Source organism: Streptomyces sp. AC1-42W (genome assembly GCF_003248355.1).
GTDB lineage: Bacteria > Actinomycetota > Actinomycetes > Streptomycetales > Streptomycetaceae > Streptomyces.
The window spans coordinates 2629625-2740864 of sequence record NZ_QKWY01000001.1 but is presented as its reverse complement, the minus strand read 5'-3'; the positions used below and the strand labels follow the sequence as shown (position 1 = coordinate 2740864).

The 111240-nt window shown below is 72.0% G+C and carries 107 protein-coding genes, 1 tRNA gene and 2 pseudogenes (2 of these 110 only partly in view); 42 read left to right on the top strand and 68 right to left on the bottom strand.

Annotated elements, in window-relative coordinates; all coding sequences use genetic code 11:
- Nucleotides 1–468, top strand: the end of a protein-coding gene (locus DNK56_RS12675) for a TDT family transporter (RefSeq protein ID WP_111333635.1). Its footprint begins 681 nt before the window's first position; the window shows 468 of its 1149 coding nt (coding positions 682–1149); its start codon lies beyond the left edge, outside the window; it ends in the stop codon at nucleotides 466–468.
- 28 nt (nucleotides 469–496) lie between these two features.
- On the opposite strand, the gene DNK56_RS12670 is transcribed toward DNK56_RS12675, so the two are convergent.
- The 3 genes from DNK56_RS12670 to DNK56_RS12660 all read right to left on the bottom strand — a co-directional run bounded on the left by DNK56_RS12670 (nucleotide 497) and on the right by DNK56_RS12660 (nucleotide 4909).
- Nucleotides 497–1042 carry a helix-turn-helix domain-containing protein gene (locus tag DNK56_RS12670; protein ID WP_111333633.1) on the bottom strand — a complete coding sequence of 182 codons (546 nt, stop codon included), beginning with the start codon at nucleotides 1040–1042 and terminating at the stop codon, nucleotides 497–499.
- Between the two features lie 173 nt (nucleotides 1043–1215).
- Nucleotides 1216–3849, bottom strand: coding sequence for an ABC transporter permease/substrate binding protein (locus tag DNK56_RS12665; protein WP_111333631.1), 2634 nt, complete (start codon nucleotides 3847–3849; stop codon nucleotides 1216–1218).
- Entirely contained in the window at nucleotides 3842–4909 is a 1068-nt protein-coding gene (locus DNK56_RS12660) for a quaternary amine ABC transporter ATP-binding protein (RefSeq protein WP_111333629.1), read from the bottom strand. Before DNK56_RS12660 ends, DNK56_RS12665 begins: the two co-directional genes overlap by 8 nt.
- Before the next feature lie 319 nt (nucleotides 4910–5228).
- Between DNK56_RS12660 and DNK56_RS12655 the strand changes: the two genes are divergently transcribed.
- Together DNK56_RS12655 and DNK56_RS12650 are read left to right on the top strand one after the other, a co-directional pair.
- On the top strand, nucleotides 5229–6137 hold the full coding sequence (locus DNK56_RS12655; RefSeq protein ID WP_111333627.1) for a 5'-3' exonuclease: 909 nt from the start codon (nucleotides 5229–5231) through the stop codon (nucleotides 6135–6137).
- Nucleotides 6138–6218: 81 nt separating this feature from the next.
- Entirely contained in the window at nucleotides 6219–7061 is an 843-nt protein-coding gene (locus DNK56_RS12650; protein WP_111333625.1) for a siderophore-interacting protein, read from the top strand.
- A gap of 172 nt (nucleotides 7062–7233) precedes the next feature.
- On the opposite strand, the gene DNK56_RS12645 is transcribed toward DNK56_RS12650, so the two are convergent.
- Nucleotides 7234–7905, bottom strand: coding sequence for a MerR family transcriptional regulator (locus DNK56_RS12645; RefSeq protein WP_111333623.1), 672 nt, complete (start codon nucleotides 7903–7905; stop codon nucleotides 7234–7236).
- Nucleotides 7906–8017: 112 nt separating this feature from the next.
- Here DNK56_RS12645 and DNK56_RS12640 point away from each other — a divergent pair, with 112 nt between their 5' ends.
- From DNK56_RS12640 to DNK56_RS12615, 6 genes are all read left to right on the top strand, one after another.
- Entirely contained in the window at nucleotides 8018–9010 is a 993-nt protein-coding gene (locus tag DNK56_RS12640) for a hypothetical protein (RefSeq protein ID WP_241989851.1), read from the top strand.
- A 34-nt stretch (nucleotides 9011–9044) separates the two neighbouring features.
- Complete coding sequence (locus DNK56_RS12635; RefSeq protein ID WP_111333621.1) at nucleotides 9045–9629, top strand: sigma-70 family RNA polymerase sigma factor; 585 nt, start codon at nucleotides 9045–9047, stop codon at nucleotides 9627–9629.
- Complete coding sequence (locus tag DNK56_RS12630; protein WP_111333619.1) at nucleotides 9626–10390, top strand: anti-sigma factor; 765 nt, start codon at nucleotides 9626–9628, stop codon at nucleotides 10388–10390. Before DNK56_RS12635 ends, DNK56_RS12630 begins: the two co-directional genes overlap by 4 nt.
- A gap of 66 nt (nucleotides 10391–10456) precedes the next feature.
- Nucleotides 10457–12067 (top strand): molybdopterin-dependent oxidoreductase, encoded by a 1611-nt coding sequence (locus DNK56_RS12625; RefSeq protein ID WP_199563773.1) that lies wholly within the window; start codon nucleotides 10457–10459, stop codon nucleotides 12065–12067.
- 109 nt (nucleotides 12068–12176) lie between these two features.
- Nucleotides 12177–12824 (top strand): fasciclin domain-containing protein, encoded by a 648-nt coding sequence (locus DNK56_RS12620; RefSeq protein WP_111333617.1) that lies wholly within the window; start codon nucleotides 12177–12179, stop codon nucleotides 12822–12824.
- A gap of 183 nt (nucleotides 12825–13007) precedes the next feature.
- Nucleotides 13008–13454: an SPW repeat protein gene (locus DNK56_RS12615; protein ID WP_199563774.1), complete on the top strand. Its 447-nt coding sequence runs from the start codon at nucleotides 13008–13010 to the stop codon at nucleotides 13452–13454.
- 115 nt (nucleotides 13455–13569) lie between these two features.
- Here DNK56_RS12615 and DNK56_RS12610 read toward each other — a convergent pair whose 3' ends face one another.
- Nucleotides 13570–16404 (bottom strand): DEAD/DEAH box helicase, encoded by a 2835-nt coding sequence (locus DNK56_RS12610; protein WP_111333615.1) that lies wholly within the window; start codon nucleotides 16402–16404, stop codon nucleotides 13570–13572.
- Nucleotides 16405–16719: 315 nt separating this feature from the next.
- Here DNK56_RS12610 and DNK56_RS12605 point away from each other — a divergent pair, with 315 nt between their 5' ends.
- Entirely contained in the window at nucleotides 16720–17223 is a 504-nt protein-coding gene (locus DNK56_RS12605) for a hypothetical protein (protein ID WP_111333613.1), read from the top strand.
- Nucleotides 17224–17313: 90 nt separating this feature from the next.
- Here DNK56_RS12605 and tatC read toward each other — a convergent pair whose 3' ends face one another.
- From tatC to DNK56_RS12550, 10 genes are all read right to left on the bottom strand, one after another.
- Nucleotides 17314–18261, bottom strand: coding sequence for a twin-arginine translocase subunit TatC (gene tatC / locus DNK56_RS12600; protein WP_111333611.1), 948 nt, complete (start codon nucleotides 18259–18261; stop codon nucleotides 17314–17316).
- Nucleotides 18262–18316: 55 nt separating this feature from the next.
- On the bottom strand, nucleotides 18317–18604 hold the full coding sequence (gene tatA / locus DNK56_RS12595; protein ID WP_111333609.1) for a Sec-independent protein translocase subunit TatA: 288 nt from the start codon (nucleotides 18602–18604) through the stop codon (nucleotides 18317–18319).
- Between the two features lie 291 nt (nucleotides 18605–18895).
- The gene (locus tag DNK56_RS12590; protein WP_446750429.1) at nucleotides 18896–19081 is read right to left on the bottom strand and encodes a hypothetical protein; all 186 of its coding nucleotides are present in this window, start codon (nucleotides 19079–19081) and stop codon (nucleotides 18896–18898) included.
- Between the two features lie 24 nt (nucleotides 19082–19105).
- A complete protein-coding gene (locus tag DNK56_RS12585; protein ID WP_111333605.1) occupies nucleotides 19106–19384 on the bottom strand; it encodes a hypothetical protein in 279 nt (92 codons plus the stop codon).
- A gap of 18 nt (nucleotides 19385–19402) precedes the next feature.
- The gene (locus tag DNK56_RS12580; protein ID WP_111333603.1) at nucleotides 19403–20359 is read right to left on the bottom strand and encodes a helix-turn-helix transcriptional regulator; all 957 of its coding nucleotides are present in this window, start codon (nucleotides 20357–20359) and stop codon (nucleotides 19403–19405) included.
- A 16-nt stretch (nucleotides 20360–20375) separates the two neighbouring features.
- Entirely contained in the window at nucleotides 20376–21329 is a 954-nt protein-coding gene (locus tag DNK56_RS12575) for a helix-turn-helix transcriptional regulator (RefSeq protein ID WP_111333601.1), read from the bottom strand.
- Nucleotides 21330–21441: 112 nt separating this feature from the next.
- Complete coding sequence (locus DNK56_RS12570) at nucleotides 21442–21816, bottom strand: FKBP-type peptidyl-prolyl cis-trans isomerase (RefSeq protein WP_111333599.1); 375 nt, start codon at nucleotides 21814–21816, stop codon at nucleotides 21442–21444.
- Between the two features lie 43 nt (nucleotides 21817–21859).
- Nucleotides 21860–22816, bottom strand: coding sequence for an FKBP-type peptidyl-prolyl cis-trans isomerase (locus DNK56_RS12565; protein WP_111333597.1), 957 nt, complete (start codon nucleotides 22814–22816; stop codon nucleotides 21860–21862).
- 319 nt (nucleotides 22817–23135) lie between these two features.
- A complete protein-coding gene (gene pafA, locus DNK56_RS12555) occupies nucleotides 23136–24497 on the bottom strand; it encodes a Pup--protein ligase (protein WP_111333595.1) in 1362 nt (453 codons plus the stop codon).
- 9 nt (nucleotides 24498–24506) lie between these two features.
- Nucleotides 24507–25766, bottom strand: coding sequence for an MFS transporter (locus tag DNK56_RS12550; RefSeq protein WP_111333593.1), 1260 nt, complete (start codon nucleotides 25764–25766; stop codon nucleotides 24507–24509).
- Nucleotides 25767–25896: 130 nt separating this feature from the next.
- Here DNK56_RS12550 and DNK56_RS12545 point away from each other — a divergent pair, with 130 nt between their 5' ends.
- Nucleotides 25897–26925 carry a LacI family DNA-binding transcriptional regulator gene (locus DNK56_RS12545; protein WP_199563775.1) on the top strand — a complete coding sequence of 343 codons (1029 nt, stop codon included), beginning with the start codon at nucleotides 25897–25899 and terminating at the stop codon, nucleotides 26923–26925.
- Between the two features lie 64 nt (nucleotides 26926–26989).
- Here DNK56_RS12545 and prcA read toward each other — a convergent pair whose 3' ends face one another.
- The 6 genes from prcA to arc form a co-directional block, all read right to left on the bottom strand.
- The gene (gene prcA / locus DNK56_RS12540; RefSeq protein WP_111333591.1) at nucleotides 26990–27802 is read right to left on the bottom strand and encodes a proteasome subunit alpha; all 813 of its coding nucleotides are present in this window, start codon (nucleotides 27800–27802) and stop codon (nucleotides 26990–26992) included.
- 62 nt (nucleotides 27803–27864) lie between these two features.
- The gene (gene prcB / locus DNK56_RS12535; protein ID WP_111333589.1) at nucleotides 27865–28710 is read right to left on the bottom strand and encodes a proteasome subunit beta; all 846 of its coding nucleotides are present in this window, start codon (nucleotides 28708–28710) and stop codon (nucleotides 27865–27867) included.
- Nucleotides 28662–28916 carry an endonuclease domain-containing protein gene (locus tag DNK56_RS12530; protein ID WP_111335733.1) on the bottom strand — a complete coding sequence of 85 codons (255 nt, stop codon included), beginning with the start codon at nucleotides 28914–28916 and terminating at the stop codon, nucleotides 28662–28664. Before DNK56_RS12530 ends, prcB begins: the two co-directional genes overlap by 49 nt.
- A gap of 30 nt (nucleotides 28917–28946) precedes the next feature.
- Nucleotides 28947–29165 carry a ubiquitin-like protein Pup gene (locus DNK56_RS12525; protein WP_111333587.1) on the bottom strand — a complete coding sequence of 73 codons (219 nt, stop codon included), beginning with the start codon at nucleotides 29163–29165 and terminating at the stop codon, nucleotides 28947–28949.
- A gap of 130 nt (nucleotides 29166–29295) precedes the next feature.
- Nucleotides 29296–30807 carry a depupylase/deamidase Dop gene (gene dop / locus DNK56_RS12520; RefSeq protein ID WP_111333585.1) on the bottom strand — a complete coding sequence of 504 codons (1512 nt, stop codon included), beginning with the start codon at nucleotides 30805–30807 and terminating at the stop codon, nucleotides 29296–29298.
- Between the two features lie 240 nt (nucleotides 30808–31047).
- Nucleotides 31048–32814, bottom strand: coding sequence for a proteasome ATPase (arc, locus tag DNK56_RS12515; protein WP_111335730.1), 1767 nt, complete (start codon nucleotides 32812–32814; stop codon nucleotides 31048–31050).
- Between the two features lie 243 nt (nucleotides 32815–33057).
- Here arc and DNK56_RS12510 point away from each other — a divergent pair, with 243 nt between their 5' ends.
- Entirely contained in the window at nucleotides 33058–33369 is a 312-nt protein-coding gene (locus DNK56_RS12510; protein WP_111333583.1) for a ferredoxin, read from the top strand.
- A gap of 51 nt (nucleotides 33370–33420) precedes the next feature.
- On the opposite strand, the gene DNK56_RS12505 is transcribed toward DNK56_RS12510, so the two are convergent.
- The 3 genes from DNK56_RS12505 to DNK56_RS12495 form a co-directional block, all read right to left on the bottom strand.
- On the bottom strand, nucleotides 33421–34008 hold the full coding sequence (locus DNK56_RS12505) for a hypothetical protein (RefSeq protein WP_111333581.1): 588 nt from the start codon (nucleotides 34006–34008) through the stop codon (nucleotides 33421–33423).
- A gap of 208 nt (nucleotides 34009–34216) precedes the next feature.
- A complete protein-coding gene (locus DNK56_RS12500) occupies nucleotides 34217–35122 on the bottom strand; it encodes a tRNA (adenine-N1)-methyltransferase (protein WP_111333578.1) in 906 nt (301 codons plus the stop codon).
- Between the two features lie 74 nt (nucleotides 35123–35196).
- Entirely contained in the window at nucleotides 35197–36447 is a 1251-nt protein-coding gene (locus DNK56_RS12495; protein WP_111333576.1) for a site-2 protease family protein, read from the bottom strand.
- Between the two features lie 240 nt (nucleotides 36448–36687).
- Here DNK56_RS12495 and DNK56_RS12490 point away from each other — a divergent pair, with 240 nt between their 5' ends.
- Both DNK56_RS12490 and DNK56_RS12485 read left to right on the top strand, forming a co-directional pair.
- Nucleotides 36688–37533 (top strand): RecB family exonuclease, encoded by an 846-nt coding sequence (locus tag DNK56_RS12490; protein WP_342211059.1) that lies wholly within the window; start codon nucleotides 36688–36690, stop codon nucleotides 37531–37533.
- A gap of 9 nt (nucleotides 37534–37542) precedes the next feature.
- On the top strand, nucleotides 37543–38214 hold the full coding sequence (locus tag DNK56_RS12485; protein ID WP_111333572.1) for a response regulator: 672 nt from the start codon (nucleotides 37543–37545) through the stop codon (nucleotides 38212–38214).
- Nucleotides 38215–38239: 25 nt separating this feature from the next.
- Here DNK56_RS12485 and DNK56_RS12480 read toward each other — a convergent pair whose 3' ends face one another.
- The 3 genes from DNK56_RS12480 to metH form a co-directional block, all read right to left on the bottom strand.
- Nucleotides 38240–39817 carry an ABC transporter substrate-binding protein gene (locus DNK56_RS12480; RefSeq protein ID WP_111333569.1) on the bottom strand — a complete coding sequence of 526 codons (1578 nt, stop codon included), beginning with the start codon at nucleotides 39815–39817 and terminating at the stop codon, nucleotides 38240–38242.
- Nucleotides 39818–39853: 36 nt separating this feature from the next.
- Nucleotides 39854–40570, bottom strand: a complete 717-nt coding sequence (locus DNK56_RS12475; protein WP_111333567.1) for an HAD family hydrolase — start codon at nucleotides 40568–40570, stop codon at nucleotides 39854–39856.
- Nucleotides 40571–40689: 119 nt separating this feature from the next.
- Entirely contained in the window at nucleotides 40690–44202 is a 3513-nt protein-coding gene (gene metH, locus DNK56_RS12470; protein ID WP_111333565.1) for a methionine synthase, read from the bottom strand.
- Between the two features lie 238 nt (nucleotides 44203–44440).
- On the opposite strand from metH, the gene DNK56_RS12465 reads away from it, so the two are divergent.
- The 5 genes from DNK56_RS12465 to DNK56_RS12445 all read left to right on the top strand — a co-directional run bounded on the left by DNK56_RS12465 (nucleotide 44441) and on the right by DNK56_RS12445 (nucleotide 50247).
- Nucleotides 44441–45205 carry an IclR family transcriptional regulator gene (locus DNK56_RS12465; protein WP_199563844.1) on the top strand — a complete coding sequence of 255 codons (765 nt, stop codon included), beginning with the start codon at nucleotides 44441–44443 and terminating at the stop codon, nucleotides 45203–45205.
- A gap of 302 nt (nucleotides 45206–45507) precedes the next feature.
- Nucleotides 45508–46299 carry an MIP/aquaporin family protein gene (locus tag DNK56_RS12460; protein ID WP_111333561.1) on the top strand — a complete coding sequence of 264 codons (792 nt, stop codon included), beginning with the start codon at nucleotides 45508–45510 and terminating at the stop codon, nucleotides 46297–46299.
- A gap of 42 nt (nucleotides 46300–46341) precedes the next feature.
- A complete protein-coding gene (glpK, locus tag DNK56_RS12455) occupies nucleotides 46342–47883 on the top strand; it encodes a glycerol kinase GlpK (RefSeq protein ID WP_111333558.1) in 1542 nt (513 codons plus the stop codon).
- Nucleotides 47884–47888: 5 nt separating this feature from the next.
- Nucleotides 47889–49502 (top strand): glycerol-3-phosphate dehydrogenase/oxidase, encoded by a 1614-nt coding sequence (locus DNK56_RS12450; protein WP_111333556.1) that lies wholly within the window; start codon nucleotides 47889–47891, stop codon nucleotides 49500–49502.
- Nucleotides 49503–49575: 73 nt separating this feature from the next.
- A complete protein-coding gene (locus tag DNK56_RS12445) occupies nucleotides 49576–50247 on the top strand; it encodes a FadR/GntR family transcriptional regulator (RefSeq protein ID WP_111333554.1) in 672 nt (223 codons plus the stop codon).
- Between the two features lie 33 nt (nucleotides 50248–50280).
- Here the strand turns inward: DNK56_RS12445 and DNK56_RS12440 are convergent.
- Nucleotides 50281–51058 (bottom strand): annotated as a pseudogene (locus tag DNK56_RS12440) (SDR family NAD(P)-dependent oxidoreductase).
- A gap of 10 nt (nucleotides 51059–51068) precedes the next feature.
- Nucleotides 51069–52397 (bottom strand): annotated as a pseudogene (locus tag DNK56_RS12435) (enolase C-terminal domain-like protein); the annotation flags it as partial.
- 230 nt (nucleotides 52398–52627) lie between these two features.
- Between DNK56_RS12435 and DNK56_RS12430 the strand changes: the two are divergent.
- Entirely contained in the window at nucleotides 52628–53737 is a 1110-nt protein-coding gene (locus tag DNK56_RS12430; RefSeq protein WP_111333552.1) for a PAC2 family protein, read from the top strand.
- 99 nt (nucleotides 53738–53836) lie between these two features.
- On the opposite strand, the gene mshC is transcribed toward DNK56_RS12430, so the two are convergent.
- The 4 genes from mshC to DNK56_RS12410 all read right to left on the bottom strand — a co-directional run bounded on the left by mshC (nucleotide 53837) and on the right by DNK56_RS12410 (nucleotide 57344).
- The gene (gene mshC, locus DNK56_RS12425; RefSeq protein WP_111333550.1) at nucleotides 53837–55066 is read right to left on the bottom strand and encodes a cysteine--1-D-myo-inosityl 2-amino-2-deoxy-alpha-D-glucopyranoside ligase; all 1230 of its coding nucleotides are present in this window, start codon (nucleotides 55064–55066) and stop codon (nucleotides 53837–53839) included.
- A 95-nt stretch (nucleotides 55067–55161) separates the two neighbouring features.
- Nucleotides 55162–56004, bottom strand: coding sequence for an SCO1664 family protein (locus DNK56_RS12420; RefSeq protein ID WP_111333547.1), 843 nt, complete (start codon nucleotides 56002–56004; stop codon nucleotides 55162–55164).
- A complete protein-coding gene (locus DNK56_RS12415) occupies nucleotides 55965–56558 on the bottom strand; it encodes a DUF3090 domain-containing protein (protein ID WP_111333545.1) in 594 nt (197 codons plus the stop codon). Before DNK56_RS12415 ends, DNK56_RS12420 begins: the two co-directional genes overlap by 40 nt.
- Nucleotides 56559–56651: 93 nt before the next feature.
- A complete protein-coding gene (locus DNK56_RS12410) occupies nucleotides 56652–57344 on the bottom strand; it encodes a histidine phosphatase family protein (RefSeq protein ID WP_111333542.1) in 693 nt (230 codons plus the stop codon).
- 87 nt (nucleotides 57345–57431) lie between these two features.
- On the opposite strand from DNK56_RS12410, the gene corA reads away from it, so the two are divergent.
- The gene (gene corA, locus DNK56_RS12405) at nucleotides 57432–58427 is read left to right on the top strand and encodes a magnesium/cobalt transporter CorA (RefSeq protein ID WP_111333540.1); all 996 of its coding nucleotides are present in this window, start codon (nucleotides 57432–57434) and stop codon (nucleotides 58425–58427) included.
- An 18-nt stretch (nucleotides 58428–58445) separates the two neighbouring features.
- Here corA and DNK56_RS12400 read toward each other — a convergent pair whose 3' ends face one another.
- Both DNK56_RS12400 and DNK56_RS12395 read right to left on the bottom strand, forming a co-directional pair.
- Nucleotides 58446–59234, bottom strand: coding sequence for a ferritin-like domain-containing protein (locus DNK56_RS12400; RefSeq protein WP_111333538.1), 789 nt, complete (start codon nucleotides 59232–59234; stop codon nucleotides 58446–58448).
- 276 nt (nucleotides 59235–59510) lie between these two features.
- On the bottom strand, nucleotides 59511–60560 hold the full coding sequence (locus DNK56_RS12395; protein WP_111333536.1) for an LLM class F420-dependent oxidoreductase: 1050 nt from the start codon (nucleotides 60558–60560) through the stop codon (nucleotides 59511–59513).
- Between the two features lie 141 nt (nucleotides 60561–60701).
- Between DNK56_RS12395 and DNK56_RS12390 the strand changes: the two genes are divergently transcribed.
- Together DNK56_RS12390 and DNK56_RS12385 are read left to right on the top strand one after the other, a co-directional pair.
- Nucleotides 60702–61685: an aldo/keto reductase gene (locus tag DNK56_RS12390; RefSeq protein WP_111333533.1), complete on the top strand. Its 984-nt coding sequence runs from the start codon at nucleotides 60702–60704 to the stop codon at nucleotides 61683–61685.
- Nucleotides 61682–63958, top strand: a complete 2277-nt coding sequence (locus DNK56_RS12385; RefSeq protein ID WP_111333530.1) for a helix-hairpin-helix domain-containing protein — start codon at nucleotides 61682–61684, stop codon at nucleotides 63956–63958. Before DNK56_RS12390 ends, DNK56_RS12385 begins: the two co-directional genes overlap by 4 nt.
- A 73-nt stretch (nucleotides 63959–64031) precedes the next feature.
- Here DNK56_RS12385 and DNK56_RS12380 read toward each other — a convergent pair whose 3' ends face one another.
- Nucleotides 64032–64700 (bottom strand): hypothetical protein, encoded by a 669-nt coding sequence (locus DNK56_RS12380; RefSeq protein WP_111333528.1) that lies wholly within the window; start codon nucleotides 64698–64700, stop codon nucleotides 64032–64034.
- Nucleotides 64701–64747: 47 nt separating this feature from the next.
- Between DNK56_RS12380 and DNK56_RS12375 the strand changes: the two genes are divergently transcribed.
- Nucleotides 64748–64936, top strand: coding sequence for a DUF5703 family protein (locus DNK56_RS12375; protein WP_018103708.1), 189 nt, complete (start codon nucleotides 64748–64750; stop codon nucleotides 64934–64936).
- A 100-nt stretch (nucleotides 64937–65036) separates the two neighbouring features.
- On the opposite strand, the gene DNK56_RS12370 is transcribed toward DNK56_RS12375, so the two are convergent.
- The 3 genes from DNK56_RS12370 to DNK56_RS12360 all read right to left on the bottom strand — a co-directional run bounded on the left by DNK56_RS12370 (nucleotide 65037) and on the right by DNK56_RS12360 (nucleotide 67682).
- On the bottom strand, nucleotides 65037–65798 hold the full coding sequence (locus tag DNK56_RS12370; RefSeq protein ID WP_111333526.1) for a chaplin: 762 nt from the start codon (nucleotides 65796–65798) through the stop codon (nucleotides 65037–65039).
- 135 nt (nucleotides 65799–65933) lie between these two features.
- Complete coding sequence (gene chpH / locus DNK56_RS12365) at nucleotides 65934–66167, bottom strand: chaplin ChpH (protein WP_111333523.1); 234 nt, start codon at nucleotides 66165–66167, stop codon at nucleotides 65934–65936.
- A 180-nt stretch (nucleotides 66168–66347) separates the two neighbouring features.
- Nucleotides 66348–67682 carry a M20/M25/M40 family metallo-hydrolase gene (locus tag DNK56_RS12360; RefSeq protein ID WP_111333521.1) on the bottom strand — a complete coding sequence of 445 codons (1335 nt, stop codon included), beginning with the start codon at nucleotides 67680–67682 and terminating at the stop codon, nucleotides 66348–66350.
- A gap of 182 nt (nucleotides 67683–67864) precedes the next feature.
- Between DNK56_RS12360 and DNK56_RS12355 the strand changes: the two genes are divergently transcribed.
- Nucleotides 67865–67952, top strand: a tRNA-Leu gene (locus DNK56_RS12355).
- A gap of 152 nt (nucleotides 67953–68104) precedes the next feature.
- Here the strand turns inward: DNK56_RS12355 and DNK56_RS34945 are convergent.
- The 8 genes from DNK56_RS34945 to DNK56_RS12315 all read right to left on the bottom strand — a co-directional run bounded on the left by DNK56_RS34945 (nucleotide 68105) and on the right by DNK56_RS12315 (nucleotide 73775).
- Nucleotides 68105–68548 (bottom strand): hypothetical protein, encoded by a 444-nt coding sequence (locus tag DNK56_RS34945; protein WP_146610496.1) that lies wholly within the window; start codon nucleotides 68546–68548, stop codon nucleotides 68105–68107.
- Between the two features lie 52 nt (nucleotides 68549–68600).
- Nucleotides 68601–69455 (bottom strand): hypothetical protein, encoded by an 855-nt coding sequence (locus DNK56_RS12345; protein WP_111333518.1) that lies wholly within the window; start codon nucleotides 69453–69455, stop codon nucleotides 68601–68603.
- Nucleotides 69436–70308 carry an aldo/keto reductase gene (locus DNK56_RS12340; protein ID WP_342211085.1) on the bottom strand — a complete coding sequence of 291 codons (873 nt, stop codon included), beginning with the start codon at nucleotides 70306–70308 and terminating at the stop codon, nucleotides 69436–69438. Before DNK56_RS12340 ends, DNK56_RS12345 begins: the two co-directional genes overlap by 20 nt.
- 29 nt (nucleotides 70309–70337) lie before the next feature.
- Nucleotides 70338–71525 (bottom strand): cupin domain-containing protein, encoded by a 1188-nt coding sequence (locus DNK56_RS12335; RefSeq protein WP_111333512.1) that lies wholly within the window; start codon nucleotides 71523–71525, stop codon nucleotides 70338–70340.
- A gap of 14 nt (nucleotides 71526–71539) precedes the next feature.
- Nucleotides 71540–71677 (bottom strand): hypothetical protein, encoded by a 138-nt coding sequence (locus DNK56_RS35335; RefSeq protein ID WP_169435287.1) that lies wholly within the window; start codon nucleotides 71675–71677, stop codon nucleotides 71540–71542.
- Between the two features lie 562 nt (nucleotides 71678–72239).
- Nucleotides 72240–73073, bottom strand: a complete 834-nt coding sequence (locus DNK56_RS12325) for a helix-turn-helix domain-containing protein (RefSeq protein ID WP_111333507.1) — start codon at nucleotides 73071–73073, stop codon at nucleotides 72240–72242.
- Entirely contained in the window at nucleotides 73070–73582 is a 513-nt protein-coding gene (locus DNK56_RS12320; RefSeq protein WP_199563776.1) for a DUF6879 family protein, read from the bottom strand. Before DNK56_RS12320 ends, DNK56_RS12325 begins: the two co-directional genes overlap by 4 nt.
- The gene (locus DNK56_RS12315) at nucleotides 73566–73775 is read right to left on the bottom strand and encodes a hypothetical protein (protein ID WP_111333502.1); all 210 of its coding nucleotides are present in this window, start codon (nucleotides 73773–73775) and stop codon (nucleotides 73566–73568) included. The genes DNK56_RS12320 and DNK56_RS12315 overlap by 17 nt, the downstream gene beginning before the upstream one ends.
- 546 nt (nucleotides 73776–74321) lie before the next feature.
- Between DNK56_RS12315 and DNK56_RS12310 the strand changes: the two genes are divergently transcribed.
- From DNK56_RS12310 to DNK56_RS12300, 3 genes are all read left to right on the top strand, one after another.
- Entirely contained in the window at nucleotides 74322–75404 is a 1083-nt protein-coding gene (locus tag DNK56_RS12310; protein WP_241989850.1) for a hypothetical protein, read from the top strand.
- The gene (locus tag DNK56_RS12305; RefSeq protein WP_241989849.1) at nucleotides 75401–76576 is read left to right on the top strand and encodes a hypothetical protein; all 1176 of its coding nucleotides are present in this window, start codon (nucleotides 75401–75403) and stop codon (nucleotides 76574–76576) included. Before DNK56_RS12310 ends, DNK56_RS12305 begins: the two co-directional genes overlap by 4 nt.
- Before the next feature lie 82 nt (nucleotides 76577–76658).
- Nucleotides 76659–77594 carry a pseudouridine synthase gene (locus DNK56_RS12300; protein ID WP_111333497.1) on the top strand — a complete coding sequence of 312 codons (936 nt, stop codon included), beginning with the start codon at nucleotides 76659–76661 and terminating at the stop codon, nucleotides 77592–77594.
- A gap of 5 nt (nucleotides 77595–77599) precedes the next feature.
- Here DNK56_RS12300 and DNK56_RS12295 read toward each other — a convergent pair whose 3' ends face one another.
- The 3 genes from DNK56_RS12295 to DNK56_RS12285 form a co-directional block, all read right to left on the bottom strand.
- Nucleotides 77600–78229 carry an MBL fold metallo-hydrolase gene (locus DNK56_RS12295; protein ID WP_111333494.1) on the bottom strand — a complete coding sequence of 210 codons (630 nt, stop codon included), beginning with the start codon at nucleotides 78227–78229 and terminating at the stop codon, nucleotides 77600–77602.
- Nucleotides 78229–79314 (bottom strand): S-(hydroxymethyl)mycothiol dehydrogenase, encoded by a 1086-nt coding sequence (locus DNK56_RS12290; RefSeq protein ID WP_111333492.1) that lies wholly within the window; start codon nucleotides 79312–79314, stop codon nucleotides 78229–78231. Before DNK56_RS12290 ends, DNK56_RS12295 begins: the two co-directional genes overlap by 1 nt.
- A gap of 102 nt (nucleotides 79315–79416) precedes the next feature.
- Nucleotides 79417–80118 (bottom strand): FadR/GntR family transcriptional regulator, encoded by a 702-nt coding sequence (locus DNK56_RS12285; protein ID WP_111333489.1) that lies wholly within the window; start codon nucleotides 80116–80118, stop codon nucleotides 79417–79419.
- A gap of 142 nt (nucleotides 80119–80260) precedes the next feature.
- On the opposite strand from DNK56_RS12285, the gene DNK56_RS12280 reads away from it, so the two are divergent.
- The 3 genes from DNK56_RS12280 to DNK56_RS12270 all read left to right on the top strand — a co-directional run bounded on the left by DNK56_RS12280 (nucleotide 80261) and on the right by DNK56_RS12270 (nucleotide 82708).
- A complete protein-coding gene (locus DNK56_RS12280) occupies nucleotides 80261–80770 on the top strand; it encodes a gluconokinase (RefSeq protein ID WP_111333487.1) in 510 nt (169 codons plus the stop codon).
- A gap of 11 nt (nucleotides 80771–80781) precedes the next feature.
- A complete protein-coding gene (locus DNK56_RS12275) occupies nucleotides 80782–82179 on the top strand; it encodes a GntP family permease (protein ID WP_111333485.1) in 1398 nt (465 codons plus the stop codon).
- A gap of 85 nt (nucleotides 82180–82264) precedes the next feature.
- Complete coding sequence (locus DNK56_RS12270; RefSeq protein ID WP_111333482.1) at nucleotides 82265–82708, top strand: ASCH domain-containing protein; 444 nt, start codon at nucleotides 82265–82267, stop codon at nucleotides 82706–82708.
- A gap of 17 nt (nucleotides 82709–82725) precedes the next feature.
- Here the strand turns inward: DNK56_RS12270 and DNK56_RS12265 are convergent, their stop codons facing one another.
- Complete coding sequence (locus tag DNK56_RS12265; protein WP_111333480.1) at nucleotides 82726–83976, bottom strand: FUSC family protein; 1251 nt, start codon at nucleotides 83974–83976, stop codon at nucleotides 82726–82728.
- A gap of 85 nt (nucleotides 83977–84061) precedes the next feature.
- A complete protein-coding gene (locus tag DNK56_RS12260) occupies nucleotides 84062–85717 on the bottom strand; it encodes an FAD-binding dehydrogenase (protein ID WP_111333477.1) in 1656 nt (551 codons plus the stop codon).
- A gap of 169 nt (nucleotides 85718–85886) precedes the next feature.
- Between DNK56_RS12260 and DNK56_RS12255 the strand changes: the two genes are divergently transcribed.
- The 4 genes from DNK56_RS12255 (at nucleotide 85887) to DNK56_RS12240 (ending at nucleotide 88139) form a co-directional block, all read left to right on the top strand.
- Nucleotides 85887–86777 (top strand): DMT family transporter, encoded by an 891-nt coding sequence (locus tag DNK56_RS12255; protein WP_111333474.1) that lies wholly within the window; start codon nucleotides 85887–85889, stop codon nucleotides 86775–86777.
- A gap of 115 nt (nucleotides 86778–86892) precedes the next feature.
- Nucleotides 86893–87426 carry an NUDIX domain-containing protein gene (locus DNK56_RS12250; protein WP_111333472.1) on the top strand — a complete coding sequence of 178 codons (534 nt, stop codon included), beginning with the start codon at nucleotides 86893–86895 and terminating at the stop codon, nucleotides 87424–87426.
- 9 nt (nucleotides 87427–87435) lie between these two features.
- Nucleotides 87436–87831 (top strand): YidH family protein, encoded by a 396-nt coding sequence (locus DNK56_RS12245; protein WP_111333469.1) that lies wholly within the window; start codon nucleotides 87436–87438, stop codon nucleotides 87829–87831.
- Nucleotides 87828–88139 carry a DUF202 domain-containing protein gene (locus DNK56_RS12240; protein ID WP_111333466.1) on the top strand — a complete coding sequence of 104 codons (312 nt, stop codon included), beginning with the start codon at nucleotides 87828–87830 and terminating at the stop codon, nucleotides 88137–88139. The genes DNK56_RS12245 and DNK56_RS12240 overlap by 4 nt, the downstream gene beginning before the upstream one ends.
- A gap of 67 nt (nucleotides 88140–88206) precedes the next feature.
- On the opposite strand, the gene DNK56_RS12235 is transcribed toward DNK56_RS12240, so the two are convergent.
- Nucleotides 88207–89151 (bottom strand): NADP-dependent oxidoreductase, encoded by a 945-nt coding sequence (locus DNK56_RS12235; protein WP_111333464.1) that lies wholly within the window; start codon nucleotides 89149–89151, stop codon nucleotides 88207–88209.
- Between the two features lie 123 nt (nucleotides 89152–89274).
- On the opposite strand from DNK56_RS12235, the gene DNK56_RS12230 reads away from it, so the two are divergent.
- Both DNK56_RS12230 and DNK56_RS12225 read left to right on the top strand, forming a co-directional pair.
- A complete protein-coding gene (locus tag DNK56_RS12230) occupies nucleotides 89275–90297 on the top strand; it encodes a phosphotransferase family protein (RefSeq protein WP_111333461.1) in 1023 nt (340 codons plus the stop codon).
- Nucleotides 90298–90305: 8 nt separating this feature from the next.
- Nucleotides 90306–91520 (top strand): acyl-CoA dehydrogenase family protein, encoded by a 1215-nt coding sequence (locus DNK56_RS12225; protein ID WP_111333459.1) that lies wholly within the window; start codon nucleotides 90306–90308, stop codon nucleotides 91518–91520.
- Between the two features lie 30 nt (nucleotides 91521–91550).
- On the opposite strand, the gene DNK56_RS35330 is transcribed toward DNK56_RS12225, so the two are convergent.
- Nucleotides 91551–91715, bottom strand: a complete 165-nt coding sequence (locus DNK56_RS35330) for a hypothetical protein (RefSeq protein ID WP_199563777.1) — start codon at nucleotides 91713–91715, stop codon at nucleotides 91551–91553.
- A 93-nt stretch (nucleotides 91716–91808) separates the two neighbouring features.
- Here DNK56_RS35330 and DNK56_RS36685 point away from each other — a divergent pair, with 93 nt between their 5' ends.
- Nucleotides 91809–92060, top strand: coding sequence for a hypothetical protein (locus DNK56_RS36685; protein WP_446750430.1), 252 nt, complete (start codon nucleotides 91809–91811; stop codon nucleotides 92058–92060).
- Between the two features lie 6 nt (nucleotides 92061–92066).
- Here DNK56_RS36685 and DNK56_RS12215 read toward each other — a convergent pair whose 3' ends face one another.
- Nucleotides 92067–92660 (bottom strand): TetR/AcrR family transcriptional regulator, encoded by a 594-nt coding sequence (locus DNK56_RS12215; protein ID WP_111333456.1) that lies wholly within the window; start codon nucleotides 92658–92660, stop codon nucleotides 92067–92069.
- A gap of 140 nt (nucleotides 92661–92800) precedes the next feature.
- A complete protein-coding gene (locus tag DNK56_RS12210; protein ID WP_111333453.1) occupies nucleotides 92801–93565 on the bottom strand; it encodes an SDR family oxidoreductase in 765 nt (254 codons plus the stop codon).
- A 185-nt stretch (nucleotides 93566–93750) separates the two neighbouring features.
- On the opposite strand from DNK56_RS12210, the gene DNK56_RS12205 reads away from it, so the two are divergent.
- Nucleotides 93751–95040, top strand: a complete 1290-nt coding sequence (locus DNK56_RS12205; protein WP_111333450.1) for an exo-beta-N-acetylmuramidase NamZ family protein — start codon at nucleotides 93751–93753, stop codon at nucleotides 95038–95040.
- Between the two features lie 78 nt (nucleotides 95041–95118).
- On the opposite strand, the gene DNK56_RS12200 is transcribed toward DNK56_RS12205, so the two are convergent.
- Nucleotides 95119–97959, bottom strand: coding sequence for a penicillin acylase family protein (locus DNK56_RS12200; protein ID WP_111333447.1), 2841 nt, complete (start codon nucleotides 97957–97959; stop codon nucleotides 95119–95121).
- A gap of 230 nt (nucleotides 97960–98189) precedes the next feature.
- On the opposite strand from DNK56_RS12200, the gene DNK56_RS12195 reads away from it, so the two are divergent.
- On the top strand, nucleotides 98190–98801 hold the full coding sequence (locus tag DNK56_RS12195; RefSeq protein ID WP_111333444.1) for a hypothetical protein: 612 nt from the start codon (nucleotides 98190–98192) through the stop codon (nucleotides 98799–98801).
- Between the two features lie 116 nt (nucleotides 98802–98917).
- Here DNK56_RS12195 and soxR read toward each other — a convergent pair whose 3' ends face one another.
- Nucleotides 98918–99469 carry a redox-sensitive transcriptional activator SoxR gene (gene soxR / locus DNK56_RS12190; RefSeq protein ID WP_241989848.1) on the bottom strand — a complete coding sequence of 184 codons (552 nt, stop codon included), beginning with the start codon at nucleotides 99467–99469 and terminating at the stop codon, nucleotides 98918–98920.
- 126 nt (nucleotides 99470–99595) lie between these two features.
- On the opposite strand from soxR, the gene DNK56_RS12185 reads away from it, so the two are divergent.
- Nucleotides 99596–100057: a MaoC family dehydratase gene (locus DNK56_RS12185; protein ID WP_111333442.1), complete on the top strand. Its 462-nt coding sequence runs from the start codon at nucleotides 99596–99598 to the stop codon at nucleotides 100055–100057.
- An 11-nt stretch (nucleotides 100058–100068) separates the two neighbouring features.
- Here DNK56_RS12185 and DNK56_RS12180 read toward each other — a convergent pair whose 3' ends face one another.
- The 3 genes from DNK56_RS12180 to DNK56_RS12170 form a co-directional block, all read right to left on the bottom strand.
- Nucleotides 100069–100692: a TetR/AcrR family transcriptional regulator gene (locus DNK56_RS12180; protein WP_111333439.1), complete on the bottom strand. Its 624-nt coding sequence runs from the start codon at nucleotides 100690–100692 to the stop codon at nucleotides 100069–100071.
- A gap of 95 nt (nucleotides 100693–100787) precedes the next feature.
- On the bottom strand, nucleotides 100788–101078 hold the full coding sequence (locus DNK56_RS12175; protein ID WP_111335726.1) for a YiaA/YiaB family inner membrane protein: 291 nt from the start codon (nucleotides 101076–101078) through the stop codon (nucleotides 100788–100790).
- A 59-nt stretch (nucleotides 101079–101137) separates the two neighbouring features.
- Nucleotides 101138–102289, bottom strand: a complete 1152-nt coding sequence (locus DNK56_RS12170; protein WP_111333436.1) for an acyl-CoA dehydrogenase family protein — start codon at nucleotides 102287–102289, stop codon at nucleotides 101138–101140.
- Nucleotides 102290–102353: 64 nt separating this feature from the next.
- Between DNK56_RS12170 and DNK56_RS12165 the strand changes: the two genes are divergently transcribed.
- Nucleotides 102354–103013, top strand: coding sequence for a TetR/AcrR family transcriptional regulator (locus DNK56_RS12165; RefSeq protein ID WP_111335724.1), 660 nt, complete (start codon nucleotides 102354–102356; stop codon nucleotides 103011–103013).
- Here DNK56_RS12165 and DNK56_RS12160 read toward each other — a convergent pair.
- From DNK56_RS12160 to DNK56_RS12125, 7 genes are all read right to left on the bottom strand, one after another.
- Nucleotides 103010–104089, bottom strand: a complete 1080-nt coding sequence (locus tag DNK56_RS12160) for a Zn-dependent alcohol dehydrogenase (protein WP_111333434.1) — start codon at nucleotides 104087–104089, stop codon at nucleotides 103010–103012. The genes DNK56_RS12165 and DNK56_RS12160 overlap by 4 nt on opposite strands.
- 55 nt (nucleotides 104090–104144) lie before the next feature.
- On the bottom strand, nucleotides 104145–105539 hold the full coding sequence (locus DNK56_RS12155) for an aldehyde dehydrogenase family protein (RefSeq protein WP_111333431.1): 1395 nt from the start codon (nucleotides 105537–105539) through the stop codon (nucleotides 104145–104147).
- Nucleotides 105540–105835: 296 nt separating this feature from the next.
- Complete coding sequence (locus DNK56_RS12145; RefSeq protein ID WP_111333428.1) at nucleotides 105836–107197, bottom strand: ABC transporter ATP-binding protein; 1362 nt, start codon at nucleotides 107195–107197, stop codon at nucleotides 105836–105838.
- A 149-nt stretch (nucleotides 107198–107346) separates the two neighbouring features.
- Nucleotides 107347–107967: a TetR/AcrR family transcriptional regulator gene (locus DNK56_RS12140; RefSeq protein WP_111333425.1), complete on the bottom strand. Its 621-nt coding sequence runs from the start codon at nucleotides 107965–107967 to the stop codon at nucleotides 107347–107349.
- A 45-nt stretch (nucleotides 107968–108012) separates the two neighbouring features.
- On the bottom strand, nucleotides 108013–109323 hold the full coding sequence (locus tag DNK56_RS12135) for a hypothetical protein (RefSeq protein ID WP_111333423.1): 1311 nt from the start codon (nucleotides 109321–109323) through the stop codon (nucleotides 108013–108015).
- Nucleotides 109320–109658 (bottom strand): hypothetical protein, encoded by a 339-nt coding sequence (locus DNK56_RS12130; protein WP_241989847.1) that lies wholly within the window; start codon nucleotides 109656–109658, stop codon nucleotides 109320–109322. Before DNK56_RS12130 ends, DNK56_RS12135 begins: the two co-directional genes overlap by 4 nt.
- A gap of 157 nt (nucleotides 109659–109815) precedes the next feature.
- Nucleotides 109816–111240: the 3' portion of an IS1182 family transposase gene (locus tag DNK56_RS12125; protein ID WP_111335593.1), read on the bottom strand. 231 nt of this gene lie beyond the right edge of the window; 1425 of the gene's 1656 nt are visible here — the last part of the coding sequence; the start codon falls outside the window, past its right edge; it ends in the stop codon at nucleotides 109816–109818.

Below are 111240 nucleotides of genomic sequence, written 5' to 3'. Positions count from 1 at the left end.
CCGCTGCCACTGGCCCTGACGCCCACGCTGTTCCTGGTGCTCGGGCCGCTGGGCCAGTCGACGACCGCGGTGAACGCGCTGGCCGATGTGGCGCCGGGCGCGGTCGGCGGTACGTACGCCTCGGCGCTGCGCGCCTTCGCGGTGCTGTACGGGGTGCCGGTGATGGGGTTCGCGCTGCTGTGGCTGGCGCTGTCGCTGGCCATGGTGGTGCGTGCGATGCGTGCCGGGATGACGTTCTCGATGACCTGGTGGGGCTTCACGTTCCCGGTCGGCACCTGTGTGACGGGGGCGGCGGGGCTGGCCCGGCACACCGGTCTGACGGCGTTCACCTGGCTGGCCGTGGCGCTGTACGTGCTGCTGGTGACGGCCTGGGCGGTGGCCGGGGTGCGTACGGTGCGCGGGCTGCTCAGCGGGGCGCTGCTCGCGGCGCCGCAGCGGCCGGTGCCGGTGGCGGCCGGGGCCGCCTGAGCCGCGCCGCACCGGGCCCCCGGCACGGTCAGCGCCGGGGGTCCGATGTGGCGTCGATGTGTTCGGCGACCGCGACGCACAGCAGCCGGGTGCCGGGCAGGGTGGCCCGCCAGCGGTGGCGGACCCCGCCGGACAGGAACAGGGTGTCGCCCTGGACCAGCCGGTAGGCGCGGCCCTCCGCCTCCACTTCGACGGCGCCCTCGGCCACATACAGGATCTCGTCGTTGCGGTGCTGGAACTCGCGTCCGAGGTCCAGCTCCCCGCTGAACTCCAGGGCGCTGAGCTGATGGCGGCCGCGGACCACCCGGTGCGTGCCGTCCTGCCGCGCGGCCCGTACGACGTCCACCGCGCGGGCGGAGTCCGCGGCGGCCCGCAGCCGGGCGGTGGTGGTCTCCAGCGCTTCGGCGACCCGGTCGAGGGACCGGGCGCTGGGTCTGGCGCGTTCGTTCTCGATCTGGCTGAGGAATGGTACGGACAGGCCGCTGCGCGACGCGACGGCGGCCAGGGTCAGTCCCAGGGATCTGCGCTGTCGGCGGACGGCGGCGCCCACCCGAAGTGTTTCCTTCTCGTCCATGTCCGGCTCCCTCCCAAGTCGCCATCCTTCCGGTTGTGGGCGTCTCGCGCACTCCGTTGGGGCAGGACGGCCCGGAAAGTGACCTCACCGGAACACCGGAAGGGGTGGGTCCCGCCGCCGGCGGGACCCACCCCTTCATGGACTGCGGCCCTGGTGGGGGCCGGTTCCGGTGCCTACTGCGGCGCCATCTTGTCCGCGATGCCCGGATTCTTCTCCATCCAGGCCCTCACGGCTTCCTCTTCGTGTCCTGTACCGCGCTTCTGGATCTCGTTCTCCAGACCGGCGAGCTGTTCCTCGCTCATCCGGAAGTCCTTGAACCACTTCGTCAGCCGCGGGTAGTTCTCCGGGAAGCTCTTGGAGGCGATGGTGTGCAGCCGGTCGCCCTCGCCGAACGCCTTCTTCGGGTCCTGGAGCCTGGTCAGCTCGTACTCGCTGTACGCCCAGTGCGGGGTCCACAGCAGGACGGCGATGGGTTCCTTCTTGGCGTACGCGCGCTTCAGCTCGGCGAGCATGCCGGGCGTGGAGGCGTCGACGACCTTGTACTCCTTGTCGAGGCCGTAGGACGGCAGCACGTTCTTCTTGAGGTTCTCCATGGTGGCGGTGCCCGGCTCGATGCCGACGATCCGGCCCTTGAAGTCGGACGCCTTGCCCTTGAGGTCGGCCAGGGACTTCACGTCCTTGACGTAGCTCGGCACCGCGACCTCGATCGAGGTCGGGCCGTACCAGGAGCCGATGTCGGTGAGCTGGGAGCCGTACTTGTCCCAGTAGTTCTTCTGGGTGTACGGGAGCCAGCCGTCGAACTGCACGTCGAGCTGGCCGCGCGCCATCGCGGTGTACATCGGGCCGACCTCGAACTGCTTGAGGTTGATGGTGTAGCCGCGTTCCTCCAGGACGGCCTTCCACAGGTACGTGGCGGCGATGTCCTCCTCCCACGGGAACCAGGCCACCTCGACCGGGCGGTCCCGCTCGTCCTTGCCCTGGGCGGCCTTCTTCGCGCCCTCGGGGACGGGCGTCCACTCGGCGGCGGCGTCCGGGTTGGCCTTCAGCCAGGTGCGGACGGCCTGCTGCTCCTTGCCGGAGCCGCTCTTCTGGATCTCGGCTTCGAGGCTGGTGAGCTGGTCCTCGGTCATCTCGAAGTCCTTGAGCCACTTGCCGACCACGGGGTTGTCCGCGGTGAAGCCCTTGCGGGCCAGCGTGTGGATGCCGTCGCCCTTGCCCCAGAGGTTCTTGGGGTCCTTGAGCTTGGTCAGCTCGAACTGGTTGTACGCCCAGTGCGGCGACCACAGCGGAACGACGATCGGTTCCTTCTTGGCGTAGGCGCGCTTCAGCTCGGCCAGCATGGACGGCGTGGAGCCGTCGATGACCTTGTACTCCTTGTCCAGGCCGTAGCCGGGCAGGATCTTGTCCTTGAGCAGGCCCATCTCGCCGGCGCTGGGCTCGATGCCGACGATCCGGCCCTTGAAGTCGGACGCCTTGCCCTTGAGGTCGGCCAGGGACTTCACGTCCTCGACGTACGCGGGCACGGCCAGCTCCAGCGAGGTGGGGCCGTACCAGGAGCCCATGTCCTCCAGGCGGTCCTTGTACTTCTTCCAGTACGAGGCGTGGGTGACCGGCAGCCAGGAGTCGGTCTCGAAGTCGATCTGGCCGCCCGCCATGCCGGTGTACAGCGCGCCGGCCTCGTACTGCTTGACGTCCACCTCGAAGCCGTGGCGCTCCAGCAGCTCCTTCCACAGGAACGTGGAGGCGATGCCCTCGTCCCACGGGATGTAGCCCATGCTGATCTTCTTGCCGGCGCCGATCTTGCGCGTACCGGAGGCGGTGGCGTCCTTCGCGTCGTCGGAGGAGCCGAAGAGGCCCATGCCGCCGGCGACGAGCGCCAGGGCGACGACGCCCGCGACGGCGACGACGGGCTGCGGGCGGTGGTGCCAGATCTTCAGGCCGCCGGCCACCGACTGCGCCTTGGCGAGTGCGCGGCGGGCGAGCGGGGAGACCTCGCGGCCCAGGGCGCTGGTCATCCGGTCCAGGTACATGGCCAGGATGACGATGGAGACACCGGCCTCGAAGCCGAGGCCGACGTCCACGTTGCCGATGGCGCGGTAGACGGAGCCGCCGAGGCCGCCGCCGCCGACCATGCCGGCGATGACCACCATGGACAGGCCCAGCATGATGACCTGGTTGATACCGGCCATGATCGTGGGCAGGGCGAGCGGCAGCTGGACCCGCAGCAGGGTGTTGCGCGAGGTGGTGCCGAACGCCTCGGCCGCCTCGACCAGTTCGCCGTCCACCTGGCGGATGCCGAGTTCGGTCATCCGGACGCCCGGAGGCAGCGCGAAGATGATGGTGGCGATGATGCCGGGAACGACACCGACACCGAAGAAGATCACGCCGGGGATCAGATAGACCATGGCGGGCATGGTCTGCATGAAGTCCAGGACCGGCCGGGTCACCGCGCTCACCGTCTTGGAGCGGGACGCCCAGATGCCGAGCGGAATGGCCAGGACCAGCGTCACGATCGTCGCGACGAGCACCAGCGTCAGCGTGTCCATCGCCTCGTCCCACAGTTCGACCGAGTCGATGAGGGCGAATCCGGCGAAGGCCAGGAGACCGGCGAGCAGACCGCGCAGCCACCAGGCGATGACGGCGACGATGCCCGCGAAGAGCAGGGGGGCCGGAGCGGAGAGCACGGCGGCGATGCCGTCGAACATGCCGCTCACGACGGAGCTGATGAAGTCGAAGAGCCAGGACAGGTGGGTCTGGAGCCAGTCGACCGCGGAGTCGACCCAGTCGCCGAGATGGAGCCTAAACACCGGCCACCTTCTTCGGCGAGGTCGCGGCGGCGTCCTGCGGGGCGCCGGCCGGGGTCATCGGCTCGCCGAGCACGGCCAGCAGCCGGGCGCGGGGGATGACTCCGGTGAGCTTGCCCTTCTCGTCGGTCACGGCGACCGCGACCCCGCTCTGCGAGCAGGGGGTGAACAGCTCGATGATCGGCGTGGACTCGGTGACGGTGGCCGGTGCGGCCCGCAGTACGTCGGCGGGGTTGCGCAGCTCGTTGCCGTCGTCGTCGCGGGTGCCCATGACCGTGTGCGGTTCGGCCATGACGGCTCCCGCGGTCAGCACGCGGGCGCGGTCGACGTCCTGGGTGAAGGAGGCGACGTAGTCGTTGGCCGGGGTGACGAGGATGTCCTCGGCGGTGCCGAGCTGGACTATCTCGCCGTCGCGCATCACGGCGATGCGGTCGCCCAGGCGCATGGCCTCGTTGAGGTCGTGGGTGATGAAGACGATGGTCTTCTTCAGCCGCTTCTGGAGCTCCAGGAGCTGGTCCTGCATGTCGCGGCGGATCAGCGGGTCGAGCGCGCTGAAGGACTCGTCCATCAGGAGCAGGTCGGCGTCGGTGGCGAGCGCGCGGGCGAGGCCCACGCGCTGCTGCATGCCGCCGGACAGCTCGTCGGGCCAGGACTTCTCCCAGCCGGCCAGGCCGGTCAGCTCCAGGGCCTCGGTGGCGCGGCGGTTGCGCTCGGCGCGCGGGACGCCCTGCACCTCCAGGCCGTAGGCGGCGTTCTCCAGGACGCTCCGGTGGGGGAAGAGCGCGAAGTGCTGGAACACCATGCTGATCCGGGTGGAGCGGACGTGGCGCAGCTGGGCGGGGCTCAGGGCGGTCAGGTCCTGGCCGTCGAAGAGCACCTGGCCCGAGGTGGGCTCCAGCAGGCCGTTGAGCATCCGCAGCAGCGTGGACTTGCCCGAGCCGGACAGCCCCATCACGACGAAGATCTGGCCGGGTTCGACGGTGAACGATGCGTCGATCACCGCTGCGGTCGTTCCGTCGGCGCGCAGCGCTTCGCGGTCGGTGCCGCTCCGCAGTTTCCGCACGGCTTGATCGGGTCGTCTGCCGAACACTTTGTACAAGTGCTCGGCTTGCAGCCTGGACACATACACCTCACGCGTTGAACCGAAAACGGTCCGCCACCCCCACCGGCAGACCGTGGAGCGGCACGGATTCTGTCCGCTTGTCACATGCAATAGTTGAAATTGCGACGTGGTCCGCTCCGATGGCGCGCCTGCCCCCGCTTACACGGAGCAAACACAAGAGTGACCCGGATCACATATCCGGCCGGGGTTTCCGGGAACCGCGTCCCCGGCGGCCACTGTCGGTGGGGTGCGGCATCATCGGCGTGTGACGCGACGCCTGATGCTCCTCGACACCGCTTCCCTCTACTTCCGCGCCTACTTCGGTGTGCCCGATTCGGTGCGCGCGCCGGACGGCACCCCGGTCAACGCCGTCCGCGGCCTGCTGGACTTCATCGGCCGGCTGGTGCGGGACCACCGCCCGGACGACCTCGTGGCCTGCTGGGACGCGGACTGGCGGCCGCAGTGGCGGGTGGACCTGATCCCCACCTACAAGGCGCACCGGGTGGCCGTCGAGACCGGGGCCGGGGTGCCGGACGAGGAGGAGACGCCGGACACGCTGGCCCCGCAGGTGCCGGTCATCGCGGACGTGCTGGACGCGCTGGGCATCGCCCGGATCGGCGCCGAGGGCTACGAGGCGGACGACGTGATCGGCACGCTGACCGGGCGGGCGTCCGGCCCGGTGGACATCGTCACCGGCGACCGGGACCTCTACCAGCTGGTGGACGACGCCCGCGGGGTGCGGGTGCTCTACCCGCTCAAGGGGGTCGGCACCCTGCAACTGACCGACGAGGCGTGGCTGCGCGAGAAGTACGGCGTGGACGGCCGCGGTTACGTGGACCTGGCGCTGCTGCGCGGCGATCCGAGCGACGGGCTGCCCGGCGTGCCCGGCATCGGCGAGAAGACGGCTGCCAAGCTGCTGGACGCCTTCGGTGACCTGGCCGGGATCATGGCCGCCGTGGACGACCCGGCGGCCGGGCTGACGCCCTCCCAGCGCAAGCGGCTCGACGAGGCCCGCGCCTATGTGGCCGTGGCGCCGAAGGTGGTCCGGGTCGCCGGTGACGTGCCGCTTCCGGACTTCGACCCGGCCCTGCCCGCCGGGCCGCGCGACCCGGCGGCCCTGGATGCGCTGGTGGCCCGCTGGGGCATCGGCGGAGCGGTGGGACGGCTCCTCGACGTGCTGGGCGACTGAGGTGTTAGGTTAGGTAACCCTAAGACCTGATGCCGGCTCCGGCCGGCGGTCCCTCATTTCCGGCAGCAGGGAGCGGATCTCGTGGCAGAACGACCTGAGCGGCGGGCCCCGAGGGCTCGGGGGGCGCAGGTGCTGCGCACCGAGCGGATCACCCCGCACATGGTCCGGGTGGTGCTCGGCGGCGACGGCCTCGCCGACTTCACCCTCGACGGATTCACCGACCACTACGTGAAACTGTGCTTCGCCCCCGAGGGCGCGGAGTACACCCATCCCTTCGACATGGCCCGCATCCGCGAGGAGTACCCGCGCGAGCTGTGGCCCACCACCCGTACGTACACGGTGCGCTCCTGGGACGCCGCGGCCCGCGAGCTGGCGATCGACTTCGTGGTGCACGGCGACGAGGGCCTCGCGGGGCCCTGGGCGGCGGGGGCGAAGCCGGGCGACCAGGTGACGTTCCTGGGGCCCGGCGGGGGTTACGCCCCCGAGGCGTCGGCGGACTGGCATCTGCTGGCGGGCGACGAGAGCGCGCTGCCGGCCGTCGCCGCCGCGCTGGAGCGGATGCCGGCGGGTGCGGTGGTGCACGCGTTCGTCGAGGTGGCGGACGCGGCGGAGGAGCAGAAGATCGCCTCGCCGGACGGCGTCGTCATCACCTGGCTGCACCGGGCCGGCCGCCCGGTCGGCGAGGCGCTGGTCGAGGCGGTGAGGGGGCTGGAGTTCCCGTCCGGTGACGTCCAGGCGTTCGTCCACGGCGAGGCGGGCTTCGTGAAGGAGATCCGCCGCCATCTGCGCCTGGAGCGCGGGATTCCGGCCGGCCGGCTGTCGATCTCGGGCTACTGGCGCCTGGGCCACGACGACGAGGCGTGGCGCTCGGTGAAGCGCGAGTGGAACGAGCAGGTCCAGCGCGAGCAGGAGCCCGCCGCGTAACCCACGCGGTACGCACCGCCCTGGTGCCCCCGGTCCGGCGGACCGGGGGCACCGTCATGCCGGGGCGCCGCCGGACGGCCGCATCGCCGCGCCGGACCGCCGCATCGCCGCGCCGGACCCAGGCGCCATACCGGGCCCCGGCACGTGACGCGCGCCCGGCCCGGCCCGTGGCTCATGCCCCGGCCGCTCCCCCGGCCGGCGCTCCCCCGCCCCGTACTTCCTCCCCGTAGGCGCGTTCCGACGCCTCCGCGTGCGCCAGCCTCCGCAGCGCGCCGAACATCGCCTCGCCCAGGACCGTGCCGACGACCACGCTCTCCACCAGGTCCTCCCGCGCCACCCTGGCCCGCACATAGCCGAGGTCCACGCGGGCGACCTGCTCGGCGGCGTCCGCGTACGCGTCGAGCAGGTCGATGAACGCGCCGTGCCCCGCCCGGCGCAGAGCCACCAGCACCTCCGCGAGGGACTCCGCCCCGGCGCTGCCCGGCTCCGAGCACCAGCCCCTGCGCTCCACCAGCTCCGCCACCTCCTCGCGGGCCGCCCGCAGTTCGGGTCCGGCCTCGTCGGCCGGCGGCGCGTCGAGCCGCGCGGCCGCCACGCCCAGGACCTTGTGGACCGGCTGGGCCGGGTCCTCCATGACCCGCAGCACCTCCCCGATCGCCGACAGCGGGAGCTTGCCCACGTCCAGCAGGGCCCGGATCAGCCGCAGCCTGCGCTCATGCCCCTCGTCATAGCTCGCCTGGTTGGGGCTGGTCAGCCGGCCGGCGGGCAGCAGCCCCTCCCGTACGTAGAACTTGATCGTCGGCACCGGGACCCCGGACCTGCGGCTCAACTCACTGATGCGCACCGCGCGTTCGCCCTCTCTCCTTGCCAATCCGGCACCCATCATAGATAGTTCCCCTACCGATAGCGGCAAGTGCCACTATCCATACTTCGATCGAGCTTTCAGGGGGATACCCATGTCGCGATGGCACACCTGGCACCGCCCGTTAGTCCTGTTCGCCGCCTCGATGGCGGTGATGACCGTGGTCTCGGGGGTCGGCCTGCTGGTCGACGACCGGGTTCTGGCGGGCGCGCCGATCTGGGCCAAGCCCTTCAAGTTCGCGGTGTCGTTCGTGGTGTACGCGCTCTCGCTGGCCTGGATGCTGACGCTCGCCGACCGGGGCCGGCGGGTCGGCCGGTGGGCCGGGACGGTGGTCGCCGCGGCGAGCCTGGGCGAGATGGTGATCATCACCGGACAGGTGATCCGGGGGAAGCGGAGCCACTTCAACGTGGCCACACCGTTCGACGCCGCGCTGTTCCAGGTGATGGGCGTGACGGTCGTGGTGCTGTGGGCGGGCACGCTGGTCATCGCCGTCCTGCTGCTGAGGGCCCGGATCGCGGACCGCGCCTCGGCCCTGGCGATCCGGGCCGGCGTCCTGCTGGCCCTCGCGGGCGCGGGCATCGGCTTCCTGATGACCGTGCCGACTGCGGAGCAGCGGGCGGCGGGCCTGGACGGCACGGCCGATGTGGTCGGCGCGCACGCGGTGGGCGTTCCGGACGGCGGCCCGTCGATGCCGTTCACGGGCTGGTCCACGACCGGCGGCGACCTGCGCGTGCCGCACTTCGTGGGGATGCACGCGCTCCAGATCCTGCCGCTGTTCCTGCTGGCCCTCGTGGCACTGGCGCCCCGGCTGCCCCGGCTGCGGGACGCGCGGGTGCGGCTGCGGCTGACATGGGTGGCCGCGGGCGCGTACGCGGGGCTGGTCGCCCTGGCGCTGTGGCAGGCGTTGCGCGGTCAGCCGCTGGTCCACCCGGACGGGGTGACCCTCGGCTGCGCCGCGCTCCTGGTGGCCGGGACGGCGGTGGGCGGGTACGCGGCACTGCGCCCGGCGCCCGGCCGCCCCGGACACGGACGTCGTGGCAGGATCTCCGGCCTGCGGCCCATCCGCACCGGCACCGGCTCCGAATAACCCGGAGAGCGCCGACCACCGAAGGGGACCCCGCGTGAAAGAAGCCGTGTACATCAGCGGAACGGCCTCGGCGGGGCCCGATCTCCAGGAGCTGATGGGACGGGTCGCCCTGGGCGACCAGGAGGCGTTCGCCCAGGTCTACGACAGGGTGAGCGGGCCGGTGCTGGGGCTCGTGCGCGGAGTGCTGCGCGACCCGGCCCAGTCCGAGGAGGTCGCCCAGGAGGTCCTGGTGGAGCTGTGGCGCACCGCGTCCCGCTTCCGGCCCGCCCGCGGCAGCGCCATGAACTGGGTGCTGACCCTGGCCCATCGCCGCGCCGTGGACCGGGTGCGCTCCGCGCAGGCCGCCGCCGTCCGCGAGCACAAGGCGGCCCTGCTCGACCGTACGCCCGCCTTCGACGAGGTCACCGAGCAGGTGGAGACCCGGCTGGAGCGCGAGCAGGTGCGCCGCTGCCTGCGCACCCTCTCCGAGCTCCAGCGCGAGTCCGTCACCCTGGCGTACTACCGGGGGCTGACCTATCGCGAGGTGGCCGAACTGCTGGCGGTGCCGCTCGGCACGGTCAAGACCCGGCTGCGCGACGGACTGATCCGGATGCGCGACTGCCTGGGGGTGGGCGCATGACCGACGCCGCTCTGCACACCCTGACGGGCGCCTACGCGCTGCACGCCCTGCCCGACGCCGAACGCCACGCCTTCGAACGGCATCTGGCCGACTGCGAGGCATGCTCCGTCGAGGTGCGCGAACTCTCCGAGACCGCGACCCGACTCGGCCTCGCCGCCGCCGCACCTGCCCCCCGCGCCCTGCGGGAGCGGGTGCTCCGGGAGATCACGACCGTACGCCAGGAGCCGCCGGACACGCCCCGGCGCGACCGCGCGCCCGAGCGGCGGGGTGGGGCGGGCGTCTGGCCCCGGTTCGCCCTGGCCGCCTGCCTGGCCGCGGCGGTCGGCCTCGGCGGGGTCGCCGGGTGGCAGCAGCGGGAGGCGCGGGACGCCCGGCAGCAGGCGGACGCCGCCCGGCAGCACGCCGAGCGGCTGGCCCGCGTCCTCGCCGCCCCCGACGCCCGGACCGCCTCCGGCACGCTGGAGAACGGCGCGCGGGGCACGGTGGTGGTCTCCCGCAGCGAGGACCGGGCGGTGTTCATGGCCTCCGGGCTGGCGGCTCCGCCCAGCGGCAAGGTGTACCAGCTGTGGTTCGACGACGGGGGCACGATGCGCCCGGCGGGCCTGATGCGCGCCGCCGACCCGTCGTCGACGGCGTACACCGCGCTGCTGGACGGGCCGGTCGGCGGGGCGGTCGGCATGGGCATCACGGTCGAGCCGGCGGGCGGCTCCGCCCGACCGACCTCGGCCCCGATGGGACTGATGAAGCTGCCGTCGGCGTGAGCGGGCTTTCGCCACTCGTTCGGGTGATGGACCCATCCGCCGGGCGGCCGGCTCCGAATCCCCGACGTGAGTGAAGAGCGGAACGATCCGGAGACGGGGGCGGGAGAGCCCCGGCGGGCCCGTGCGGCACGCGCGGTCTGCGGCGCGCTCGCCGGGCTGATCGCCGGGTTCTGCGCGCTGGCCGTCGCCGAACTGGTGGCAGCGCTGGTGCGCCCCGAGGCGGGTCCGGTCGCGGCGGTGGGCGGTGCGGTGATCGACCGCACTCCCCCGGCCGTGAAGGACTTCGCCGTACGGAACTTCGGCACCGACGACAAGCTCGTGCTGGAGCTGGGCATCCTCGCCCTGCTGGCGCTGTTCGCCATGACGCTCGGACTGCTTGCGCCGCGTCACCGGCGCGCCGGGTCGGCGGGCGTCCTGGTCTTCGGCGTGATCGGGGCGGTCTGTGCGGTCGGACGGCCCGGGGGCGGGGCCCTCGACGCCCTGCCGTCGCTGGTGGGCGCGGTGGTGGCGGCGGGTGCGCTGTACGTCCTGGCGGGGCGGCTGGTCCCGGCCGCCGCACCCCTCGCCGGGCGGCGCACCGCCGGCGCCTTCGACCGGCGCGGCTTCGTCCTCGCGGCGGGCGCCGTCGCGGCCGTCTCGGCCGGGGCGGGGCTGCTGGGGCGGCGGCTCACCTCCGTCGTGCAGGCGGGGGCGGCTCGCTCCCGGCGCGATCTGAGGCTCCCGGCGCCCGACTCCCCCGCACCCGCCGTGCCGCCCGGCACCGACCTGGAACTGCGCGGCCTGAGCCCCTTCGTGACGCCCAACCAGGACTTCTATCGCATCGACACGGCCCTGGTGGTGCCGAAGGTGGACGCCGGGGCGTGGCGGCTGCGCATCCACGGCGAGGGCGTGCGCACCCCGCTGGAGCTCGGGCTCCGGGACCTGCCGCGCCGGGAGACCGTCGAGCGCGACATCACCCTGACCTGCGTCTCCAACGAGGTCGGCGGCCCGTACGTGGGCAACGCCCGCTGGCTGGGCGTGCGCCTGGCCGATCTGCTGCGGGAGGCGGGCGTGCGGCCCCCGTCCGAGGGCGGACCGGCCGATCAGCTCGTGGCGCGTTCGGTGGACGGCATGACGATCGGCACGCCGGTCGAGGACGTGATGGACGGCCGCGACGCCCTGCTCGCCTTCGGCATGAACGGCGAACCGCTGCCCTTCACCCACGGCTTCCCGGTCCGGATGGTCGTCCCCGGCCTGTACGGATACGTGTCGGCCTGCAAGTGGCTCCAGGACATCGAGCTGACCACCTTCGACGCGTACGACCCGTACTGGGTGCGGCGGTCGTGGTCCCGGCGGGCGCCGGTCAAGACCCAGGCCCGCATCGACACCCCGCGCCCCTTCGCCTCCCCGAAGGCCGGCACCGTGCCGGTCGCCGGGGTCGCCTGGGCCCAGCACCGGGGCATCGTCCGCGTCGAGGTACGGGTGGACGGCGGGCCCTGGCAGCCGGCCCGGCTCGCGGCGCAGGACAGCCGGGACACCTGGCGCCAGTGGGTGTGGGAATGGCCCGCCACCCCCGGCGGCCACACCCTGGAGGTCCGCGCCACCGACGGCACCGGCGCCGTCCAGACCGGGCGGCGCGTCGGCACCCTGCCCGACGGCGCGACCGGCCGGCACACCGTGGTGGTGAACGTGTCCTGACCGGCGCGCCCCCGCCGCCGTCTCCCCCGAGCCCCGCCTCCCCCGGCTCGCGCACACCTCAGACCAACTACCGTACGTAATCAATCAATTACCGATACAGGAGAACACCATGAAGGCCACCCACGCCCGCCGCGCCGCCGTCGCCCTGTCCGCCGCGCTCATCCTGCCGCTGGTCCTGACGGCCTGCTCCGGCGAGTCCGACACCAGCGCCTCCGGGACGAGCGGCAACCCCGCGAAGACCTCCGCCGCACCCTCCTCCGCCGCCCCCGTGAACACCGACAAGCCGTTCGGCCCGGCCTGCGCCTCGGTCCCGAAGAGCGGGGCGGGGTCCTTCACTGGCATGGCGCAGGACCCGGTCGCCACGGCGGCCTCGAACAATCCGGCCCTGTCCACCCTGGTCACCGCGGTCAAGAAGGCCGGCCTGGTGGACACGCTGAACAGCGCGCAGAACATCACCGTGTTCGCCCCGACCAACGACGCCTTCGCCAAGGTCCCGAAGGCCGACCTGGAGAAGCTGCTCGCCGACAAGGACGCGCTCACCAAGGTCCTCACGTACCACGTGGTGGGCCGGAAGCTGACGCCGGAGCAGCTGGCGAAGGGCTCCTTCGAGACCCTGGAGAAGGACGAGCTGACGACGGCCGGTTCGGGCGCCGCGTACACCGTGAACGGCACCTCCGGGGTCGTCTGCGGCAATGTGCCGACCGCCAACGCGACGGTCTACGTCGTCGACACGGTCCTGATGCCGCCCGCCGCGTGACCCCGTTCCTCACGGGTGGGCGCCGCGCCCACCCGTGAGCCGGCCGAACCGGTGCGCTTCCTGCGGAAATCCGATCCGCTCGAATCTACACATAAGCGACAGATAAGAGCAGAATGGTCAGTGCGGGCCACTTCCCGCAGACGACGGTGACCGGGTCCGCACGATCCGAAGGGGACGAACCTCATGTCGAACGTCTCACATGTCGGCCATGACATGGCCGGACACCCCGATGTCTCGGAAATGAGCGACCGCTACGCACGCGTGATGGGCGGCCGCGATGTGGCGCTGGTGGACGCGCCGGTCTTCCTGGTCGGTCTGTACTGCGCCGTGTCGCCGTGGGTGCTGCACTTCACGGCCTCGCAGTCCGCGCTGGTGACGCACAACCTGGTCATGGGTATCGCGATCGCCGTGCTCGGACTCGGGTTCACGGCGATGCCGCAGCGCATGTACGGGCTCAGCTGGGCCATCTGCGCCATGGGTGCCTGGATGATCATCTCGCCCTGGGTGGTGGGCAGCAGTCCGGACGTCGGTGTCGTACTGAACAACGTGATCATCGGTGGCCTGGCGGTCCTGCTCGGACTGGTCTGCGCGGGCGCCTCGATGAAGATGAGCCGGGGCGGCCGGAGCTGACCCGGCCCTCCCGGCGAAGGGAGCCGCACACCACGCGACACGCACCGAGCCGGCCGGACGGCGATCCGGCCGGCTTCCGTCCGCGCGGCCGCTCCCCGCTCCCGCGGCCTCAGCCTCAGCCGAGGGAGCTGTACGCGACCACGCCCCGCAGCACCTCGTCCACGGCCTTGCGGGCGTTGCGCGCGACCGAGCTGTTCTCGCGCGGCGCGGCGGCGGCCACCTGACCCAGCACGTCGATGACCTGCTTGCACCACCGCACGAAGTCGCCCGCCGGCATGTCCGCCTCGCGCAGCACCTCGTCCAGCGGACGGCCGGACGCCCACATGTACACCGCCCAGGCGAAGCCGAGATCGGGCTCGCGCTGGCCGACCCCCTCCGCCTGGTTGATCTTGAAGTCCTCCTCCAGGGCGTCGAGCCGCCCCCAGATGCGGACCATCTCGCCCAGCGCCGTCCGGGCGGGCCCCGAGGGCAGCTTCGGTGCCACCGCGTCGTCGGCCTGCCGCGCCTCGTACACCAGCGCGGAGACACAGGCCGCCAGCTCCGCCGGGTTCAGCCCCTCCCAGACACCGGCCCGCAGGCACTCGCTGGCCAGCAGATCCAGCTCGCCGTAGAGCCGGGCGAGACGCCGCCCGTGCTCGGTGACCTCGCTGCCGCGCAGATAGTCCAGCTCGGTGAGCAGGGCGACGATCCGGTCGAAGGTGCGGGCGATCGTGTTGGTGCGCCCCTCGATGCGGCGCTCCAGCTGCCGGGTGTCGCGCTGGAGCCGGTAGTAGCGCTCGGCCCAACGGGCGTGGTCCTCGCGCTCGTCGCAGCCGTGGCACGGATGGGCGCGCAGCTCGGCGCGCAGCCGCGCGATCTCGCGGTCGTCGGCGGCGGGGGCGCGGCCCTTGCGGTGGCGCTCGGGCACGATGTGTCCGGCCTTGGTGCGCAACGCGGAGGCCAGGTCCCGGCGGGACTGCGGCGAGCGCGGGTTGAACGACCTCGGCACCCGCATCCGCTCCACGGCCTCCACCGGCACCGGGAAGTCGATCGCGGCGAGCCGCTTGACCTGCCGCTCGGCCGTCAGCACCAGCGGGCGGGGCCCGTCGTGGTACTCCATGCCGCGGTGCCCGTGCCCGTTGGTGCGCCCGGCGGGAAGCCCGGGGTCGAGGACGAGCGCGAGGCCGGCGAACTTGCCGGTCGGCACATGGATGACGTCGCCGGGCTTGAGCTTCTCCAGGGACGCCGCGGCGGCGGCCCGCCGCTGGGACGCTCCCTGTTTGGCCAGTTCCGTCTCGCGGTCCTTGAGTTCGCGGCGCAGCCGCGCGTACTCCTCGAAGTCGCCGAGGTGGCAGGTCATGCCCTCGCGGTAGCCCTCAAGGCCCTCCTCGTTGCGCTGGACCTGGCGGGAGATGCCGACCACCGAGCGGTCCGCCTGGAACTGCGCGAAGGAGGTTTCGAGCAGCTCCCGCGAGCGGTGCCGCCCGAACTGCTCGACCAGGTTGACGGCCATGTTGTACGAGGGCCGGAAGCTGGAGCGCAGCGGATACGTACGCGTACCGGCGAGCCCTGCCAGGGCGCCGGGGTCCATGCCGCGCTGCCAGAGCACCACGGCGTGGCCCTCGACGTCGATGCCGCGCCGGCCGGCCCGGCCGGTGAGCTGCGTGTACTCGCCGGGGGTGATGTCGGCGTGCTGCTCGCCGTTCCACTTGACGAGCTTCTCCAGGACCACCGAGCGGGCGGGCATGTTGATGCCGAGGGCCAGTGTCTCGGTGGCGAAGACGGCCTTGACCAGGCCCCGGACGAACAGCTCCTCGACGATCTCCTTGAACCGCGGAAGCATGCCGGCGTGGTGGGCGGCGATGCCGCGCTCCAGGCCCTCCAGCCACTCGTAGTAGCCCAGGACGTGCAGGTCCTCGGCGGGGATGGAGGCCGTCCGCTCCTCGACGATCTCGCGGACCAGCCGCCGCTTGTCGTCGTCGTTGAGCCGGAGCCCGGCGTGCAGACACTGCTGTACGGCGGCCTCGCAGGCGGCGCGGCTGAAGATGAACGTGATCGCGGGGAGCAGTCCCTCGGCGTCCAGCCGGTCGATGACCTCGGGGCGCGACGGCGTCCAGATCCGGCTGCGCCGGCGGCGCTCGCGCTCCCGGTCGGCCTCCCTGATCATCTTTCCGCGCCGGCGGTCGCGCGGGTTGTACCCGCGCTGGTTCTCCATCCGGGCCAGGCGGAGCAGGTCGGGGTTGACCTCGCGGCGGCCGACGCCCCGGCCGCCGTGGTCGCTCTCCTCCTCGAAGAGGTCGTACATCCGGCGGCCGGCCAGTACGTGCTGCCAGAGCGGTACGGGGCGCTGCTCGGAGACGATCACCTCGGTGTCGCCGCGCACGGTGTCCAGCCAGTCGCCGAACTCCTCGGCGTTGGACACGGTCGCCGACAGGGAGACCAGGGTGACGGATTCGGGGAGGTGGATGATCACCTCTTCCCAGACGGCGCCCCGGAAGCGGTCGGAGAGGTAGTGCACCTCGTCCATCACCACGTACCCGAGGCCGTTCAGCGCCTGGGAGCCCGCGTACAGCATGTTGCGCAGGACCTCGGTGGTCATCACGACGACCGGGGCGTCCCCGTTGACACTGTTGTCGCCGGTGAGCAGGCCGACGCGGTCGGCGCCGTAGCGCTTGACGAGGTCGGCGAACTTCTGGTTCGACAGGGCCTTGATCGGCGTGGTGTAGAAGCACTTGCGGCCCTGAGTGAGGGCGAGGTGCACGGCGAACTCGCCGACGATCGTCTTGCCGGAACCGGTCGGGGCGGCGACGAGCACGCCCTTTCCGGCCTCCAGCGCCTTGCACGCGTCGATCTGGTACGGGTCGAGATCGAAGTCGTACAGCTCGCGGAAGGGTGCGAGAGCGGTCGCCTGCTCGGCCGCCCGGAGCCGGGAGGCCTGGTATCGCTCGGCTGGTGAGAGGTCCTCTGTCATCTTGCTGTCGAGCCTACCCGCCGCCTGTGACAGTGACGCGATCTTTAATCGCATGGGCATTTAACGGCAAAACCCGACTGGACTCCGCCGGATCGTCACCACACAGGATTGCCTGGAGGTGGATGCCCAACAGTTCACCCATACCACTAAATCAGACAAATCCCCCGCCATCAAGATCACGAAACCGACACGACCGCGCCATCGACCCCAAGAACATCTTGACCCTGCCCCCCCCTCGGCAACAGATGATCACAGCCGGTGCCCTTTCAGGAGCACACCGCAACTTGCGGCATCCCTCAGACCTTTTAGGAACCAATGCGTCGCTCGATAAGCAAGATCGTCACAACCGCCGTCGCAGGCTCAACCCTGGCCGTCGCAGCCGTGCTGACCACTCCCACATCGGCATCCGCGGCAGCCACCTCCAAGTGCAGCGGCACCCAGCACAAGGAGTTCGATACGATCGGCTTCAACCTTGACGTCTACATCAATCTTTGCGTGCACCGCACTTCCGGCAACAATTACTACGCCAAGGCTCACATCGCCTGGAAGGATGGCGGCGGCGGCCTCAGTACAGGCATGGACGACGTCACCGTCAATCTGCGGCTTGAGCGCCATGACGCCGACTACAAGACCGCATCCGGCAGGTACAACGGCATAATGAACTTGTACCAGGACGGCAGCGGCTACGCGTTTTCCACCGGCTCCTACTCCAGCTCCTCCACTGGTGGATGGACCGCCGACGGCAACGTCCACTGGGACATCAACAACGACGGCGCCGGGGGCGGCACCTGGTCTCTGACCGGTTCGCCCGCCATCTGAAGCAATGGAATGACTCGCATCCGTTCCGGGACGGGTGCGAGCCATCCGGCGCGCTTGCATCGCAGCGCACAGCCCTGCCGCAGCCCTTGTTCAGGTGATGTCGTCGTAACCCTTCATGCTGTCCCGTCCCCCACTCGACTGTTCGGGCAACGCGGCCACCGGATCGGCGTCACCGACGTCCTCGGGCGTCAGGTCCACATCCGAGGCCTCGTCGTCCGCGAGGCCTCGATCAGGGTTCCGGAGCCGCCTCCGCTTGTCGTTGAGCAACGAGAACCCTGCGGCCACCAGGTAGAGCACGAACAGCGCACCCGAGAGGATGAGCATCGACAGCGGCTCTCCCCCGGGCGTGGCGAAGGCCGAGAAGACCGTCAGACCGAGGGCCATACCCCGCCACCAGTTGATCATCCGCCGACCGGACATGACGCCGATCATGTTCAGTCCGGCTAGGAACAGCGGCAGTTCGAAGGCCAGGCCAAAGACCACGATCATGCGCGTGATGAGGTCGAGGTAGTCCTCAAGTGTGGGCAGATTCTGCGTCGATTCGTTGGTGAAGCCGAGCAGAACGCTGAAGGTCTGCGGCAGGATCTCGTACGCGACCCACCCTCCAGCCAGAAAGAGCGGTGTGCCGAGCGCCACGAACCAGTAGGCATACCGCTTCTCGTGCTTGTGGAGGCCTGGCGCAACGAAGGCCCAGAGCTGGTACAGCCACACAGGCGCCGAGCCCACCACGGCGGCCATGAGCACCACCTTCATCAGGTTGGTGAAGGGGCCCAGGATGCCGCTCTGCACGAGGCTCGGGCACTTCGAGCCGTCGAAGGCCTTCACCTCATCGCCACCGCAGCCGATGGAGGCCATATAGCTCATGAACGGATCCGTCAGAAAGCCGTAGACCTGCTTGTTGAAGACGGCAGCGACGACTCCGACGGCGACGACCGCCAGAACGGCCCTGAAAAGCCTGTTACGCAACTCACGCAGGTGCTCCGTGAGGGCCATACGGCCTTCCGGATCCTTCTCCTGCTTCCGAGCAGACTTGAGCAACCCTCTGTCCTTATCCGAAGCGAGGTAACCTATGCCACATCAGCGCAAGGGAGACTCAGTTCTGAGTCGCGTTCTTCTGCTGATCGGCCACCGGCCGCGCTCCGGAAGTGTCGCCGGGGGCGGCCTTGATGGTCTTCTGCTCGGCAGTGTCCGAGGACGTGTACTCGGAGGTCGGAGCGTCCGTGGCCTCGCTGTCCTTCTTCATCGCCTTGGCCTCGCTCTTCAGGATGCGGGCCGACTTACCGAGCGAACGTGCCATATCGGGAAGCTTCTTGGCACCGAAGAGCAGCAGAATGACAGCGATGATCAGAACGATCTCAAGAGGCTTCAGGTTGCCGATCATGGGTGGACTTCCTTCTCGGACTGAGACGGCAGGGTGGGGGGGTGAGGAGGCTGCCCACCCAGCACGGACAGGAGTCCCGTCGCGTGCCGACAGCGATCGTATCCCCCGAGAGTAAACCTCAGGCAATGCCCGCACATACTCCCGGTAGCTGACCCGACGCCTCCTTGCCGGGTCACCGCCCAAGCAGCGTACCGGTCCGGCCGGGCAAGTTGGAGGGCGCGACCGGCGATAAACGGGCCTGCTCCGAAGGCGGGGCAGGCATCGCTCGCCACAGCCTCGCCAGCTGCTCCGTCAGAGCATCTCACGACCGGTTCTGGCCATGTTCGCCGCCGCCCGCTCGAGTTCGTCCGACGCGGCGGCGATCCTCCTCGACGTCTCGGCGACCTGGACGCCCAAGTTCCGGACTTCCACGAAGACCCGTACCGCGAGAAGTGCGATCACCACGCCCCCGGCGAATCCGAGTGTGATCGCGAGCATGGGCCAGAACATGCGCAGAGCCTCTCAGGAACCGGTGTGCAGCCGCAGCGTGCGTACGCCGCCGTCGGTGAGGAGTTCCACTATCCGCTCCCCCGCCGGCTTACGGACGCAGGCGGCGCACTCGGGGCAGGTGAAGGAGTAGAACGTGGTGCGGCTGGTGGCGCCGACGACGAGGCGGAACTCCGCCGCCGCCAGTTCGAAGCGGGCCCGGCAGTCGGGGCAGCCGGCCCGGAAGCGCGCCGACTGCGGCACCGCCACGGTGGGTACGGCGGCGCGGCCGGGCAGCGCGGTCAGGTGTCCCATGTCTCCTCAGCCGTCCTCTCAGGCCGCGCCGTCGTAGGCGGCGAGCGCCTCGCGGGCCGCCTGCCGCGCGCTCGCGGCCAGCTCGGGGGGCGAGACGATGCGCCCCTCGCCGCCCAGCCGCAGCGCGAGCCGGCGCAGCGAGGCCGGGTCGGGGGTGCGCAGGGTGATCCGCAGGCCGCCGTCGGCGAGTTCCTCGGCCCGGTCGTGCGGGTAGTACTCGGCGACCCAGCGCCCGCCGGGCCCGACCTCGACCACCACTTCCGGGTCCTCGGCGGCCGGCTGCACCAGGCCCTCGGACAGGTCGCGCAGCTCCAGCTCGGGCGGGGCGGCGGGCTCGTCGAGGAGCCGGATCTGGGCGACCCGGTCGAGGCGGAAGGTACGCCGGTCCTCGGAGGAGCGGCACCACGCCTCCATATAGGTGTGGCCGACGGCGAACAGCCGGATCGGGTCCACCTCGCGCTCGGTGAGCTGGTCGCGGGCGGGCGAGTAGTAGCGCAGCCAGAGCCGGCGCCGTTCGGAGATCGCCCGGTCCACCTCGGCGAAGACGCCGCCCTCGGACTCGAAGGTGACCGAGAGCCGGGAGCTGGCGGCGCCCACCTCGCCGGCGGCGGTCTCCAGCTTGGCGGTGGCCCGCAGCAGGGCCTGCCGGTCGCTCTCGCGGAGTCCGGGCAGGGTGGCCACCGCGCGGGCGGCGACCAGCAGGGCCGTCGCCTCGTCGGCGGCGAGCCGCAGCGGTTCGGCGACGTCGTCCGCGTTGTGCCACCAGATGCGGTCGCCGTCGGTGTCGATGTCCAGCAGGTCGCCGCCCCGGAAGCTGGTGCCGCACATGGGCAGCACGTCCAGGTCGGAGATCAGCTCGTCCTCGGTGATCCCGAAGGCGCGGGCGACGTCCTGGACGTGGGCGCCGGGGCGCTCGCGCAGATACGTCACCAGGGAGAGCATCCGGCGGGTCTGGTCGATGGCGTTCGTGGCCATTGCTTACGGGGTCCCCTCAGTCCTTGGCCACGGCGCGCAGCCGGTCCACCACGTCGGCCCGCAGGTCCTCGGGTCCGGTCACGACGACGTCGGGGCCGAACTCCACGAGCCAGGCGTCCAGGCCGTGTCCGTACGGGATCTCCAACTCCTCCCACCCGTCCCCGAGTTCCCGGACCGACAGGGCGCGGGCGCGCAGCGGGTAGCCGGAGTCGGCGCGCAGCTTGATCAGGGCGGTCCGGGTGGCCGTCTCGCCGGCCCAGCTCTCGACGGTCTCGCGGACGGTGACCACGTCGGGCACCTCGGCGGTGAAGGCGCCCGTGCGGGAGCGGACCCTGCCGGTGATCCGGGAGAGCCGGAAGACGCGTTCGGCGCCGCGCTCGCGGTCCCAGCCGGCGAGGTACCAGTGGCCGCGCCAGCATTCCAGGGTCCACGGCTCGACCTGGCGGGTCTCGGGCTGGGCGGCGTTCGCCTTGCGGTAGTCGAAGGTCACCGGGCGGCGGTCGCGGCAGGCCAGCATCAGGGGTTCGAAGGCGGCCTCGTGGACGGGGATGCGCGGTTCGAGGGCGCTGTGCACCTCGTAGGCGTCCTCCGTCTCGGGCATCCCGGCCGCCCGCAGCTTCTGCAGGGCGCCGCTGGCGGCGCCGGCGAGGCGGGCCTGCTGCCAGACCTTGGCGGCCAGGCCGAGGGCGGCGGCCTCCTCTGCGTCCAGCGTGATGGGGGGCAGCCGGTTGCTGTCGCGGCGGGCGAGGTAGCCGGTCTCGCCGTCCAGGTTCTCCACGGTCTCGATGACCAGGCCCAGCTCGCGCAGGTCGTCCTTGTCCCGCTCGAACATGCGGTTGAAGGCGTCGTCGGAGGCCGCTTCGAGATAGGCCTCGATGGAGCCGCGCAGTTCGCGCTTGCTGAGCGGGCGCCGGGTCCCCAGCAGACACAACGCCAGGTTCATCAGCCGCTCGGCCTTGGCAATCGCCATCGACGCCCTTTCCCTTGTGCTCTACGACGCTCGACCGTACCGCCCCGGCGTGTCCGGACAAAAGCGAGGGCCCGCACCTCACGGCACGGGCCCTCGCACACTCGGGTGCGGATCAGACGGCGACCAGGTCGCAGACGAAGATCAGCGTCTCGCCCGGGGCGATGCGGCCGCCGCCGGCGCCGCGCTCGCCGTAGGCGAGGTGCGAGGGGATGATCAGCTGGCGCCGGCCGCCGACCTTCATGCCCTGCACGCCCTTGTCCCAGCCCTGGATGACCTGGCCGGCACCGAGTTCGAACTGCAGCGGGGTGCCGCGGTTCCAGGAGGCGTCGAACTCCTCACCCGTGGAGAAGGCGACCCCCACGTAGTGGACGGAGACGACCTGGCCGGCCTTGGCCTCGGCGCCGTCGCCCACCCAGAGGTCCTTGATCTCCAGGTCGGCCGGCGGCTCGCCACCCGGAAAGTCGATCTCGGGCTTGTCGATGCTCACTGACTTGCTCCTCTTACTGATGAACTGGGCAACCGGGACAGTCTTACATCTTCGCCAGGATGTCCACGGCGAAGACCAGCGTGGAGTTGGCGGGGATGGACTGCTGCTCCTTGTCGCCCAGGCCCTGGTCCGGCGGCACGACCAGCAGGACGCGGCTGCCGATCTTCTTGCCGATCAGGCCGTCCTTGAGCCCCTTGAGGGTGACCTGGGCCAGCGGGAAGGTGGCCGTCTTGCCCGTGGCGTAGGTGTTGTCGAACTCCTCGCCGCTCTTCCAGACCTTGGCCACGTAGTTCACGACGACCGAGTCGCTCTCCTTGACCACGTCGCCCTTGGACTCCAGGACGTAGTCGGAGACCAGCTTCTTCGGCGGGTCCACCTTGCTGGGGTTGGTCACGGTCGGCGCCTTGCCGTCGGTGTTGGTGCCCACCTTCGGCAGATCGGTGTTGTCCTGGGCGACGGCGGTGCCCTTCGCGGACGCCGGGATCTGCTTCGCCTTGAGGACGTCCACGACGAAGACGAGGGTGGCGTTCGGCTTGATGTCGCCCTGGCCCTGGGCGCCGTAACCGAGGTCCGGCGGGATGACGAGCTGGACCCTGCTGCCGACCTTCTGGCCGACCAGGCCCTTGTCCCAGCCCTGGATGACCATGCCGGCGCCGAGGGTCAGGTCGAACGGCTGCTTGCGGTCGAAGCTGTTGTCGAACGGCTCGGTGGAGTCGAACGCCTGCCCGAGGTAGTTCACCTGGGTGACATCGCCGTTCTTGAGCTTCGCGCCGTCACCCTCGCTGATGACCTTGACCTTCAGCTCCTTGGGCGGCGTACCCGTGCCCTTGGCCAGGGTGGGCTTCTCGCCGAACTTCGCACCCGCGGTGATGGCGGGGAAACCCCCCTTGCTGGGGACGGACGCGGCGGTGGAAGCGGAGTCGGAGCCCTTGTCGTCACTGCCGCACGCCGCTGACAGCAGCAGCAGGGGGACGACGAGAAGGCCGGCAAGTCGGCGCACTGGTTCCTCAGATCTCAGACGGCATATGTGGGGGACACGGCCGGGCAGCTCCCGGACCCCCGATACTCTAGGGGGTCGCTTGCCGGTCAGGGGCGGAAAGGCCGCGGCGTCTGGTGTGGTGCATCGCAAGGCGCCGGAGCGTCCTCATCGCGGAGCGATCAGGGCGGTTCGGCAACGCCGCGAGGTGCCGTGCCAGACGCCGCGGACCCGCCCCTGACCGGCAAGCGACCCCCTGGGCCGTTCCAGGCGTGCGAAGGGCCCCGTACTACGAACGTACGGGGCCCGGTCGCGCCGGGGGCCGGGGGTGTCCCGGGCCGGCTCACATACCCGCGATCAGCTTCTCCACGCGGTCGTCGACCGAACGGAACGGGTCCTTGCAGAGCACCGTCCGCTGCGCCTGGTCGTTGAGCTTGAGGTGGACCCAGTCGACGGTGAAGTCCCGCCGCTGCTCCTGGGCCCGCCGGATGAAGTCGCCGCGCAGCCGTGCCCTGGTGGTCTGCGGGGGCACCGACTTGCCCTCGAAGATCTTCAGGTCGTCGCAGACGCGGGCGGCCTTCCCCTTGCGCTCCAGCAGGTAGTACAGCCCCCGCCGGCGGTGGATGTCGTGGTAGGCGAGGTCTATCTGGGCGACCCGCGGATTCGACATGGTCATGTTGTGCTTGGCCCGGTACCGCTCGATGAGCTTGTACTTCATGACCCAGTCGATCTCGGTCTCGATCCGGTCGAGCTCCTCCGCCTCGATCGCGTCGAGCGTACGGCCCCAGAGTTCGAGGACGCGCTCGACGTTGCCGGTGCGGATGCCCCGGCGCTCGACGAAGTCCACGGCCTTCTCGTAGTACTCGCGCTGCACCTCTATGGCCGACGCCTCGCGGCCGCTGGCGAGACGGACCTTGCGCTGCCCGGTGGTGTCGTGGCTGACCTCGCGGATGGCCCGGATCGGGTTCTCCAGGGTCAGGTCGCGCATCACCGTGCCCGCCTCGATCATGCGGAGCACCAGGTCCGTCGCGCCGACCTTGAGCAGCATGGTCGTCTCGGACATGTTGGAGTCCCCGACGATGACGTGGAGGCGGCGGTAGCGCTCCGCGTCCGCGTGCGGCTCGTCGCGGGTGTTGATGATCGGCCGGGAACGCGTCGTCGCGGAGCTGACGCCCTCCCAGATGTGCTCGGCACGCTGGCTGACGCAGTACACCGCGCCCCGGGGGGTCTGCAGCACCTTGCCGGCCCCGCAGATCAGCTGCCTGGTGACGAGGAAGGGAATGAGGATGTCCGCGAGGCGGGAGAATTCTCCGTGCCGGGCCACGAGGTAGTTCTCATGGCATCCGTAGGAGTTTCCCGCCGAGTCGGTGTTGTTCTTGAAGAGGTAGACGTCGCCGGCGATTCCCTCCTCGTGCAGGCGGCGTTCGGCGTCGACGAGCAGGCCCTCGAGAATACGCTCGCCGGCCTTGTCGTGGGTGACCAGTTCGGTCAGGTTGTCGCATTCGGGGGTTGCATATTCCGGATGCGATCCCACGTCGAGGTAGAGGCGGGCGCCGTTCCGCAGAAAGACATTGCTGCTGCGGCCCCATGACACAACACGGCGGAAGAGGTAGCGCGCCACTTCATCAGGGGACAGTCGGCGCTGTCCCCTGAACGTGCACGTGACGCCGTACTCGTTCTCCAGCCCGAAAATGCGGCGGTCCATGACTGAACATTACGCCTGATGGCCCGAGCTGAAACCGGGTTCGACGGCACCGTTTCGATCATTTTCCGATCCTCGCACCGCGACAGCCGTACGGGCGGGAGCCGTGAGCACCCTTCCGGTGGCCAGCAGAACGAGCAGTGCGGCCACTCCACCGGCCCCCGCCACCGCGAAGCTCCACGCCGTCCCGCCCAGCTCCACGGCCGGACCGGCCACCGCCGTCCCGGCCGCCGCGCCGACCCCGAAGGTGGTCACCAGCCAGGAGAACGCCTCGGTCACCGTCCCGCGCGGCGCGTGCCGGTCCACCACGATGAACGAGCAGGCGACGGCCGGGGCGAGGAACACCCCGGAGACGGCCGCCAGCACGGTCATCGCCACCGGGCCCGGCGTCAGCGTCAGCGGCAGATAGCCCAGCGCGAGCAGCCCCACGATCACCCGCAGCCGGCGCTCCGGCTCCCCCGCCCACCGCCGCGCCCCGTACACCGCCCCGCCGACCAGGGCGCCGAGCCCCAGCGCGGCCATCAGCCAGCCGTAGACGGACTCCCGGCCGTGGTCGTCGGCGTACGCCATGGCGGCCACGGTGATGGAGCCCAGCGCGAGGCCCACGAAGAAGAACGAGCCCAGCAGCGCGAGCAGCGCGGGCGAGCGCAGCGCGCCCAGCCAATGCGCCTCGCGCGGGGCGGAGCGCCAGGTGCGCGAGGGCTCCGAGAGCACGACCGACAGGGCGCCGAGCACACCGATCGCGTTGATGACGAGCAGGGCGGCGGCGGGCGACCACAGCGAGACGAGCAGGGTCACCAGGAGCGGCCCGGCCGTGAACATGACCTCCTGCGCCACCGCGTCCATGGCGTACGCCCGGTGCACCCGGTCCTCGCCGCCCAGCACGCTCGGCCACAGCGCCCGCAGCCCGCCCTCCAGCGGCGGCGTGAACAGTCCGGCCACGGCCACCGCCGCGTAGGCGAGCGGGAGAGAGCCGCAGCCGGCCACGGCGAGCACGGCCATGCCGAGCCCGGAGACGACGGCGGCGGGCAGCTGGACGCGCGGCTGCCCGTACAGGTCCACCGCGCGCCCCAGGAGCGGCTGCCCCACCGCCGTGGCCAGGCCGTACACCGCGGCGAGCGCGCCGGCCAGCGTGTAGCTGCCGCCCTCGGCCCGCACGAACAGCACGATCGCGATGTTCGCGGTGCCGTTCGGCAGCCGGCCCACCAGGGTGCCGGTGAGCAGCCGGGCGGCGTGCCGCGCCCGGAGGATGTCCAGATATCCCGCGGCCATGTCCCGCCCCTCTCCCCCGGGCACCTGTGCGGGCTGCGAGGTTTTACGTATAACTACCGGGTTCATACGTACCATGAGCGCGTCCCCAGGTCCACCGCACGGGCCTGTACCGACCGGCCCGGAGGCCCGCGTGACCAGCCCAGCACCGCCCGGCCCGGCCCGCCCCACCAGCCGTGACGTGGCGCGGGCCGCCGGTGTCTCCCAGGCCACGGTCTCGCTGGTGCTCGGCGAGAAATGGCGGGGCCGGGTCTCCGAGACCACCGCGGGCCGGGTGCGCGACGCCGCCCGCGACCTCGGCTACCGGCCCAACCTCGCCGCCCGCAATCTCCGCCTGGGCCGCACCAGGACCGCCCTGCTGGTCGTCCCGGCCCTCACCAACGAGTTCTTCGCCCGGGTGTACACCGGGGCCGCCGCGGTCGCCGCCGAGCACGGCTTCGGCGTCGTCCTCTACCCCTCCCCCGACGGCACCGGCCCGGCCCGCGACCCGTTCCCCTCCGCCCGTGCCGCGCTGGACGGGGTCATCGCCTCGTCCATGGCGGCCGACGCGCTCGACGCCCTGCACGGCGCGGACGTGCCGCTGGTGATGCTGGACAGCGACCCCTCGGCGCCGGGCCCCGCCGCCCGCGTCAACCTCGACATCGGCGACGGGATGCGCCAGGTGGCCCGCCATCTGCTCGCCCTGGGCCACCGGCGCTTCCTGCACCTGGCCTCGGCCGTGGACACCTGGACCTTCGGCTGCCGCGCGGAGGCCCTGCACGCGGAGCTGCGCACGGTCCCCGGCGTCGAGGTGCGCACGGTGACCTCGGCACTGGACGTGCGGGCAGGGCGGGAGGCGACGGAGCGCGCGCTGGGGCTGCCGGGGCCCCGGCCGACCGCGATCGTCTGCGACGACGACATCCTGGCGGCGGGGGCGTGCAAGGCGGCCCGCCGGTTCGGGTTGCGGGTGCCCGGCGATCTGTCGGTGACCGGCTTCGACGATCTGGCCCTGGCGACCGCGGTGGAGCCGGAGCTGACCACCGTACGGCTGCCCGCCGAGCAGGTCGGTGAGCGCGGGATGGCCGCGCTGCTCGCGGTGCTGGACGGGCGGGCGGCCGAACCGGGCAGCCTGCCGGTGCGGCTGGTCGCGCGCGGCTCGACGGCGCCCGCGCCGCCGGTGTGACGGAGCCCCGGTCCGCCTGGGGCGGGCCGGGGCTCGGGTGGGCCGGAAAGGGCCGCGCGATGCGCTACTCCACGTCCCCGCCGGATTCGGTGGTGTCCTTGGTGGCCGCGGGGGCGTCCGGGGCGGCGTCGCCGTCCTCGGTGTCGGACGGGGCGTCGGTGGGCGTGGAGGCGGCGGCCTCCGCCTCCAGGAGCCGGGCCAGCTGCCGGCCGACGATTCGCTTGAACTTGCGCTGCTGCGGCCGGGTGCGGTCCAGGACGGCCACTTCGAGCCGGTCCGCGGGAATCTCCCGCTCGCTGCCGTTGGGGTCGCGGGAGAGGGCCTGCACCGCCAGTCTCAGTGCCTCGGCGAGGGACATCCCGTCGCGGTGGCGCTGGTCGAGGAAGGTGGAGATCTGCTCCGCGTTGCCGCCGACCGCGACCGAACCGTGTTCGTCCACGATCGAGCCGTCGTGCGGCAACCGGTAGATCTGGTCGCCCTCGGGCTCGCTGCCGACCTCGGCGACCACGAGTTCCACCTCGTACGGCTTCTCGGCCGCGCTGGAGAAAATCGTGCCGAGGGTCTGCGCGTAGACGTTCGCCAGTCCGCGAGCCGTCACATCGTCGCGGTCATAGGTGTATCCGCGCAGATCCGCGTAGCGCACTCCGCCGATGCGGAGGTTTTCGTACTCGTTGTACTTACCGGCGGCGGCGAAACCGATCCGGTCGTAGATCTCGCTGAACTTGTGCAGCGCACGGGACGGGTTCTCGCCGACGAACACAATTCCGTCGGCGTACTGCAGCACTACCAGGCTGCGACCACGGGCGATGCCCTTCCGGGCGTATTCCGCCCGGTCGGCCATGGCCTGCTGAGGTGAGACATAGAACGGCGTCGACACCGGCTATCCGTCCCTTTCTGTCAGTGGCGGGAGCATCGGAGAAGCGGGAAGGGAACGCGTGCTCAGAGCAGCGCGGCGCGCGGGCCGTCGGGCTGTTCCAGGCGGCGTTCCAGAATCGCGCGGGCGACCTCGGCGGATTCCGCGTCGGTCAGCCTCCGGAAGCCCTCGTCCGTGATGACGGTGACGATGGGGTAGATACGGCGGCCCACGTCCGGGCCGCCCGTCGCGGAGTCTTCGTCGGCCGCGTCGTACAGGGCCTGCACGACCAGCGTGAGCGTCTCCCGCTCCGTCAGGTCCTCGCGGTAGAGCTTCTTCATGGAGCCGCGGGCGAAGAGGGAGCCGGAGCCGGTGGAGGCGTAGCCGTGCTCCTCGGAGCGGCCGCCGGTGACGTCGTAGCTGAAGATGCGTCCGCGCTCGCGGTCCATGTCGTAGCCGGCGAAGAGCGGGACGACGGCGAGACCCTGCATGGCCATCGCCAGATTGCTCCGGATCATCGTGGAGAGCCGGTTCGCCTTGCCCTCGAAGGAGAGCTGGGCGCCCTCCACCTTCTCGAAGTGCTCCAGCTCCAGCTGGAAGAGCTTGACCATCTCCACGGCGAGACCCGCCGTACCGGCGATGCCCACCGCCGAGTACTCGTCGGCCGGGAAGACCTTCTCGATGTCGCGCTGCGCGATCATGTTCCCCATGGTCGCCCGCCGGTCACCGGCGAGGACCACACCGCCGGGGAAGGCCGCCGCCACGATCGTCGTGCCGTGCGGCGCCTCGATGGCCCCCTTCAACGGCGGCGCCTGCCGGTTGCCCGGAAGCATCTCGGGCGCCTGGTCGGACAGGAAGTCCATGAAGGAGGACGATCCCGGCGTCAGGAAGGCAGCTGGTAGACGCCCGGTGCTACGAGTGTTGGCTTCCACGCGTTTCCCTCCAGGTATGCGATGGCCCTGCGCAAGGTGTCAGGATCATCCCCAACTTGCCGATGGCCGGATTGCAGTTGAAGCAGTACGCCCCGGACCCTACCCGCCCGGTGGCGGTGATCCACATCCGTGGCGGGGGCAATCGGAGGGCCGGAGCGCTCCGGTCGCCCGCGGTGTGCGGTACGGGCGGTCCGCCCGTACCGCACACCCGTCGCGGGCCTCCGGCGCGGGGCCGGTTACTGGCCGCCCTTCTGTACGAACGAGCGTACGAAGTCCTCTGCGTTGGCCTCCAGGACATCGTCGATCTCGTCCAGGACGTCGTCCACGTCCTCGCTCAGCTTCTCCTGGCGTTCCTTGAGGTCCTCGGAGACCTGCGCGTCCTGCGCCTGCTCCTCGACCTCCTCGGTGGAACGCGTCGCCTTCTGCTGTCCGCCGCCGGTGTCCTTGGTCGCCATCTAGCTCACCCCGCTCGGTTCGAAGCACTTGATCAGACCCTACCCACGGGGTCCGACATTGGCCCGGTACTTGTCTCAACGTCCGGAGGTCATCGGAATGATTCCCAGCCGGGAGCCCTTTCAGGCGCCGTCAGCCGCCCGAGAGCACCTGGACCAGTTCCTGCGCGGTGCGGCAGCGGTCCAGCAGGGACTTCACATGCTCCCGGGTGCCCCGCAGCGGCTCCATCGTGGGCACCCGCTGCAACGAGTCCTGGCCCGGCAGATCGAAGATCACCGAGTCCCAGGAGGCGGCCGCGACGTCGTCGGCGTACTTTTCGAGGCAGCGGCCACGGAAGTACGCCCTGGTGTCGTCCGGCGGCGCCGTACGGGCCCGCTCGACCTCGCGCTCGTCGAGGAGACGTTTCATCCGGCCCCGGGCCACCAGACGGTTGTACAGCCCCTTCTCCTGCCGTACGTCCGCGTACTGCAGGTCCACCAGGTGCAGCCGGGCCGCGTCCCAGTCCAGGCCGTCCCGGCGCCGGTAGCCGTCCATGAGCTGCCGCTTCGCCACCCAGTCCAGCTCGCCGGCCAGGCTCATCGGGTCGTTCTCCAGTCGGTTGAGGGTGTCCTCCCACCGGCTGAGGACGTCCTTGGTCTGTTCGTCGGCGTCCGCGCCGTACCGTTCCTCGACGTATTTGCGGCCCAGCTCGAAGTACTCCATCTGGAGCTGCACCGCGGTCAGTGTCCGGCCGCTGCGCAGCGTGATCAGCTGTCGCAGTCCGGGGTCGTGGGAGACCTGGTGCAGCGTGCGCACCGGCTGGTCCACGGCGAGATCGACGTTGATGAAGCCGTCCTCGATCATGGACAGGACCAGCGAGGTGGTGCCCAGCTTGAGGTAGGTGGAGATCTCCGAGAGGTTGGCGTCGCCGATGATCACATGGAGCCGGCGGTACTTCTCCGCGTCGGAGTGCGGCTCGTCGCGGGTGTTGATGATGGGGCGCTTGAGCGTGGTCTCCAGGCCGACCTCGACCTCGAAGTAGTCGGCGCGCTGGCTGATCTGGAAGCCGTGTTCCTGGCCGTCCTGGCCGATGCCGACCCGTCCGGCGCCGGTGACCACCTGGCGCGAGACGAAGAACGGCGTCAGATGGCGCACGATGTCCGAGAAGGGGGTCTCCCGCTTCATCAGATAGTTCTCGTGCGTCCCGTAGGAGGCGCCCTTGTTGTCGGTGTTGTTCTTGTAGAGGTGGATCGGCTGGGCGCCCGGAAGCTGCGCCGCGCGCTCGGCCGCCTCGGCCATGATGCGCTCGCCGGCCTTGTCCCACAGGACGGCGTCCCTGGGGTTGGTGATCTCCGGGGAGCTGTACTCGGGGTGCGCGTGGTCGACGTAGAGCCGGGCCCCGTTGGTGAGGATCACATTGGCCAGGCCGATGTCCTCGTCCGTGAGCTGGCTGGAGTCGGCGGTCTCGCGGGCGAGGTCGAAGCCCCGCGCGTCCCGCAGCGGGTTCTCCTCCTCGAAGTCCCAGCGGGCGCGGCGCGCCCGGTGCATCGCCGCCGCGTAGGCGTTGACGATCTGGGACGAGGTGAGCATGGCATTGGCGCTGGGGTGCCCCGGAACGGAGATCCCGTACTCCGTCTCGATGCCCATTACTCGCCGTACGGTCATCCGGCCCTCCTTGCCCGGCGGCGCTCCCTTCCGGGGGCGGCGCTCAAGTACCGCTGCTTGTTCGGTGGGTGCGCGGCCCGCCCCTCCCGCGCTGCGTGGACGGGCGGTACGCCAGAGCCTAGAACGCGTCCGTGCCGGTGGGGAGATCAATTGCGTCGTCATTGCCGCGGTGTCGCCGCGGCTGTCCGGAAAGCAACCGGCTGCGGATGCCCGGCCGGGCATCCGCAGCCGGTGCGCCTTCTACAGGTACTGCCCGGTGTTGGCCACCGTGTCGATGGAACGGCCGGTGTCCGCGCCCTGCTTTCCGGTGACGAGCGTGCGGATGTAGACGATCCGCTCGCCCTTCTTGCCGGAGATACGGGCCCAGTCGTCCGGGTTGGTGGTGTTCGGCAGGTCCTCGTTCTCCTTGAACTCGTCCACGCACGCCTGGAGGAGGTGGGAGACGCGCAGGCCCTTCTGGCCGTGGTCGAGGAATGCCTTGATGGCCATCTTCTTGGCCCGGTCGACGATGTTCTGGATCATCGCGCCGGAGTTGAAGTCCTTGAAGTACAGGACTTCCTTGTCGCCGTTGGCGTACGTGACCTCGAGGAAGCGGTTCTCCTCGGACTCGGTGTACATCCGCTCCACGACGGACTGGATCATGGCGTGCGCCGCGGCTTCCTTCGAGCCGGTGTGCTCGGCCAGATCGTCCGCGTGCAGCGGCAGCGAGGCGGTGAGGTACTTGGCGAAGATGTCCTTCGCGGCCTCCGCGTCCGGGCGCTCGATCTTGATCTTCACATCGAGCCGGCCGGGGCGCAGGATCGCGGGGTCGATCATGTCCTCGCGGTTGGAGGCGCCGATGACGATGACGTTCTCCAGGCCCTCCACGCCGTCGATCTCGGCGAGCAGCTGCGGGACGATGGTGTTCTCCACGTCCGAGCTGACGCCCGACCCGCGGGTGCGGAAGAGGGACTCCATCTCGTCGAAGAAGACGATGACGGGGGTGCCCTCACTGGCCTTCTCACGGGCCCGCTGGAAGACCAGGCGGATGTGGCGCTCGGTCTCGCCGACGTACTTGTTGAGGAGCTCGGGGCCCTTGATGTTGAGGAAGTAGCTCTTTCCGGCGGGCTGGCCGGTGACTTCGGCGACCTTCTTCGCCAGGGAGTTGGCGACGGCCTTGGCGATGAGCGTCTTGCCGCAGCCGGGCGGGCCGTAGAGCAGGATGCCCTTGGGCGGGCGCAGCTCGTGCTCCCGGAAGAGGTCGGGGTGGAGATAGGGCAGCTCGACCGCGTCGCGGATCAGCTCGATCTGGTCGCCCAGGCCGCCGATCTTGTCGTAGTCGATGTCCGGGACCTCTTCGAGGACGAGTTCCTCGACCTCGCTCTTGGGCACGACCTCGTAGACGTAGCCGGAGCGGGGTTCGAGCAGCAGGGCGTCGCCGGGGCGGATGGTGGTGTCCAGCAGCGGCTCGGCGAGCCTGACCACCCGTTCCTCGTCGGTGTGCCCGATGACCAGGGCGCGCTCGCCGTCCTCGAGGATCTCCTTGAGGGTGACGATGTCCCCGGCGCGCTCGAACTGCATGGCCTCGACCACGTTGAGCGCTTCGTTGAGCATGACCTCCTGGCCGCGCCGGAGGTCATCGAGTTCGACGCTGGGGCTGACGTTCACCCGGAGCTTGCGGCCCCCGGTGAAGATGTCGCAGGTGCCGTCCTCGTTGGCCTGCAGGAACACCCCGAAACCGGCCGGCGGCTGTGCGAGCCGGTCGACCTCTTCCTTGAGGGCCACGATCTGGTCGCGGGCCTCGCGGAGCGTGCCGGCGAGCCGTTCGTTCTGGGCGGACACGCCTGCGAGGTTGGTCTGCAACTCGACGATCCGCTCTTCGAGAATCCTCGTATGCCGCGGAGAGTCGGCGAGCTTGCGTCGCAGGACGGCGATTTCCTGCTCGAGAAAGGCAACCTGGCCGGCTGGGTCTTCGGACCCCCGCACGGGCCGGATGCCGCGGTTGATGTCGTCGTCGTGGGCTGCCACGGTCCTCACCTCCTCCAAGGGGAGCTGGACGCTTCCTGACCCTACCTGCGTGGGTGGTGATTGAAACCCCTAGATCACAAAGACTGCGGGGTGTGTCCGATCTTCACCCTTGCGCTCTCCCCCGTTCCAGGGGGGATACCCACGGTTCAACGCGGGAATGCGGCCGGTTGTATCGTCGAAGCGTTCAACACCCGTCAGGGCTGGCTCCTTCCCGGTCCGGATACGCAGGAAACGGCAGGCGACATGACCGTGCGGCAGGACGCTCCCACCGATGGCGAGGCGCAGGACCTGGAGGTCTGGATCGACCAGGATCTCTGCACAGGCGACGGGATCTGTGTGCAGTACGCGCCCGAGGTGTTCGAGCTGGACATCGACGGTCTGGCGTATGTGAAGAGCGCCGAGGACGAGCTGCTCCAGGACAAGGGGGCGACCACACCGGTGCCGCTGCCGCTGCTCCGGGACGTGGTGGACTCGGCGAAGGAGTGCCCGGGCGACTGCATCCATGTGCGACGCGTTGCGGACAGGGTCGAGGTGTACGGGCCGGAGGCGGCCTGATCCACCTGCGGCGGACGGACGCGGGGTGCCCTGCGCCCGGCGCCCCGGGGGTCAGATGCCGGTGTCGATGGGCTCGGCGGTCTGGCTGTTGCGGACGAAGGCGCCGTTCTGCCACTGCCAGGTGACCTTCTCCTGCTGGTCGGGGCAGCACGAGGGCACCGATGACGAGGAGTAGCCGAGGAGCGTGGCGGAGATGACGCCGTCGCGCACGGCGAAGTCGCCGACGCTGAACTGCTGGGCGGGTTCCACCAGGGTCGCCACGACCCTGGGAGCGGACCCGCTCCGCTGTGTCAGGACGTAGACGCCGCTGGGCGGGGTGCCCGATCCGGCCGCGCAGTGGACCACGGCGACGGTTTCGGGCCGGTCGTCGCCGTCGAGGTCGCCGGGTGCCTGCTTGGCGACGGTGTGGCCGACGGTGCCGCAGTCAAGCGGGAAGTCCGCCTCGGCCGGGTCGGGGGCCGCGGCCCGCTCCGTCTGCCGCTGCTGGGCGGGAGTGCTCCGGGTGGACGTGGAGGCGCTGGCGTCGGGCTGGAACAGGCCGGCCAGCGCGACGACGGCCGCCATGGCGGTCGCGGTGGCGAGCCAGTGCATGGGCTTGCTGTCGTTGTGCGCGAGGTCCGGGAGTGCGGAGGTCTGCACGCGGGCTGTCTCCTGTTGTTCCTGTGGGGCGGCCGTCTGCGGCGGCGGTACGGGGGTGGCCAGCATCGTGCCACACCTCACACCGGGGCGGAACGGTGGGGTGTGCCCGGAGGTGCGGACCGCGTACGGGCGGCTGTGAGAAGGGCGCCGCCGCCGGGTCTCCGGGTCGGTCCGGGACCCGGCGGCGGCGCCGGTGCGTGGCTCGGGGTCAGTCGTCGGCGGAGCCGTTGCGACCGCCGGGCCCGTCGTAGTCCTCGCCGTAGGCGCCCTTGGAGGGGCGGCGGCGCCGGGCCGGGGCCTGGACGCCGTCGGCGAGCCGGCGGGCGGTGACGAGGAAGCCGGTGTGTCCGATCATGCGGTGGTCGGGGCGGACGGCCAGGCCCTCGACGTGCCAGTTGCGGATCATCGACTCCCAGGGCTGCGGTTCGGCGAAGCAGCCGATCTCGCGGATGGACTCGACCGTCCGGGAGAGCTGGGTGGTGGTGGCGACGTACGCGCAGAGGATGCCGCCGGGGACCAGCGCCTTGGAGACGACGTCCAGGCACTCCCAGGGGGCCAGCATGTCCAGCACGACGCGGTCCACGTCGGTGTCCGTGAGGTTGTCCTGGAGGTCGCCGACCGTGAGCTGCCAGGCGGGGTGCGGGCTGCCGAAGTAGCGCTCGACGTTCTGCTGGGCGATCTCGGCGAAGTCCTCGCGGCGCTCGTAGGAGTGCAGCATGCCCTGCTCGCCGATGGCGCGGAGCAGGAAGGTCGAGAGCGCGCCCGAGCCGACGCCCGCCTCCACGACGCGTGCGCCGGGGAAGATGTCGCCGAAGGCGAGGATCTGGCCCGCGTCCTTCGGGTAGACCACGGCGGCGCCGCGGGGCATGGACAGGACGTAGTCGGGGAGCAGGGGGCGCAGCGCGAGGTAGGCGACGTTTCCCGTGGTACGGACCACACTGCCCTCGGGGGCGCCGATCAGCTCGTCGTGCGGGAAGGAACCCTTGTGGGTGTGAAAGCTCTTCCCGGCTTCGAGCGTGAAGGTGTGGTGGCGTCCCTTGGGATCGGTGAGCTGGACCTGGTCCCCGACCTTGAAGGGCCCGCGTCGGCGGGCGGCACCGGTCGGTTCAGACATGTGACCAGCGTACCCGTGTTTCGGGGGCCTCCGACCGCCCCGCCCGTACGCCTGTGCGACCGTACGGGCGCGGTTCAGGCGGCCGGGCGGGCCATGGCGGCGACGAAGGCGCGCTCGACGTCGGCGGTGGAGAGCACGCCGTAGATCTCGCCGGTCTCCTCGACCACCAGGTACTCCGTCGCGGGGGTGGCCTTGAGGTGGTCCAGGAGCGCTTCCCCGGCGAGTTCGGCGGAGACCTTCATGCCGTCCGTGAGGTCCTGGGCGAGGCCGCTGACGGCGACCCAGGGCCGGCGGTGCTCCGGAACGGCGACGATCGCGGTCTCCCGGACGAGGGCCTTGGGCGCGCCGGTGCCGTCCACGACGACGAGGGCGCGGGCGCCCGCCTCGTTGGCCCGGCGCAGCGCCTCGGAGAGGGGGGTGGCGGCCTCGACGGGGACGGCGCGCCGGGTGAGGCTGCGGGCGCGCAGGTCGGGGAGGTGTTCGCGGAGCCGGGCCATGCGCAGGCTGTTCCCGGCGCCGGTCCAGATGATGGCGGCGAGGATCGCGGCGAGCAGGGCGTCGGTGACGGTGTCCATGCCGCTGATCTCGCCGGCGTCGTTGCCCAGGGAGCCGCTGCGGGTGAGGAGCGGGAGGCCGACGAGCGTGACGACGGCGAGGGCGCGGCCGACCCAGGCGGCGGCGACGGTGCCGCTCATGGGCTTGCCGGTGATCTTCCAGACGACGGCCCTGAGCATGCGGCCGCCGTCCAGCGGGAGGCCGGGCAGCAGGTTGAAGGCGGCGACGATGAGGTTGGAGATCATCAGTCCGCCGAGCAGTACGGCGGGCACGGTGCCGCGTTCGACGAAGCGCAGCGGTACGTAGAAGAGGCCGCCGAGCACGAGGGAGAGCAGCGGGCCGACGAAGGCGAGGACGAATTCGCGGCCGGGGGTCTCGGACTCCTTCTCGATCTCGGAGACGCCGCCGAAGAACTGGAGCTGGATGCGCCGTACGGGGAGCTTGTAGCGCAGTGCGGCGATGGTGTGCGCCAGTTCGTGGACGAGCACGGAGGCGTAGAAGGCGATCGCGAAGAAGAGCGCCACGAGGTAGCGGGCGGCGCCGAGGTCGGGCAGCACCCGGTCGAGCTGGCCGCCGAACACCCAGGTGATCAGGGCCGCGACCAGGAACCAGCTGGGTGCGACGTAGACGGGCACGCCGAAGGGGCGGCCCATGAGGATGCCGCCTCCGGGCTCGTCCCGGCGCGGGGGCCGGCCCTTTCCGGGGCCGTCGCCGGGGCCGGTGCCCGCCGGTCCGGCCTGCGGCCGCCGGCTGTCGCCGCTCTCGTCCACGAGGTCCCTTCGGTTCGATGTCCTTCGCGGTGTCTTTCGCCACGATGATGCAGTGTTGGAGGGTCTGTGGTCGATGGTATGCCGATCGGTGTCGGTGGCGGGCCGTAGGGTCTTCGCATGACCTCCGTTCCGCCGCCCTCCCAGCCGCCCCGACCGGCCCCTTCACCGGCCTCTTCGCCGTCGCCGTCTCCGTCGCCGTCCGCGCCGTCGTCGCTCTCGCCGTCGCGGGCGGGCGACTTCATGCAGTGCCCTCTGCTGTACCGCTTCCGGGTCATCGACAAGCTGCCGGAGAAGCCCAGCGAGGCGGCTACCCGCGGCACGCTGGTCCATGCGGTGCTTGAGCGGCTGTTCGACAACCCGGCGGCGGAGCGGACGCCGGGGCGGGCGACGGCGCTGATTCCGGGCCAGTGGGACCGGCTGCTGGAGTCGCGGCCGGAGCTGGCCGAGCTGTTCGCCGGGGACGAGGGGGGCGAGCGCCTGGCGCGGTGGCTGGGGCAGGCGGAGCAGCTGGTGGAGCGCTGGTTCTCGCTGGAGGACCCGACGCGTCTGGAGCCGGCGGAGCGCGAGTTGTTCGTCGAGACGGAGCTGGAGTCGGGGCTGCGGCTGCGCGGGGTGATCGACCGCATCGACGTGGCGCCGACCGGCGAGGTCCGGATCGTCGACTACAAGACGGGGAAGGCGCCGCGTCCGGAGTACGCGGAGGGGGCGCTGTTCCAGATGAAGTTCTACGCCCTGGTGATCTGGCGGCTCAAGGGTGTGGTGCCGCGCCGGCTCCAGCTGGTCTACCTCGGCAGCGGCGATGTGATGACGTACGACCCGGTCGTGGCGGACCTGGAGCGGGTGGAGCGCAAGCTGCTGGCGCTGTGGGAGGCGATCTCGCTGGCGACGCGCACGGGCGAGTGGCGGCCGCGCCCGACGAAGCTGTGCGGCTGGTGCGACCACCAGGCGCTCTGTCCGGAATTCGGTGGGACTCCCCCGGTCTATCCGCTGAGCGTCCGCCCGGCCGGTGACGGGCAGGATGACCAGGGCAGAATGGACCCGGTCCGGGCTGAGGCCGGCCGGCCTGTGGCCCTCGACGGGCATTGAGGAGATCTGGTGGCTATCCGCGTCCTTCTGGTCGACGACCAACCGCTGCTGCGCACGGGCTTCCGGATGATTCTGGAGGCCGAGGGCGATCTGGTGGTGGTGGGCGAGGCCGGTGACGGCCTCCAGGCCCTGGACCAGGTGCGCGCGCTGCAGCCCGACGTGGTCCTGATGGACATCCGCATGCCCCGGATGGACGGGGTCGAGGCGACCCGGCAGATCACCGGTCCGGGCCGGGACGGCCCGGCGAAGGTCCTGGTGCTGACCACGTTCGACCTCGACGAGTACGTGGTGGAGGCGCTGCGGGCCGGGGCGAGCGGCTTTCTGCTCAAGGACGCCCCGGCCGACGAGCTGGTGCAGGCGATCCGGGTGGTGGCGGGCGGCGAGGCGATGCTCGCCCCGAGCATCACGCGCCGGCTGCTCGACAAGTACGCGGACCATCTGCCGTCCGGTGAGGAGCCCGTGCCGGACACGCTGCACACGCTGACCGACCGCGAGGTCGAGGTGTTGAAGCTGGTGGCGCGCGGCCTGTCGAACGCGGAGATCGCGGCGGACCTGTTCGTCAGCGAGACGACGGTGAAGACGCATGTGGGCCATGTGCTGACGAAGCTGGGTCTGCGCGACCGGGTGCAGGCCGCGGTGTACGCGTACGAGAGCGGTCTGGTGCGCCCCGGCGCGCAGTGACGCCGGGGCGCGGGCGGGGCGGGGTTCAGGCGCTGCCCCGGCGCAGCTCCCAGAGCCGCAGATCGGTGCCGGGCCCGACCGCCCATTCGACGCCGCCGACGCCGTCCAGGGACGCGGTGTACCGCGTCTCCTGCCAGAGCGGGAGTACGGGCACGTCGCGGGCGACGACGTCCTGGAGCCGTTCGAGGGCGGGTACGGCGGCGGCGCGGTCGGCCGTGCGGCGTGACCGGTCGACGAGGGTGCGGGCCTCGGGCGGGGCGGCGGGGCCGAGGAGGGGCGCCGTGTAGGCGTCGGGGTCCGGGAATTCGGGGACCAGGACCGTGCCGTGGACGGCGTAGTCGCCGCGCAGCAGCGCCGGGCCGAAGCGGGCCGGGGGGACGCCCTGTGCCGTGACGTCGAAGAGGCCGGTGTCGTTGAGCTGCTTCGCGACCGCGTCGAACACGGCGGCGGTCTCCGGGCCGTGGCGGTCGTCCGGGTAGTGCAGGGTGAAGCGGACCGGGGTGGGCACCTCGGCCTTCTTCAGGAGGGCGGCGGCCCCGGCGGTGTCGGGTTCGCCGTAGGCGCTGTAGAAGGCGTTGGCGTGGGCGGTGACGCCGGCGGGTATCGGCGAGTACAGCGGCTCGACGGTGCCGCCGCGGACCCGGCTCGCGATGCGGCCCCGGTCGACGGACCGGGCGACGGCGCGGCGGACGGCCCGGTCGCGGACGGCGGGGGCGCCGGTGTCGAAGCCGAGGTAGCCGATGGCGAGACCGGGCATCTCGGTGAGCCGTACGCCGTCCTCGGGTTCGGCGAGCAGCCGCCTGGCCCGGTCCGTGGACATGGCGTGGGCCATCACGTCGACGCGCCGTGCGTCGAAGGCCCTCTCCATGGCGGCGGCGTCGGGGAAGACGTCGAGTTCGACCGTGTCGTCGTGTGTCTCGTGGCTCCCCCGGTACCGGGGATTGCGGGTGAAGGTCGCCTTCACGAGCCGGCCGGATCTGACTTCCGCCTTCATGGTGTACGGCCCCGAGCCGTCCACCCGGAATCCGTCACGGGCGGCGTCGGCGGGGTAGTGGGCGCGCGGGACGATTCCGGCGGCCGGGGTGGCCAGCTTGTACGGGAAGGCGGCGTCCGGGGTGCGGAGGTGGAAGACGATGTCGCGGGTGCCCGAGGTCTCGACGGTGTCGATGCCGGCGAGGAGGGCGGCGGGTTGGCCGTCGGCGCCGATGCGGCGGACGCGGTCGATGGAGTGGGCGACGTCGTCGGGGGTGACGGGGGTGCCGTCGGCGAAGGTGAGCCCGGTGCGCAGCCGGCAGCGGTAGCTCTCGCTCCGGCTGTCCGTGAAGCGGCAGTTCTCGGCCGCGTCGGGGACGGGGGCGCCGCCGCCGCGCGGGGTGGCCATCAGGGTCTGCACGGTCTGCCGCAGCACGTTCCGGGCGCCCGGCCCGTGCGCGGTGGCCGGGTCGAGCGGGGCGGGGTCGGTGGTGGAGGCGGCGATCCGGTCCGTGGTGCCGACGACGACGGGGCCGGTGTCGGTGCCGCCGCCGTCCGGCGCGCCGCAGCCGGCGAGCACGGGCGCCAGCAGGCCCGCGACGGCCGGCAGCACCAGGGTCTTGCGTTTCATGGGGGCCGTTCTCCCTGTGGTTCGGGGAGAACGACCCTATCGGGCGTGTTCCGCGGCCCCTCGGGCGATGAGCTCCCGGAGGAAGGCGAGGTCCACCTCTTCCAGGGAGCTCACGACGACCCGGCCCTCGGCGGGGGCGATGGGTGCGACGGAGGGCACGGCGACCACCCGGCATCCGGCGGCCTCGGCCGCGGCCACCCCGGTGGCGGTGTCCTCGATGACGGCGCAGCGCCCGGGTTCGGCGCCGAAGCCCCGGGCGGCGGTGAGGTAGGGCTCGGGGTGCGGCTTGGTGCGGGTGACCTCGTCGCCGGCGACGGTGAGCGCGAAGTGGTGGCGGCCGACCGAGTCCAGGACCCGGTCGATGATGCGGCGGTGCGAGGCGGAGACGAGGGCGGTGGGGATGTCGTGGCGGCCCAGTTCGGCCAGCAGGCGGGCGGCGCCCGGCATCAGCGGGACGCCCCGGCCGATGCGCTTCTCGAACCGGTCGTTGAGGAGCACGGTCAGCTCGTCGAGGGTGACGTCGGCGCCGGTCGCCTCCATGAGATAGCCGGCACTGCGGGTCATCGGTCCCCCGACGACCACCTCGCGCCATGCCTCGTCCAGCCGGTGCCCGAGGTCCGCGAAGACCTCCACCTCGACGTCCCACCAGAAGCCCTCGGTGTCGACCAGGGTGCCGTCCATGTCGAGGAGGACGGCCTGGAGGGCGGCGCCCTTGGCCGTGCGGGTCGGGGACGCGGGAACCGTACTGGTCATCCGGCACACCTTCCATGAGGGACGAGAAGGCCGGCCGCCCGTCCCGGAGGATGGGCGACCGGCCTGCGCTGGACCGACAAGTGTACGACGTGATCGGCTACGACGCGTCGAACGGAGTCTTACCGCGCGTTGAAATACTTCGCCTCCGGGTGGTGGATGACGATCGCGTCGGTGGACTGCTCGGGGTGGAGCTGGAATTCCTCGGAGAGGTGGACGCCGATCCGCTCCGGCTGGAGCAGGTCCGCGATCTTGGCGCGGTCCTCCAGGTCGGGGCAGGCGCCGTAGCCGAGCGAGAAGCGCGCGCCCCGGTACTTCAGCGCGAACATGTCCTCGACCTGGGCCGGGTCCTCCCCGGCGAAGCCCAGTTCCGAGCGGACGCGGGCGTGCCAGTACTCGGCGAGGGCCTCGGCCAGCTGGACGGAGAGCCCGTGCAGCTCCAGGTAGTCGCGGTAGGCGTTGGCCTCGAAGAGCTTGGCGGTCTCGGCGCCGATCTTCGAGCCGACGGTGACGACCTGGAGGCCGACGACGTCCGTCTCGCCGGACTCCTCGGGGCGGAAGAAGTCCGACAAGCACAGGCGGCGGCCGCGGCGCTGGCGCGGGAAGGTGAAGCGGGTGCGCTCCGAGCCGTCCTCGTGCAGCAGGATCAGGTCGTCGCCCTTGGAGACGCAGGGGTAGTAGCCGTAGACGACGGCCGCCTCCAGCAGGTTGTCCGTCTGGAGCCGGTCGAGCAGGCCGCGCAGGCGCGGGCGGCCCTCGCTCTCGGCGAGCTGCTCGAAGGTGGGTCCGTCGCCGGCCCTGGACTGCTTGAGGCCCCACTGGCCCTTGAAGAGGGCGCCCTCGTCGAGCCAGGAGGAGTACTCCTTGAGCGGGATGCCCTTGATGACGCGGCTGCCCCAGAACGGCGGGGTGGGGACCGGGTTGGTGACGGAGACGTCGGAACGGACGCCCTCCTCCGGCTCCTCGACCTCCAGCACGGCGGTGTCCCGCTTGGGGACGCGGCGCTGCTTGAGCTCGGGCAGGGTCGCGCCGGGGACGCCGCGCTTGACGGCGATGAGCGCGTCCATCAGGCGCAGGCCCTCGAAGGCGTCGCGGGCGTAGCGGACCTCGCCCTCGTAGATCTCGTGGAGGTCCTGCTCGACGTAGGCGCGGGTGAGGGCGGCGCCGCCGAGGATCACCGGGTATTCGGCGGCCAGCTTGCGCTGGTTCAGCTCCTCCAGGTTCTCCTTCATGATCACGGTGGACTTGACGAGGAGGCCGGACATCCCGATGACGTCCGCCTTGTGCTCGTCGGCGGCCTCCAGGATCGCGGAGACGGGCTGCTTGATGCCGATGTTGACGACGTTGAACCCGTTGTTGGACAGGATGATGTCGACGAGGTTCTTGCCGATGTCGTGGACGTCGCCCCGGACGGTGGCCAGCACGATGGTGCCCTTGCCCTGCGCGTCCGACTTCTCCATGTGCGGTTCCAGGTGGGCGACCGCGCTCTTCATGACCTCGGCGGACTGGAGGACGAACGGCAGCTGCATCTGGCCGGAGCCGAAGAGCTCGCCGACGACCTTCATGCCCGCCAGGAGCGTGTTGTTGACGATGTCGAGGGCAGGCGTGTCCTTGAGGGCCTCGTCGAGGTCCTCCTCCAGGCCGTTCTTCTCGCCGTCGATGATGCGGCGCTGGAGGCGCTCGTCCAGCGGGAGGGCCAGGAGTTCCTCGGCCTTGCCCTCCTTGAGGGACTTCATGTTGACGCCCTCGAACAGCTCCATCAGCCGCTGGAGGGGGTCGTAGCCCTCGGCGCGGCGGTCGTGGATCAGATCGAGGGCGACCTTGACCTGCTCCTCCTCCAGCCGGGCGATGGGCAGGATCTTGGAGGCGTGCACGATGGCGGAGTCCAGGCCGGCCTTGACGCACTCGTCCAGGAAGACGGAGTTCAGGACGACGCGGGCCGCCGGGTTGAGGCCGAAGGAGATGTTGGAGAGGCCCAGCGTGGTCTGCACGGCGGGGTGGCGCTTCTTCAGCTCGCGGATGGCCTCGATGGTGGCCGCGCCGTCCTTGCGGGACTCCTCCTGGCCGGTGCAGATGGTGAAGGTCAGGGTGTCGATGAGGATGTCCGACTCCTGGATGCCCCAGTTGCCGGTGAGGTCGGCGATGAGCCGTTCGGCGACGGCGACCTTGTGCTCGGCGGTGCGGGCCTGGCCCTCCTCGTCGATGGTCAGCGCGATCAGCGCGGCGCCGTGCTCGGCGGCCAGCCGGGTGACCTTGACGAAGCGGGAGTCCGGGCCGTCGCCGTCCTCGTAGTTGACGGAGTTGAGTACCGCGCGGCCGCCCAGCTTCTCCAGGCCGGCCCGCAGCACGGGCAGCTCCGTGGAGTCCAGGACGATCGGCAGCGTGGAGGCGGTGGCGAACCGGCCGGCCAGCTCCTCCATGTCGGCGACGCCGTCGCGGCCCACGTAGTCGACGCACAGGTCGAGCATGTGCGCGCCCTCGCGGATCTGGTCGCGGGCCATCTCCACGCAGTCGTCCCAGCGGCCCTCCAGCATGGCCTCGCGGAACTTGCGCGACCCGTTGGCGTTCGTGCGCTCGCCGATCGCCAGGTACGAGGTGTCCTGGCGGAAGGGGACGGTCTGGTAGAGCGAGGCGGCGCCGGGCTCGGGGCGCGGCTCGCGGGCGGCCGGGACGGTGCCGCGTACGCGCTCGACCACCTGGCGCATGTGCTCCGGGGTCGTACCGCAGCAGCCGCCGACCAGGGAGAGGCCGTACTCGCGGACGAAGGTCTCCTGGGCGTCGGCCAGCCCCTCCGCGTCGAGCGGGAAGTGCGCGCCGTCCTTGGTCAGGACGGGCAGGCCGGCGTTGGGCATGCAGAGCAGCGGGATGCGGGAGTGCCGGGTGAGGTAGCGCAGGTGCTCGCTCATCTCGGCGGGGCCGGTCGAGCAGTTCAGCCCGATCATGTCGATGCCGAGGGGCTCCAGGGCGGTCAGGGCCGCGCCGATCTCGGAGCCGAGGAGCATGGTGCCGGTCGTCTCGAAGGCCAGCGAGCACAGCACCGGCAGGTCGCTGCCCAGGGCGTCCAGGGCGCGGCGGGCGCCGAGGACGGCGGCCTTGGTCTGCAGGAGGTCCTGGGTGGTCTCGATGATCAGCGCGTCGGCGCCGCCGGCGATCAGGCCCTCGGCGTTGGCCTGGAAGCCGTCGCGGACGGTGGCGTAGGGGATGTGGCCGAGGGTGGGCAGCTTGGTGCCGGGGCCCATGGAGCCGAGGACCCAGCGCTGCTCGCCGGTGGAGGCGGTGTACGCGTCGGCGACCTCGCGGGCGATGCGCGCCCCTGCCTCGGAGAGTTCGTGGACGCGGTCGGCGATGTCGTACTCGCCGAGGGCGGCGGTGTTGGCGCCGAAGGTGTTCGTCTCGACGCAGTCGACGCCGACGGCGAAGTACGCCTCGTGCACGGAGCGCACGATGTCCGGCCGGGTGAGGTTGAGAATCTCGTTGCAGCCTTCGAGGTTCTCGAAGTCCGCGAGCGTGGGGTCCTGCGCCTGGAGCATGGTGCCCATGGCTCCGTCGGCCACCACCACTCGGGCGGTGAGCGCCTCACGGAGGGCGGCGGAACGGGTCCGGCTGTCGGCGGAAGGGGTCGGCGACGAGGCCATGGATGTACTCCCTGGGATGCGACGGCTGTCGGCTTTGCGTCTTCGGCGGAAGGCGCACCCGGCCAGGGTAGCCGGGTCGCGGCCCGGCCCGTCACTCTGTCCCACGAGCCGGACTGCATGCTGGTCACGGGGGTGTCCGGGGTCGTCGGGTGTCGCGGACTTCCGTCGCGGTCGAGCGTGGGTCGGCATCGGCCGATAGTGTTCAGCATTGTCGAACAAGGTGGAGGAGTACGGCGCCATGGCCAAGAACATCCAGTCGCTGGAGCGGGCCGCGGCGATGCTGCGCCTGCTGGCGGGCGGCGAGCGGCGGCTGGGTCTCTCCGAGATCGCCTCCTCACTGGGCCTGGCCAAGGGCACCGCACACGGCATCCTGCGCACGCTCCAGCACGAGGGCTTCGTCGAGCAGGACAACGCCTCCGGCCGCTATCAGCTGGGCGCGGAGCTGCTGCGCCTGGGCAACAGCTATCTCGACGTCCACGAGCTGCGGGCCCGCGCCCTGGTCTGGACGGACGACCTGGCCCGGTCCAGCGGCGAGAGCGTCCACCTGGGCGTGCTGCACCAGCAGGGCGTCCTGATCGTCCACCACGTCTTCCGGCCCGACGACAGCCGCCAGGTCCTGGAGGTGGGGGCCATGCAGCCGCTGCACTCCACGGCCCTGGGCAAGGTGCTGGCCGCCTACGACCCGGTGGCGCACACCGAGGCCATGGAGGTCGAGCGGCGCCCGTTCACGCCCCGGACGGTGACCGGCGCCGAGGAGTTCGAGGCGGTCCTGGACCGGGTGCGGGCGCGGGGCTGGGGGTCCGACGTGGAGGAGACCTGGGAAGGGGTGGCCGCGGTGGCCGCCCCGATCCACGACCGGCGCCGGATGCCGGTGGGCGCCATAGCCGTGACCGGTGCGGTGGAGCGGGTCTGCAAGGACGGCGAGCTGCGCCCCGAGCTGGTCGCGGCGGTACGCGACTGCGCCCGCGCCGTCTCGCGGGATCTGGGCGCCCGCCGCTTCTGAGCCGCCCGGCCCGCCGCTTCCCGGCCCGCCGCTTCCCGGCCCCCCGCCCCACCGGCCGGGGGCCGCCCGCGTACCCGGCCGGCCGGCTCCGTAACGATCGATTCGTACGTCACACCCCTCTTGACGCTGCCTTCACCTGGACGAAACACTGCCGTTCATCGGTCGGCATTGTCGAACACTTAACGGAAATTCGCGTTAGGGTGTGGCCGTGCCAAGGGCCGGCCAAGCCCTCCCACGAGGGCGCGGACCACCGGAGGGATTCGGGGTTCGGCTTCCCTGGACGAAGGACAAAGGAGTCGCGGGTGTCCAGCTCCGACATCTTCATCGGCGAGACCATCGGTACCGCCGTACTCATCCTGCTCGGCGGCGGTGTCTGTGCCGCCGTCACGCTCAAGCACTCCAAGGCGCGGAACGCCGGCTGGCTCGCCATCACCTTCGGGTGGGGCTTCGCGGTGCTCACCGGCGCCTATCTGGCCGGCGGCGTGTCGGGGGCGCATCTCAACCCGGCCGTCACCATCGGCCTGGCCATCGAGGGCGGCACCGAGTGGAGCGACGTACCGCTCTACCTCGGCTCGGAGCTGCTCGGCGCGATGATCGGCGCGGTGCTGGTCTGGCTGACGTACTACGGGCAGTTCCGGGCCCATCTCACCGATCCGGAGGTCCTGCGGACCCATTCGGGTGAGGAGGGCATGGTCGACCAGTCCGCGGCCCCCGCGGCCGGACCGGTGCTCGGTGTCTTCTCGACGGGCCCCGAGATCCGCAACGCCGCGCAGAACGTCCTCACCGAGGTCATCGCCACCGTCGTGCTGGTGCTCGCCATCCTCACCCAGGGCCTCAACGCCGACGGCGACGGGCTCGGCACGCTGGGCGCGCTGATCACCTCCCTGGTCGTCGTCGGCATCGGCCTGTCGCTCGGCGGCCCGACCGGGTACGCGATCAACCCGGTCCGCGACCTCGGTCCGCGTATCGTGCACGCGCTGCTGCCGCTGCCGAACAAGGGCGGCTCCGACTGGGGCTACGCCTGGGTCCCGGTCGTCGGCCCGCTGATCGGCGGCGCGCTCGCGGGCGGCCTCTACCACCTCGCCTTCCCCTAGCCCGTACCCACACCACTCCACACAGACCTCCGGGAGCACACCGTGACCGACGCACACACCACCGGCAGCCACGGCACCGGCCCGTTCATCGCGGCCATCGACCAGGGCACGACCTCCAGCCGCTGCATCGTCTTCGACAAGGACGGGCGGATCGTCTCCGTCGACCAGAAGGAGCACGAGCAGATCTTCCCCAAGCCGGGCTGGGTCGAACACGACGCGGCCGAAATCTGGGAGAACGTCCAGGAAGTCGTCGCCGGAGCGATCGTGAAGGCCGGCATCACCGCCGCCGACGTCCAGGCGATCGGCATCACCAACCAGCGCGAGACCACCCTGCTGTGGGACCGCCACACCGGTGAGCCCGTCCACAACGCCCTCGTCTGGCAGGACACCCGTACCGACGCGCTCTGCAAGGAACTCGGCCGCAACGTCGGCCAGGACCGCTTCCGCCGCGAGACCGGGCTGCCGCTCGCCTCGTACTTCGCCGGGCCCAAGGTGCGCTGGCTCCTCGACAACGTCGAGGGGCTGCGCGAGCGGGCCGAACGCGGCGACATCCTCTTCGGCACCATGGACTCCTGGGTCATCTGGAACCTCACCGGCGGCACCGAGGGCGGCGTCCACGTCACCGACGTCACCAACGCCTCGCGCACCCTTCTGATGAACCTGCACACCATGCAGTGGGACGAGCGCATCTGCTCCTCCATCGGGGTGCCCACGGCCGTGCTGCCCGAGATCCGCTCCTCCGCCGAGGTCTACGGGACCGCCAGGGGCGGCGTGCTCGACGGCGTGCCGGTGGCCTCCGCGCTGGGCGACCAGCAGGCCGCGCTGTTCGGCCAGACGTGCTTCGCCGAGGGCGAGGCCAAGTCCACGTACGGCACCGGCACCTTCATGCTGATGAACACCGGCGAGACGCCCGTCAACTCCTACAACGGCCTGCTGACGACGGTCGGCTACCGGATCGGCGACCAGAAGGCGGTGTACGCCCTGGAGGGGTCGATCGCCGTCACCGGCTCGCTGGTGCAGTGGATGCGCGACCAGATGGGGCTGATCCAGTCCGCGGCCGAGATCGAGACCCTGGCGTCCTCGGTGGAGGACAACGGCGGCGCCTACTTCGTGCCCGCCTTCTCCGGCCTGTTCGCCCCGTACTGGCGCCCGGACGCGCGCGGTGTCATCGCCGGCCTCACCCGGTACGTCACCAAGGCGCACATCGCCCGCGCCGTCCTTGAGGCCACCGCCTGGCAGACGCGCGAGATCAGCGACGCCATGACCAAGGACTCCGGCGTCGAGCTGACCGCCCTCAAGGTGGACGGCGGCATGACCTCCAACAACCTGCTGATGCAGACGCTCGCCGACTTCCTGGACGCGCCCGTGGTGCGGCCGATGGTCGCCGAGACCACCTGCCTCGGCGCCGCCTACGCCGCCGGCCTGGCCGTCGGCTTCTGGCCGGACACCGACGCGCTGCGCGCCAACTGGCGCCGCGCCGCCGAGTGGACCCCCCGCATGGACGCGGACACCCGCGCCCGCGAGTACAAGAGCTGGCTCAAGGCCGTGGAACGCACCATGGGCTGGCTGGACGACGAGGAGTAGACACCATGACCACCCCGCAGAGCGTCCCCACCCTCGGGACGCATCCGGCATCCGGCTCCCTGCCGAGCCGCGCCGCGACACGGGAGCAGCTGTCCGGAGCGGCGTACGACCTCCTGGTCATCGGCGGCGGCATCCTGGGCATCTCCACCGCCTGGCACGCCGCGCAGTCCGGGCTGCGGGTGGCCCTGGTGGACGCCGGCGACTTCGCCGGCGCCACCTCCTCCGCCTCCTCCAAGCTGCTCCACGGCGGGCTGCGCTATCTGCAGACCGGCGCGGTGAAGCTGGTGGCGGAGAACCACTTCGAGCGCCGTGCGGTCTCCCGCCAGGTCGCCCCGCACCTGGCCAACCCGCTCACCTTCTACCTGCCGGTGTACAAGGGCGGGCCGCACGGCGCGGCGAAGCTCGGCGCGGGCGTCTTCGCGTACTCGGCGCTGTCCGCCTTCGGGGACGGCGTCGGCCATGTGATCAGCCCGGCGAAGGCGGCGCGCGACGTGCCGGAGCTGCGTACGGAGAACCTGCGCGCGGTCGCGGTGTACGGCGACGACCAGATGAACGACGCCCGGATGGCGCTGATGACGGTCCGCGCGGCGGTCGACGCGGGCGCGGTGGTGCTCAACCACGCGGCGGTGACCGGGCTGCGGTTCACCCGTGGCCGGGTGACGGGCGCCGAGCTGCGGGACGCCCTGGACGGCACCGAGTTCGGGGTGAGCGCCCGGCTCGTGCTGAACGCGACCGGGCCGTGGGTGGACCACCTGCGCCGGATGGAGGACCCGAACGCGGCGCCCTCCATACGCCTGTCCAAGGGCGCCCATCTGGTGCTGAGGCGGACCCGGCCCTGGAAGGCCGCGCTGGCGACCCCGATCGACAAGTACCGCATCACGTTCGCCCTGCCGTGGGAGGACATGCTGCTCCTGGGCACGACCGACGAGGAGTACGAGGGCGACCCGGCGGAGGTCGCGGTGACCGAGAGGGACACCGCGCAGATCCTGGACGAGGCGGCGTTCTCGGTGCGGGACCAGCAGCTGTCGCGGGACCTGATCACGTACGCGTTCGCCGGGCTGCGGGTGCTGCCGGGCGGGCCGGGCGACACCTCGAAGGCCAAGCGCGAGACGGTCGTGACGGAGGGCCGTGGCGGGATGCTCTCGGTGGCCGGCGGCAAGTGGACGACGTTCCGGCACATCGGCCGTACGGTGATGAACAAGCTGGCCGCGCTCCCCGGCCGGCCGCTCGCCGAGGACATGGAGCCGATGGCCCGGCTGCCCAGGAAGCTGCCGCTGCCCGGTATCGCCAACCCGGACGCGGTGGCGCACCGGCTGCTCGTGGACGGCGGGACGCCCGGCCCCCGGATGGCCGCCGACACCGCCCGCCATCTGGCCACGCACTACGGCTCGCTGTCCTTCGACATCGCCCGGCTGGCCAACGAGGACCCGGCGCTGGCCGAGCGCGTCCACCCGGACGCCCCGGAGATCTGGGCGCAGGTCGTCTACGCGCGGGACCACGAGTGGGCCGAGTCGGTGGACGACGTGCTGCGCCGGCGGACGACGCTGACCATCCGGGGGCTGGCGACGGACGAGGTCCGGGACCGGGTGGCGAAGGTGCTGGGCGAGCGGCGCGGCTGAGCCGGTCCGGCGGTCGGAGGGGCCTCGTCGGGACGCATAATGGGGCGATAGATCGGATGTCTGGAGGTCGCCCATGGCTGTCACCGACGAGGCCATCGAGAAGATCAAGGAAATGATCGTCTCGGGTGCGCTGAGGCCCGGCGATCGTCTGCCCAAGGAGAGCGAGCTCGCCGCGGAGCTGGGGCTTTCCCGCAACTCGCTGCGGGAGGCGGTGCGCGCGCTGTCGCTGATCCGGATTCTCGACGTCCGCCAGGGCGACGGCACGTATGTGACGAGCCTGGACCCGCAGTTGCTGCTGGAGGCGCTGAGTTTCGTCGTGGACTTCCACCGGGACGACACGGTGCTGGAGTTCCTGTCGGTGCGCCGGATTCTGGAGCCGGCCGCGACGGCGATGGCGGCGTCCCGGATCGGCGAGGAGCAATTGGACCTGCTCGGCGCGCAGTTGGACGCGCTGGGCGAGCGGCCCTCGGTGGAGGAGCTGGTCGCCTGCGATCTGGAGTTCCACCGGGGCATCGTCCAGTCGTCCGGGAACTCGGTGCTGTGCTCGCTGCTCGACGGGCTGTCGGGGCCGACGACCCGTGCGCGGGTGTGGCGCGGGCTGACGCAGGAGGACGCGGTGAGCCGGACGCTGCACGAGCACCGGGCGATCCTCTCCGCGCTGCGGGCCCGCGACGCGGAGGCGGCGCGCGCCTGGGCGACGGTCCATGTGGCGAGCGTGGAGCAGTGGCTGCGCTCGACCCTGTAGCGAAGGGGCGGTCGGGATCGAGCGCGGCGGGGGTCAGCCGGCGGCGGGGCGCGGGCGCAGCCCCTGCATCCCGCCGTCCACGGCCAGGGCGGTGCCGGTGACGGAGGCCGCGGCGGGGCCGGCGAGGTAGCAGACCGCGGCGGCCACCTCGTCGGCGGAGACCAGCCGGCCCAGGGGCTGCCGGGCTTCGAGGGCGGCGCGTTCGGCGACCGGGTCGTCCGCCCGGTCGAGCAGCCGCCCGATCCACGGCGTTTCGACGGTGCCGGGGTTGACGCAGTTGACGCGGATGCCCTCGCGGACGTGGTCGGCGGCCATGGCGAGGGTGAGCGCGAGGACCGCGCCCTTGCTCGCGCTGTACAGGGCGCGCCGGGGCAGTCCGGCGGGGCGGCGATCGAGCAGGTGTGGGTGACCGATACGGCGCCGGGGCGCTCGGCGGCGGCCCGGCGCAGATGCGGCAGGGCGTGCCGGGCGACGCGGACCATGCCGAGCACGTTGACGTCGAGGACCCGCGCCCACTCGGCGTCGTCGTTGTCCTCGACGGTGCCGATGGCTCCGATGCCCGCGTTGGAGACCAGGGTGTGCAGGGGGCCGAGGGCGGCGGCGGCCCGGTCGACGCCGGCGCGCACGGCGTCGTCGTCGGTGACGTCGGCCGGGACGGCGAGGGCGCCGGGGGTGTGCCGGTGGTGTCGCGGTCGAGGACGGCGACGCGTGCGCCGCGCGCCAGGAGCAGGGTGGTGACGGCGGCCCCGATGCCGGAGGCGCCTCCGGTCACCAGGGCGTTCATCCCCTCGAAGTCGTGCGTGCCGGTCATCGGCTCTCCTCCTTCGGCTCGGTGTGCGAGGTGTGCGAGGTGTGCGAGGTGTGCGAGGTGGGTGTGCGGCGAGGGAGCCGGGGCGCATCCTGGCGGAGAAGCCGGGGGCCTCGGGGGCGGTGTAGCGGCCGTCGACGAGGACGACGGGGTCGGTGAAGTGCTCGTGGAGGTGGTCGACGTACTCGATCACGCGGTTCTCCCGGCTGCCGGAGACGGCGACGAAGTCGAACATGGCGAGGTGCTGGACGAGTTCGCAGAGCCCGACTCCCCCGGCGTGCGGGCAGACGGGGACGCCGTACTTGGCGGCCAGCAGCAGGATCGCCAGGTTCTCGTTGACGCCGGCGACGCGTGCGGCGTCGATCTGGACGAAGTCGACGGCCCCGGCCTGCAGGAGCTGTTTGAACACGACCCGGTTGGCGGCGTGTTCGCCGGTGGCGACGGGGACGGGCTGTCCGGCGCGCACGGCGGCGTGGCCGAGGATGTCGTCGGGGCTGGTCGGTTCCTCGATCCAGTGCGGGTCGTACGGGGCGAGCGCGGTCATCCGGGCGACGGCTTCGGCCACGTCCCAGCGCTGGTTGGCGTCCAGGGCGATGCGGACGTCCGGGCCGACCGCCGCGCGGGCGAGGGCCGTGCGGCGGACGTCGTCGTCGGGCCGGCCGCCGACCTTGAGCTTGATCTGGGTGAAGCCGTCGGCGACGGCCCGCCGGGCGAGCCGGACCAGTTTGTCGTCGGAGTAGCCGAGCCAGCCGGGTGAGGTGGTGTACGCGGGGTAGCCCTCGGCGCACAGTCGTGCGGTGCGGGCGGCGCGGCCCGGTTCGGCGGCGCGCAGGATGGCCAGCGCCTCGTCGGGGGTGAGGGCGTCGGTGAGGTAGCGGAAGTCGATGAGGGAGACCAGTTCCTCGGGCGTCATCCGGGCCAGGAACTCCCAGACGGGCCGGCCGGCGAGCTTGGCGGCCAGGTCCCAGGCGGCGTTGACCACCGCCCCGGCGGCCATGTGCATCACGCCCTTCTCGGGCCCCAGCCAGCGCAGTTGGGAGTCATGGGTCAGCTCCCGGTACAGGGCGCCGAGACCGGCGGCTCCCCGGGGCACGGGGCGCCCGACGAGGTGGGGGCGCAGGGCCCCGATGGCGGCGGCCATGACGTCGTTGCCCCGGCCGATGGTGAAGCAGAAGCCGTGCCCTTCGGCGGGCTCGCCGTCCGGTCCGGCGGCATCGGTGCGCAGCACGACGTAGGCGGCCGAGTAGTCGGGGTCGGGGTTCATGGCGTCCGAGCCGTCCAGCTGTCGCGAGGTCGGAAATCGGATGTCGTGGACCTCGACGTCCGTGACGGTCTGTCTCATACGTCCCCCAGGGAAATAACATCGGACCTCTGCACGGGTCATCCGATGTATAGCCCGTTGAACACACCCCGGCCCAGAGAGATGGCCCGAATTTCGGCTGACAGCTCGGGTGTATGAGTAGGTGTTGTTCAACTGGGCAGGTTCACCCGGCCATGCACGGGGCTGCGGTTCGGGACGCCGCAGGCCGTAAGGTTGTCCCGTACGCAAGGGAACTTCGGAAGGAGGCTGGGGTGATCGAGCTCGAGGGCGTTCCCGAGCTGATCGACCCGGTCATGGTGGCCGCGTTCGAGGGCTGGAACGACGCGGGTGACGCCGCCTCCACAGCGGTCGCGCATCTGGACCGGGAGTGGAAGGGGGAGGTGTTCGCGGCGCTCGACGCCGAGGACTACTACGACTTCCAGGTCAATCGCCCCACGGTGTGGCTGGACGGCGGGGTGCGCAAGATCACCTGGCCGACCACCCGGCTCTCCGTGGTTCGCATCGGCGGGGACAAGCCCCGCGATCTCGTCCTGGTCCGGGGCATCGAACCGTCCATGCGCTGGCGGTCGTTCTGCAACGAACTCCTGGGCTTCGCGCATGAACTGGGCGTCGAGATGGTGGTGGTGCTCGGCGCGCTGCTGGGCGACACCCCGCACACCCGCCCGGTCCCGGTCAGCGGAGTCACGTCCGACCCGGATCTGGCCCGCACCATGGACCTGGAGGAGACCAGGTACGAGGGCCCGACCGGCATCGTCGGCATCCTCCAGGAGGCGTGCACCCACGCGGGTGTGCCCGCGGTGAGCCTGTGGGCGGCGGTGCCGCACTATGTGTCGCAGCCGCCCAACCCCAAGGCGACGCTGGCCCTGCTGAACCGTCTGGAGGACCTGCTCGGGCTGCGCATCCCGCTCGGCGAGCTGCCGGAGGACGCGCGCGCCTGGCAGGTCGGGGTCGACCAACTGGCCGCCGAGGACAGCGAGGTGGCCGAGTACGTGCAGACGCTGGAGGAGGCCCGCGACACGGCGGAGCTGCCCGAGGCGAGCGGTGAGGCCATCGCCCGCGAGTTCGAGCGGTATCTGCGGCGCCGCGATCCGGGCCCCGCGCAGCCGCCCGGCGGGCATGCCACGGAGTCGGGTGACACCTCGTACCTCCGGGAGACGTCCGGCGAACGCGTCAGGCCGCCGAAGCCGCTGCGCCCGGAGACGGGTCCGGCCCGGCCCGGCACCGCGGGACCCGCACGGCCGTCGTCCGACGACCCCGGCGACCGTACGGACGGCACCACCGGTCCGGCCGGCGGCCCGGACGGGGACGGCGGCGACGACAGCGACGACGACGGCCGCGACGGCCCCCCGACGCAGGACTGAAACAGCCGCAGGACTGAGACAGCCGCGCAACGGCGACCGGCCCCGGACTTCGTACGGAAGTCCGGGGCCGGTGACGTCGGTGGGCGGTGCGGCCGGCTGCTACAGGGCGACGCCGAGCAGCGCGTCGACGGTGCGCGAGACGAGGCCGGGCGCCCCCTCGTCCGTACCGCCCCCGGCGCTCTGCCGTTCGGCCCAGCGGTCCACGGCGGCCAGCGCGGCCGGGGCGTCGAGGTCGTCGGCGAGGGCCGCGCGGACCTCCTCGACCAGGGCGTCGGCGGACAGCCCGTCCGGGCGGGAGACGGCGGCGCGCCAGCGGGCGAGCCGCGCGACCGCGTCGGCGAGCACCTGGTCGGTCCACTCCCAGTCGGCGCGGTAGTGGTGGGCGAGCAGGGCGAGGCGGATCGCCGCCGGGTCCACGCCGTCGCGGCGCAGCGCGGAGACGAAGACGAGGTTGCCGCGGGACTTGGACATCTTCTCGCCGTCGAGGCCGACCATGCCGGCGTGTACGTACGCCTTGGCGAAGGGGTGCTCGCCGGTGAGCACCTGGGCGTGCGAGGCGCCCATCTCGTGGTGCGGGAAGGCGAGGTCGGAGCCGCCTCCCTGGACGTCGAAGCCCATGCCGAGGTGGTCCAGGGCGATGGCCACGCACTCGATGTGCCAGCCGGGCCGGCCGGGGCCGAGCGAGCCGCCGTCCCAGCTCGGCTCGCCCTCGCGGGCGGCCATCCAGAGCATCGGGTCGAGCGGGTTCTTCTTGCCGGGGCGCTCCGGGTCGCCGCCGCGTTCGGCGGAGAGCAGCCGCATGGCCTCGGCGTCGAGGTGGGACACCTCGCCGAAGTGCGGGTCGGTGTCGACGGAGAAGTAGACGTCCCCGTCGAGTTCGTAGGCGGCGCCCGCGTCGCGGAGCCGTTCGACGAGCGGCACGATGCCGGGTATCGCCTCGACGGCCCCGATGTAGTGGCGCGGCGGGAGCATGCGCAGCGCGGTCATGTCCTCCCGGAACAGGGCCGTCTCGCGTTCGGCGAGCGCGGTCCAGTCCTGGCCGTCGCGCACGGCCCGCTCCAGCAGCGGATCGTCCACGTCCGTCACGTTCTGGACGTAGTGGACCTGCCGCTTGGTGTCGAGCCACACGCGCTGTACGAGGTCGAACGCGTTGTAGGTCGCCGCGTGACCCATGTGGGTCGCGTCGTACGGGGTGATGCCGCAGACGTAGATGCGGGCGACGGGACCGGGGTCGAGGGTGATCCGACCGCCGGTCGCGGTGTCGTGAATCCGGAGGTCGCGGCCCTTGCCGGGCAGGGCGGGGACCTCAGAAGCGGGCCAGGCATGCATGCGACGAGCGTAACCGGATGCGGCTTCCGGATACGAACCGGAGGGGCGATCTCGTCCGAAGAGGCCCTCTTGCGGACCGGGGGCCGAACGTGCATTCAGACGGGCGGCCAGGGGATGGCGGGCCACTCGCCGCTCGGCTCCCGGTGCAGTCCGGTGGCGCGCAGCCCGGCCACGCGGGCCCGCAGGGCCCCGATCTCGGCCGGGGTGATGAGTTCGGCCAGCCGGGTGACCAGCGGGGCGCCGGGCTCCAGTTCGGCGGCGAGCCGGGCGAGGACGTCGACGGCCTCGGCGGTGAGGGGTTCGCCCGCCCAGCCCCAGAGCAGGGTGCGCAGCTTGTCGTCGGTGTGGAAGGTCACGCCGTGGTCGATGCCGTAGAGCCGGCCGCCGGGCGCGGGCAGCAGATGTCCGCCCTTGCGGTCGCCGTTGTTGATGACCGCGTCCAGCACGGCGAGCCGCCGCAGCCGGGGGTCGTCCGCGTGCACCAGGAGGGCGGTGCGCCCCTCGCCCACCTCGGCGAACGCCACGGCCTTCCAGCCCTCGCCGGGCTCCTCGTCCTCGATGAGCGCGAGCAGGCCCGGCTCGTCCCCCTCCGGTGCCCCGGCCTCGATCCACAGCTGGCACATGCCCTGCCCGTACGGCCCGTCCCGCAGCACGGTCGGCGGCACCAGGCCCCAGCCCGTGGCCTCGGAGACGGCGTAGGCGGCCACCTCGCGCTGGGCGAGGGTGCCGTCCGGGAAGTCCCACAGGGGCTGCTCGCCGGCCACCGGCTTGTAGACGCAGTACGCCTCCTCGCCCTCGTGGGCCACGGAGCAGTACAGCACCGCGTTGGACGCCCCGCGCACCTGCCCGAGCACGGTGAGCGTGCCCTCGGCCAGCAGGGTGACCTGCTCGGCGTCGGTCAGGAGGCGCCCCGGCGGTATCCGTTCTGGCGCGGGCATACGTGTCCTTCCGGGTCGAGCGGCAGGCTGCACAGCGGGCACGGCGGGCGGCCCGCGTTGACCACGTCCAGGGCGCGCTTGGCGAAGGCGCGGGCCTGGGCGCCGGTGAGCCGGACGCGGAGCATCGGCGGGCCGTTCTCCTCGTCCTGCAGGAGCCGCTCCTCGGCCTCGGCGAGGTCCTCGACGGAGTCGGCGTCGAGTTCGACCAGGGCCTGGGCCTCGACGATCATGCGCTGCTCCTCGCCGTCCCAGGCGAGCGCCATGGTGCCGACGCGGAACTCCTCCTCGACGGGGATGTCGAGCGGCGCGGTGTCGGTGACGTCCATCGGGGCGACGGCGGGCACCGGGGAGTTGCCCCCGGTGCGCCGCACCACCTCGTCCAGCAGTTCGTCCACGCGTTCGGCGAGCGCGGCGACCTGGGACTTCTCCAGGGCCACGCTGGTGACACGTCCGCCCGAGGAAGCCTGCAGGAAGAACGTACGGCGTCCAGGCAGCCCGACCGTGCCGGCCACGAAACGGTCCGGGGGGTCGTAGAGGAACACCTGACGGGACACGTCCTGTCTCCCTTGAGAGTCGATGGCGGATGGGGGGTGGGCCGGAGTCTTCGAAAGCGTTCTACGGCGCGTCCACCCTACTGTGCGCGGCGATCACGGCGCCCCCGCGCCGCCCCCGACCGCCGCGTCCTGCCCGGCGCCGGCGTCCGGTTCGCGGGGTGCGAGTCCGGCGAGGTCGCCCGTGTCGCCGAGGCGCAGCAGATAGGGGCGCAGCCGGGTGTAGCGGATCGCGGTGACCGAGCAGGGGTCGGCGTGGACGCGCTGGAAGAGGTCCAGGTGCAGGCCGAGCGCGTCGGCGACGAGGGACTTGATGATGTCGCCGTGCGAGCACATGACGTACAGGGCGTTCTCGCCGTGCTCCGCCTCGACGCGCGCGTTCCACTCCCGTACCGCTTCGACGGCGCGGGCCTGCATGGCGCGCATCGATTCGCCGCCGGGGAACGTGGCGGCGGAGGGGTGCTGCTGGACGACGGTCATCAGCGGGTCGTCGGTGAGTTCGGCGAGTTTGCGGCCGGACCAGTCGCCGTAGTCGCACTCGCTGATCCGCTCCTCGACGTGGCGCGGCAGGTCCGGGCGGGCGGCCAGCAGGGGTTCCAGGGTCTCCCGGCAGCGTTGCAGGGGGCTGCTGACGACGGCGGCCAGCGGGAGCGCGGCCAGCCGTCCGGGGAGGGCGGCGGCCTGTGCGCGGCCGCGCTCGTCGAGGGCGATGCCGGGGGTGCGGCCGGCGAGCACTCCGTCCGTGTTGGCGGTCGAGCGTCCGTGGCGTACGAGGATCAGGGTGGGCATGCGTTCAGCGTACGGTCCCCTCCCGGCCGGGCGGCGGGCGCGCGACACCCCCGACGGACGTGCGTGGCGGGGCGTGGGCAGGGAACAATGCGCGCCGTGATTGTCGACTGTGCCATCTATCGCGACGGACGCCGCACCGACGGCCCCGCCGACTTCTCCGATGCCCTGGCCGAGGCGCGGGCCTCGGGGGACGCGTTCCTGTGGATCGGCCTGTACGAGCCGACGGAGAAGGAGTTCGATCTCGTCAGCCACGAGTTCGGGCTGCATCCGCTGGCCGTGGAGGATGCCCTGTCCGCGCACCAGCGGCCCAAGCTGGAGGTGTACGACGACTCGTTGTTCGCGGTGATCAAGCCGGTGCTGTACGACCACGACAGCGACTCCGTCACCGCGCACGAGCTGATGGTGTTCCTGGGCGACTCGTTCGTGGTGACGGTGCGGCACGGCGAGGGGGCGCCGCTGGCCGCCGTGCGCCGCCGGCTGGAGGCGGAGCCCGAGGTGCTGCGGCACGGGCCGACCGCGGTGCTGTACGCGGTCAGCGACGCCATCGTGGACCACTACATAGACGTGGCGGGCGAGCTCCAGGTCGACCTTGAGGAGCTGGAGACCCAGGTCTTCGCGCCGAGCGGTACGGACGACTCGAAGAACACCGCCGCCCGCATCTACACCTTCAAGCGCCAGGTGCTGGAGTTCCGCCGGGCGACGGTCCCGCTGGCCGCGCCGCTGGCCCGGCTGGCGGGCGCCGGGGTGCCGTTCGTGCAGGAGCACGCGCAGCCGTTCTTCCGGGACGTCCAGGACCATCTGACCCGCGCCAACGAGCAGGTGGAGGGGCTCGACCGGCTGCTGTCGGACATCCTGTCCGCGCATCTCGCGCAGATGGGGGTGCGGCAGAACGACGACATGCGCAAGATCTCCGCCTGGGCGGCGATGGCCGCGGTGCCGACGATGGTCGCCGGGATCTACGGCATGAACTTCGAGCACATGCCGGAGCTGCGCTGGGTGGGGTCCTACCCGCTGGTGCTGCTGCTGATGGCGGGGGCGGTCCTGGGCCTGTACCGCCAGTTCAAGCGGCGCGGCTGGCTCTGAGCCCCCGCCGGGGCCGGGTCAGGCGTACTCGGGGGCCGGGGTCGCGGGGCCGCCCAGGGCGTCGCGCCGGGCGGGCGGGGCGAGGTCGACCATGCGCCGCCAGCCGCCGAGGCGCTCGTACGCGTACATGGCGTGGATGCCCGCGGCGAGCAGCCCGGCCTTCGCCCGGGACCAGCCGAGCACCCGGCCCATGTGGTCCATGACGGCGAGGCTGACGTCGCGGTAGACGCGGATCTCGGCGAGGGCGCACTCGCGCAGGACGCGCTGGATCGTCCGGCCGTGCCCGGCGCGGGCGAAGCGCAGCAGTTCCTCGTGGCAGTAGGCGAGGTGGTTGTCCTCGTCGTTCGAGATCATCCGCACCGCGCGGCCCAGTTCGGGGTGGTCGGCGAAGTGCTTGTTCAGCAGCCGCATCTGTTCGGAGGCGCGCTGCTCGGTCACCCGGCTGTGGGCCAGGTAGGTGATGATGTCGCCCTCGGTCAGCGGCTCGTCGCGGCCCAGCTTCTCGTGCGCGAGTCCGATGCCGTGCCGTTCGAGGAGCATCGTGTAGTCGGTGTCCGGCGGGACGGGGCCGGGGGTCAGGCCGCGCTTCTTGAGCAGCGCGTTGAAGATCCTGCCGTGCTTGTCCTCGTCGGCGCCGTGCCGGACGATCCGGGGGGCCAGTTCGCGCTGGCTCGCCGGGACGAGGGCGGCGATCCTGCCGTTCTCCCAGCCGCCCTGGGACTCGCCGCTGGCGGCGATGGAGCAGAACAGACGGAACGATTCGTCGTTGTCGAGGATCTCCTGGAACAGGTTCTTTGCCGAGAGCATCACTGCCACCTCCGTGCCGGCTTCGCCGAGCGCCAGTCAAATGCGGACGGCGGGAGCGGGCAACAGGAGGGTGCGGCGACTGGGCCGAACGGGGGGCGCGGAGGCCGTCGCCGGGGCCCGCGCGAAAGGCGGCGAACCGTTTTTGCCCGGACCCGTAACCCGGCCGCTCCGGCCGCGTTGTTCCCGGTGACGGCCGTGGCGGGGAGCCCCCGAGCCCCCACCACGGCCGTGGTGCGTGGTACGTCGCTCCGCGCGGTGTACGCGGCCCCGGCGGGGTTACGCGAGCCCGGCGCGCTCCAGGGCGTCCGTGCCCGCCCGCAGCGCGGCGATCCGCTCGTCCAGGGTGAAGCCGGCCGGGGCCAGGGTCAGCGTCGTGACCCCCACCTCCGCGTACGCCCGCATGCGCTCGGCGATCCGGTCCACCGAGCCGAGCAGCGTCGTCTGGTCGATCAGCTGGTGCGGGACGGCCGCCGCCGCGCCGCTCTTGTCGCCGGAGAGGTACTTCTCCTGGATCTCGGCGGCCTCCTTCTCGTACCCCATGCGCTGGGCGAGCCGGTTGTAGAAGTTCTGCTTGGCGCTGCCCATCCCGCCGACGTACAGCGCGGTGTAGGGGCGGAACATGTCCGCCAGGCCGTGGATGTCGTCGCCGACGGCGAGCGGCACGGTCGGGCAGACGTCGAAGTCCTCCATCGTCTTCCCGGCCTTCTCCCGGCCGGCCCGCAGATGGCGGACTGCGGTCTCCTCCAGGTGCTCGGCGGACGGGAAGATCAGCAGCGCGCCGTCGGCGATCTCGCCGGTCTGCTCCAGGTTCTTCGGGCCGATCGCGGCGATGTAGAGCGGGATGTGCTCGCGCTGCGGGTGCACGGTCAGCTTGAGCGGCTTGCCCGGACCGTCCGGCAGCGGGAGCGTCCAGTGCTCCCCCTCGTACGACAGCCGCTCGCGGGTCATCGCCCGGCGCACGATCTCGACGTACTCGCGGGTGCGGGCCAGCGGCTTGTCGAACCGGACGCCGTACCAGCCCTCCGAGACCTGCGGTCCCGACACGCCGAGGCCGAGGCGGAACCGGCCGCCGGACAGGGAGTCGAGCGTGGCCGCGGTCATGGCCGCCATCGCGGGCTGGCGCGCCGGGATCTGGAGGATCGCGGAGCCGACGTCGATCGACTCCGTCTGCGCGGCCACCCAGGCCAGTACGGTCGGCGCGTCGGAGCCGTACGCCTCGGCCGCCCAGCAGACGTCGTAGCCGAGCCGGTCGGCCTCCTGCGCGACGGCGAGGTTGTCGCCGTCCATCCCCGCGCCCCAGTAGCCGAGATTGATGCCGAGCCGCATAGCCGAACCCCTTACCGATCAGTAACGTCCCTGAGTTCCGGACTCTAGCGCGCGGCGGGACGATCCGTCAGCGGTCCGCCACCGCGCCGGTCGTCCACAGCCCTGCGACGCCCGCGGCCGCGGCCAGTAATCTCAGCGCCCATGGAGCAGAGGCATCTCGGCCGCACCGGCCTACGAGTGTCCCGGATCGGGCTCGGCACCCTCACCTGGGGCCGGGACACCGACGAGCACGACGCTGCCGAGCAGCTGAAGGCGTTCTGGGAGGCGGGCGGCACCCTGGTCGACACGGCCGACGTGTACGGCGGCGGCGAGGCGGAGTACCTGCTCGGGCGGCTCATGGACGGGCTGGTGCCCAGGCGCGATCTGGTCGTCGCGACCAAGGCGGGCAGCGTCGCCGACCCGTACCGCAGGGTGGACGGCTCGCGCGGGCATCTGCTGGCGGCCCTGGACGCCTCGCTGGACCGGCTCGGCACGGACTACGTGGACCTGTGGCAGCTGCACGCCTTCGACCCGGCGACCCCGCTGGAGGAGACCCTCCAGGCGCTGGACCTCGCCGTGTCCTCCGGGCGCGCCCGCTACGCCGGGGTGTCCGGCTTCTGCGGCTGGCAGCTGGCCAAGGCGGCGACCTGGCAGCTGGCGGCGCCCGGCACCCGGACCCGGCTGGCCGCGACGCAGATGGAGTACTCGCTGCTCCAGCGCGGCGTGGAGCGCGAGGTGCTGCCCGCCGCGCTCGACCTCGGCATCGGGCTGCTGCCCGCGTCGCCGCTGGGCCGGGGCGTGCTCACCGGCAAATACCGCACCGGTACGCCGTCCGGCTCGCGCGGCGCGTCGGAGCTGCTGGCCCCCTTCGTCGAGCCCTATCTGGACGACGCGGCGAGCCGCATCGTGGACGCCGTCGCCACGGCGGCCGAGGGGCTGGCCACGACGCCCGTCCAGGTCGCCCTGGCCTGGGTCAGGGACCGGCCGGGCGTGACGGCGCCGATCGTCGGCGCGCGCAACGCGAAGCAGCTGACGGAGGCGTTGTCAGTGGAGACGCTTAGTCTTCCTGACGAGATCTGCCAGGCGCTCGACGACGTGTCGGCGCCCGTGCACCGCTATCCCGACCAGGACTGGAGCACGCTGTGACCGCGCGACCCGCAGGCGACGACACCCCCGCCGACGCCCCGGCCACCCCGACCCCGGACGCACCCCCCGAGGGCGCCGGGGAGGAGACGGCGGACGTTTCGGAGACGGCCGGCGCCGCGGGTGGGGAAGCCGGGCCGGAGGCGCCCGGGGACGGGGCCGACGGGGGCGGGGCGGACGAAGGCGACGGGGAGACCGGCGGTGACGCGGACGCTGGTGGGGAGGCCGGCGCCGCCGACGCCCCCGCGCTGTCCGAGGCCGAGGCCGAACTCGCCGCGCAGCGGGCCCTGCGGGAGCGGATCGAAGAGCGCAAGGCCGCCAAGGACGGGCCCATCGAGGCCGGGGGCAAGCTCAGCGGCGCTGCGGCCGATCTGCTGGCGGCCGTCCGGGCCGTGGAGAGCGGCGGCAAGCCCGCGACGGACTTCTTCGACTCCGCCGCCCCCGCCCCCGCCCGCCGGCCCGCGCCGGTGCGGGAACGGGCGCCCGAGCCCGCCCCCGCGCCCCGCGCGGCACCGGCGGAGACCGTCACCGCCGTGGCGGCCGTGCTCGCCGCGGGCGGGGCCCCGGAAGCCCTGGCCCGGCCCGCCGCCGAGCGGCTCGGCGAGCGGGCCGCCGAGCTGCTGCGCGAGGACCCCTGGCAGCTGCTGGCCCTGCCCGGCGTCGCGCCCGAGCAGACCGACGCCTTCGCCCGCGCGCTGCTCGGCGCGGCCTGCGGCCCGGACGACGAGCGGCGCACCGCCGCGCTGACCGGCTGGCTGCTGGAGCGGGCCGCGCTGCGGGGCCACACCGCGCAGGACGCCGACCAGGTGCGCGACGCCCTGGGCGCACGCGGCGTGAGCGACCCCGCCGAGGCCGTACGGCACGCCGTCGCGGAGGGCGTCGTGCTGGTCTTCCAGGACGGACAGGAGGACGAGCCCGCGGACGCGTCGGAGGACGGCCGGGAGGACGGGGGCGCCGGGGAACCCGCCGAGGAGGCGGCCGGTCCCGTGCAGGTGCTCCTCGGGCTCGACCGGTACGCCCTGGCGGAGGAGAGCCTGGCCGACGGACTGGCCCGGCTGGCCAACGGCGGCGGCGCGGCGACGGACCCCGCGACCGCACCGGAGGCGGAGTGGGCGCGGGCTGCCGACGCCGCCCCCTCCCCCTCGGCCGCCGAGCTGATCCGTACGGCCGCCGCGCACCGCCTCGTCGCGCACACCGGCGGCGAGACGGCCCGCGCCGAGCCCGCCGCGCTGATCGCCGCCGCGCGCGGCCTCGGCCTGCGCGCCCTGGGCGCCACGCACAGCGAGGACGGCCGGCGGCGGCTGGCCCGGGACACCGGCGCCCCGGAGTCGGCCGTCACACTCGCCGGGCTGCTGTCCGGCGCCGAGGGGCCGGGCCGGGACGAGGAGGGGGCGCTCGCCCTCGACCTCCTCGTCGTGCTGGACGCGCCCCAACTGGACGTGGAGACCGGCGCGATGCTGGTGGAGTCGCTGGCGGACGGCACCCGCCTGGTGCTCAGCGGCGACCCCGGCGTGCTGGGCTCGGCGGGCGCCGGGCAGGTGTTCGCCGATGTGCTGGCCGCCCGCGCCTTCCCCCGCGTCGTCTCGCGCACCCCGGACGCGGGCCCGATCGGCAAGCTGGTGTCGGGTATCGGCGTCGGGGAGCTGAACCAGGTGGCGGCGCCGGGCAAGGAGGTCGTCATCGTGCCCGTGCGGGACGCGGGCGAGGCGGTGCACCGTACGGTCCAGCTCGTCGCGGACTCGGTGCCGCGCGCCCTCGGGGTGCCGTCCGGCGACACCCAGGTGATCACGGTCGGCCACGGCGGGGCGGCCGGCACCCGCGCGCTGAACGAGGCGCTGAAGCAGCGGCTCAACCCCGGTCCTGGCCGCTTCGGCGGGTTCGATCCGGGCGACCGGGTCGCCCATGTCCCGGCGCCGGGGCGGACGGTGCCCGGCGTGGTCGTCTCGGCCGACGCGGAGGGCCTGCACCTGGACTGCGCGGGCAGCCCGGTCGTCGTACCGCAGGAGCGGGTCGCCGGGTCCGTGCGCCACGCGTGGGCGCTCAGCGCCCATCAGGCGGCCGGGATGCGGTGGCCCGCCGCGGTCGTGGTGCTGCCGGGCGACGCGGCGCGCGGGCTGAGCCGGCCGTGGGTGTACACGGCGTTCGGCCGGGGCGAGCGGCATCTGTCCGTGGTGCACGGCGTGGACCAGGCCCTGCCGCGCGCGGTCGCCGAGGTGCCCGCCCAGGAGCGCACCACACGTCTGCGGACGCTCCTGGAAGCCCCGCAGGCGCCGTAGCGCACGCACGGGAGGGCCCTGCGGGCGCACGGGGCGTCCGCAGGGCCCTCCGGCCGGATGCGGGTGGGGCGGGTCAGCCGATGCCGAGCGCGGGGCCCTCCGGCCCCTCCGGTTCGTCGTCGAACTCGTCGTCGTCGAAGACGGCGCTGACGTCGAAGCGGCAGACCACCAGCTCCGGGTCCGCGTCGTCGAACGGGGCGGCCAGCCACTCCCCCGGCTCGGACAGCTCGTCCGCCGCCGCGACCCAGAGCGTGGCGTCGCCCTCCTCCAGGCCGAACTCGGTGTGCCGGGAGGCGATCTCGTCCGCCTCGTACTCGCCGAAGAGCACGCCGAGCGCCGCGTGGACGCTGCCGCCGACCGCCTCGGCGCCCTCGCCGTCCCGGATGTCCGGGTCCGCGTCGGCCAGGCGCTGGGCCTGGGCCAGCAGCCGCTGGGGCTCCACCACGGCGTAGTCGCGGCGGATCAGCACGCTGATCGCGTGCGGCTCGTCGGGTCCGTTGTAGGGCGGGAGCGCGTCCTGCTCCCCCGGAATCTCGAAGGGTGTGACCTCGTCGTAGCGGTCGTAGAGGAGTTCGTCGTAGGCCTCGGCCGCGGCGGCCAATGCGTTGAACGCGTCGTAGACGGCGGGATCATCGTCCCCCGACCGGCGTTCGACCGCCGCGAGGTGGTGGTCGATCGCGGCTTTGACCGCGTTGGCGGCGGCGCGTACCTCGGCAGCGGTGGGCTGCGCAGCATCAGACATGGGGCAGACGCTATCCGTACCGGGCCCCTGCCCGCACAATGGATTCGATGCCGGAATACGAATTTGTCGATGTGTACGTACCACGCGGGGTGTCCCGGAAGGACACGGCCCGCCTGTTGACCGACCATGCCGAGTACGGGCACTGGGAGCTGGACCGCCTGACGCTGCGCCGGGACGGGAGCCGCCGCGTGCGGCTGCGCCGCCGGATCATCCGTCAGCTGCGGGCCACGTGGTGAGCCGGACCAGCCGGCCGTAACCCGACCGCGCATACGAAACGGGCCCCGCCGTGTGCGGGGCCCGTTCCCTTCGTCGTACCCACCCCCTGGAGGGCTGCCGTCAGGCGGCGGCCTTGGCCCGGCGGTAGAGCACCGTGCCCGCTCCGGCGAGCAGCAGGCCCGCGCTGGCCGGAATGAGCAGGTCGAGCCCGCCCGCTCCGGTGTGGGCGAGCTGCGGCGCCTCCGGCACGGTCTGCGGCTCCGGCACGTTCGGGACCTCCGGATGGTGCGGCTCCGGGGTCGGCGGGGTGACGTGCTCGACCGGGGGCTCCGGAACGTCCACCGGCGGCGTGCTGTCGTTCTCGCACGAGTTGCCGAACGCGGGGTTGAGCAGCGCGATGACGTCGACGCTGTTGCCGCAGGCGTTCACGGGGATGTCGAGGGGCGCCTGGATCAGGTTGCCCGAAAGCACACCGGGCGACCCCTGGGTGTACCCCTCGGCGGTCGCGCCGCCGCCGTTGCCGTCGGCCCGGTGCTTGCCGGTGCCCGCCCCCTGGTGGTGTCCCCCGGAGGCCGGGGTGCCGGCGTGGCTGCCGGACGTGTTCGACGCGGCGCCGTGGCCACCGGCGGTGGCGCCGTTCGACGTGTTCGCGCAGGCGTTGCCGAAGGTTGGGTTCAGCAGCCCCACGACGTCCACGGAGTTTCCGCAGACGTTGACCGGCACGTTGACCGGAATCTGCACCGAATTCCCTGAAAGCACCCCCGGGGAATTCGTCGCGGCGCCGGACGCTCCCGCGTCGGCGTGCGCGTAGCCGCCGCTGAGGGCGAGAACGCCGCCCGCGGCCGCCATAGTGATCAGGCCTTTACGCGTGACCTGTCGCATAGGTGTTTCCTGCCTTCTACCTTCCGGAGTACCCCCGGACTACCGTGCGGAGGCAAAGGACCCCGCAGCCCCGGAACGCATGGAGTGCGCTCCGGGGCCGAGCGGGCTCAAACCCTTACGGGTTGACGCGCAACGTCAGTCGTTGATGCAGACGTTGCCGAAGGCCGGGTTCAGCAGCCCGATCACGTTGATCGTGTTGCCGCACACGTTCACCGGAACGTGGACGGGAACCTGGATGACGTTGCCCGAGACGACGCCGGGGCTGCCGATGGCGGCACCCTGCGCACCCGAGTCGGCCACGGCCATGCCGGCGCCGGCGAGCACCAGACCACCGGTGGCAGCCGCCGCGGCGACGATCTTCTTGATCATGATTCCTCCTAGTTGGCAAACACGGTCCCAGCCGCGGACCGCATCACCTGTAACGAGGAGGGGGTGAACGGGGCTACGAGTAAAACGCCCCATTCACCCGTTCCGGTTAGAGGCGTACACCCTGGCGAATTACGCCGTCGCGTATCGGCGTGGACCGGCGGGCCAGGGCGCCGGCACGGATCAGCTGTGGTCGATGAAGCGGTCCAGGACGCGGGCGCCGAACTTCAGGCCCTCGACCGGCACCCGCTCGTCCACTCCGTGGAACATGCCCGCGAAGTCCAGCTCGGGCGGCAGCTTCAACGGGGCGAAGCCGAAGCAGCGGATACCCAGGTCGTCGAAGGACTTGGCGTCCGTACCGCCGGAGAGCATGTACGGGACGGCGCGGGCGATCGGGTCCTCGGCCGTGAGGGCCGTCTGCATCGCGTCCACGAGCGCCCCGTCGAAGTCGGTCTCCAGCGCCTTGTCCCCGTGCACGTCCTCGCGCCGCACGCGCGGGCCGAGGATGCGGTCGAGGTCGGCCAGGAACTCCTGCTCGTACCCCGGCAGGAACCGCCCGTCGACGTGGGCGGTGGCCTGTCCGGGGATCACGTTGACCTTGTATCCGGCGCCCAGCATGGTGGGGGCGGCGGAGTTGCGCAGGGTGGCGCCGACCATCTTGGCGATGCCGCCCAGCTTGGCCAGGGTGGCGTCCATGTCCTCCGGGTCCAGCGGGGTGCCGAGCGCGTCCGACAGCTCGTCCAGGAAGGAGCGCACGGTCTTGGTGACCCGCACCGGCCAGGTGTGCCGGCCCAGCCGCCCGACCGCCTCGCACAGCTCGGTGATCGCGTTGTCGTCGTTGGTCATGGAGCCGTGGCCCGCCGTGCCGTCCACGGTCAGGCGCATCCAGTGCATGCCCTTCTGCGCGGTCTCGACGAGGTAGAGCCGCAGGTTCTCGTTGACGGTGAACGAGAAGCCGCCGACCTCGCCGATGGCCTCGTTGACGCCCTCGAACAGGTCCGGGTGCTCGTCCACCAGGTAGCGGGCCCCGTAGGTGCCGCCGGCCTCCTCGTCCGCGAGGAACGCCAGCACGATGTCGCGCGGGGGCTTGCGCCCGCTGCGCATCCGGTCGCGCACCACCGCGAGCGTCATCGCGTCCATGTCCTTCATGTCCACCGCGCCCCGGCCCCACACGCAGCCGTCCGCGATCTCGCCGGAGAACGGGTGGTGGGTCCAGTCGTGGGCGTTGGCCGGTACGACGTCGGTGTGGCCGTGGATCAGCAGGGCCGGCCGGGACGGGTCCTCGCCCTCGATCCGCGCCACGGTGGAGGCCCGGCCCTTGTGGGACTCGAAGATCTTCGGCTCCAGCCCGACCTCCGCGAGCTTCTCGGCCACGTACTCGGCGGCCGCCCGCTCGCCGGGCCCGGAGTGGTCGCCGTAGTTGCTGGTGTCGATCCGGATCAGGTCACGACAGAGGTCCACCACCTCGGTCTCGGCAATCTCGCCCAGGCCGCTCAGGGCCGCATCGGTCTCGCTCACGCTGGTTCCTTCCACTGTCGCCACGGTCTCCCCTTCATCCTCCCGCGCCCGGCCCCCGCACCCAAGGCCGGACGCGCCTCGTCATGGGGCCTTCACACAGGACCGGGCGTGATCGAGCACCCTCCAATGTTTGCTATGGTTTTCCACGTCGGAACGGGCACGGCCCGCGAGACAGACACTTTGTCCGGGTGGCGGAATGGCAGACGCGCTAGCTTGAGGTGCTAGTGCCCTTTATCGGGCGTGGGGGTTCAAGTCCCCCCTCGGACACCAACAGAGACCCCAGTTGATCTGGGGTTTTTCTGTTTCTACGGCTGTGGCGTGACCAACCACGTGACCAACAGCCGAGAGATTCCCCAGGTCAGACCAGGGATGACAGGCCGAGTCGGCCCGCTCCGGAGGCTGCCAGTCGGCGCGCTCCGTCCTTACGTGTGTGGCCGTACCGGGCCATGGTGTAGCCCGGCGAGTGGTGCCGGACGTTGGCGGAGACCTCGCCGGGGGTTCTCCCCGGCCTCCAGGTCGTTCGTGACCTTGCTGTGCCGCCAGTCGTGGATGCGGAAGTCCTCGGGCAGGTGGAGCCGGGTGCGTAGGGTGCGCCACCGTGCCGACACCTTCTCGGGGTCCTGTGGTCCGCCCGACTCGCCCCGGTACAGCTTGAAGCCGTCGCGGGCGAAGACGAGATCGCTGTCCGCCCACGCGGAGCCGAGCCGTTCCCGCTCCGCGTTCTGGCGTTCCCTCTGCCACTTCAGGACGTTCATCACGGACTGGCCCACGTAGATGACGGCGTTGTCGTCGCCGTCCTTGGTGAGCTTGCGCAGGCGGTAGGTGTTGCCTTCCTCCGCCAAGGCGCTGGGGATCTCCCGAGCCACGCTCTACCGGCACATCGGTGAGAGCGCCTGAGACAGGCACACAGGGGCGCAGTCAGGCGCTCACCTCAGAGTGCACAGGGACGGGCGGGCGCACTCCGGTGAGCGCCTCCGCGCGGGCAACCAGGCGAGGAGCAAGGTCGGGGTACCAGCCACGGGCTACCGCTTGCAGCATCTCCGCCAGGGCCGCGAGCTCCCCGATTCGGCCGGCCGGGGTGTCGAGGATCGGCGCGAACTCCTGTCGGATTCGGGCGGCAACGTCGGGTACGAGCAAGCTGTTCGCGTGGAGGAGACCCGCGTCATAACCGAAGGGCACCAAGCCCCACCGTTCCCAGTCCAGCAGGCACAGGGGTGCGGCGGTGAGGTTGCCCCAGTGCAGGTCACCGTGACCGGTCGCCCGCTCCACCCTGGCGGGGGCCGGGACGCCGAGGAACTGCGGGAAGGCTCGTTCGATCCACCCGTCCCGAACGGTCGTCTTCACACCCTCCGCTTCAGCGAGCAGGGCAAGGGCTTGGCGAAGGTCCGCCCACCACTCGTCAGGCAACCCCGGGTCGTGGTCGATGTCGGCCCGGTCGGGGGACACGATGGGTTGCGTGAGGTAGTCCAGGACTTCCGACTCGAAGGCCCACTCGCCGTCAGCCCAGTCATGCACCGCGTACAGGCGGGGGCGGGGCACGCCGTCAGGCACCAGCTCCGAGGCCCCGACGATGCCTTCCCCCGCCTTCCAGCCCGCGTTCCTCTTCGCCGTCCGGCTGACCCGTAGCCACCGGTCCCCCGCTCGGCGTCCGAGAGTGACACCGAGGAAGCCCCACGCCAGCGGCCCCGTGCAGGTGAGGCCCAGTGCCTTGGCCGCCCGGTCGTGGGCGGCTTCCATCAGGGCCTGCACCTCCTCATTCACCGGCGAGTTCATCCGTCATCCTCCTGAGTTCCTGGGCCGTCAGCGGCGCAGCCAGAGCCTTGGCCACATCGTCCCAGTGCTCGCGGGTGCTCGCGGAGGTGAGGACGACATCGAGGCCGGGGCACGAGCCAGCGGCCAGCAGGGCAGCGGCTGCGGCCGACAGGCCGGGGCGGATGAGGTTCACCAGTTCGGGTGTCATGGCGTCGAGGAGTTCGCCCCCGTGCAGGGGAGCGGAACCGAAGGTGATCAGCCCCGCGTCCTTCGCCTGCACCAATGGTCCGCCGCCGTTCAGGGCCTGTGTGATCGGGGCATCCATGATCAGGCTGACGGGCATCTGCAAGGCCGTGAAGTGGTGCTCGACGGAACCGGCCGCCTGACGGGCGAGCGTGAGCAACTCGGGGACGCTGAACGCTCCGGAGGTCAGGCCCGACCAGGTGGAGACGCCGTACCCGCCGATCCTGCCCGCGTGGGCGAACTCTTCCAGCGCCGTGAAGGCTTCCCGTACACGCCCGTGCAGAGCGGTACGGTCAGGGCCGTGCCCGTGGTGCTCGGGGTTGTGCACGAACACCAGGTCCACGCGCCCGAGCGCGGCCAACGACCGCTCCGTCTGCCAGCGGACGAAGCCCCGCTCAAAGCTGTGCCTACCGGCCGCCTCTTCCCGGGCGAGCACGCCCTCAGCCAGGACGGCACGGCCCTGCTCCTCCGTGAAGAACCCCGTCTTCGTGGCTACCCGCACGGTCGGGTACTCCCCGAGAACCGGGCGCAGTTCCTCATGCGCCCGACCACGGGCGTAGTTGGGTGCCGTGTCCACCCAGGGACTACCGGCCGCCAGGGCGGTGCGTGCCGCCCGACTGACGGCACGCACCCGGTATGTCCCCAGGCAGAGCGCGGCGGTCACAGCGCCGTCCCCACGACTGCGACGGCGTGGCCGTCGATGAGGACGGAGACCAGTTCGGCCACCTCCTTGACCTCAAGCCCGGCGGAGTCGGCGAGTTCGCCGAGCGTGGTCGGCTGGTTGGTCAGCAGCGTGCCCAGCGCGGGCGCGGCGGACTCGGCGAAGTCCCACGCGGTACCGGCCGCCGAGAAGGTGACCGTGCCCTGTTCGCGGTTCGCCGTCAGGCGGCCCCTCGGAGTGGTGAGCTTGACTGTGATCTCCCCCCGTGCAGGGAGACCGTCCACGTAGGGCAGGGACGGAATCGCGTGGCCCAGGTCCGTCGTGTCGATCGACTCCGCCCACCGCTCCACGAGGCGGGGGTCCGCCATCATGTCGGCCACTTCACGGCGTACGGCGTCGGTGAAGTCCGACTGTTCCGCCAGCGAGCCGAAGCGCGGAATGTTCCTGCGGAGCGCGAGGGACGCCCGAAGCTGGTCGACGACCCAGAGCATCAGGTCAGCGCCCGTGTGCGGGACCATCCCGAACGTGAGGTGAAGGGATTCTGTCCCCTGGTCAGCGGTGACCGAGTGCCACCACCCGCGCGGCAGGTAGAGCACGTCACCCGGGGACAGAACGAGGTCCGCCACCGGGTCGCCCTCCGGCTCCTCCGGCGACTCCACGTCCCGGAAGGTGGGCGCTTCACGGGTCATCCCCCACAGGCGCCACCGCTTCGAGCCGTGCAGTTGGACCACCACCACATCGTGGTCGTCCCAGTGCCGGCCGAATCCCTCCCGCTCGGTCCACGAGGCGTACACATTGGCCTGCACGGAAGTCCCAAGGAAGCGTTCCAGTCCCTCCGCAGCCGCCCCCACGGAGGGGTGGATCTTCTCCACCGCGTCCAGGACCAGCGACGCCCCGTCCCTGAGCTGGGCGTGGAAGTCGGACGGCTGGATGCGAGACCAGGTGACCGCCCGGCGGTTCGTGGTCGGGATCGCGTAGCGGTGCAGCGGGACCATCTCGCCGTCGACCGACAGGCGCAGCCGGGGCGGCTCCAGCCGCTGCGTGGCGATGATCCGGTTCAGGTCATCCCAGGAGAACATCCCTGCCGTGTCGGCGACCCCGGGGAAGTGCGCGTAGGAGCGGTGGCACGTCTGGGCGAGGAACGTGTCCCCGCCCAGACGCCCCGCCCACGAGGCTGCATCAAGCAACGTGGGCGCTCCCGTCAGTCGTTGCCGTCGGAACGGCCACTGCTGACGTCAGACTCCTGCTCGGCACGGGTGCGCGCGGCCACAATCTTCCGCTTCGCGACGAGCAGGCCACCCCCCTCGGGGGCCACCGAACCGGTGTTCTCTTCCACCATCGGACTACCTCTCTTCTCGGGAACTCCCGCCGGGAATCCGGCAGGAAGCAAAGGGGGACAGCGACGAGTGCGGCAGTTACCGGAACGCCAGGGTTCCAGCGAGAATCAGGGCACAGCCGCCGAGGATCGCGACCAGATAGAGCGACCTCACCATCCGGCCAAAGTGGCGCAGCACCCAGTGGCCCAGGCGACGCATCACGTCACCTTCGGCTCCACCGCCACTGGGCGGAGAGCACTGGCAGGCAACGAACTGCGACCCGTGCACCGAGGGCACCCGCACGGCGGGTACTTGGCCGGCGAACCCAGGATCACCGCATTTCGCGGCTCCACCTGCACCTCACGAACCGGGCCGTACGTCCGGCCGCGGTCGTACGACACCCGCAGAGTCATGCGCCCCGTCACGAGCGCACACCACCATCAGGGCCGAATGCCCGCCGGTGCTCCAACCCCCGACCTACGTCGTAACGCACCCGCTCTTCGTTTCGCTCGGTCGCTGTCATGGGGGAAAGCATTGGCCCAGAAAGCAGCGGCTGTGTAGTTCTTTCCCGTCATGGACTAAAGATCATGAACGGCAGGCGGTAGCCCACTCCGTCAACAAGGCTCGCGCTTCGGCCCCGATCAGCGCGTATCCCTCCAGTGTCGAGAACAGTTCCAAATGCATTTCGATGTCGCGCGGATCTCTCAGGATCACGACTCCGGTGGTGTTCTCCACAGTGGCCAGGGTGTTGTCGTAGACAGTGAAGGTGTCCATCGGAGCCATGGGCTTACGGCCCGCGATTGGGATGACACCGAGCTTCACATTCGGCAGGTGGGTCAGTGAAGCCAGCCGGTCAATCTGCATCGCCATCGCGGCCGGGGGCAGGAGTGGCCACCTCACGGCCTGTTCGGTGAGGATGAAAGCGAACCGCTTCTTCGTGTCGTAAAGAACCTCCTGCCGCTCCAGCTTCCTCGCGATCGCCTTAGTGACATCAGCCGGTGAATGGGCAAGGCTGGCCCGGATGTACTCAGGGGTGGACAGCAGTCCCGTAATCATCGAGAGCAGGAAGAAACGGAACTCGGTAGAGGAGGATTCGAGCGCGGCAAGTTCGGTCTGCTTCTTCTCCAGCCCCCTTCGCCGTAGCGAGCGCAGGTCTTGCCACTCGGTATTGGCCAGCCTCGCGAGGGCAATGACCTCCTCGATGACCTCGGGCGGAGCAAGGACAGCCCGGAGGATTCTCTCCAGGTCGAGCAGGCTCGGTTGCGCTTTCCCGTTCTCGATCCGACTGATCTTCGATTGGGACATGTTGCAACGCCGAGCGAGCCGGTCCCCAGTGAGGCCGGCTCGCTTGCGTAGTTCTTTCAGCAGGGCGGCCAATTCTTGCTTCGGCTGCCCCAACTGTTCAGGGTCGAACGTCACCCGCTCACGTACTCCAGGAATGGAACCGACTCGGCCATGGCAATCCGCTTCCACTGTCGATATGGCTCAGGATCACCCTCGTACAGCTCCCGGTTTATCTGCGTCCCGTCCGCCCGGTAGTTCATCAGAACCACCTTGGACTCATCGAACATCCAGAAGTCCTGGCCGGGAAGCCCCGGGTTCTCTCGGTCGGTGAGGTCGAGAATGCGGACATCCTCGCCCACCTTCACGTGATGCCGGTAGTAATACTCGAACTCGAACCGGATGTAGTCCGAGAGCGGGCGAGTCACGACGTGCACCCTGCCGACACGCTTCCCTTCCGAGGCCCATTGCCGGACCTCGTCCATCCATGCCGAGGTGTAATCGTCCGGCGACTTCTCCCCTGCGAGGAAGCGCTTCAGCTTCTCCGCTTCCTGGGGCATGGTGTAAACGGGCAGTGTCTCCAGCCGCCACGCCTCACCCTCCATGGAATCGAAGCAGTCATTCCACGCATCACCATCCAAGTGCACGGACTGCCTCCCTGAGAACCGCTTCCGGGATTTCCACGAGCCCTTCCCCGGCGGGCGGGGTGAAGGCGTCGGACACGTCGCCCTGCACGACGAACGATCCCGTGGCCGTGCGGTACACGTTCGGGCAGTCCTTCTCCCCGCACTCGCCGTTGCCGTTGCCCGTGAGGCGGGTGAGTGCCGAACGTTCGGACATGCCAAACCCCCTTGCCCTGGCCCCGTTTGGGCCGCCTGCCCACCGACAGTAGAGGGGGTGGCGCTACGCGTCTATGCGTGAACGCGACTATGCGTGTCCTTGCATAAACAGGTCCCCGACCGCCCCAGCCACCCCCGGTACGTGGTCACGTACGCGCCCGTGCAGACTGGGCGTAGCCCCGTGGCGCGGTCCAGGATGCCCGACCAGGGACGGACGCCTCGGAGGAGGGTTGGTCACGTGACCAACGCATGACCAACAGGCGCCCGAGAGGGCCTGAAACTGCAGGAAGGAACAGGAGAAACGCCCGCCGAAATCCAGCCTGTCGACGTGCGTTTCCCCAGGTCAGAGCAGTTGGGGACTGGTGCCCAAGAGGAGAGTTCAAGTCCCCCCTCGGACACCAATACACGGGCCCGCGGTTCTCAGGAACTGCGGGCCCGTGTCGTTTCCGATGCGCGGCGCGCCCCTGGTGACCGGTTCCCAGCGGTGACCCCGTTCGCGCGGGTCACGCCACACGCCGTAGCATCGTCTCTTTGTTCGATCTTTGCTGTGGCCAGGGGGAATGTGATGGGCATCGGCAGGCGACGAACGGCGGTTGTCGCCGGGGTGGTGGCCGGGGTGGTGCTGGCGACCGGCACCGTGCTGTGGGCGACGGACAGCGGCCCGTTCAGGGAGAGTTACTGCTGGGGCGCGTGGCAGCAGGACAGCGGCGCGTCGTTCCTGGGGGACGGGGCGCTGGACAAGTCCGGCTCGAAGCGGCGCGCCACCGAGTCCGCAGCGCCCACGGCCGCCCGCCCGCAGGGCACTTGTACGGTCACGGTCGCCTCCGAGGTGGCCGACGACGACTCCGACGACTCGCTGTCCTTCCGGGAGGCGGTGACCCTGGAGTACGGGACGGCGCCCCGCGGGGTGAAGGAGCGCCGGGACTGGCTGGCCCGGTACTTCCACGGTTCGGCGTCCCCGCTGCCGGACGGGCTCGACGGCCTGGTCGCCGGCGACCGGGGCCTGCTGGTCCTGCCGCAGGCCTGCGACGACGACGGCGAGCCGACCGTGGTGACGATCCGCAGCGAGGGCACCGGCGACGGCCATCTCGGCAAGGTGGCCATGCCGTTCACGATCGGCACCCGCACCGAGGTGCTCGGCCTGCTGCTCGACGCCGCCAACACCGGTATGAAGAAGGCCGGCTGCGCGCCCGCGCGGCCGCTGGGCAGCCATTCCCCGATGGTGACGGTGGCCGAGGACGAGGAGACGGCCCGGACGCCGCTGTGCCGGATTCCGGGGATGACCTTCGACTACGGCGAGGGGATGCGCTACAAGCAGCAGGTGGGCGCGGTCACCGACCGGCTCCAGACCTGCTCGGTGGTGTGGAAGACGCTGCGGCTGCCCGACGAGCCGTCCGCGCAGTACGTGATGGCGAGCGGCACCCGGCTGGCGGACCTCTTCCGGGTGCTCCCGGAGGGCGCTGCCGAGGGGCTGGTGCGCCGTGACTGCGGCGGCCGGCCCACGGTGTTCTACGGGCATGTGGAGGCCGGTCTCCAGGACCGGGGACGCCCCTCCGACCGGCGGGTCTTCGACCGTTTCGTCGAGTCCGCGGGCAAGCGCATCGGTTGTGGAAGCGGTGAGGACGCGTGAGCGAGGAGACCAGTGGGGCGCAGCCCGGGGAGACGGCCGTGACGGCCCCGGCGCCGCTGCCCGAGGAGCCCCGGCCCCCCTTCGTACGCCGGCTGCTGCGCAGCCGTACCGCGCGGGCCGTGACCGCCGCCGCGCTGGCCGGGGCGCTGCTCGGCGCCGGCACGGTCGCCTGGCGCACGGACACGCTGCCGCTGACGGGGTCCTCGCCGTGCTGGGACTCGCTGGGCTCCGGCGCCATGGAGTCGCTGTTCGGGGACCGCGGAACGGTGACGGACGAGCAGGAGCTGCGCACCGACCCGATGGGCGACGGCGGGATGTACGGGCAGTGCCGCATCACCTCCTACGAGGGCGAACGGGCCCGCCGCCAGGTCACGGTGAACGTGCGCCGGCTGGACGGGCTGCGGGGCACCGACGCGCAGACCTGGCCGCGCGACTTCCTGTCCCCGGGCATGGTGTGGCTGGGCGAGGGGCTGCCCGGCATGACGTCGTCCTCGCGCGCCTGGATCGCCCTGCCGCAGGAGTGCACGGGGCGCCACGACTTCACCGGGCCCACCGTGGTGGACATCGGGATGGGCCGGGCCGACTTCGAGGTCTCCACCGAGCACACCCTGCGGGACCGAAACGCGCTGACCGACGCGCTGATCGACGTGGCCAACGGGGTCATCGACGACTTCGGCTGCTCCGGCACCTACCGGCTGCCGCGCGAGCTGCCGGCGCCGGTGAAGTGGCAGGACGCCGACGCCGACGCGTTCTGCGGCATCAAGGGCCTCGCCCTGCCGGCGGCGTACCGCAAGGAGCTGAAGCAGTCCCGCTCCGGCGGCTCGGGCGGACCGGCGCGGGTCTGCGAGGCGGGGCTCAGCTTCCGGGAGGCGTCGGTGCGGCTGACGACGGTGGTGGACCCGGTGCTGGCCGAGATCTACTCCTGGGACGTGCTGCGCTCCGGCACGCCCGTCAAGGGCAGCACCGGCTACGGCCGGATCGGCGGCAACCGGGCGGTGTACCGGGCGATCTGCCAGACCGGGCAGGTGATGTTCGTCCTGGAGCAGCTGCGGGCCACGCACGAGCGCGGCCGCTTCACGTTCGCCCGCGACCTGCTGCCGGCCTACGCGGCGGCGGAGGCGGAGCGGATCGGCTGCGGCCCGCTGAAGGTGACGCTCCCGGCGGAGAGCTGAGCCGGGCCCGCCCCGCGCGCCGTGAAAGGATGCCCGGCACGATGATGACGAACTGTGTGCCGGTGACCGCCGGGGGTCGGCGGTGAGGGGCCGGGCGAAGCCGCCGCCCTCGCCGCTCCCCCAGCGCGACGGCGTGGACCCGGTCCGGGTGCGGCTGCCGGCCGATCCGGAGGGCCGGTGGGCGACGGTCCGGGACCATCTGCTGGACCGGTTCGCCGGGGCGATCGGGGCCGACCGGGTGGAGGCGCTGCTCGCCGGGGGCCGGTTCGTCTCGACGGCGGGCCCGGTCTCCGGCGACGAGCCGTACACGGCGGGCCGCCACCTCTGGTTCCACCGGGACTTCGCGCCGGAGCGGCCGGTGCCGTTCCCGGTCGGGGTGGTGTACCGGGACGAGCATCTGGTCGTCGCGGACAAGCCGCACTTCCTGGCGACGATGCCGCGGGGCCGGCACATCACCGAGACGGCGGTGGCCCGGCTCCGGCGCGATCTGGGGCTGCCGCTGCTCCAGCCCGCGCACCGGCTGGACCGGCTGACGGCCGGGCTGGTGCTGTTCGTGGTGCGGCCGGCGGAGCGCGGGGCGTACCAGACGCTGTTCCGGGACCGGCTGGTGCGCAAGGAGTACGAGGCGGTGGCCCCGTACGATCCGGGTCTGGTGCTGCCGCGTACGGTGCGCAGCCGCATCGTGAAGGAGCGCGGGGTGCTCGCGGCGCGCGAGGAGCCGGGCGAGCCGAACAGCGAGAGCCGGATCGAGCTGCTGGAGCACCGGGACGGGTTCGGCCGCTACCGGCTGCTGCCCGCCACGGGACGCACGCACCAGCTGCGGGTGCACATGAACAGCCTGGGCCTGCCGCTGGTCGACGACCCGGTCTACCCGGTGACCGCGCCGGACCCCGCGCCCGGCGACTTCTCGCGTCCGCTGCAACTGCTGGCCCGCGTACTGGAGTTCACCGATCCGGTCACGGGAGAGCCGCGCCGCTTCGAGAGCGGGCTGCGGCTCTCCGCGTGGCCGGATCGGTAGAACCGTCAGTGGCCGCGGGCGATCCACTCGTCCAGGTGCGGGGCCTCCGCGCCGATGGTGGTGGAGTCGCCGTGCCCGGTGCGTACCTCGGTCGCCGGGTCCAGGGTGAGCAACCGCTCCCTGATGGACTCGACGATCACCGGGAAGGACGAGAAGGACCGGCCGGTGGCGCCGGGGCCGCCCTGGAAGAGGGTGTCCCCGGTGAAGACGGTGGCCAGTGCGGGGGCGTGGAGGCAGACCGCGCCGGGGGCGTGTCCCGGGGTGTGCAGCACGGTGAGCGTGGTGCCCGCGACGGTGATCTCCTGGCCGTCGGTCAGTTCGCCGTCGGGTGCCCGGTCCGGGTGGGTCCGCTGCCACAGCGGCAGGTCGTCCGGGTGGAGCAGGATCGGCGCGCCGGTGACGTCGGCGAGGGCCGGGGCGGCGTCGATGTGGTCGTTGTGCGCGTGGGTGCAGATGATCGCGCGCAGCGTACGGCCGCCGAGGGCGTCCCGGATGGCGGTGGCGTCGTGGGCGGCGTCGATGACGACGGCCTCGGCGTCGTCGCCGACGATCCAGACGTTGTTGTCGACGTCCCACTCGCCGCCGTCGAGGGCGAAGGTGCCGGAGGTGACGAGGTGGTCGATGCGGGCGGCCATCAGAAGACCACCACCGAGCGCAGCACGTCGCCGTCGTGCATCCGGCCGAACGCCTGCTCGATGTCGCCGAGGCCGATGGTCTCGGTGACGAACGCTTCGAGGTCGAGCCGGCCCTGCTGGTGGAGGTCGACCAGCATCGGGAAGTCGCGGGAGGGCAGGCAGTCCCCGTACCAGGAGGACTTGAGGGAGCCGCCGCGGCCGAAGACGTCGAGCAGCGGGAGTTCGAGCCGCATGTCGGGGGTGGGTACGCCGACGAGGACGACGGTGCCGGCGAGGTCGCGGGCGTAGAACGCCTGCTTGTACGTCTCCGGGTGGCCGACCGCCTCGATGACGACGTCGGCGCCGTTGCCGCCGGTCAGTGCGCGGATGGCCTCGACGGGGTCGGTGGAGCGGGAGTTGACGGTGTGGGTGGCGCCCATCGTCTTCGCGGTCGCGAGCTTGCGGTCGTCGATGTCGACGGCGATGATCCGGGCCGCGCCGGCCAGCCGGGCGCCCGCGATCGCCGCGTCGCCGACGCCGCCGCAGCCGATGACGGCGACGGAGTCGCCCCGGCCGACCTGGCCGGTGTTGATGGCGGCGCCGATGCCGGCCATGACGCCGCAGCCGAGGAGTCCGGCGACGGCCGGGGAGACGGCGGGGTCCACCTTGGTGCACTGGCCGGCGGCGACGAGGGTCTTCTCGGCGAAGGCGCCGATGCCCAGGGCCGGGGACAGCTCGGTGCCGTCGAGGAGGGTCATCTTCTGCCGGGCGTTGTGCGTGTCGAAGCAGTACCACGGGCGTCCGCGCAGACAGGCGCGGCACTGGCCGCACACCGCGCGCCAGTTGAGGATCACGAAGTCGCCCGGGGCGACCTCCGTGACGCCCTCGCCGACCGATTCCACGACGCCCGCGGCCTCGTGGCCGAGGAGGAAGGGGAACTCGTCGTTGATGCCGCCCTGCTTGTAGTGCAGGTCGGTGTGGCAGACACCGCACGCCTGGACCTCGACCACGGCCTCACCGGGGCCGGGGTCCGGAATGACGATCGTCTCGACGCGCACCGGCTCGTTCTTCCCCGGTGCGATGACCCCTTGTACGTGCTGCGGCATGTCCTGTGGACTCCCTTTCCCGACTCTTCGCTGAGACCGGTGCTCCCGGCTTTCCGGGATCGATCACGGGCCACGGTACGCGGTGCGCGGCGGCGGGCGGGCTCAGGGCGCGAGGACGTCCAGCTCGTGGAGGGCGCCGGCGGTGATCTCCTTCGTCAGCCGCTCGGCGGCGGCCGGGTCCCCGGCGCGTACGGCCTCGGCGAGCCGGACGTGCAGGGTGACGGCCGCCGGGTCGGGGTCCTCGAACATCACCTGGTGGTGCGTACGGCCCGCCAGAACCTCGGCGACCACGTCGCCCAGGCGCGCGAACATCTCGTTGCCGGAGGCGTTCAGGACGATGCGGTGGAAGGCGACGTCGTGTTCGAGGTAGCCCTCCAGCTGCCCGCCGCGCGAGGTGGCGACCATGCCGAGGGCGCGGGCGGTCAGCTCGGCGCACTGCTCGGGGGTGGCGTGGCGGGCGGCGAGCGAGGCGGCGACGGGCTCGACCGCGGAGCGCAGCACGGTCAGCGAGCGCAGCTGGCGCGGGCGGTCGGCGCCGGCCAGCCGCCACCGGATGACCTGGGGGTCGTACACGTTCCACGCCTCGGCCGGGCGCACGGTCACGCCGACGCGGCGGCGCGACTCGACCAGGTGCATGGACTCCAGCACCCGGATCACCTCGCGGACCACCGTGCGCGAGACGTCGAAGCGGCGGGCCAGCTCGTCGGTGCGCAGCACCTGGCCGGGCGGATGCTCCCCGGCGGCGATCTCCAGGCCCAGGGCGTCCAGGACATGCGTGTGGAGTCCCTGGGCAGGTGTGGTCATGGCCCCAGGGTACGGGGCGACCCCCGGAGTCATTAAGTACGACGTTTACATCACAGCCTCTTGAATAAGTCGTACGTATAGGTTTCAGTAGCGCGACGGACCGACGTCGAGGACGACGTCGAAGAGACAGCGAGGCACCGCTATGAGCACCCCCCACGTCGTCGTGGTGATGGGCGTGGCAGGGACCGGCAAGACCACGATCGGCCCCCTGCTCGCCGCCGCCCTGGGCGTTCCGTACGCCGAGGGCGACGACTTCCATCCCCCCGCGAACATCGCCAAGATGTCGACCGGCACCCCGCTGGACGACGCGGACCGGTGGCCCTGGCTCGACGCGATCGGGCAGTGGGCGCACGGGAGGGCGGGGCTCGGCGGGGTGGTCAGCAGTTCGGCCCTCAAGCGGGCCTACCGCGACCGGCTGCGCCGCGAGGCGCCCGGCGCCGTCTTTCTGCATCTGACCGGTGACCGGTCCCTGATCGAGGAGCGCATGGCGGGCCGCAAGGGCCACTTCATGCCGGCCGCCCTGCTCGACTCGCAGTTCGCCACCCTCCAGCCCCTGGAGGACGACGAGGCCGGCGTCGCCGTGGACGTCACCGGCACCCCCGAGGAAATCACCCAGCGAGCCGTCGCCGCGCTGCGCCGGCTCGACAGCTAAGGATCACCACCGTGACCAGTCTCAGCGTCGAGACGCTGGCAGCGGACGCCGTCGAACCGATCACGTCGGCCGGCAACGCGCAGTTGGGCATCGCCGTCCTGGCGGGCATCGCCGTCATCGTCCTGCTCATCACCAAGCTCAAAATGCACGCGTTCCTCGCGCTGACCATCGGCTCGCTGGCGCTCGGCTCCTTCGCCGGTGCCGCGCCGGCGAAGACGATAGCGAGCTTCACCGCGGGCCTCGGCTCGACCGTCGCGGGCGTCGGCGTCCTGATCGCGCTCGGCGCGATCCTGGGCAAGCTGCTCGCCGACTCCGGTGGCGCCGACCAGATCGTGGACACCATCCTGGCGCGCACGGGCAAGCGGGCCATGCCGTGGGCGATGGTTCTCATCGCCTCGGTCATCGGCCTGCCGCTGTTCTTCGAGGTCGGGATCGTCCTGCTGATCCCGGTGGTGCTGCTCGTCGCCAAGCGCGGCAACTACTCCCTGATGCGCATCGGCATCCCGGCCCTGGCCGGCCTGTCCGTGATGCACGGCCTGATCCCGCCGCACCCCGGACCGCTCGTCGCGATCGACGCGCTCGACGCGAACCTCGGCGTCACGCTGGCGCTCGGCGTGGTCGTCGCGATCCCGACGGTGATCATCGCCGGTCCGGTCTTCTCCCGCTACGCCGCCCGCTGGGTGGACATCCAGGCGCCCGAGAAGATGATCCCGCAGCGGCCCTCCGAGGAGCTGGAGCGCCGTCCCGGCTTCGGCGCCACCCTGGCCACGATCCTGCTGCCGGTCGTGCTGATGCTGGTCAAGGCGTTCGTGGACATCGTGGTGGACGATCCGGAGCAGGGGCTCCAGAAGGTCACCGATGTGATCGGCTCGCCGCTGATCGCGCTGCTCGCGGCCGTGCTCGTGGGCATGGTCACGCTGGGCCGGGCGGCCGGCTTCACCCGGGCGCGGCTCTCCACCACCGTGGAGAAGTCCCTCGCCCCGATCGCCGGGGTGCTGCTCATCGTGGGCGCGGGCGGCGGCTTCAAGCAGACACTGATCGACGCCGGCGTGGGGCAGATGATCCTGGACTTCTCCGAGGACTGGTCGATCCCGGCGCTGCTGCTCGGCTGGCTGATCGCCGTGGCGATCCGGCTCGCGACCGGTTCGGCGACCGTGGCGACGATCTCGGCGGCCGGGCTTGTCGCCCCGCTGGCGGCCGACATGTCCACCGCGCACGCGGCCCTGCTGGTGCTCGCGGTGGGCGCGGGCTCGCTCTTCTTCAGCCATGTCAACGACGCCGGGTTCTGGCTGGTGAAGGAGTACTTCGGCATGGACGTCGGCCAGACCGTGAAGACGTGGTCGGTGATGGAGACCATCATCTCGGTGGCCTCGCTGCTGTTCATCCTGCTGCTGTCCCTGGTGCTGTAGCGCCCCGGCACCCGGCCCGCCCGGCCCTCGGCGCCCGGCCCGCCCGGCCCCCCGATGCGGGCCGGGCGGGTGCCAGACTGGCGCCATGCCGAACCGCGAAGCGCTGAAGCCCTTTCTGCTCGCCTTCCCCGGTCCGCTGCGCGACCAGCTGGTCGCCGCGGTCCTGGAGGGGCGCAAGGTCTCGACCTCGGGACTGCTCGTGGAGTACGAGATCGAGGACGAGGAACTGCCCCCGGTCGGTGAGCGGTCCGCCCTCATCGACTCGGACGGCCGCGAGATCGCCGTCGTCGAGGTCACCGGGGTGCGGGTGCTCCGCCTCGCCGACGTGGATCTGCGGCACGCCCTGGACGAGGGCGAGGGGTACGCCTCGGTCGCCGAGTGGCGGACGGCCCACGAACGGTTCTGGCACAGCGCGGAGATGCGCGAGGCGCTCGGCGACCCGGAATTCACCGTCGGCGACGACACGATGATCGTGGCCGAACGGTTCCGGGTCGTCGAGCGCCTCGACGGGCACCCGGCGCGCGACTGAGCGGGGCCGGGCCGGTCTCACCGCGCCCCGGCGCCCGCCTTCTTCTCGCGGCCCCCGCCCTTCACCGGGCCCAGCCTGCGCCGCAGGGCGTGCAGCCGGGGGTGGCGCTCGTGCAGGTAGGCGGAGCGGCGGTCCAGCTCCTGGCCCAGCCGCTCGGCGCGCTTCTCGATGTCGAGCTCGTCCAGGATGCGGTCCACCTCGGCGAGCAGGGCGCCGTGCAGCTGCCACTTCCTGGGGTGCTCCTGGACGGCGGCCAGCAGCATGTCGGCCACCAGGTCGCGGGTCCTGCGGCTGGTGTCGAGCGCGTCGGTGAGCCGGTCCTCGGCCTCCTCGGCATTGGCGGCGACCGGCGTCGTGATGAGCAGCGCGAAGCTCTCGATGGCCCCCGCCATCTGCTCGAACAGTTCCGTCATGTGGGCCGCGACCTCGGCCGGGAACTGGGGCGCGTCACCCCGGTCCTTGGCGAGGTCGGTCAGCGTCCTGGACAGCACCCGGACGACGACCGCGCAGATCTCCAGCGTGTCGAGTCCGGTGCGCAGCACCACCCGGTGCAGCAGTCCCTGTCTCACCCTCGGGTTGAGCATGAGGCTTTCCTCGGCCTGCCGCAGCGAGGCGTCCACCTCCACGATGTCGTGGTCGAGGCGGCGGGCCCGGTGCAGCCGCTCGGCCGCCTCCGGGACGGTGACCGGGTGGGCGAGGTCGCTCCCCAGGTCACGGAACATCTGCCCCATCTCGCGGGCCAGCCCGTCGATGGAGGCGCCCGCGGTCTGCACCCAGACGGGCGGCGCGAACAGCAGGTTGAACGCCAGGCCCACCCCGGCGCCGATCAGCGTCTCGAAGACGCGCTCCCAGGCCATGTCGGTCCGCGCCGACACCGAGGTGACGCCGAGGACGAGCATGGCGCTGATCGCCACCTCGGGGACGAACTCGTCCACCCGGACCAGTCTGCCGATGATCAGGGCCGTGAAGATGGTCAGCCCCAGGCTCCACCAGGACAGGCCGACCAGGGAGCTGAAGCCGCTCGCGATGAGGACGCCGACGACGACGGCCGTGACACGTTTGACCGACATGTTGAGGGTCGCGTAGAGGGTGACCTGGACGACGAGCAGCGCGGTGAGCGGTGCGGTCAGCGGCGCGGGCTCGGGCAGCGTCGCGGTCGCCACGGCGTAGGCGATCACCGCGGCGCCCGTGGAGCGCAGGGTCTGCGCGGCCACGGGTTCGGTGGTGCGCCGGACGAGGTTGATGACGGGTTCGGCTACTCCTGGCATCTTCTTCCCATGCCCGGATACGGCGCCGGTCCACGGTTCCGGCGCCGGAACCCCTCCGTACGGACGCGCCCGGCGCCCGGCTCCGCTACCCCACGGCGTGGGCCGCCGCGCGGCCGGCGGAGCGGCCGGAGAAGATGCAGCCGCCGAGGAAGGTGCCCTCCAGGGAGCGGTAGCCGTGCACCCCGCCGCCGCCGAACCCGGCCGCCTCCCCGGCCGCGTACACCCCGGCCAGCGGGGTGCCGTCCGGGGTCAGGACGCGGGACGACAGGTCGGTCTCCAGGCCGCCGAGCGACTTGCGGGTCAGGATGTTCAGCCGTACGGCGATGAGCGGGCCGGCCTTGGGGTCGAGGATGCGGTGGGGCGGCGCGGTGCGGATCAGCTTGTCGCCGATGTAGGAGCGGGCGCCCCGGATCGCGGTGATCTGGAGGTCCTTGGTGAAGGGGTTGGCGATCTCGCGGTCGCGGGCGGTGATCTCGTGGCGCAGCGCGTCCTCGTCGATGAGCCCGTCGCCGGTGAGCGCGTTCATGCCGCGGACGAGGGCGCCGAGGTCCTTCTCCACGACGAAGTCCGCGCCGTGGTCCATGAACGCCTTGACGGGTCCCGGCACGTCGGCGCGGGCGCGGCCGATGACGTCCCGGACCGACTTGCCGGTCAGGTCGGGGTTCTGCTCGGAACCGGAGAGCGCGAACTCCTTGCCGATGATCTTCCGGTCCAGCACGAACCAGGTGTAGTCGTGGCCGGTGCGCATGATGTGTTCGAGGGTGCCGAGGGTGTCGAAGCCGGGGAAGAGCGGGACGGGCAGCCGCTTGCCGGTCGCGTCCAGCCAGAGCGAGGACGGGCCGGGCAGGATGCGGATGGCGTGCTTGTCCCAGACGGGGTTCCAGTTCTCGATGCCCTCGGTGTAGTGCCACATCCGGTCGCGGTTGATGTGGTGGGCGCCGGCCTCCTCGGCGATGCCGAGCATCAGCCCGTCCACATGCGCGGGGACGCCGGAGAGCAGCTTGGCCGGCGGGGTGCCGAGCCGGTCGGGCCACTGTGCGCGTACGAGGTCGTGGTTGCCGCCGATGCCGCCGGAGGTGACGATCACCGCCTGGGCGCGCAGTTCGAAGGTGCCGGCGACCTCCCGGCCGCTGGCGGTTCCGCGCGGGACGGCGCTCGGCTCCAGGATCTCGCCGGTCGCCGTGTCCACGGCGCCCCCGGTGCGGGCGAGGCCGGTGACCCGGTGACGGAAGCGGAAGGCGACCAGGCCCTTGGCGACGCCCTCGCGGACGCGGCGTTCGAAGGGGGCGACGACGCCGGGTCCGGTGCCCCAGGTGATGTGGAAGCGGGGCACGGAGTTGCCGTGGCCGTTGGCGTCGTAGCCGCCGCGTTCGGCCCAGCCGACGACGGGGAAGAGGCGCAGGCCCTGCGCGCGCAGCCAGGCGCGCTTCTCGCCGGCCGCGAAGTCGACGTACGCCTCGGCCCATGTGCGGGGCCAGTGGTCCTCGTCGCGGTCGAAGCCGGCCGTGCCCATCCAGTCCTGGAGGGCCAGCTCGCGGCTGTCCCGGATGCGCATCCGGCGCTGTTCGGGCGAGTCCACGAGAAAAAGGCCGCCGAAGGACCAGTGGGCCTGGCCGCCGAGCGACTGCTCGGGCTCCTGGTCGAGCAGGATCACCGAACGCCCGGCGTCGACCAGCTCCGCGGTGGCCACGAGTCCCGCGAGCCCCGCCCCGATCACGATCACATCAGCGTCGTACGCCATGGCTTCCATCCTTGTCGGGGCTCGCGAAGTTACCGGTGCGTCAGATCTTGGGCACGGGCCGTCCCCGCGTCAACCGCCCGGTCGGCCGCGCTGTCGCCGTTCGGGCCGGTGCGGCCGCTATCGTCGGAGCACATCACCTCTCTTCCGGCCTGACGTGGGGTGCAGAAGCGTGTCGGTGCTGGTCCTCGTGCTCGCCGTGTCCGCCGCGTGCTGCCTGGGGTTCGGCTTCGTGTTCCAGCAGGCCGCCGCCGCCCACGCGCCCAAGCGCGACTATCTGACGTTCCGGCTGCTGCTCGACCTGATGAAGGTGCGCAGCTGGCTGGCCGGAATCGCGCTGATGGTCTGCGGGATGGTCCTGGGGGCGCTGGCGCTCGGCAAGGGCGAGGTGTCCCTGGTCGAACCGCTGCTGGCGACCAATCTGCTCTTCGCGATGGCCCTGTCCCGGCACCGCACCGGGCAGCGGCTGGGCCGGCAGGGCTGGGCGGGGCTGTGGCTGCTGGCCGGCGGGGTCGCCGCGTTCCTGGTGGCCGGCGAGCCGCAGGGCGGCCGGGCGGTGGCGGCCCCGCTGCGGCACTGGCTGGTGGTGGGCGCGGTGGCCGGGCTCGCCCTGCTGCTCACCGCGATCGCCAAGCGCCGCCGTTCGACGGCCTCCCCCGCGCTGCTGGCGGTGGCGGCCGGGCTGCTGTACGGATTGCAGGACGCGCTCACCCGGGTCAGCGGGCAGCGCTTCTCGGAGTCGGGGCTCGCCGGGCTGCTGACGTCCTGGCAGCCGTACGCGGTGGTGGTCCTGGGGGTGACCGGGCTGCTGCTGGTGCAGAGCGCGTTCGAGACGGGGCCGCTGCGGATGTCGCTGCCCGCCCTGACGGCGGCCCAGCCGCTGGCCGGGATCGCCTGCGGGATCGGGTTCATGGGCGACCAGGTCCGTACGGACGCGGGCGCGCTGGCCTGGCAGGCCGCCGGGCTGGCGGCGATCGTGTCCGGGATCGTACTGCTGGGCCTGCACCCGGCGATGCCGGCGGGGCCGGCGCGCCGGGGGACGCACAGCCTCCAGCGGCGCTGAGAGCGGGCGGTGCGGCAGGGGCCGGGGCGGCTGCGGTTGGATGGCGGGCATGACACCTTCTGCGGGCATGCCGCCCTCCGATTCCGCGGGCACGCCGCCTTACGATTCCGCGGGCATGCGGCCTTCCGATTCCGCGGGCACGCCGCCTTCCGACGAGATCCTGGACATCGTCGACGAGAACGACGTGGTCGTGGGGCAGGCGCCGCGCGGCGAGGCGACGGCGCGGGGGCTGCGCCACCGCTGCGTCTTCATCGAGGTGCGGGACGCGGACGGCCGGATCTTCGTGCACCGCAGGACCGCCACGAAGCTGGTGTTCCCCTCGCACTACGACATGTTCGTCGGCGGGGTGGTCGGCGCGGGCGAGAGCTACGACGAGGCGGCCCTGCGGGAGGCTGAGGAGGAGTTGGGCGTCTCGGGCCTCCCCCGCCCGGAGCCGCTGTTCCGGTTCCTCTACGAGGGCGGCCGGCACACCTGGTGGTGCGCCGTGTACCAGGTGAGGTGCGAGCTTCCGGTGCGGCCGCAGGCGGAGGAGATCGACTGGCACGCCTTCTGGGACGACGCGGAGCTGGAGCGGCGGCTCGGGGACCGGCCGTGGGTGCCGGACGGCCTCGACTGCCACCGGCGGCTGCGAGCGTTCCGGGCGGTCTAAGGTCCAGGCGTGAACGAATTCGTACAAAGTCTGCGGTTGTGGTTCGCGCCGCAGCGCATCCGCGGTGAGGGCGAGACGCCGGACTACCGTTTCTCGCTCGCCAACGAGCGGACGTTCCTCGCGTGGATTCGGACGGCGCTTGCGCTCATCGGCGGGGGCTTCGCGGTGGACCAGTTCCTGCCGGAGCTGTCCTGGGGGGTGCGGGCGGGGCTGGCCCTGGCGCTGCTGGCGGCCGGGGTGCTGTGCGCGCTGCGGGCGGTCAACCACTGGATGCGGTGCGAACGGGCGATGCGGCGCGGTGAGGACCTGCCGGTCTCGCGGTTCCCGACGCTGCTGAGCCTCGCGGTGGCCGTGGTGGCGGTGGCGATGGTGGTGGTGGTCGTCTTCGGCTGGGAGGGCCGTTGACGACGGGCGCGCGCGATCCGGGCCTCCAGCCCGAGCGGACCCGGCTGGCGTGGCGGCGTACGACGCTGTCCTGCACGGTGGCCGCGGTGCTGGGTGTGAAGCAGGCGCTGCACGACGGGGCGACGGGCGCCGGGGTCATCGCGCTGTCGCTGACCGCACTGGCCTGGCTGGGCTTCCTGGGGGTCGCCCACCGCCGGGTGCAGAGCCTGGGCGGCGCCCGGCCGCGTCCGCTGGCGGCGGGCGGCGCGCTCACGGCCGCCGCGTGCACGCTGGCGCTGGCGGTGTTCGCGGCGGCCATGCTGTTCTGACCGGCGCCCACCGGAAGGGGCCTCCCGGCCCGCCGGGGCGTGCCTCCCTGCCCGCCGCCCGTACGCCTCAGTCCTCCGGGGCGTCCCAGTCGACCGTGACGACGATCTTGCCGCGGGTGCGTCCCTCGGCGTTGAGCCGCTGGGCCGCCGCCGTCTCGGCCAGCGGGAAGACCCGGTCGACGTGGACGGTGACGATGCCCTGCTCGGCCAGTTCCGCCAGGTGCGCCAGATCGGCGGCGTCGGGGCGGACGAACGCGTACCGGCCGCCGTACGAGAACACCTCGGTGTCCACGATGGAGGCCAGCCGCCCGCCGGGGGCCAGGGTCTCGGCGGAGGCGCGCAGCGCGTCCCCGCCCACGGTGTCGAAGGCGGCGTCGATGCCGTCGGGGGCCAGGGCCCGCAGCCGGTCCACGAGCCCGTCGCCGTACTCCACGGGCTCCGCGCCGAGCCGCCGCAGATGGTCGTGGTTGCGTTCGCTCGCGGTGCCGATGACGCGGCAGCCGGTGTGCCGGGCGAGCTGGACGGCGAGCGAGCCCACGCCGCCGGCCGCGGCGTGGACGAGGACGGTCTCGCCCTCCCGGACGCGCAGGGTGCGGTGGAGGACCTGGTACGCGGTGAGCCCGGCCAGCGGCAGTCCGGCCGCCTCCTCGAAGCTGAGGCGCAGCGGTTTGCGCGCGAGGGTGCGCACGGGCGCGGCCACGTACTCGGCGAAGGTCCCCCGGCTCAGGAAGTCCTCGCGCACATAGCCGATGACCTCGTCGCCCACCGCGAACTCGTCCACGGCGACGCCGGGCTGGACGACGACCCCGGAGACGTCCCAACCGGGGATCACCGGGAAGACCGTGTCCAGGACGCCGTCGAGCTTCCCCTCTCGGGCCTGCCGGTCGACGGGGTTCACGGCGGCGGCCCGCACCTTGACCAGGACGGCGTCGGGGGCCACCTTCGGGTCGGGCCGCTCCCCGTACTCCAGGACGTCCGTGTCGCCGAATCCGCTGTAACTGATCGCCTTCATGTTCCGACCCTCCCGGCGGTCGGGGGCGCCCGCAACTCAGCCGGGGCGTCACACGGACTGGACGACATACCGACTGGTCGGCATCATGAGACCGACCGTTCGCCCATCCCGGAGGTACGCACGATGAGTCACGCCCATCCGCCAGGTCTCGATCTCGGCCGGCTGCGCGGACAGCTGGACCGCGAGCGGCCGGGCCTGGTGAACGGACCGCTCGACGCCCGCGTCGTGGAGGGCGGCCGGTCGAACCTGACCTATGTCGTCACCGACGGCACCGCGCGCTGGGTGGTCCGCCGCCCACCGCTCGGGCACGTGCTGGCCACCGCGCACGACATGAGGCGCGAGCACCGCGTGATCAGCGCCCTGCACCCGACCGCCGTACCGGTGCCCGAGCCGCTGCTGCTCTGCGAGGACGACACCGTCATCGGCGCGCCGTTCTACGTCATGGAGTACGTCGAGGGCACCCCGTACCGCACGGCGGAGCAGCTGGTCCCGCTCGGCCCGGACCGCACCCGCGCGGCGGTGCTCGCCCTGGTCGACACCCTGGTCGAGCTGCACGCGGTGGACCCCGAGGCGGTCGGTCTCGGCGACTTCGGGCGGCCCGAAGGCTTCCTGGAGCGCCAGCTGCGGCGCTGGGGCAAGCAACTGGACGCCTCCCGCGACCGCGAACTGCCCGGCATCGACGCCCTGCACACGGCGCTCGGCCGCGACCTGCCCGTCTCCCCCGCGCCCACCGTGGTGCACGGCGACTACCGCCTGGACAACGCGCTGATCGGCGCCGACGACGCCATCAAGGCCGTCCTGGACTGGGAGATGTCCACGCTCGGCGACCCGCTCACCGACCTCGGGCTGCTGGTGATGTACAGCTCCGACCTGGGCCTGCCCGAGTCGCCCGTCTCCACCACCAGCGGCGCGCCCGGCCACCCCTCCCCCGCCGAGCTGATCGAGCGCTACGCGGCCCGCTCCGGCCGGGACACCTCCGCCCTCTCCTGGTACACCGCGTTCGCCTGGTTCAAGCTCGCCGTGATCCTGGAGGGCATCCACTACCGCTACACCCTGGGCCAGACGGTCGGCGCCGGCTTCGACCGCATCGGCGACCTCGTCCCCGTCTTCATCGAGCACGGCCTCACCACCCTCCAGGAAGGCTGACCCACGCCATGGACTTCGCATTCGACGCCCGCACCGAGGAGCTGCGCGCCCGGCTGCTCGCCTTCATGGACGAGCACGTCCACCCGGCCGAGCGGATCGCCGACGAGCAGCGCGCCGCGCTGGACTCGCCCTGGCGGACGCCGCCGATCGTGGAGGACCTCAAGGCGGAGGCGCGCCGGCAGGGCCTGTGGAACCTCTTCCTGCCGGACACCGAGCACGGCGCCGGGCTGACCAACCTGCAGTACGCGCCGCTGGCGGAGATCCTGGGCCGCTCGCCGCGCCTGGCGCCCACCGCGACCAACTGCGGCGCGCCGGACACCGGGAACATGGAGGTGCTGGCCGAGTTCGGCACCGACGAGCAGAAGAAGCGGTGGCTGGAACCGCTGCTGGCCGGGAAGATCCGTTCCGCGTTCGCGATGACGGAGCCGGAGGTCGCCTCGTCGGACGCGACCAACATCGAGACCCGGATCATCCGCGACGGCGGTGACTACGTCATCAACGGCCGCAAGTGGTACATCTCCGGGGCGATGCACCCGGACTGCGAGATCTTCATCGTGATGGGCAAGACCGACCCGGACGGCGCCGACGTCCGCCGCCGGCAGTCGCAGATCCTCGTCCCCCGCGACACCCCGGGCCTGACCGTGAAGCGCGCCATGCGGGTGTACGGCTACGAGGACCACTGGCACGGCGGCCACGCCGAGGTGGTCTTCGAGGACGTGCGGGTGCCGGCGGCCAACCTGATCGGCGAGGAGGGCGGCGGCTTCGCCATCGCCCAGGCCCGGCTGGGGCCGGGCCGCATCCACCACTGCATGCGGCTGATCGGGATGGCGGAGCGGGCCATCGAGCTGATGTGCCGGCGCGCCGTCTCCCGTACCGCCTTCGGCAAGCCGCTCGCCGAGCAGGGCGTGGTGCAGAACTGGATCGCGGACGCGCGGGTCACGGTGGAGCAGCTGCGGCTGCTGGTGCTCAAGACGGCCTGGCTGATGGACACGGTCGGCAACCGGGGGGCGCACACCGAGATCCAGTCCATCAAGATCGCCACCCCGCGCGCGGTGGTCGACATCCTGGACCGGGCGGTGCAGCTGCACGGCGCGGGCGGGGTGAGCCAGGACTTCCCGCTGGCCGAGCTGTGGGCGTCGGCGCGGACGCTGCGGCTCGCGGACGGGCCGGACGAGGTGCACCAGCGCTCGCTGGCCCGGCGGGAGATCAAGAAGTATCTCTAGGGAAGTGCCTCCGGAGCGGCCCTCGGGGCGTCAGTAGCCGCCGCCGGGCACATGGTCGGCCAGGGCCAGTTCGCGGGCGAAGGCCCGTATCCGCAGCAGGGTGCGGGCCAGCAGCCGGACCGGGCGGGGGCGGTCGGGGCCGTAGGCCGCGGCCCACAGGACGGGGATGCGGGTGGAGCTCTGGAGGTGCGCCATGTCTCCAGCTTCGCCCCGGCCGCACGGCCGGTCCAACAGATGGAATCGCCGGCAGCCATCGATTCGGTAGATGGATGTGGCTGGCGTGCGGGGATGGAGATACGCCAGCTGCGCCACTTCATGGCGGTGATCACGCACGGCGGTTTCACCACCGCCGCCCGTGCCGAGCTGTTCGAACGCACCGGGCGCCGGGTGGTGCTGACGGAGGCGGGCCGGGCGGCGCTGCCCGCCGCGCGGACGGTGCTGCTGGTGGGCCGGGCGCCCCGGCCGCGCAACCCGGCGGCCGCGGCGCTGCTCGGGCGGCTGGGCGGCGGCGGGGAGGGCGGGGCCGGCGCTACGGCGTGAGCGGGGTCACGGCCTGAGCGCGCGGAGCAGCAGGTCGGCGAGGTGGTCGGCGACCTCCTGCGGGGTGAGGGGGCCGTCCGGGCGGTACCAGGTGGACAGGTGGTGGACCGAGCCGAAGTGGTAGTCCACGATGAGGTCCGCCGGGGTGGCCGTGGAGAACACGCCGCTGTGCCGGCCCTCCTCGACCAGGGCGCGGAAGCGCTCGTGGTAGCGCCGCCGCTCGCCGCGCACCTGCTTGTTCTTCTCGGGGCTCAGGTGGTGCATGGAGCGGAAGAAGATCGAGGCGTCGTCGAGGTTCTCGATGGTGGTGACGACCACGTCGGCCGCCGCGTCGCGCAGCCGCTTCTCGATGGGCGCGTCGGCGTTCGCGAAGGCGTCGAGCCGCTCCTGCTGGAGGCGCAGCACCCGGGCGTACACCTCCTGGAGCAGGTCCTCCTTGGAGCCGAAGTAGTGGTAGAGCGCCCCCTTGGTGACGCCGGCCGCCTCCACGATCTCCTGCACCGAGGTGCGGTCGTAGCCCTGCTCGGCGAAGAGCCGGGTGGCGGCGGCGAGCAGCCGCTGCGGGACGGGGGTGCCGCTCCCGTCCATTTCCTTGGCCATGGCCGCCACCTTCCTTCCGTTCCTTGGTGGGCAGTGCCCGGTACGTCGTTTCAGCGGGGTGAACGCAGTTCCCGCCGAAGGATCTTCCCACTTGCCGTCGGCGGCGGCGCGGCCAGGATCTCGACTTCGCGGGGGTACTTCTACCCGGCCGGTTGTTCCCAGGTGCGCTGGAGGCGGTTCATGCCGCGGAGCCAGCGTTCGGTGTCGTCGGCGCGGGCCCGGTAGTAGCCGGCGACCTCGGGGTGGGGCAGGACGAGGAAGCGGTCCTCGGCCATGGCGTCGAACAGGGCGTCGGCGACGGCCTCGGGTTCGATGGCGCCGGGGGCGAGGACGAGGTCGCCGGCCGAACCGGACGCCGTCAGCATGTCGGTGCGTACGCCCTGCGGGCAGATGGCGTGGACCTTGAGGCCGCGGTGCCGGTAGGTCAGCGAGAGCCACTCGGCGAAGGCGACCGCGCCGTGCTTGGTGACGCTGTACGGGGCCGCGCCGATCATGGTCAGCAGTCCGGCGGCGGACGCGGTGGCGACGAACCGGCCGCTCCCGCGTTCCAGCCAGTCCGGGAGGAGCGCGCGGGCCGCCCGGACGTGGGCCATGACGTTGACGTCCCAGGCGGCGGCCCACACCTCCTCGTCGGCCAGCGGGTCGCCGGGCGAGGCCAGGCCCGCGTTGGCGCAGTAGACGTCGACGGTGCCGTCCAGCGCGTTCCGGGCCGCGTCCACGATCCGTGAGGCGTCGCCTGCGACCGCGACGGCGCCGATCTCCCCGGCGAGCGCCGTGATCCGGGCCTCGTCGAGGTCGTTGACGACGACCCGTGCGCCCTCGGCGGCGAATCTGCGGGCGAGGGCGGCGCCGATGCCGCCTCCGGCCCCGGTGACCACCACGCCCGCGCCCCGCACCATGCTCATCGCTCACGCCTCTCCCGATCGGTTCCCCCGATCGACTCCCCTGGCAGACTAACCAGTCGGTATGTCGTCGGGGAAGGGGGGCGCCACGCCCACCGGGGGCTTCCGTGCCGGATGCGTTCCGCCCGGCCCGCCCGCGCGCTAGCGTGCGTGGCCATGACACTCGTCGCGATCTTGGAGGTAGCCGCATGAGCCTGTCCAGGCGTGGTTTGCTGACCGCCGGCGGTGCGATGGGGGCCCTCGCGGCCACGGCCGGGTCCGCCGCGGCCGGGTCGCCGCAGGCCGGCGGCCGGGGGCACGGCAAGGGGAACGGCAGGGGCAACGGGCAGCGGGTCCGTACCGGGTTCGACCGGCTGGCCGCCGACGGCTACGCGCTGCTGGCGGGCGAGAAGGTCGGCATCGTCACCAACCCGACCGGGATCACCCCGGACGCCCGGCACATCGTGGATGTGATGCACCCGGACGACCGGGTGGACCTGCGAGCCGTCTTCGGGCCGGAGCACGGCTTCCGGGGCACCGCGCAGGCGGGCGGCTCGGAAGGGCGGTACGACGACCCGGCGACCGGGCTGCCGGTCCACGACACGTATCTGAAGAGCGGTCAGGCCCTGGCCGACGTGTTCACGGCGTCCGGGGTGGACACGGTCGTCTTCGACATCCAGGACGTCGGCGCCCGCTTCTACACGTACATCTGGACGCTGTACGACTGCATGGAGGCGGCGGCGCTCGCGGGCAAGCGGTTCGTCGTCCTGGACCGGCCGAATCCGGTGTCCGGGCGGGCGGCGCTCGGGCCGGTGCTGGACCCGGCGTTCGGCACGTTCGTGGGGCGGCGGGAGATCGCGCAGGCGCACGGGATGACGGTCGCGGAGCTGGCGCTGCTGTTCAACGGGGAGTTCCTGAAGGACCGCCCGGCCGACCTGGAGACCGTGACGATGTCCGGCTGGTCGCGCTCCGAGTTCTTCGACGACACGGGCCTGCCGTGGGTGCCGCCGAGCCCCAACATGCCGACGCCCGACACGGCCCTCGTCTACTCCGGCACCTGCCTCTTCGAGGGGACGAACCTCTCCGAGGGGCGCGGCACGACCCGTCCGTTCGAGCTGCTGGGCGCGGAGGGCCTGGACCACGCCTGGGCGGACGCCGCCAACGCGCTGGAGCTGCCCGGGGTCGCGTTCCGCGAGGCGTACTTCGCGCCGACGTTCTCCAAGTTCCAGGGGAAGACGGTGGGCGGGGTGCAGCTGCACGTCCGGGACCGCGAGGTCTTCGACCCGGTGCGTACGGGGATCGCGCTGCTGGTCACGGCCAAGCGGACGTGGAGCGGGTTCGCCTGGCGGCCCGACAACTGGATCGACAAGCTCACCGGCAACACGCGGGTGCGCACCATGATCGACGCGGGGGCGGACGTGGACGAGGTGGTGGGCGCCTGGGCGGACGACCTCGCGGCTTTCCGCGCCGTACGCAAGCGGTACCTGCGCTACCGCTGAGCCGGGGCCGGGCGGGTCCGTCGTCGGCGGGCCCGCCCGGCCCCGGTCGGTGGGGCGGTGGGGCGGTGGGGCGGTGGCTCAGCGGTGGCTCGGGAACTCCACCACCTGCTGGTACGTCGGGCGGTTCTGCCAGTGCAGGGACTTCTGGGAGATGCCGCCCAGCGGCCGGTGCACGATGGAGTCCGTGCACCACTGGTCGCCGGCCCCGCAGCCGGCGTCGCCCGGGTAGACCTGCGCCGCCGGCACCGCCGCCGCCTCCTTCAGCGAGGACAGCAGCGCCGTACGGCAGGCGCCCAGGTCGCCGCCGCCGCAGTACTCCCTGGCCAGCGGGCCCTCGACCGGCTGCCCGAGCACCTGGCGCAGGTCCTTGTCGGCGAAGCCCCACCAGCCGTACTGGAACGCCGAACCGCTGTGCGCCCCGCTCGGTCCGTGGCTGGCGGCCGGGGACTCGTCGGTGGCCAGGTTGGCGGTCAGCGCCCCGTACAGGCCGTCACCGAGGCCGGGGCGGAACTCCGCCTCGATCAGCCGCGGCCACCAGGCGTCCATGATCCGGACCGCGTCGGCGTGGCCGTAGGTGTGCGAGCCGGGGCTCGTCTCCTTGCGCTGGGCGCCGGCCGCGCGCCAGGAGTCCAGCTGCTGGACGACCGCGTTCAGCTCCGGGTCGGTGACCGGCTCGGAGCGGATGACCTTCAGCAGCTCGGGGAGCAGTTGTTCGCCGCGCAGGTCGGTGAGGGCCGCCTCGGCCATGGCGCGGGTCAGCGAGGCGCGGGTGACACCGCCATCGCCGACCAGCTTCGCGACCCGGTCGTCGAGCAGGTCGCCCCGGTGCACCGCGCTGAGTCCGAAGCCGGCGGCGGCGTACCCCGCGGCCTGCTTGTTGTTCCAGGAGATGTAGTAGTCCTGCCCGCTGGAGTGAGGGTGCTCGGCGAACGGGGTGTACGCGGCGGTGTTGGCGGCCGGGTCGTAGCCCTGCCACTCGTACGCCTGCTCGGCCCGGACCGGCAGCGCCGGGTCCACGCCGGCCGCGCGTACCGGGTTCATGCCGCTGTTGTAGTAGGCGGCGGTGCGGGAGTCCGCGTAGAACCAGTTGAACGCGTAGTCGATGTTGCTCGCGGCGCGCTGGAAGGAGGCGGCGTCGGTGACGTACGACGGGTCGTTGAGCATCTGGAAACCGATGATGGAGTCGGCCTCGTGGCGGTAGGTGGAGCGCAGTGAGGTGTACGCGACCGGCTTGCCGTCCACCGTGGCGCGGTAGGTGACGATGCCGTAGTCCGTGCGCCACACCCGCATCCGGTAGGAGCCCTTGGCGGTGGAGTCCGCGACGGTGGGCTTCCAGGAGTTGGCCTTCTCCATCTTCTCCATCGCCGTGCAGACGCCCCGGCGGAGGTAGTGCGTGGCGTCCTTGCCGGGCGCCGAGCCGTCCGGCTCGCACAGCTCGACGGCGTAGGTGTCGGTGATGTCCTGGCCGGCCGAGGTGGCGCTCCAGGCGTAGTCCTGGCCCCGGCCCATCTGGATGTACATGCCGACGCCGGCGAAGGAGACGCCGCGGGCGCTGATGCCGGGGCCCTGGATCTCCTGGAGCATCATCAGCTGCGGGGCGAAGTAGCCGGTCTGCGGTCCGAACACGGCGACGGGGTTGCCGCTCGCGGTGTGCGCGCCGGAGACCAGCAGGGCGTTGGACATGCCGCGCTTCTGGGCGCCGGGCCCGGAGCCGGGCAGCGAGCCCTCCGGCAGGACGCCGTCGTCGAACAGTCCCTGCGCCGCGCGGAGCGTGGCCGGGGCCTCGACCGGGGCCTTCACCCCGGTGCCCGCCGAGCCGGTGCGGTCGTATATCAGGGGTTCGGCGGTGACGGAGCCGGGGTCGGGGAGCGCGGTGCCGACGGCCTTGTCGGGCTTGCCGGCGTACGGGAAGGCGGTGCCGTCGTGGACGGTGAGCACGGCCTCCGGGTCGTTGCGCCGGCGGAAGGACTCCCACACCTTCGTGCCCTCGGCGACGCCGTACTTCTGCTGGGCGGCGAGCAGCGAGAGCGCGGCCTGTACCTCGCCGCCGCCCCCGCCGCCGAACTGGCCGCCGACCACGGAGGCGATGGAGATGAGGTCGGTCAGTTCGAACGGCTGGATCTCGCCGATGTTGGTGAGGGCGTCGATCTTGCCGGTGAGGACGTACTCGCCGGGGAAGTAGCGGCCGTCCTTCGCCTTCTTGCGGTAGGCGTTGATGCCGTCCACATACGCCTGCGCGTCCGCCATGGCCTGTTCGCCGCGGGCGCCCTCATGGGTCCTGATGTACTCGACCTGGGCCTCCAGGTCGGCCTCGGTGTACGGGGCCTGCGGCCAGAACTGCTGCTCCAGGCCCTGGTTGGCGAGGGCCCCGCCGGCGAACGAGGTCAGCTCGCCGCGCCCGATGTGCCGGAAGAGGTCCATCAGCCAGAGCCGGTCCTGCCCGGCCGCGTACCCGGCGCCGAACTCGGTGCCGTAGCGGGTGGTGCCCTTGATGTGCGGGACGCCGGTCGCCTTGTCGCGGGTGATGGTGACGTCGTCGCGCGGCGAGGTGACGGACTCGACGCGGTCCGCCGGGACGCCGAAGGAGGCGTCGTTGAAGAAGTCGGTGAGTTTTTGGTCGGTGAGTCCGGTGTGCCCGGCGACCAGGCCGTCGTACCGGTCGAGCTGGTCGTCGCTGTGCGCGGGGTGGGTGCCGAACGCCTTGTTCCCGAGGATCTCGACGAGGGTGGCGTTGCCGTTCTCGCCTGGCGGCAGGATGTCGGCGCACTGCCCCTGGCAGTGGTCGGGGACGGGGTCCGCCTCGGCGGCGCCGGCGTGGGGCGCGGCGGCGAGCAGCGAGGTGCCGAGGGCGAGAGCGGCGGCGACGGCCCCGGCTCTGGTGGTTCCGGTGCGGGCGGTCATACGGGTGCGTGGGGGCATGCGTACTCCTCCGAGAGGCCAGTGCGCGGCAGGTTACCGACGGTATGACCGACCGGTAAGGTGAACATCGGTCACCTTCTCCGAATCGCCATATCCGGGCGGATGCTGTGCGGGCGTCTCACCTGTCGGACATCCGCACCCTTGGAGGGAGCCGATCCGGGCAGTCGTACGTCCATCCCCTGACGCCGAAGTACGGGCGACGGAGTACGAGCGACGGAGGTGGCGGTTCAATGGCCGGTTTCCGGAGTCTGGCGAGACAGGTCCGCGATCCCGGGAGCGATCTGGCACTGCGGCGGTACTCGCTGCGCAAGTGCCTGGAGCGGTTCGCCCCTTACGGGCACCGGGCGACCTGGGACCATCTGTGCGCGCGGCACGGCATCGACCCCGAGGACCGGGCCCCCGACCCGGTGCGGCTGGTGCGGGCCCTGGAGGAACTGGAGCGGGCCCGGGCGGTCTGGCTCGGCTACGAGGCGGGGTTCGCGGAGCGCCGCAGGCGGGAGAAGCACCGGGGGCTGCGCCGCCCCGCCGCCTTCGACGACTGGCACCGGCGCACCTGGGGCGACAACGGGGTCGCGCGCTGCGACGACCCGGCGGTGCACCCCTCGGTGCCGCTGGCCGAGGTGCTGGGCCGGCTGATCACGGCTCTGGAGGGCGAGCCGGGCACCGGCTGCCCGGTGTGCGGCCGGCCCCGGATCACCTGGCGGCACGACCTGGGCAGCGAGCCGTGGTCCGGGCCGGTGTGCACGGGGTGCGGGATCGTGGTGCCGCAGCCCGTGCTCACCCCGGCGGCCCTGGCGAGGGCCCGGCGCGCCCGCACCGACGAACTGGCCTCGGCGGCCTGAGCCCGCGGGCGGGACGGGCCGCCGACCGGGGTGACCGTCCCGTCCGGCCTGGCCGGCGCGTCAGCCCCGGTCGGCGGGTCAGCCCCGGTCGGCGGGTCAGCCCCGGTCGGCGTCCGTCAGCCGCACTCGTCGGCGCACTCCGCCGTCGCGGCGACCGGTTCGGGAGCGGCCGGCGCGGGGGCGGCCGGCGCGGGGGCGGGCGTACGGCGCACCGGGCGTTCCGGCATCAGGCGGGAGCCGCTGATCCGCTCACCGCTGATGTCGTCCGGGTTGGACAGCACACAGGTCTCCAGCGAGAGGCAGCCGCAGCCGATGCAGTCGGTGAGATGGTCCCGCAGCCGGGCCAGCCGCGTGATCCGGTCGTCCAGTTCTGCGCGCCAGGCGCGGGAGAGCCGCGCCCAGTCCTCGCGGTTGGGCGTGCGCTCCTCGGGCAGTTGGGCCAGCGCCTCGCGGATCGTGGCCAGCGGGATGCCCACCCGCTGGGCCGCCCGGACGAAGGCGACCCGGCGCAGGGCGTCCCTGCTGTAGCGGCGCTGGTTGCCGCTGGTGCGGCGGCTGCTGATCAGCCCCTTGGCCTCGTAGAAGTGCAGGGCCGACACGGCGGCGCCGCTGCGCGCGGAGAGCTGGCCGACGGTGAGTTCTTGAAGTGTCTGCGGGATCTTGGGCACCCGTCGAAGCCTACGTGGCCCGGCGCCAGCGGTCCGTCGTTGACAGGAACGCACCCGCCAACCATGCTGAGCAAGCGCTTAGACAGTGCGCGATGGACGCAGAGCGGGAAGGCAGGGACCGGGGACATGGCAGAGCCGAGGATCTTCAACTCCGCGCAGGAGCTGCGGGACGGCGTGGGCGAACAGCTGGGCCACAGCGACTGGCTGGAGGTCGACCAGAAGCGGATCGACCTGTTCGCCGACGCCACGGGCGACCACCAGTGGATTCATGTGGACCCGGAGAAGGCGGCGGCCGGCCCGTTCGGGAGGACCATCGCGCACGGCTATCTGACGCTGTCGCTGCTGCCGGCGCTCGTCCCGCAGGTGATGGCCGTCGAGGGCGCGCGGATGGGCATCAACTACGGCACCAACAAGGTCCGCTTCCCCTCCCCCGTGCCGGTGGGCTCGCGGCTGCGGGCGACCGCCGTGCTCAAGAGCGTGGAGGAGGCGGGCGGCGGAGTGCAGATCACCGCCCTGGTGACGGTCGAGCGCGAGGGCGGCGACAAGCCGGCCTGCGTGGCCGAGTCGGTGTCGCGCTACTACTTCTGAGCGCGCGGCGTTCAGCGGCCGGCGGCGACCATCCGCAGCACCAGACCGGCGTACAGCTCGCCGACCTCGTCGGGCGTCCTGCTGCCCTGCGCGTTGAACCACCGCGCCACGTCGATGCAGAGCGAGAGCACCGCGAGCGTGGTCCCCGGCACGTCCGGCACGTCGAACTCGCCGGAGGCGACGCCCTCACCGATGATCCGGCGCACCACCGCGTCGGTCCGGCGGCGCAGCGCGATGATCTCGGTGCGGTGCTCCTCGCCGAGCGCGTCGAGCTCGTACTGGACGACGCGGGCGGTGGTGTGGCGTTCGGCGTGCCAGCGGACGAAGGAGCGTACGGCGGAGGCGAGGCGCTCGGCGGCGGTGCCGCCGCTGTCGGCGGCCGACTCCAGCAGGGCCAGCGCCCGGTCGTGACCGATGCGGCTGATCCGGTGGAGCAGCTCTTCCTTCGTCTTGTAGTGGATGTAGAGCGCGGCGGGGCTCATGCCGGCGCGGCCCGCGATGTCACGGGTGGTGGTCGCGTGGTACCCGCGCTCGGCGAAGGCGTCGACGGCCGCGACGAGGAGCCGCCGGGCGGCCTCGGGCGTCACCTCGGCCCACGGCGGGTCCTCGGCGTCGGTCTCCTGCGCCGTGCTCATCGTCGCTCGCCCCTCTCAGTCAGCAGGACGAACACCATACCGCGATCCTGAGCAAGCGCTTAGGGAAACCTTTCGCCGCGGACCGCCGCAGGCGCTCAGAGCTTCTGGAAGGGGTCGTGCTCGGCGAGGATCTTCTCCAGCCGGGCCTGGTCCACCCGGCTGACCAGCTGCCCCGCCTCCTGGCGGTCCCGGATGACCTTGGCCAGGGTGAAGCAGGAGGTCACCAGATACATGACGCCGATGGCGAGGAAGCCGCGCACCCAGGCGTTCGCGTCGAGGAAGTAGATACCGAGGGCCACCGCGCCCATCGCCACGCCGAAGGAGGCGACGGCCTGCCCGTAGAAGGCGGCGGTGCTCTGCTGTTTGACCGGTGTCGTGTCACTCATGGCGCCCAGCTTCCGCCGGAGCAACCCGCGCCACATCCGCGCGGATACTCAGACGGTACTCAGAACGCGGAGACGCCCGTCAGGGCCCGGCCGATGATCAGCTTCTGGATCTGGCTGGTGCCCTCGTAGAGCGTCATCACCCGGGCGTCCCGCAGCAGCTTGCCGACCGGGTACTCGTCGATGTAGCCGTAGCCGCCGAAGACCTGGAGGGCGTTGTCGGCGGCGCGCACGGCGGCCTCGGAGGCGAACAGCTTCGCCTGGGACGCGGCGGTGGCGAAGTCCCGGCCCCGGTCCACGAGGTCGGCGACGCGCCAGGTCAGCAGGCGCGCGGCCTCGACGTCCACGGAGATGTCGCTGATGAGTTCCTGGACGAGCTGGTAGCCCGCGATGGGCCGGCCGAACTGCTCGCGCTGACCGGCGTACCCCACGGCCGCGTCCAGGGCGGCTCGGGCGATGCCTACGCAACCGGCCGCCACCGACATCCGGCCCTTGGCCAGGGCGGACATGGCGATCGAGAACCCCTTGCCCTCGGGGCCCAGCAGGGCGCTCGCGGGCACCCGGACGTCCCGCAGGACCAGTTCCGCCGTGGCCTGGCCGCGCAGGCCGAGCTTGCCGTGGATGGCGCGGCGGGTGAGGCCGGGGGTGTCGGCCGGGATCAGGAAGGCGGAGACGCCCCGGTGGCCGGGGTCGTCGTCGGTGCGGGCGAAGAGGAGCACCACATCGGCCCAGGTGCCGTTGGTGATGAACATCTTGCTGCCGTTGATCACATAGTCCCCGCCGTCGCGGACGGCGCGGGTGGCCAGCGCGGCGGCGTCCGAGCCGGTGCCCGGTTCGGTCAGGCCGAAGCAGCCGACCGCGTCGCCGGAGGTGAGCCGGGGCAGCCACCGCCGCTTCTGCTCCTCGTCGCCCCAGGCGGCGACGGTCTTGGCGACCAGGCCGAGGGAGACCGAGACGATGCCGCGCACCGAGGAGTCGCCCCGGCCCAGCTCCTCGGTGACCAGGCAGTAGGCGAGGTGGTCGCCGCCGGAGCCGCCGTACTCCTCGGGGACGGTCAGGCCGAGGAAGCCGAGGGAACCCAGCTTCTTCACGATCGACATATCGACGTTCTCGGAGCGGTCCCACTCGGCGGCGTACGGGGCGACGTCGCGGGCGACGAAGTCCCGGGCGAGCTGCCGCACGGCCTCCTGCTCCTCGCTGAGCTCCAGGTTCACAGCCCGCACCTCCCCCTTAATTAGCACTGCTAGTTTTTAGGTCGCAGGGCCTACTATGTGCCGCATGGCCCGCCCGCGCAAGCCCCTGCTGAGCAGAGAACGCATCGTCGAGACGGCGAGCGCCCTCGTGGACGCCGAGGGGCTCGACGCCGTCTCGACCCGCCGGCTGGCGGCCGAACTGGGGGTCAGCGGGCCCTCGCTGTACAACCACTTCCGCAACAAGGACGAGATCCTGGACGCGGTCGCCGACGCCGTCTCCGCGCAGGTCGATCTGTCGATGTTCGAGGAGTCCGATCCGCGTGACTGGCGGGCCGCCCTGCACGACTGGGCGGTCTCCTACCGCGCGGCGCTCGCCGCGCATCCGCACATCGTCCCGGTACTGGCGCGGGGGCCGGGGCGGCGCCCGGCCGGGCTGCGGGTGGCGGACGCGGTGTTCGGGGCCATGGTGCGCGCGGGCTGGCCGCCGGCCCGCGCGACCTCCATCGGCGCGCTGATGCGCTACTTCATCACCGGTTCGGCCCTGGGCTCGTTCGCCCGCGGGTTCGTGGACGACGAGACGGCGTACGACCCGGCCGACTATCCGCATCTGGGGCAGGCCCACCTGCTGGCCGAGCGGCGGCAGCAGGTGGACGAGGGGGCGTTCGAGACGGGGCTGCGCGCCCTGGTGGACGGGCTCGAACTGCAGTACGCACAGCTGGAGCCCGCTCCCCGGCACGAGCCCTAGAAAACCACCAGGGCGCGGCCGCCCTTGCCGGCGATCATGTGGTCGAACGCGGCCGGGATGCCGTCCAGGCCGATCCGGTCGGTGACCATCATGGACAGGTCGAAGCGTCCCGCGCGGATGTGTTCGGCCAGTACGGGCAGGTCGCGGGCCGGGTCGCTGTTGCCGTAGACGCAGCCGGACAGGGTCCGGCCCCAGTGGAAGATCTCCAGGGCGTTGAAGGTCACCTGCTGGTCCTTGCCGCCGATGCCGACGACCGTGGTGCGGCCGCCCCGGCGGGTGGACTCCCAGGCGGCGCGGATGGTGGCCGCCCGGCCCACGCACTCCACGGCCACGTCGGCCCCCTGGCCGCCGGTGAGCGCGCGGACGGCGCGCGGGGTGGTGTCCGAGGCGACGACGTAGTCGGTGGCGCCGGCCCGGCGGGCCAGCTCCTCCTTCTCCGGGGAGACGTCCACCGCGACGATCGTCGAGGCGCCGGCGATCCGGGCGGCCTGGAGCACGGCGAGCCCGACGCCGCCGATGCCGAACACCACGACGGACTCGCCGGCGCGGACCCGGGCGCTGTGGTGGACGGCGCCGTAGCCGGTGAGCACCGCGCAGCCGAGCAGCGCGGCGTCGGTGAGCGGGATGCCGTCCGGGGCGGGCAGCACGCAGTTCGCGGCGACGACGGTCTCCTCGGCGAAGGCCGCCACGTTCAGGCCGGGGTGCAGTTCGGTGCCGTCGGCCGTGCGGGCGTGGACGGCGGAGGTGCCGGCCAGGGCGGAGGCGCAGAGCCACACCTCGCCGATGCCGCAGTGGTGGCAGCTGCCGCAGGAGGGCGCCCAGTTGAGGACGACGCCGTCGCCGGGGGCGACATGGGTGACGCCCTCGCCGGTCGCGACGACGGTGCCGGCGCCCTCGTGGCCGAGGACGGCGGGGACGGGCACCCGCATCGTGCCGTTGGACAGCGAGAGGTCGGAGTGGCAGACCCCGGCGGCGGCGAGACGGACGCGCACCCGGCCGGGGCCGGGCTCCGGCAGGACGATGTCGGTGATCTCCAGCGGAGCTCCGACGGCGGACAGTACGGCGGCGCGGACCACGGACTGGCTCCTTGCTGTTCGGTGGGCGGAACGGGGGCGTGCGGGCGGAACCGGTTCAGAACTGGAGGGACTTGGTCTGAAGGTATTCGCTCAGGCCGTGCTCGCCCAGTTCCCGGCCGACGCCGGACTGCTTGTAGCCGCCGAAGGGCGCGAGCGGGTTGAAGCGGCCCCCGTTGATGTCGACCTGGCCGGTGTCCATGCGGCGGGCGAAGGCCACGGCCGTCTCGTCGTCGGCGGCCCAGACGGCGCCCGCGAGCCCGTAGACGGTGCCGTTGGCGATGCGCAGCGCGTCCTCCTCGTCCTCGTACTTCAGGATGGACAGGACCGGGCCGAAGATCTCCTCCTGGGCGATGGTCATCTCCGGGGTGACGTCGGCGAAGACCGTGGGGCTGACGTAGTAGCCGGTGGGCAGCGGGGCCTCGGGGCCGCCGGCGACGAGCCGGGCGCCCTCCTCGACGCCCTTCTCGATGTAACCGCGCACCCGGGCCCGCTGCTCGGCGTTGACGAGCGGGCCGATCCGGTCGCCCGGCACGTACTTGGCGACGGCCGCCGCCGCGAGGGCCACGGCCTCCTCGTACCGGCCGGCGTCCACCAGCATCCGGGTCCAGGCGCTGCACGTCTGGCCGGAGTTGGACATCACGTTGGCGACGCCCACGTTGACCGCGCGGGCGAGGTCGGCGCCGGGGAGGACCACGTTGGCGGACTTGCCGCCGAGTTCCAGGGCGACGCGCTTGACGGCGCCGCCGGCGAGGGCGCCGATACGGCGGCCCACGGCGGTGGACCCGGTGAAGGAGACCAGGTCGACGTCCTCGTGCTCGGCGAGCGCCTGTCCGGCGACCGGGCCGAGGCCGGTGACCAGGTTGAACACGCCGGCGGGCAGCCCGGACTCGTCGACCGCCTCGGCGAACAGCTGTGCGGTGAGCGGGGTGTCCTCGGCGGGCTTGAGAACGACCGTGCAGCCGGCGGCGAGCGCGGGGGCCACCTTGGCGACGATCTGGTGCAGCGGATAGTTCCACGGGGTGATCGCGCCGACGACGCCGACCGGCTCCAGGTACACCGCGGAGCTGCCGTGCCGCTGCTCGAAGGAGTACGTGGCGGCGAGGTCGGCGTAGGAGGAGGCGACCAGGACCGGGAGCCCTGCGTGCACGGAGGCGGCCAGGGCGGGCGGGGCGCCCAGTTCGGCGGTGACCGTCCCGGCGATCTCCTCCGCGCGCGCGGCCAGCACGTCGCGCAGGGCCGCGAGGCGGGCGGCGCGCTCGGCGGGCGGGGTGGCGGCCCAGCCGGGGAAGGCGGCGCGCGCGGCCCGTACCGCGGCGTCCACGTCCTCGGCGGTGCCGGCCGGGACATGGCCGATGACCCGCTCGTCCGCCGGGTTCACGACGGCGATCGTGTCCGTTCCCGCGGCGGGCCGCCAGGCGCCGCCGATGTACATACCCTCGTGGGCCCTCATCGCTGTTCCTCCCGGCTCGCGGTGACGGACGGGATCGTCCGGGCCCCAAACTAGCGCTGCCAGACCGACCGGCGGATGGGGGGCGGGTGAAGGAGCGGGGCTGGGTGCGTGCGGCTGCAAGGCGGAGGATTGAGGCAACGCGGAGCGTTGTTGATTGACGACAACGCCGCAGACGTGCGTGCCCGGACCCGCGACGCCGCCCCCCATCCGCCGGTCGGTCTGGGTTTTTGGGCGCCAGAGACCCTTGTCACGTCGGCGTGCCGGGGGCGCCCGGCCAGTGGGAGGCTCAGAGCCTCCTACATGTCCAGGCCGGGTACGTCCTTCGGCAGCGGGCAGATGCGGCGGCCCTGGTGGTCGAAGACGTACAGGTGGGCGAGGTCGACCAGGAGCGGCACCTGGCCGCCGGTGCGCAGCATCATGTCGGGCCCGGTCCGCACGACGAGGTCGCTGGAGGTGACGGCGGGCCGGTCCGGGCTGTGCGCGCCGGGCGGCAGGTCGCCGGTCTCCGGCGCCTCCAGGACGGCGACGGAACCGCCGCCGACGTAGGAGGTGGCGCGCTCCTTGATCCGCTCCAGCACTCCGGCGCCGCCCGCCGCGCCGCGCCGCCGGCGTACCGGCCCCCGGTCGGTGCGGGCGAACTCCAGCTCCGGGACTACGGCGGGCCGCGAGCCGGTGTTGAGGTGCACCAGCGCCTCGTGGCCCTGGTACTCGACGTGCTCGACGATCCCGCTGAGCGCGACCTCGCCCGGCCGGGCCTGGCTGGGCGGGGCGATCCGGACCGCCTCGGAGCGCAGTCCGACGATGATCGGGCGGCCCTGCTGGATGCGCAGCAACTGGTGGTCGTGGCTGAGCGGTTCGGACAGCGGCAGGCGCTGGCGGCCCAGGTCGATGGACATCCGGCCCTCCAGCGGCGCGTGCACCACGGCCTGGAGGAGGTTGATCCGGGGGGTGCCGATGAAGGCGGCGACGAACACGTTCTCCGGCAGGGCGTACACCTCGCGCGGGGTGCTGACCTGCTGGAGGATTCCGCCGCGCATGACGGCGACCCGGTGGCCCAGAGACATGGCCTCCGCCTGGTCGTGCGTCACATAGACGGTGGTGACGCCGAGTTCCTTGGTGAGCTGGGATATCTCGGCGCGCAGATGGTTGCGGAGCTTGGCGTCGAGGTTGGACAGCGGCTCGTCCATCAGGAAGGCGGACGGCTGGCGCGAGATGGCCCGCCCCATGGCGACCCGCTGGCGCTCGCCGCCGGAGAGCTGGCCGGGGCGGCGGTCCAGGACGCGCTCGATGCCGAGCATCCTGGCCGTGTTCTCGATGCGTTCGGTGTGGTCCTGGCGGGGGTTCTCCAGCTTCAGCGGGAAGCCGATGTTGTCCCGGTTGGTCATGGTGGGGTAGAGCGCGAAGTTCTGGAAGACCATGGCCATCCCGCGCTCGCGCGGGGTGAGGTGGTTGGCCTGTTCGCCGTCGAGCAGGAGCTCGCCGTCGGTGATGTCCTCCAGGCCGGCGATCATGCGGAGCACCGTCGACTTCCCGCACCCCGAGGGCCCGAGCAGGACGACGAACTCGCCCGGATCGATGTGGAGCGAGAGGCGGTCGACGGCGCGTGGGGACCGTCCGTATGCCTTGCTGACGTTGTTGAGCGTGATGGCGCGAGTCATGTGGTTCCGCCCGGAAAGGATGGTGGTGGAGCGGTGGGGAGCGGCAGCAGTGGCCTGAAATTAGCCCACCGCGCCCGGTGAGGGAATGACTCGCGCAAAGTTGTCCCGCACCGGGCGCGGTTCACCGGCACGCCTGTGCCGGCCCCCGCTCAGTCGAGCCGTCGCGCGAGGTAGGCGTGGAGGAGTTCGCGGGTCTCGGCGACGATCGCGGCGTCGCCGGACGGGTCGGCGCGGAAGGCGAGTTTCAGCAGGGCGTCGGCCGCCTCCACGCAGACCAGGATGGCGCGCGAGAGGTCCTCGTCGGCCTCCCGGCCCAGCTGGGCGGCCAGGAGTTCGGCGAGCCGGCCGGCGACCCGCTGGTTGGCGTCGTCGGCCGGGTCCTCGTCGGGGGCGGGGGCGCCGAAGTCGACCAGGGCGAAGCCGGGCACGGTGCGCTTCATCGCCAGGTACTCGTCGAGCACGGCGTCGATGGCGCCGCGCCAGTCGGCGGACTCGACGGCGGTCAGCCGGGCGGTGATCCGCTCGGCATAGCTGTCCAGGTTGCGGCGGGCCAGCGCGTCCGCCAGGGAGCGCTTGTTGGAGAAGAAGCGGTAGACGGAGCCGATGGGCACCCCGGCGCGGGCGGCGACCGCGCGGGTGGACAGCTGCTCGTAGCCGGTCTCGTCCAGGAGCTGGGCGCAGGCGTCGAGTATCCGGGCGAGCCGTTCGGCGCTGCGCTGCTGCACGGGCGCGCGGCGGAGGTTGGTGTGGGCGTGGGGCACGTCTTCCATGATGCCGTGGACCTCCTGCGCGCCCGGCGCGGGGCGGGTGCGCGGTCAGGCGATGAGCAGGGCGAGACCTCCGACCGTGTACGCGATCATCAGGACGAGCAGCGGGAGCTGGCCGATGACGGCGCGCCGGGGCGGCATGAGCCGTACGGATCTGTCGTGCGCGGCGACGACCCCGAGGACGTGTCCGGTGACGATCGCGAGGACCTGGAGGGTGGCGACGCCGCCGGGCCCCAGCGGTGGTGCGGGCGGGTCCGGCCGGTCGGCGCCGAGCAGCAGGCGCACGGTGCGCGGGCCCTCGGTGGCGAAGAGCGTGAAGTAGTGGGCGACGAGGTAGCCGACGGCGATCGGTACCAGGGAGTGCGCGAACGCGGCGAGTGGGTGGGCGAGTTGACCGCACACCAGCCGGACCGCCCCGGCGCACAGCGCGTACAGGGCGGCGACGAGGGCGACCGCGCCGAGCAGCCCCAGGGTGGCGGTGGTGGTACGGCCCAGGGCGGAGGTCTGCACGGTGCCGATCCAGCGCGGCGCGTCGGAGAAGCCGTCGTACGCGGTGGAGCCGAGCATCACGCAGACGGTGGCGGTGAGTCCGGGCAGCCGGGGTGTGGCGTCGAGCCCGTTGAACGGGGAGCGCACCACGAGCCGGCGGTCGGCGGGGCGGCGGCCGAGCGGGGCGAGCCGGGCGAGCAGGCCGGAGTAGACCTCGAAGGCGTCGGCGTGCTCGAACCAGCGGGCCCCGTACACCGCGGCGCCCGCCAGCTGGACGGCCGCGTAGCAGCCGAGGAACGCCAGCAGGGCGGTGGGCGAGGCGGGGTCGGGCGCGACGAGTTCGAGCCAGGTGAAGGCGAGGAGCCCGGCCGCCGCGGGCCACATGCCGAGGCGTACGGGGAGGGGGCGGCCGGTCTCCGGGTCGTGGCCGAGGGCCCGGCAGGCGAGCAGGTGCAGGGTGCGCAGCGGGTTGAGGGGGCGCCAGACGGGCCCCAGGAGCAGCGAGGCCGGGACGAGCCCGACCCACAGCAGGACGTAGACCGCGCCGGGTGCCGGGTTGCGGTCCGGGTCTGCGGGGCCGGTGAGCAGGGCGAGCACCACGTACAGCGCGGCGGCCAGGCCGAGTGCGCGGGCGGTGAGCCGGGTGGTACGGGCGTCGGTGAGGCGCTGGACGGCGGCCGGGAGCGGGCGGCCCGCCCGCCGGCCGGTGAACCGCGAGTCGGACCAGAGCAGGCCGAGTGCCAGGAAGGAGACGAACAGCGCGGCGAAGGCCCCGGCGAAGGCGTAGAACGGCGAGAGCGGCAGGTCGTGCTGGGCGCCGATGCCGTGGGCGAGGACGGTGGCGGCGCCGGGGGCGGGTGCGCCGGTCACCGGACGACGAGCTGGGTCAGCAGCAGGTCCGACTCATGGGTCTCGACCTCGAAGAGACCGGCCCGGTCTGCGGTGAAGGTGAGCGTGACCGTGCGTCCGGCGGGCAGTTCCGCCTCCTTGTCGTAGCCGTGGACGTGCAGGGTGTCGTCCCGGTCGCTGCGCACCCGCAGGCGCACGGTGGAGCCCTTGTCGATGCCGGTGCGGCCGGGTGCCGGGCGGACCGTGCCGTGCTCGACGGTGACCGTGACGGTGGTGGTGCCGTCGTCGGGCGGGGCGGTGGGGCTCGCGGGGGCGCCGCCGAGGGTCGTGGCGGCCCGGACGGGCTTCGCGTCCACGGCCCAGGCGGTGTGGTCGTCGGCGTACAGGCCGGCGGTGAGCCGGGTGCCGCCTCCGGCGGAGCGCAGCAGCGCCTCGGGGAGGTGGAACCAGGGGCCTTGAAGCTCACTCCCTCGTGAACGACTCCGTTGGGGAATGCAGAAACGGGGCTGGTGGTCAGGCTGTCAGGGTGAGTGCGGCGAGGTGGGAGGTGCGTGTTGGGCCGAGGGGGGTGCCGTTCAGCCAGGCGTCGAGTCGGATGATGTTGATGGCGGTGGCTGCGAGGACGTTGCCGAGGTGGGTCTTGCGTTGCCCGGTGTAGCGGGTGTGGCGGATGCCGGTGCGGCGGACGGCTTGCGAGATCGTGCCCTCGACACCGGCCCGGATGTCGTACCGCTTCTTCCACTCCTCGGTTCGCTGTTCCCGGCGGCGCTGGTCGAGAACCTGCTGCTGCTCGCGGGGCAGCAGGGTGAGGCTTCGGCCCCACTTGCCGTTCGACGCCCTGGTGCACTTGTCCCGCACCGGACAGGCCGCGCAGTCCTGAGCGGTGAAGTGCACCCGCGAGACGGGTGTGCCGCTGCTCTTGCGCTGATCGGACCAGCTGGCACTGACCTTGCCCTGGGGGCAGACGGCCGTCTTGGCGTTCCAGTCGATGGTGAACGCGCTCTGTGTGAAGTGCTCGCCGTCATGGTTCTCGTGGCAGGTGTCCAGGCCGACCGGCCCCACCAGCTCGATCCCGTACTGGTCCCGGGCGGTGACGATGTGCGCGGCGGTGACATAGCCGGCGTCCACGTCGTGTTCGTCGGGAAGCAACTCCCGTTGTCCCAGGCCCTGGTGGACGGCCTCGGTGATCTCGGTGTCGGCGACGGTGGCGTCCGTGGTGCAGACATGGGTGATCAGGTGCGGGGCGTCGGGTTCGCAGGTCTCGCTCAGGTGGGTCTTGTAGCCGCACCAGCCCGATCCCCGCTTCACGCCGTAGCGGGCGTCGGGGTCGTAGGGCGAGGAGAGCCGACGTCTGGCCGGCGGGAGGTCCTTGCCCTCCCGCCAGTGCACCCCCTCGCTGTCGCGGTGGTACTGCTCGACCCAGGCCCGGCGCAGGACCTGGACGGCCGGGATCTGCCGCAGCCAGGAGGGGGCCCCGGGGGCATGGACGGCCTCAAGGACGGTGAAGCCGTCCCGGCCGACCTGCTCGGCCCACTGCGCGCGGACGTTCTCGCCCTTGGGGAACCGGTAGGAGTCGACCCGGGCGCCGTAGCGCTTGACCCAGTCGGCGGTGACCAACCCGCTCAGCCAGTCCGGGGCAGCCACGGCCAGCGCCTCCAGCGCGGCGCGCAGGGTCTCGCCGACGAACTCCATCCGGTTCAGTGTCCGCACCGCCGCCAGCACATGGGTGGAGTCGGTGCGCTGACGGCCCCCCGACCGCAGCAGCCCAAGCGCGGAGATCCGCTCCAGGACCAGGTCCAGGGCTTTCTCCTCCAGGCCGTGCTCGATCAGTCGGACGCGGAAGTCGCTCAGGACAGAGAAGTCGAACCCGGGGTCGTCCAGTTCCAGGCCGAGGAGGAACTTCCAGTCCATACGGGCCCGCACCTGGTCAGCGGCCTG

Excerpts from the sequence above, each read along its gene's own strand:
- DNK56_RS12670 (WP_111333633.1), bottom strand. The coding sequence starts at position 1,042 with ATGGACGAGAAGGAAACACTTCGGGTGGGCGCCGCCGTCCGCCGACAG.
- DNK56_RS12655 (WP_111333627.1), top strand. The coding sequence starts at position 5,229 with ATGCTCCTCGACACCGCTTCCCTCTACTTCCGCGCCTACTTCGGTGTG.
- DNK56_RS12640 (WP_241989851.1), top strand. The coding sequence starts at position 8,018 with ATGTCGCGATGGCACACCTGGCACCGCCCGTTAGTCCTGTTCGCCGCC.
- DNK56_RS12630 (WP_111333619.1), top strand. The coding sequence starts at position 9,626 with ATGACCGACGCCGCTCTGCACACCCTGACGGGCGCCTACGCGCTGCAC.
- DNK56_RS12620 (WP_111333617.1), top strand. The coding sequence starts at position 12,177 with ATGAAGGCCACCCACGCCCGCCGCGCCGCCGTCGCCCTGTCCGCCGCG.
- DNK56_RS12615 (WP_199563774.1), top strand. The coding sequence starts at position 13,008 with ATGTCGAACGTCTCACATGTCGGCCATGACATGGCCGGACACCCCGAT.
- DNK56_RS12610 (WP_111333615.1), bottom strand. The coding sequence starts at position 16,404 with ATGACAGAGGACCTCTCACCAGCCGAGCGATACCAGGCCTCCCGGCTC.
- DNK56_RS12605 (WP_111333613.1), top strand. The coding sequence starts at position 16,720 with ATGCGTCGCTCGATAAGCAAGATCGTCACAACCGCCGTCGCAGGCTCA.
- tatA (WP_111333609.1), bottom strand. The coding sequence starts at position 18,604 with ATGATCGGCAACCTGAAGCCTCTTGAGATCGTTCTGATCATCGCTGTC.
- DNK56_RS12590 (WP_446750429.1), bottom strand. The coding sequence starts at position 19,081 with ATGCTCGCGATCACACTCGGATTCGCCGGGGGCGTGGTGATCGCACTT.
- DNK56_RS12585 (WP_111333605.1), bottom strand. The coding sequence starts at position 19,384 with ATGGGACACCTGACCGCGCTGCCCGGCCGCGCCGCCGTACCCACCGTG.
- DNK56_RS12580 (WP_111333603.1), bottom strand. The coding sequence starts at position 20,359 with ATGGCCACGAACGCCATCGACCAGACCCGCCGGATGCTCTCCCTGGTG.
- DNK56_RS12575 (WP_111333601.1), bottom strand. The coding sequence starts at position 21,329 with ATGGCGATTGCCAAGGCCGAGCGGCTGATGAACCTGGCGTTGTGTCTG.
- pafA (WP_111333595.1), bottom strand. The coding sequence starts at position 24,497 with ATGGACCGCCGCATTTTCGGGCTGGAGAACGAGTACGGCGTCACGTGC.
- DNK56_RS12550 (WP_111333593.1), bottom strand. The coding sequence starts at position 25,766 with ATGGCCGCGGGATATCTGGACATCCTCCGGGCGCGGCACGCCGCCCGG.
- DNK56_RS12525 (WP_111333587.1), bottom strand. The coding sequence starts at position 29,165 with ATGGCGACCAAGGACACCGGCGGCGGACAGCAGAAGGCGACGCGTTCC.
- dop (WP_111333585.1), bottom strand. The coding sequence starts at position 30,807 with ATGACCGTACGGCGAGTAATGGGCATCGAGACGGAGTACGGGATCTCC.
- DNK56_RS12510 (WP_111333583.1), top strand. The coding sequence starts at position 33,058 with ATGACCGTGCGGCAGGACGCTCCCACCGATGGCGAGGCGCAGGACCTG.
- DNK56_RS12500 (WP_111333578.1), bottom strand. The coding sequence starts at position 35,122 with ATGTCTGAACCGACCGGTGCCGCCCGCCGACGCGGGCCCTTCAAGGTC.
- DNK56_RS12490 (WP_342211059.1), top strand. The coding sequence starts at position 36,688 with ATGCAGTGCCCTCTGCTGTACCGCTTCCGGGTCATCGACAAGCTGCCG.
- DNK56_RS12480 (WP_111333569.1), bottom strand. The coding sequence starts at position 39,817 with ATGAAACGCAAGACCCTGGTGCTGCCGGCCGTCGCGGGCCTGCTGGCG.
- DNK56_RS12475 (WP_111333567.1), bottom strand. The coding sequence starts at position 40,570 with ATGACCAGTACGGTTCCCGCGTCCCCGACCCGCACGGCCAAGGGCGCC.
- metH (WP_111333565.1), bottom strand. The coding sequence starts at position 44,202 with ATGGCCTCGTCGCCGACCCCTTCCGCCGACAGCCGGACCCGTTCCGCC.
- DNK56_RS12465 (WP_199563844.1), top strand. The coding sequence starts at position 44,441 with ATGGCCAAGAACATCCAGTCGCTGGAGCGGGCCGCGGCGATGCTGCGC.
- DNK56_RS12450 (WP_111333556.1), top strand. The coding sequence starts at position 47,889 with ATGACCACCCCGCAGAGCGTCCCCACCCTCGGGACGCATCCGGCATCC.
- DNK56_RS12445 (WP_111333554.1), top strand. The coding sequence starts at position 49,576 with ATGGCTGTCACCGACGAGGCCATCGAGAAGATCAAGGAAATGATCGTC.
- mshC (WP_111333550.1), bottom strand. The coding sequence starts at position 55,066 with ATGCATGCCTGGCCCGCTTCTGAGGTCCCCGCCCTGCCCGGCAAGGGC.
- DNK56_RS12420 (WP_111333547.1), bottom strand. The coding sequence starts at position 56,004 with ATGCCCGCGCCAGAACGGATACCGCCGGGGCGCCTCCTGACCGACGCC.
- DNK56_RS12410 (WP_111333542.1), bottom strand. The coding sequence starts at position 57,344 with ATGCCCACCCTGATCCTCGTACGCCACGGACGCTCGACCGCCAACACG.
- corA (WP_111333540.1), top strand. The coding sequence starts at position 57,432 with ATGCGCGCCGTGATTGTCGACTGTGCCATCTATCGCGACGGACGCCGC.
- DNK56_RS12400 (WP_111333538.1), bottom strand. The coding sequence starts at position 59,234 with ATGCTCTCGGCAAAGAACCTGTTCCAGGAGATCCTCGACAACGACGAA.
- DNK56_RS12395 (WP_111333536.1), bottom strand. The coding sequence starts at position 60,560 with ATGCGGCTCGGCATCAATCTCGGCTACTGGGGCGCGGGGATGGACGGC.
- DNK56_RS12390 (WP_111333533.1), top strand. The coding sequence starts at position 60,702 with ATGGAGCAGAGGCATCTCGGCCGCACCGGCCTACGAGTGTCCCGGATC.
- DNK56_RS12380 (WP_111333528.1), bottom strand. The coding sequence starts at position 64,700 with ATGTCTGATGCTGCGCAGCCCACCGCTGCCGAGGTACGCGCCGCCGCC.
- DNK56_RS12375 (WP_018103708.1), top strand. The coding sequence starts at position 64,748 with ATGCCGGAATACGAATTTGTCGATGTGTACGTACCACGCGGGGTGTCC.
- DNK56_RS12370 (WP_111333526.1), bottom strand. The coding sequence starts at position 65,798 with ATGCGACAGGTCACGCGTAAAGGCCTGATCACTATGGCGGCCGCGGGC.
- chpH (WP_111333523.1), bottom strand. The coding sequence starts at position 66,167 with ATGATCAAGAAGATCGTCGCCGCGGCGGCTGCCACCGGTGGTCTGGTG.
- DNK56_RS12345 (WP_111333518.1), bottom strand. The coding sequence starts at position 69,455 with ATGAACTCGCCGGTGAATGAGGAGGTGCAGGCCCTGATGGAAGCCGCC.
- DNK56_RS35335 (WP_169435287.1), bottom strand. The coding sequence starts at position 71,677 with ATGGTGGAAGAGAACACCGGTTCGGTGGCCCCCGAGGGGGGTGGCCTG.
- DNK56_RS12315 (WP_111333502.1), bottom strand. The coding sequence starts at position 73,775 with ATGTCCGAACGTTCGGCACTCACCCGCCTCACGGGCAACGGCAACGGC.
- DNK56_RS12295 (WP_111333494.1), bottom strand. The coding sequence starts at position 78,229 with ATGGCCGCCCGCATCGACCACCTCGTCACCTCCGGCACCTTCGCCCTC.
- DNK56_RS12290 (WP_111333492.1), bottom strand. The coding sequence starts at position 79,314 with ATGCCGCAGCACGTACAAGGGGTCATCGCACCGGGGAAGAACGAGCCG.
- DNK56_RS12285 (WP_111333489.1), bottom strand. The coding sequence starts at position 80,118 with ATGACCACACCTGCCCAGGGACTCCACACGCATGTCCTGGACGCCCTG.
- DNK56_RS12280 (WP_111333487.1), top strand. The coding sequence starts at position 80,261 with ATGAGCACCCCCCACGTCGTCGTGGTGATGGGCGTGGCAGGGACCGGC.
- DNK56_RS12270 (WP_111333482.1), top strand. The coding sequence starts at position 82,265 with ATGCCGAACCGCGAAGCGCTGAAGCCCTTTCTGCTCGCCTTCCCCGGT.
- DNK56_RS12265 (WP_111333480.1), bottom strand. The coding sequence starts at position 83,976 with ATGCCAGGAGTAGCCGAACCCGTCATCAACCTCGTCCGGCGCACCACC.
- DNK56_RS12260 (WP_111333477.1), bottom strand. The coding sequence starts at position 85,717 with ATGGCGTACGACGCTGATGTGATCGTGATCGGGGCGGGGCTCGCGGGA.
- DNK56_RS12250 (WP_111333472.1), top strand. The coding sequence starts at position 86,893 with ATGCGGCCTTCCGATTCCGCGGGCACGCCGCCTTCCGACGAGATCCTG.
- DNK56_RS12235 (WP_111333464.1), bottom strand. The coding sequence starts at position 89,151 with ATGAAGGCGATCAGTTACAGCGGATTCGGCGACACGGACGTCCTGGAG.
- DNK56_RS12230 (WP_111333461.1), top strand. The coding sequence starts at position 89,275 with ATGAGTCACGCCCATCCGCCAGGTCTCGATCTCGGCCGGCTGCGCGGA.
- DNK56_RS12225 (WP_111333459.1), top strand. The coding sequence starts at position 90,306 with ATGGACTTCGCATTCGACGCCCGCACCGAGGAGCTGCGCGCCCGGCTG.
- DNK56_RS35330 (WP_199563777.1), bottom strand. The coding sequence starts at position 91,715 with ATGGCGCACCTCCAGAGCTCCACCCGCATCCCCGTCCTGTGGGCCGCG.
- DNK56_RS36685 (WP_446750430.1), top strand. The coding sequence starts at position 91,809 with ATGGAGATACGCCAGCTGCGCCACTTCATGGCGGTGATCACGCACGGC.
- DNK56_RS12215 (WP_111333456.1), bottom strand. The coding sequence starts at position 92,660 with ATGGCCAAGGAAATGGACGGGAGCGGCACCCCCGTCCCGCAGCGGCTG.
- DNK56_RS12210 (WP_111333453.1), bottom strand. The coding sequence starts at position 93,565 with ATGAGCATGGTGCGGGGCGCGGGCGTGGTGGTCACCGGGGCCGGAGGC.
- DNK56_RS12205 (WP_111333450.1), top strand. The coding sequence starts at position 93,751 with ATGAGCCTGTCCAGGCGTGGTTTGCTGACCGCCGGCGGTGCGATGGGG.
- DNK56_RS12200 (WP_111333447.1), bottom strand. The coding sequence starts at position 97,959 with ATGCCCCCACGCACCCGTATGACCGCCCGCACCGGAACCACCAGAGCC.
- DNK56_RS12195 (WP_111333444.1), top strand. The coding sequence starts at position 98,190 with ATGGCCGGTTTCCGGAGTCTGGCGAGACAGGTCCGCGATCCCGGGAGC.
- DNK56_RS12185 (WP_111333442.1), top strand. The coding sequence starts at position 99,596 with ATGGCAGAGCCGAGGATCTTCAACTCCGCGCAGGAGCTGCGGGACGGC.
- DNK56_RS12180 (WP_111333439.1), bottom strand. The coding sequence starts at position 100,692 with ATGAGCACGGCGCAGGAGACCGACGCCGAGGACCCGCCGTGGGCCGAG.
- DNK56_RS12175 (WP_111335726.1), bottom strand. The coding sequence starts at position 101,078 with ATGAGTGACACGACACCGGTCAAACAGCAGAGCACCGCCGCCTTCTAC.
- DNK56_RS12165 (WP_111335724.1), top strand. The coding sequence starts at position 102,354 with ATGGCCCGCCCGCGCAAGCCCCTGCTGAGCAGAGAACGCATCGTCGAG.
- DNK56_RS12155 (WP_111333431.1), bottom strand. The coding sequence starts at position 105,539 with ATGAGGGCCCACGAGGGTATGTACATCGGCGGCGCCTGGCGGCCCGCC.
- DNK56_RS12145 (WP_111333428.1), bottom strand. The coding sequence starts at position 107,197 with ATGACTCGCGCCATCACGCTCAACAACGTCAGCAAGGCATACGGACGG.
- DNK56_RS12140 (WP_111333425.1), bottom strand. The coding sequence starts at position 107,967 with ATGGAAGACGTGCCCCACGCCCACACCAACCTCCGCCGCGCGCCCGTG.